85 protein-coding genes are annotated in these 84257 nt (G+C 60.0%); 21 read left to right on the top strand and 64 right to left on the bottom strand.

Annotated features, from left to right (window positions below; translation table 11 throughout):
• Window positions 1-109: 109 nt before the first annotated feature.
• The 3 genes from IG168_RS11895 to adk form a co-directional block, all read right to left on the bottom strand.
• Window positions 110-874, bottom strand: coding sequence for a hypothetical protein (locus IG168_RS11895; protein WP_193164620.1), 765 nt, complete (start codon window positions 872-874; stop codon window positions 110-112).
• A gap of 300 nt (window positions 875-1174) precedes the next feature.
• A complete protein-coding gene (gene hemH, locus IG168_RS11890; RefSeq protein WP_193164619.1) occupies window positions 1175-2176 on the bottom strand; it encodes a ferrochelatase in 1002 nt (333 codons plus the stop codon).
• A gap of 139 nt (window positions 2177-2315) precedes the next feature.
• Window positions 2316-2969: an adenylate kinase gene (gene adk, locus IG168_RS11885; protein WP_193164618.1), complete on the bottom strand. Its 654-nt coding sequence runs from the start codon at window positions 2967-2969 to the stop codon at window positions 2316-2318.
• A gap of 357 nt (window positions 2970-3326) precedes the next feature.
• Between adk and IG168_RS11880 the strand changes: the two genes are divergently transcribed.
• Window positions 3327-4322: a 2-hydroxyacid dehydrogenase gene (locus IG168_RS11880; protein WP_193164617.1), complete on the top strand. Its 996-nt coding sequence runs from the start codon at window positions 3327-3329 to the stop codon at window positions 4320-4322.
• A 62-nt stretch (window positions 4323-4384) separates the two neighbouring features.
• Here IG168_RS11880 and mazG read toward each other — a convergent pair whose 3' ends face one another.
• The 3 genes from mazG to cysM all read right to left on the bottom strand — a co-directional run bounded on the left by mazG (window position 4385) and on the right by cysM (window position 8422).
• Window positions 4385-5200: a nucleoside triphosphate pyrophosphohydrolase gene (mazG, locus tag IG168_RS11875; protein ID WP_193164616.1), complete on the bottom strand. Its 816-nt coding sequence runs from the start codon at window positions 5198-5200 to the stop codon at window positions 4385-4387.
• A 63-nt stretch (window positions 5201-5263) separates the two neighbouring features.
• Complete coding sequence (gene relA, locus IG168_RS11870; RefSeq protein WP_193164615.1) at window positions 5264-7510, bottom strand: GTP diphosphokinase; 2247 nt, start codon at window positions 7508-7510, stop codon at window positions 5264-5266.
• Between the two features lie 18 nt (window positions 7511-7528).
• Window positions 7529-8422 (bottom strand): cysteine synthase CysM, encoded by an 894-nt coding sequence (gene cysM, locus IG168_RS11865; protein WP_193164614.1) that lies wholly within the window; start codon window positions 8420-8422, stop codon window positions 7529-7531.
• 155 nt (window positions 8423-8577) lie between these two features.
• On the opposite strand from cysM, the gene IG168_RS11860 reads away from it, so the two are divergent.
• A complete protein-coding gene (locus tag IG168_RS11860; protein WP_193164613.1) occupies window positions 8578-11421 on the top strand; it encodes a response regulator in 2844 nt (947 codons plus the stop codon).
• A gap of 13 nt (window positions 11422-11434) precedes the next feature.
• Here IG168_RS11860 and acpS read toward each other — a convergent pair whose 3' ends face one another.
• The 9 genes from acpS to IG168_RS11815 all read right to left on the bottom strand — a co-directional run bounded on the left by acpS (window position 11435) and on the right by IG168_RS11815 (window position 19490).
• Window positions 11435-11821 carry a holo-ACP synthase gene (gene acpS, locus IG168_RS11855; protein ID WP_193164612.1) on the bottom strand — a complete coding sequence of 129 codons (387 nt, stop codon included), beginning with the start codon at window positions 11819-11821 and terminating at the stop codon, window positions 11435-11437.
• Entirely contained in the window at window positions 11811-12572 is a 762-nt protein-coding gene (gene recO / locus IG168_RS11850; protein WP_193164611.1) for a DNA repair protein RecO, read from the bottom strand. Before recO ends, acpS begins: the two co-directional genes overlap by 11 nt.
• Before the next feature lie 70 nt (window positions 12573-12642).
• Window positions 12643-13038: a GFA family protein gene (locus tag IG168_RS11845; protein WP_193164610.1), complete on the bottom strand. Its 396-nt coding sequence runs from the start codon at window positions 13036-13038 to the stop codon at window positions 12643-12645.
• Between the two features lie 33 nt (window positions 13039-13071).
• Window positions 13072-13971, bottom strand: a complete 900-nt coding sequence (gene era, locus IG168_RS11840) for a GTPase Era (RefSeq protein ID WP_226876887.1) — start codon at window positions 13969-13971, stop codon at window positions 13072-13074.
• A 130-nt stretch (window positions 13972-14101) separates the two neighbouring features.
• On the bottom strand, window positions 14102-14782 hold the full coding sequence (rnc, locus tag IG168_RS11835; RefSeq protein ID WP_193164609.1) for a ribonuclease III: 681 nt from the start codon (window positions 14780-14782) through the stop codon (window positions 14102-14104).
• The gene (locus tag IG168_RS11830; RefSeq protein ID WP_226876886.1) at window positions 14775-15203 is read right to left on the bottom strand and encodes a DUF4845 domain-containing protein; all 429 of its coding nucleotides are present in this window, start codon (window positions 15201-15203) and stop codon (window positions 14775-14777) included. Before IG168_RS11830 ends, rnc begins: the two co-directional genes overlap by 8 nt.
• Before the next feature lie 58 nt (window positions 15204-15261).
• Window positions 15262-16026, bottom strand: coding sequence for a signal peptidase I (lepB, locus tag IG168_RS11825; RefSeq protein ID WP_193164607.1), 765 nt, complete (start codon window positions 16024-16026; stop codon window positions 15262-15264).
• A gap of 89 nt (window positions 16027-16115) precedes the next feature.
• The gene (gene lepA / locus IG168_RS11820) at window positions 16116-17921 is read right to left on the bottom strand and encodes a translation elongation factor 4 (RefSeq protein WP_193164606.1); all 1806 of its coding nucleotides are present in this window, start codon (window positions 17919-17921) and stop codon (window positions 16116-16118) included.
• A 165-nt stretch (window positions 17922-18086) separates the two neighbouring features.
• Complete coding sequence (locus IG168_RS11815; RefSeq protein ID WP_193164605.1) at window positions 18087-19490, bottom strand: DegQ family serine endoprotease; 1404 nt, start codon at window positions 19488-19490, stop codon at window positions 18087-18089.
• Window positions 19491-19762: 272 nt separating this feature from the next.
• Between IG168_RS11815 and mpaA the strand changes: the two genes are divergently transcribed.
• Window positions 19763-20467 (top strand): murein tripeptide amidase MpaA, encoded by a 705-nt coding sequence (gene mpaA, locus IG168_RS11810; RefSeq protein WP_193164604.1) that lies wholly within the window; start codon window positions 19763-19765, stop codon window positions 20465-20467.
• 12 nt (window positions 20468-20479) lie between these two features.
• Here the strand turns inward: mpaA and ycjG are convergent, their stop codons facing one another.
• The 5 genes from ycjG to rpoE all read right to left on the bottom strand — a co-directional run bounded on the left by ycjG (window position 20480) and on the right by rpoE (window position 24471).
• Window positions 20480-21427 (bottom strand): L-Ala-D/L-Glu epimerase, encoded by a 948-nt coding sequence (gene ycjG / locus IG168_RS11805; protein ID WP_193164603.1) that lies wholly within the window; start codon window positions 21425-21427, stop codon window positions 20480-20482.
• 72 nt (window positions 21428-21499) lie between these two features.
• Window positions 21500-21949, bottom strand: a complete 450-nt coding sequence (locus IG168_RS11800; RefSeq protein ID WP_193164602.1) for a SoxR reducing system RseC family protein — start codon at window positions 21947-21949, stop codon at window positions 21500-21502.
• 37 nt (window positions 21950-21986) lie between these two features.
• Window positions 21987-22979, bottom strand: coding sequence for a MucB/RseB C-terminal domain-containing protein (locus IG168_RS11795; protein ID WP_193164601.1), 993 nt, complete (start codon window positions 22977-22979; stop codon window positions 21987-21989).
• 30 nt (window positions 22980-23009) lie between these two features.
• The gene (locus IG168_RS11790) at window positions 23010-23702 is read right to left on the bottom strand and encodes a sigma-E factor negative regulatory protein (protein WP_193164600.1); all 693 of its coding nucleotides are present in this window, start codon (window positions 23700-23702) and stop codon (window positions 23010-23012) included.
• A gap of 154 nt (window positions 23703-23856) precedes the next feature.
• Window positions 23857-24471, bottom strand: a complete 615-nt coding sequence (rpoE, locus tag IG168_RS11785) for an RNA polymerase sigma factor RpoE (RefSeq protein ID WP_193164599.1) — start codon at window positions 24469-24471, stop codon at window positions 23857-23859.
• A 213-nt stretch (window positions 24472-24684) separates the two neighbouring features.
• Between rpoE and nadB the strand changes: the two genes are divergently transcribed.
• Window positions 24685-26292 carry an L-aspartate oxidase gene (nadB, locus tag IG168_RS11780; RefSeq protein WP_193164598.1) on the top strand — a complete coding sequence of 536 codons (1608 nt, stop codon included), beginning with the start codon at window positions 24685-24687 and terminating at the stop codon, window positions 26290-26292.
• Here nadB and IG168_RS11775 read toward each other — a convergent pair.
• Window positions 26285-26758 (bottom strand): protein YgfX, encoded by a 474-nt coding sequence (locus IG168_RS11775; RefSeq protein WP_193164597.1) that lies wholly within the window; start codon window positions 26756-26758, stop codon window positions 26285-26287. The genes nadB and IG168_RS11775 overlap by 8 nt on opposite strands.
• Before the next feature lie 62 nt (window positions 26759-26820).
• Entirely contained in the window at window positions 26821-27066 is a 246-nt protein-coding gene (locus IG168_RS11770; RefSeq protein ID WP_193164596.1) for an FAD assembly factor SdhE, read from the bottom strand.
• A gap of 153 nt (window positions 27067-27219) precedes the next feature.
• On the opposite strand from IG168_RS11770, the gene ygfZ reads away from it, so the two are divergent.
• Complete coding sequence (gene ygfZ / locus IG168_RS11765; RefSeq protein ID WP_193164595.1) at window positions 27220-28248, top strand: CAF17-like 4Fe-4S cluster assembly/insertion protein YgfZ; 1029 nt, start codon at window positions 27220-27222, stop codon at window positions 28246-28248.
• A gap of 64 nt (window positions 28249-28312) precedes the next feature.
• Here the strand turns inward: ygfZ and ung are convergent, their stop codons facing one another.
• The 5 genes from ung to IG168_RS11740 form a co-directional block, all read right to left on the bottom strand.
• Window positions 28313-29035: a uracil-DNA glycosylase gene (gene ung / locus IG168_RS11760; RefSeq protein WP_193164594.1), complete on the bottom strand. Its 723-nt coding sequence runs from the start codon at window positions 29033-29035 to the stop codon at window positions 28313-28315.
• A gap of 54 nt (window positions 29036-29089) precedes the next feature.
• The gene (locus IG168_RS11755) at window positions 29090-29671 is read right to left on the bottom strand and encodes a uracil-DNA glycosylase family protein (protein WP_193164593.1); all 582 of its coding nucleotides are present in this window, start codon (window positions 29669-29671) and stop codon (window positions 29090-29092) included.
• A 212-nt stretch (window positions 29672-29883) separates the two neighbouring features.
• Complete coding sequence (locus IG168_RS11750; protein ID WP_193164592.1) at window positions 29884-30828, bottom strand: esterase-like activity of phytase family protein; 945 nt, start codon at window positions 30826-30828, stop codon at window positions 29884-29886.
• A gap of 14 nt (window positions 30829-30842) precedes the next feature.
• A complete protein-coding gene (locus IG168_RS11745) occupies window positions 30843-31325 on the bottom strand; it encodes a YajQ family cyclic di-GMP-binding protein (RefSeq protein ID WP_193164591.1) in 483 nt (160 codons plus the stop codon).
• Between the two features lie 68 nt (window positions 31326-31393).
• Complete coding sequence (locus tag IG168_RS11740) at window positions 31394-31942, bottom strand: YaeQ family protein (protein WP_193164590.1); 549 nt, start codon at window positions 31940-31942, stop codon at window positions 31394-31396.
• A gap of 86 nt (window positions 31943-32028) precedes the next feature.
• On the opposite strand from IG168_RS11740, the gene IG168_RS11735 reads away from it, so the two are divergent.
• From IG168_RS11735 to IG168_RS11720, 4 genes are read left to right on the top strand one after another with little or no spacing between them, the layout of a single operon-like run.
• Entirely contained in the window at window positions 32029-32643 is a 615-nt protein-coding gene (locus IG168_RS11735; protein WP_193164589.1) for a LemA family protein, read from the top strand.
• Between the two features lie 18 nt (window positions 32644-32661).
• Window positions 32662-33414 (top strand): TPM domain-containing protein, encoded by a 753-nt coding sequence (locus IG168_RS11730; protein ID WP_193164588.1) that lies wholly within the window; start codon window positions 32662-32664, stop codon window positions 33412-33414.
• On the top strand, window positions 33415-34026 hold the full coding sequence (locus IG168_RS20920) for a TPM domain-containing protein (protein ID WP_193164587.1): 612 nt from the start codon (window positions 33415-33417) through the stop codon (window positions 34024-34026). It begins immediately after the preceding gene.
• Between the two features lie 42 nt (window positions 34027-34068).
• On the top strand, window positions 34069-34926 hold the full coding sequence (locus IG168_RS11720) for a PDZ domain-containing protein (RefSeq protein ID WP_193164586.1): 858 nt from the start codon (window positions 34069-34071) through the stop codon (window positions 34924-34926).
• A 57-nt stretch (window positions 34927-34983) separates the two neighbouring features.
• Here the strand turns inward: IG168_RS11720 and lysS are convergent, their stop codons facing one another.
• From lysS to ffh, 17 genes are all read right to left on the bottom strand, one after another.
• Entirely contained in the window at window positions 34984-36480 is a 1497-nt protein-coding gene (gene lysS / locus IG168_RS11715; RefSeq protein ID WP_193164585.1) for a lysine--tRNA ligase, read from the bottom strand.
• A 49-nt stretch (window positions 36481-36529) separates the two neighbouring features.
• Window positions 36530-37625 (bottom strand): peptide chain release factor 2 gene (gene prfB, locus IG168_RS11710; protein ID WP_193164584.1). Its coding sequence is split into 2 segments (ribosomal slippage): window positions 36530-37552 and window positions 37554-37625, totalling 1095 coding nucleotides; the frame shifts between segments, so codons are not numbered across the junction.
• 96 nt (window positions 37626-37721) lie between these two features.
• Complete coding sequence (locus IG168_RS11705; protein ID WP_193164583.1) at window positions 37722-38117, bottom strand: MerR family transcriptional regulator; 396 nt, start codon at window positions 38115-38117, stop codon at window positions 37722-37724.
• A gap of 80 nt (window positions 38118-38197) precedes the next feature.
• Complete coding sequence (locus tag IG168_RS11700) at window positions 38198-38614, bottom strand: hypothetical protein (RefSeq protein WP_193164582.1); 417 nt, start codon at window positions 38612-38614, stop codon at window positions 38198-38200.
• 165 nt (window positions 38615-38779) lie between these two features.
• A complete protein-coding gene (locus tag IG168_RS11695) occupies window positions 38780-39280 on the bottom strand; it encodes a hypothetical protein (protein WP_193164581.1) in 501 nt (166 codons plus the stop codon).
• 46 nt (window positions 39281-39326) lie between these two features.
• Window positions 39327-39965, bottom strand: a complete 639-nt coding sequence (locus tag IG168_RS11690; protein WP_193164580.1) for a LysE family translocator — start codon at window positions 39963-39965, stop codon at window positions 39327-39329.
• A gap of 1 nt (window position 39966) precedes the next feature.
• Window positions 39967-40893 (bottom strand): DMT family transporter, encoded by a 927-nt coding sequence (locus IG168_RS11685; RefSeq protein ID WP_193164579.1) that lies wholly within the window; start codon window positions 40891-40893, stop codon window positions 39967-39969.
• Window positions 40894-40934: 41 nt separating this feature from the next.
• Complete coding sequence (gene recJ, locus IG168_RS11680; RefSeq protein ID WP_193164578.1) at window positions 40935-42662, bottom strand: single-stranded-DNA-specific exonuclease RecJ; 1728 nt, start codon at window positions 42660-42662, stop codon at window positions 40935-40937.
• Between the two features lie 6 nt (window positions 42663-42668).
• Entirely contained in the window at window positions 42669-44078 is a 1410-nt protein-coding gene (thrC, locus tag IG168_RS11675; protein WP_193164577.1) for a threonine synthase, read from the bottom strand.
• Between the two features lie 180 nt (window positions 44079-44258).
• Window positions 44259-45593, bottom strand: a complete 1335-nt coding sequence (locus IG168_RS11670; RefSeq protein ID WP_193164623.1) for a homoserine dehydrogenase — start codon at window positions 45591-45593, stop codon at window positions 44259-44261.
• Window positions 45594-45857: 264 nt separating this feature from the next.
• Window positions 45858-46607 (bottom strand): thioredoxin fold domain-containing protein, encoded by a 750-nt coding sequence (locus tag IG168_RS11665; RefSeq protein ID WP_193164576.1) that lies wholly within the window; start codon window positions 46605-46607, stop codon window positions 45858-45860.
• Between the two features lie 149 nt (window positions 46608-46756).
• Window positions 46757-47662, bottom strand: a complete 906-nt coding sequence (xerD, locus tag IG168_RS11660; protein ID WP_193164575.1) for a site-specific tyrosine recombinase XerD — start codon at window positions 47660-47662, stop codon at window positions 46757-46759.
• A gap of 131 nt (window positions 47663-47793) precedes the next feature.
• The gene (gene rplS, locus IG168_RS11655; RefSeq protein WP_193164574.1) at window positions 47794-48144 is read right to left on the bottom strand and encodes a 50S ribosomal protein L19; all 351 of its coding nucleotides are present in this window, start codon (window positions 48142-48144) and stop codon (window positions 47794-47796) included.
• A 79-nt stretch (window positions 48145-48223) separates the two neighbouring features.
• Window positions 48224-48991, bottom strand: coding sequence for a tRNA (guanosine(37)-N1)-methyltransferase TrmD (gene trmD / locus IG168_RS11650; protein WP_193164573.1), 768 nt, complete (start codon window positions 48989-48991; stop codon window positions 48224-48226).
• An 11-nt stretch (window positions 48992-49002) separates the two neighbouring features.
• The gene (rimM, locus tag IG168_RS11645; RefSeq protein ID WP_193164572.1) at window positions 49003-49557 is read right to left on the bottom strand and encodes a ribosome maturation factor RimM; all 555 of its coding nucleotides are present in this window, start codon (window positions 49555-49557) and stop codon (window positions 49003-49005) included.
• A gap of 25 nt (window positions 49558-49582) precedes the next feature.
• Window positions 49583-49822, bottom strand: coding sequence for a 30S ribosomal protein S16 (gene rpsP / locus IG168_RS11640; RefSeq protein ID WP_161858828.1), 240 nt, complete (start codon window positions 49820-49822; stop codon window positions 49583-49585).
• Between the two features lie 159 nt (window positions 49823-49981).
• The gene (gene ffh / locus IG168_RS11635; protein ID WP_193164571.1) at window positions 49982-51412 is read right to left on the bottom strand and encodes a signal recognition particle protein; all 1431 of its coding nucleotides are present in this window, start codon (window positions 51410-51412) and stop codon (window positions 49982-49984) included.
• A gap of 199 nt (window positions 51413-51611) precedes the next feature.
• Between ffh and IG168_RS11630 the strand changes: the two genes are divergently transcribed.
• Window positions 51612-52424, top strand: coding sequence for a cytochrome C assembly family protein (locus IG168_RS11630; RefSeq protein ID WP_226876884.1), 813 nt, complete (start codon window positions 51612-51614; stop codon window positions 52422-52424).
• An 88-nt stretch (window positions 52425-52512) separates the two neighbouring features.
• Window positions 52513-53799: an HlyC/CorC family transporter gene (locus tag IG168_RS11625; RefSeq protein WP_193164570.1), complete on the top strand. Its 1287-nt coding sequence runs from the start codon at window positions 52513-52515 to the stop codon at window positions 53797-53799.
• 32 nt (window positions 53800-53831) lie between these two features.
• Here the strand turns inward: IG168_RS11625 and rnhB are convergent, their stop codons facing one another.
• The 15 genes from rnhB to rpsB all read right to left on the bottom strand — a co-directional run bounded on the left by rnhB (window position 53832) and on the right by rpsB (window position 69210).
• A complete protein-coding gene (gene rnhB, locus IG168_RS11620) occupies window positions 53832-54461 on the bottom strand; it encodes a ribonuclease HII (protein WP_404931999.1) in 630 nt (209 codons plus the stop codon).
• On the bottom strand, window positions 54439-55623 hold the full coding sequence (gene lpxB, locus IG168_RS11615; protein ID WP_193164569.1) for a lipid-A-disaccharide synthase: 1185 nt from the start codon (window positions 55621-55623) through the stop codon (window positions 54439-54441). Before lpxB ends, rnhB begins: the two co-directional genes overlap by 23 nt.
• Before the next feature lie 115 nt (window positions 55624-55738).
• Complete coding sequence (gene lpxA / locus IG168_RS11610; protein ID WP_193164568.1) at window positions 55739-56518, bottom strand: acyl-ACP--UDP-N-acetylglucosamine O-acyltransferase; 780 nt, start codon at window positions 56516-56518, stop codon at window positions 55739-55741.
• Window positions 56519-56610: 92 nt separating this feature from the next.
• The gene (fabZ, locus tag IG168_RS11605) at window positions 56611-57048 is read right to left on the bottom strand and encodes a 3-hydroxyacyl-ACP dehydratase FabZ (RefSeq protein ID WP_193164567.1); all 438 of its coding nucleotides are present in this window, start codon (window positions 57046-57048) and stop codon (window positions 56611-56613) included.
• 93 nt (window positions 57049-57141) lie between these two features.
• Window positions 57142-58212, bottom strand: coding sequence for a UDP-3-O-(3-hydroxymyristoyl)glucosamine N-acyltransferase (gene lpxD, locus IG168_RS11600; protein WP_193164566.1), 1071 nt, complete (start codon window positions 58210-58212; stop codon window positions 57142-57144).
• 22 nt (window positions 58213-58234) lie between these two features.
• A complete protein-coding gene (locus IG168_RS11595) occupies window positions 58235-58753 on the bottom strand; it encodes an OmpH family outer membrane protein (protein WP_193164565.1) in 519 nt (172 codons plus the stop codon).
• 78 nt (window positions 58754-58831) lie between these two features.
• Window positions 58832-61399 carry an outer membrane protein assembly factor BamA gene (gene bamA, locus IG168_RS11590; RefSeq protein ID WP_193164564.1) on the bottom strand — a complete coding sequence of 856 codons (2568 nt, stop codon included), beginning with the start codon at window positions 61397-61399 and terminating at the stop codon, window positions 58832-58834.
• Window positions 61400-61537: 138 nt separating this feature from the next.
• Window positions 61538-62893, bottom strand: a complete 1356-nt coding sequence (gene rseP / locus IG168_RS11585; protein WP_193164563.1) for an RIP metalloprotease RseP — start codon at window positions 62891-62893, stop codon at window positions 61538-61540.
• Window positions 62894-62986: 93 nt separating this feature from the next.
• Window positions 62987-64174: a 1-deoxy-D-xylulose-5-phosphate reductoisomerase gene (gene ispC / locus IG168_RS11580; RefSeq protein WP_193164562.1), complete on the bottom strand. Its 1188-nt coding sequence runs from the start codon at window positions 64172-64174 to the stop codon at window positions 62987-62989.
• A 76-nt stretch (window positions 64175-64250) separates the two neighbouring features.
• Window positions 64251-65096, bottom strand: a complete 846-nt coding sequence (locus tag IG168_RS11575) for a phosphatidate cytidylyltransferase (protein ID WP_193164561.1) — start codon at window positions 65094-65096, stop codon at window positions 64251-64253.
• Window positions 65097-65268: 172 nt separating this feature from the next.
• Window positions 65269-66030 (bottom strand): polyprenyl diphosphate synthase, encoded by a 762-nt coding sequence (gene uppS, locus IG168_RS11570; RefSeq protein ID WP_193164560.1) that lies wholly within the window; start codon window positions 66028-66030, stop codon window positions 65269-65271.
• The gene (gene frr / locus IG168_RS11565) at window positions 66030-66587 is read right to left on the bottom strand and encodes a ribosome recycling factor (RefSeq protein WP_193164559.1); all 558 of its coding nucleotides are present in this window, start codon (window positions 66585-66587) and stop codon (window positions 66030-66032) included. Before frr ends, uppS begins: the two co-directional genes overlap by 1 nt.
• Window positions 66584-67321 carry a UMP kinase gene (gene pyrH / locus IG168_RS11560; protein WP_193164558.1) on the bottom strand — a complete coding sequence of 246 codons (738 nt, stop codon included), beginning with the start codon at window positions 67319-67321 and terminating at the stop codon, window positions 66584-66586. Before pyrH ends, frr begins: the two co-directional genes overlap by 4 nt.
• 151 nt (window positions 67322-67472) lie before the next feature.
• Window positions 67473-68336 (bottom strand): translation elongation factor Ts, encoded by an 864-nt coding sequence (gene tsf, locus IG168_RS11555; RefSeq protein ID WP_193164557.1) that lies wholly within the window; start codon window positions 68334-68336, stop codon window positions 67473-67475.
• 124 nt (window positions 68337-68460) lie between these two features.
• A complete protein-coding gene (rpsB, locus tag IG168_RS11550) occupies window positions 68461-69210 on the bottom strand; it encodes a 30S ribosomal protein S2 (RefSeq protein ID WP_193164556.1) in 750 nt (249 codons plus the stop codon).
• Window positions 69211-69544: 334 nt separating this feature from the next.
• On the opposite strand from rpsB, the gene map reads away from it, so the two are divergent.
• The 7 genes from map (at window position 69545) to dapE (ending at window position 78157) form a co-directional block, all read left to right on the top strand.
• Window positions 69545-70315, top strand: a complete 771-nt coding sequence (map, locus tag IG168_RS11545) for a type I methionyl aminopeptidase (protein WP_193164555.1) — start codon at window positions 69545-69547, stop codon at window positions 70313-70315.
• Between the two features lie 159 nt (window positions 70316-70474).
• Window positions 70475-73195: a [protein-PII] uridylyltransferase gene (locus IG168_RS11540; protein WP_193164554.1), complete on the top strand. Its 2721-nt coding sequence runs from the start codon at window positions 70475-70477 to the stop codon at window positions 73193-73195.
• 41 nt (window positions 73196-73236) lie between these two features.
• On the top strand, window positions 73237-74409 hold the full coding sequence (gene dapC, locus IG168_RS11535) for a succinyldiaminopimelate transaminase (RefSeq protein WP_193164553.1): 1173 nt from the start codon (window positions 73237-73239) through the stop codon (window positions 74407-74409).
• Between the two features lie 97 nt (window positions 74410-74506).
• Window positions 74507-75175: an endonuclease III gene (gene nth / locus IG168_RS11530; RefSeq protein WP_193164552.1), complete on the top strand. Its 669-nt coding sequence runs from the start codon at window positions 74507-74509 to the stop codon at window positions 75173-75175.
• A gap of 3 nt (window positions 75176-75178) precedes the next feature.
• The gene (locus tag IG168_RS11525; RefSeq protein ID WP_193164551.1) at window positions 75179-75520 is read left to right on the top strand and encodes an ArsC family reductase; all 342 of its coding nucleotides are present in this window, start codon (window positions 75179-75181) and stop codon (window positions 75518-75520) included.
• 28 nt (window positions 75521-75548) lie between these two features.
• Window positions 75549-76580, top strand: a complete 1032-nt coding sequence (dapD, locus tag IG168_RS11520; protein ID WP_193164550.1) for a 2,3,4,5-tetrahydropyridine-2,6-dicarboxylate N-succinyltransferase — start codon at window positions 75549-75551, stop codon at window positions 76578-76580.
• A gap of 443 nt (window positions 76581-77023) precedes the next feature.
• Complete coding sequence (gene dapE, locus IG168_RS11515) at window positions 77024-78157, top strand: succinyl-diaminopimelate desuccinylase (protein WP_193164549.1); 1134 nt, start codon at window positions 77024-77026, stop codon at window positions 78155-78157.
• 64 nt (window positions 78158-78221) lie between these two features.
• Here the strand turns inward: dapE and IG168_RS11510 are convergent, their stop codons facing one another.
• The 3 genes from IG168_RS11510 to IG168_RS11500 all read right to left on the bottom strand — a co-directional run bounded on the left by IG168_RS11510 (window position 78222) and on the right by IG168_RS11500 (window position 79827).
• Entirely contained in the window at window positions 78222-78599 is a 378-nt protein-coding gene (locus IG168_RS11510) for a hypothetical protein (protein ID WP_193164548.1), read from the bottom strand.
• An 8-nt stretch (window positions 78600-78607) separates the two neighbouring features.
• A complete protein-coding gene (locus tag IG168_RS11505; protein ID WP_193164547.1) occupies window positions 78608-79153 on the bottom strand; it encodes a flavodoxin in 546 nt (181 codons plus the stop codon).
• A gap of 194 nt (window positions 79154-79347) precedes the next feature.
• Window positions 79348-79827 carry a Spy/CpxP family protein refolding chaperone gene (locus tag IG168_RS11500; RefSeq protein ID WP_193164546.1) on the bottom strand — a complete coding sequence of 160 codons (480 nt, stop codon included), beginning with the start codon at window positions 79825-79827 and terminating at the stop codon, window positions 79348-79350.
• A 168-nt stretch (window positions 79828-79995) separates the two neighbouring features.
• Here IG168_RS11500 and IG168_RS11495 point away from each other — a divergent pair, with 168 nt between their 5' ends.
• The 3 genes from IG168_RS11495 to IG168_RS11485 all read left to right on the top strand — a co-directional run bounded on the left by IG168_RS11495 (window position 79996) and on the right by IG168_RS11485 (window position 83012).
• Window positions 79996-80700, top strand: coding sequence for a response regulator transcription factor (locus IG168_RS11495; RefSeq protein ID WP_193164545.1), 705 nt, complete (start codon window positions 79996-79998; stop codon window positions 80698-80700).
• A gap of 16 nt (window positions 80701-80716) precedes the next feature.
• On the top strand, window positions 80717-82093 hold the full coding sequence (locus IG168_RS11490) for an ATP-binding protein (protein WP_193164544.1): 1377 nt from the start codon (window positions 80717-80719) through the stop codon (window positions 82091-82093).
• A gap of 235 nt (window positions 82094-82328) precedes the next feature.
• Window positions 82329-83012: an SRPBCC family protein gene (locus tag IG168_RS11485; protein ID WP_193164543.1), complete on the top strand. Its 684-nt coding sequence runs from the start codon at window positions 82329-82331 to the stop codon at window positions 83010-83012.
• 86 nt (window positions 83013-83098) lie between these two features.
• Here IG168_RS11485 and rluB read toward each other — a convergent pair whose 3' ends face one another.
• A complete protein-coding gene (rluB, locus tag IG168_RS11480) occupies window positions 83099-83965 on the bottom strand; it encodes a 23S rRNA pseudouridine(2605) synthase RluB (protein WP_193164542.1) in 867 nt (288 codons plus the stop codon).
• On the bottom strand, window positions 83962-84257 hold a 296-nt coding region (locus tag IG168_RS11475; RefSeq protein WP_226876881.1), incomplete at its 5' end, for a hypothetical protein. The genes IG168_RS11475 and rluB, both read right to left, overlap by 4 nt.

The following is an 84257-nucleotide window of genomic DNA, read 5'->3' as shown; positions in this document are numbered from 1 at the left end:
CGCACCGAGCGGAAAAGCAGAAGCCCCGGCAAATGCCGGGGCTTCTGGGATTGAGCGACGGGCTCCACACCCGCGTGTGGAGCCCGTCTCATCGGCGTACTTCGCCGATTTACTTCTTCTTGGGCGGGCGACCGCGACGGGTAGCCTTTTTCTTGGCTGCCGTCTTCTTACCCACTGTCTTGGTTACAGCCTTTTTCGGCCGACCACGACCGGCGGATTTCTTCGCTGTTCCCGTCTTGGCTGCCGCTTTTTTGGCTGCAGCCTTTTTCGGGCGACCGGCCTTTTTCTTCGGCGCTTTTTTGGCGGCCTTCTTGGCTGCCTTTTTGGCCTCCGCCTTGGCTTTGGCCGCGGCTTTCTTCTCCAGGGCCTTTGCCTGAGCTGCAGCTTTCTTGGCTGCGGCCTTCACTTTGGCCTGGGCCTTTTTCTCCGCCGCCTTCAATTTCTTGCTGTGAACTTTGGCGCGAGCCTTTTTCCAGCGAGACTCAAATGCTGCCTTGGCTTTGGCTAGATCTTTCTCGTGTTGAGCCTCAAGTTTCTCGGCCATTTCAGCAATCTTCTGCTTGGCCGCCTCTTCAGCCTGGCGCACAGCGTCCATCGCCTTGGCTTTCGCCAGATCGACTTTTGCCGCGGCGACCTTGGCGCGTAAATCTTTCGCTTTGGCATTGGCGCTGGTCAGTGCCTTCTTGGCGGCGGCAGTATTGCTCTTCTGCACTCGCGCCCGCGCTTTGGCAACGCGATCCAGCTGGGCATCCAGCGACTTGGTCGCCGTATCCACGGCTTTCTGCGTTTTGGTAACTACCGGTGATACTGCAGCCGGTGCCTTTGGTTTTGCAGCGCGCTTTGCCCGCGCTTTCTTTTTCGCTACTCGTGCCATCCCTTGTCTCCTCTACTGAGTAAGAAGAAGTACCTCTGCAAGCTCAAAAGTGTGTTGGCGATATTGCCGGTTTGCTGCTGAAGAAAGGCCGCCGTCAGGCAGCCTTTGGTAAATTCAGAGCAAGCTACATCGTTTAATTCGATGCAACTGTATCAAAGTTAATAAAAAAAACCTGCTTTGCAAGAAAAAAGGACAAAAAAGGAAGCTTTTTTAATAAAAAAGTGCTTTTTTTTGAAAATTGTCCTGACAATTACCTTAATTGGCTCCTAGAGGCTTACACAGTCCCCCTTTTGAAGCGCGCTATTTCAGTCTTGCCGGGAGTTTATCTTCCAGAACCGCAGCCATTGCATCTATATGGTCGGCGCGTGCGTTCAGCGCGGGAATATAGCGGTACTCCTGTCCGCCGGCATCGATAAAATTAGCGCGATTCTCTACCGAGATTTCCTCGAGTGTTTCCAGGCAATCGGCGGAAAATGCCGGACAGATGACATCGACACTGCGCACACCATTTTTGCCCCATTCGATCAGTGTTTTATCGGTATAGGGCTGTAGCCACTCGGCCTTGCCAAAGCGGGACTGAAAGCTGACCTGCCAGCGATTCTCATCGAGCTCGAGCTCCGCCGCCAGATGAGCCCCGGTTTCCATGCACTGCTGGTAATAGGGGTCGCCCTTGGTGATGTTTGCCTTGGGAATGCCATGGAAGGATAAAAGTAATTTTTCTGCGGCGCCCTGCTTTTCCCAGAGTTCGCGCACCGAGTTGGCCAGCGCACGGATATACAGCGGATGCTTGTAATAATCGTGCACCATTGTGATATCGGGTATATCCCGGCTACTGCGATAGATTTGCGCCACCTGGTCGTACACCGCTCCCGTCGTGGTTGCTGAGTACTGTGGGTACAACGGCAAAACCACAAATGACTCGAACCCCTCCCGGCGCAGCCGTTCGACCTCAGTTTCCAGGCTTGGACGACCGTAACTCATCGCATAGCTCACGACCACATCGGGGCGCGACTGTGAAAAATGTGCTTGCAGCAGCTCCGCTTGCCGACGGGTATAGTGAAGGATTGGCGATCCCTTCACCGGCTCACCGTCAGCGCTCTCATTCCAAATCGACTCATATGCCGGGGCAATACGCCGCGGACGCAATGGCAGTACCAGCCCGTGCAGAATAGGCAGCCACACCGCGCGGGGAATTTCGACTACGCGGGGATCGGACAGAAAATCGCAAAGAAAATCCCGTACAGCTTTGGCAGTTGGTTCGGCTGGCGTGCCAAGGTTCATCAGGATAATAGCGGTTGTCATGAATGAGTTCCTTTCGTATTGAAAGCCGGGTCAATAGTAACTGCTTGCGGTCCGGACTGCTAAAGCCCTAGCGCCACCTTCCGGATACAAAAAAGGCCCCCGTCAGGGAGCCTTTCTACGCGAATTTCGCCGAATCGGATCAGGTCAGCGCCGCATTGACCTGTTCGCGAATGTCTTCCATGGAACCGACACCCTCTACGCGGCTGTATTTCGGTGCAGTTTCCGGCGCGCGCCCCGCCAGCTCACGGTAAAAACCTACCAGCGGCTCAGTCTGTTCGTGATAAACAGACAGACGATTGCGAACGGTTTCCTCGCTGTCGTCACTGCGCTGAACCAGCGGCTCACCGGTTTCATCATCCACGCCTTCCTGCTTCGGCGGATTGTAAATGACGTGGTAAACGCGCCCGGAGCCCTCGTGTACCCGGCGACCGGACAGGCGCTTGACGATTTCCTCATCGTCTACCGCAATTTCCAGCACGTGATCAATGGCGACGTCGGCGTCCAGTAATGCCTGGGCCTGGGGAATGGTGCGCGGGAAGCCGTCAAACAGGAATCCGTTGGCGCAATCCGGCTGTGCGATACGCTCTTTGACCAGAGCGATGATCAGGTCATCGGAAACCAATTGACCAGCGGCCATAACGTCTTTGGCCTGCAGGCCCAGCGGGGTACCCGCCTTGACCGCTGCACGCAGCATGTCACCGGTGGAGATCTGCGGAATGCCGAACTTCTCTGTAATGAACTGAGCCTGAGTGCCCTTGCCGGCTCCCGGCGCCCCCAAGAGAATAATTCGCATGGTCAGAATGCCTCCAGATTATACCGGCGCGTCAATGCCCGCCGCGCCAAAAGAGCGCTACCTTACACGCTGGCCCATAACAGAGCAAGGTCGCCAACACCCGGGGGCCACGCCGGTATGCCCCGTTTCGCTACAGCATTCTAGGGAGTCATCAAGCCGGAGCCCTGAGAATCGGCGCCGGCCGGTTGATAGGGGGCCACCGCCCCGCCTGTCATCCCGGGTACATTCAAGAACTGAATACCCGATATCAGGTTTCGGTCATTCCGTGTCCTTGATGCGGAGCTGCGGGAATCGCCAGTCAACCCTCGCGGGCTATGCTTTTGGGGCCACTTTGAGGAATCGGAGACGGCCCCCGCAATGAAAATTGCCATCTACAACGCCCGCCCCTACGACAAGCTCTATTTTGATCGCTTCAACCGCGCCTATCACCATGAACTCCACTATCTCGACACCCATCTGGATGAAGAAACCCTGATGCTGAGCCAGGGCGCGCCGGCGATCTGTATTTTTGTCGACGACCCGGTAGACCGCGGACTGCTCAAGAAAATGCGCGCGCAGGGGACCCAGCTCATCGCGCTGCGCTCGGCCGGATTCAATCACGTGGATATCCCGTCGGCCAATGAGCTCGGTATCGCCGTCGCCAATGTTCCCGGCTATTCCCCCTACGCGGTCGCCGAGCATGCCACCGGCATGATCCTGTGCCTGATCCGGCGGTTGATTCGGGCCCATGCGCGGATCCGCGAAGGCAACTTTTCCCTCGAAGGGTTGATGGGATTCGATCTCTACGGCAAGACCGTCGGCATTGTCGGCACCGGAACCATCGGTACAGTATTCGCGCGGATTATGCACGGTTTCGGCTGCCGGTTACTCGGGACAGATCCCGTGGAGAGCCCGGAGTGCCGTGAACTGGGGTTGCAATATGTGAACCTGCCAACCCTGTGCCGCCAGTCCGATATCATCTCACTGCATTGCCCACTGCTTCCCGAGACTCAATACCTGATAGACGACGAAGCCATCGCAGAGATGCGCGATGGTATTTGCCTGATCAATACGTCGCGTGGCGCCGTGGTCGATACTGCGGCACTCATCCGCGGACTGAAGACGGGAAAAATCGGCTTTCTGGGACTGGATGTTTACGAGGAAGAGGACGACCTGTTTTTCGAAGATTACTCGGACTCGGTACTCGGCGACGATGTCTTTGCGCGCCTGCTGACGTTTAACAACGTGCTGATCACCGGGCACCAGGCGTACTTTACTCGCGAGGCCATCACCAATATCGCCAAAACCACACTGGCAAATGTGACTGAATTTGAAACTATCGGGGAGTGCAGCAACCAACTGATCGCACCCTGAACGGCCACTTAAATCGAGAAATACTCCGACTGGAACTGCCGAAACTGCCCGGGATCTTCCGCCTAACGGGGCTCCGCGCTTTTGGCACGCTCCCACAGCCGGTCGAGCTCTTCCAGCGACGCGTCCGCGGGCTTTCGCCCTTCGGCGCCGAGCGCCGCTTCCACGGTATTAAAACGCCGTTCAAATTTTCGATTGCAGTCGCGCAGGGCGCTTTCCGGATCCACTTTCAGGTGCCGCGCGGCATTGACGCAGGAAAACAGCAGGTCCCCAAGCTCTTCCCGCATGTGGTCACTGTCGCCAGCTGCAATGGCTTCACGCAATTCGGCGATTTCCTCTTCGATTTTAACGAGAACACCGTCGACCGTCGGCCAGTCGAAACCGACACGCGCAGCACGCTTTTGCAACTTGGCGGCGCGTGTCAGTCCCGGCAGACCGAGGGCCACCCCGTCGAGCGCGCGGGGCTCGCCCTTGGCGCCGCGCTCGGCCTCTTTGATGGTCTCCCAGTTCTGCTTGACCCGGGCCTCGTCGATCGCTTCACCGCGGTTATCTCCGTAGAGCTGACCGCTGGGAAATACGTGTGGGTGGCGGCGCAGCAGTTTGCGCACAAGCGTGTCGACAATGCCGGAAAAATCAAAATGCCCCTGCTCGCGGCCGAGTTGGGCGTAGAAAATTACCTGGAAGAGCAGATCGCCGAGTTCCTCGTTCAGGTGTCCGAAATCCTCCTGTTCGATTGCCTCCGCGACCTCGTAGGCCTCTTCAATGGTCGAGGGAACGATGCTGGCGAAACTCTGCTTCAGATCCCAGGGACAGCCCCCCTCGGGATTGCGCAGCTGCGCCATCAGATGGAGCAGATCCTCAACCGTGTATTTTTCCTGCACGAGCCCTTCCTATCGATTCCATGGTTTTGCCCCAATGCGTTCTGGCCTGGCATGAGGCGGTTGTCAGTGCAATATCCGCCGTTTGGCCGAAGCCACGTTGGGCAGCTGATTGATACGGTGGAGCACCCGGCTGAGCTCCTCGAAACTGTGTACTTCGGCCGTCAGAACCATTTCCACCGTGTGCTTGTGTTTATTCGAATTGGTCTGCATTGCCGTGATATTGATGCGCTGACTGTCGAGCATTGTCGTAATGTCACGCAGCAGGCCGTGGCGGTCGTAAGCCTCGATCATGATCTCCACTGCGTAGAGTTCCTTGGGCTTTTCCGCCCACTCCACTTTCAGCACCCGTTCGTGTTCTTCCGCCTGCATACGCAGCATATTGGCGCAGTCTTTACGGTGAATGGACACGCCGCGCCCCAGGGTGATATAGCCCATGATGTCGTCACCGGGTAGCGGATTACAGCAGCGGGCGATGTGGGTCATCAGATTGCCGACGCCGTCGATATAGACATCGGCCTTGCCCTCGCCGCGGGCCACCGACGCAGTGAGTGATGGCACCGGCTCCACACGGTCCACCTTGACCATACGCTGGGCGGCATTGAGTACCTGCCCCACACCAATATCGCCTGCGCCAACCGCGGCATAGAGGTCATCCAGGCTGTGCATGTTCAATTTGGTCGCCAGCTTTTCAAAATCGAAATCGATCAGCGCCAACTGTTTGAATTCACCGTCGAGAATACTGCGGCCGTCAGCGATATTCTGGTCGCGGGCCTGCTGCTTGAACCAGTGAATGATCTTGGCGCGGGCGCGCGAGGTGGTGATATACCCCATGCCGGCGGAGAGCCAGTCGCGACTCGGGGCCTCACGCTTGCCGGTCAGAATTTCCACCTGGTTGGCGGTCTGCAGTTCGTGGTTCAGCGGCACGATACGCCCATCGACTTTGGCGCCGCGACAGCGATGCCCGATTTCCGTATGGATCCGGTAGGCAAAATCCAGTGGCGTGGCGCCGCGCGGAAGATCCACAACGTGCCCATCGGGCGTGAACACATAGATCCGGGTATCCACATCACTCGACTGCAGATCGTCCTGCAGCGGGTTGCCGCCGACCTCTTCATGCCAGTCGAGTACTTGCCGCAACCAGGATATTTTCTGCTCGTAACTGTCCTGGCCATCGGATTTCTGGTCAGTGCCCTTGTAGCGCCAGTGCGCGCAAACGCCGTACTCCGCCTCTTCGTGCATGGCGAAAGTGCGGATCTGTACTTCCAGTACCTTGCGTTCGGGGCCGATCACTGCGGTGTGCAGTGAGCGATAGCCGTTTTCCTTGGGCGAGGCGATGTAATCGTCGAACTCGTTGGGGATATTGCGCCACAGGTTGTGCACGATTCCGAGCACTGCGTAGCAATCGCGCACGGTGGGCACGAGAATACGCACCGCGCGGATATCATATACTTGGGAGAATCCGATATTTTTGCGGCGCATTTTGCGCCAGATACTGTAGATGTGCTTCGCCCGCCCGTAGACATCACCTTCGATATCGGCGCGCTGCAGTTCTCCGCGCAGTAGCTCCAGCACCTCATCGATATAGCTCTGCCGCGCCAGGCGCTTTTCATCCAGCAGCCGGGCGATCTGTTTGTAGTCGCTGGGCTCGAGATAGCGGAATGAGAGGTCTTCCAATTCCCACTTGATATGACCGATACCCAGTCGATGCGCGAGCGGTGCATAGACATCGGCCACCTCCCGCGCTACACGTCGGCGCTTGGCCGGTTCGGCATTCTTGGCTGCGCGGATTGCGCAGGTGCGCTCGGCGAGTTTGATCAGTGCCACGCGCACGTCGTCTACCAGCGCTACCAGCATCCGGCGGATATTTTCCGAGTGCTCCTCCACCGCGCCGCTGGCATTTTCCTCGCCGGTATCGGCTGTGCGGCTGCGAATTGCCGCCATGCGCAGCACGCCGCGGATCAATTTGGCGATCTTTTTGCCAAACTCGTCCTCGACAGTTTTCAGGGGCAGGCGCTTTTCCCGCACCGCACGGTAGAGCACTGCGGCACACAGGGCATCGCTATCGATCTGCAGGTCGCCGAGGATTTCGGCCATTTCCAGCCCGGTGGCGAAACTGCTGGCGCCCTCCGCCCAGATATTTTCCGCGGCGATGGCCTGCTTCTCTGCCTCAGCACTCATCTCGGCGGCGCGGCGCAGGGTTACCAGCGCCCCACCATCAAGATTCGCGAGCGTCTGGATATGGCGAAGCCAGGATTCAAAATCCAGTTCGCCATCCGGGCCGACAGAGTGATGTTTTCTGACTTGTACCATCGCGTTTTCTGAGCGCTTTTATTGTTGGTTGAACAGCCCGGAGGACAGGTAGCGGTCGCCGCGATCACAGATGATTGCGACAATCGTGGCGTTCTCCACTTCGGCGGACAGGCGCAGCGCGCCGGCCACGGCGCCACCGGAGGATACACCGCAGAAAATGCCTTCCTCCCGCGCCAGCCGGCGGGCCGTCTCTTCGGCCTCACTCTGATCCATATCGATGACCCGATCCACCTCTTCGGGCACGAAAATACTCGGAAGATAGGCCTGGGGCCAGCGGCGAATCCCCGGGATGCTGGATCCCTCGGTCGGCTGCAGGCCGACAATTTGGACTGCCGGGTTCTGTGACTTCAGGTAGCGGCCACAGCCCATAATGGTGCCGGTTGTACCCATGGATGACACGAAATGGGTGATTTCACCACCGGTCTGGCGCCAGATTTCGGGGCCGGTGCCCTCGAAATGCGCCCGCGGATTGTCGCCGTTAGCGAACTGATCCAGCACCAGCCCACGACCTTCCGCTTGCATTTGCAATGCCAGGTCCCGCGCCCCTTCCATGCCCTGCTCGGCACTGACGAGGATCAGTTCCGCACCATAGGCGGTCATAGCGGCCTTGCGCTCGTCGGTGGCGCTCTCAGGCATGATCAGGATCATGCGGTAGCCCTTGATCGCCGCGGCCATCGCCAGGGCGATACCGGTATTGCCACTGGTGGCCTCTATCAACGTGTCACCCGGCGCTATCTGGCCGCGGGCCTCGGCGCGCCCGATCATCGACAGAGCCGGGCGATCCTTGACCGAACCGGCCGGATTATTCCCCTCCAGCTTGAGCAGAATCGTATTGCTGGTCTCTCCGCCGAGGCGCTGCAGGCGCACCAGCGGGGTATTGCCCACACAGTCGGCAATCGTGGGGTATTCCATAACAGATCCAAATCGTGACAAAAATCGGTGCGCCATTCTAACCTCCGCACAGCCCCCTGCGAACCTTCGGCGATATTCCCATTGGTTAGTGGCATATGCTGCCGAGAGGAGTAGAATCGGACAAAAATAGCACTGTCGAATAAGACCTTCCGCCTATGGCCGTATCCCAGTCTCCAGAGTCGGCATCGGATTCGCCGCCCCGCCTGCGATCTCTCCGCGCGATCCTGTTCCGCTTTACCCTTGCGCCGGCGCTGGTGCTGGCGCTGGTGCTGGCCGTGGTCTTTACCCTGCAGCAGATGAATGACCGGCGTCAGCTACTGCTGTCGCACGGCCGGGCCAGTGCGGAACAACTGGCCGAGCTGATCAAGCTCAGTGGCGACCAGCCCTACGAGGTGCGCAGCGAGTGGCTGCACCAGAGCCTGCTGACCTTGATGTTGGAAAAGGACATGGTGCGCTCGGTGCAGCTCTACTCGACCGAGGGACCGGATCTGGATCCAGCCACCGGGCTGCGCACGCTCGCCGGCGTAGGGCCGCGGCCGCGCGTGTCGGTCACCGCCGATTTCCTGCGCGGCAAGGATACGCTCATTTTTGAAAAGGACGGCAGTCTGCAGGTATTACACCCGATCAGGGACTTACCGATCCACTGCTGGATCACGGTCGAGATGCATCGCCCTTATTTCATCATCGGGACTTACCAGGTGGTGCTCGTCGGGTTGCTGGCGATGATTATCTGTACCCTGGCCGCACTGGTATGGTCTGTATATCTGTCTGAACAATTCGGTCGTAATCTCGCGCGCCTCGGCGACAAGATTGCCGCCCTCGGAAACGGGCGGTTCGATACGCGGGCCGTTTATACGGAAAACCGCGAGTTGAACCGGCTCGCGCGGAAGATCAACGAGGCCGCGGAAAACCTCGCCAGTTACCAGCAGGAATACAAGGCCAACCTCCTGCAATCGATGGAGGACCTGCACCAGTCGCTCGACAGCATGGAAGAGCAGAATATCGAGCTGGATCTGGCGCGGAAGAAAGCCCTGGAAGCGAGCCGGGTCAAATCCAATTTCCTCGCCAACACCAGCCACGAAATTCGCACGCCCCTGAACGGCATCATCGGCTTTACCAACCTACTGCTGAAAACCGAGCTCGATGAACTGCAGCAGGACTACCTGCAGACGATACTGCGCTCCTCGGAAAACCTGCTGACGACCATCAACGACATCATGGATTTTTCGCGGATCGAGTCCGGCAACCTGGTGCTGGACCACATCCCCATGAACCTGGGCCAGCTACTGGAAGAAACACTGCAGATCCTCGCCCCCTTTGCCTACGAGCACCGCCTGGAGCTGGTGCCGCTGATCGATACCCAGCTACCGAGCACCCTGGTCGGCGATCCGCTGCGGATCAAGCAGATTCTCACCAATCTGGTGGGCAATGCGGTACGCAGTTCCGCGGATGGCAATATCCCGGTACGCATGAGCGTGCAGAGTGGTAAGGATTCCGAGCTGCTGATCCGCATCAGTGTCACCGACCTCGGCAACCGGATGGATAAACAGGCGCGGCGAGAACTGCGACAGCTGCTCGAGAGCGATGCCGAGCACCAGAATCACCAGATCAGCAGCAATGACCTGGGACTGGCCATTGCCCGCAGCCTGATCGAGCGCATGGGTGGCAGTATCGGCATCGACGAAGCCGCCGGCGGCGGTTCCACTTTCTGGGTTCACCTGCCACTTCTGCTCGAGCGCAACCGCTCGGTACCGGTTCCGGAGCGCTTCCCCGGGTGTCGCCTGCTGATCGCCGACCCCAATCGCATGACCCGCATGCAGGTAGCGCAACTGCTCAAATACTGGCAGGTGGAACCGATAGAACTCACGGATACATCCACCTTGCAACCTGCCGTGGAGCAGATGTGGCGCCACGACTCGCTACCGGACGCGGTCATCATCGATACCGCTATCGCCGATGGCGACTTCGACCAGTTTATCGGCACAGTACAGCAACTGGTGGATACCTATCAGTGCCGCGTGATTGTTCAGGGCTCACCGGTGGAACTGCGTCGCTGCTACGAACAGTTGCGCACCCGGGTGATCACTTTCCTCGCCAAACCGATCAGTCGCGACGGTCTCCTGCGCGCACTGCGCCGCGCCGCGCCGCAGCAACAGAACCAGCGCCCAACGGGCACCCATCCCGCCCTGCCCTGGTCATCCACGCCCCGTGTTCTGGCCGTGGACGATCATCAGGCCAACCGTTTGCTGGTGAGTGAACTGCTGCGTGCACAGGGCATTGACGCCACCGTCGCCTCGAGCGGCGAGGAAGCGCTGCAGTTGTGGCGCGAACACGCCTTCGACATGATTTTCATGGATATTCAGATGCCGGGTATGGATGGTATTGAAGCGACCCGCTGTATCCGTGCCGAGGAAAGCGGCCGACGAATCCCTATTATCGCCCTGACCGCCCACGCCGGCGCGGAGGAAAAAGCGCGCCTGCTCTCTGCGGGACTGGACGACTATCTGAGCAAACCGGTCAGCGAGGCCCAGCTCAGCAATATGATCAAGCGCTGGATGAAAATCCTGGCCCCGGTGGTACCGCGCAGCGGGGAAGCCCGGGGACCGCGCCTCGTCGATATCGGCGAGAGCCTGAGCCTCAGTAACAATGATGCCAAATTGGCTCGGGATATGTTGCAGATGCTGATCAAGGGACTGATTTCCGACGAACAGGAATTACACCGCTTGAGCAAACTCGGCGATATCAAGGGTTTGTTTGAACTCGTACACCGGATGCACGGGGGCTGCTGCTACTGTGGCGTACCGCGATTGCGCGAGACGACAGGGCAGCTGCAGGAGCACCTGCGGCCCCTACAGGAAAACGACGAGGCAACCATCAATCAGAAGCTGGTGGACAATACGGCTCGCGAAATTCGCGCGCTGCGTGAATGGGCATCGGAACAGAACCTGGATGCCCTGTTCGGGCTGGAGAAAGAGACGGAGACGGCGGCGACGCATTGAGTCCCGCGAGTTTTCACGCGCCCTCAAAAATCACGAATGCCAGGGCAAAATCTTTTTCATCGGAAAGGGACAGGTGAATTCGCTCGACACCCAGCTGCTCAGCGCGCAATTGGGCCCCGCCGGACAACAGCACTTGCGGGCCCTGCCCCGGTCGGCGGCGCACTTCGATATCCTGCCAGGAAATACCCGCTCCAATACCGGTGCCCAGCGCCTTGCCCAGAGCCTCCTTGGCGGCGAACCGCTTACACAGATAGGCGGCGCGATTGGGGATGGCGAGCACGCCGAGCGCCTCCCTCTCCCCGGCGCACAGTACGCGCTCGACAAAGCGATCACCGAAGCGGCGCCAGGCCGCCTCGATGCGGGTATAACTGCAGATATCCGTGCCGATACTAACGATCATTATTTGAATATACCTGTCTGAACAATTCCCGGCTCTGCAACGGCCTGTCGCCGAGCAGCGGTGCCAGCAACAATCGGGTCAACCGCTTGGCCGGCGCCAGCAGCGCCGGTGCGAATTCACCACTCTCCACCGCACACTCCAAGGCCAGCAGATCGGCACCGGAAAACTCCCCCGCCGACGGTCGCTCGCCCCCCGTACGCAACACCGGCACAAAGCCGAATTCATTTTCCAACCGGTAGCTGGCTGAAGCGGTCACCGGAGCCTGGCTGTGGGCACAGTAATTCAACTGCGGGCAACTCCCGAGCTCACTCAGCAGCTGCAATTCAAAGCGACGCAACGGCGCTTCCAGCTGCTCTGCGCTGCCGCCATCCAGTGCCGCCAGCGACTCAAGCAACACCTGGTAATGCACAAATAGACGGTACTGGGCTTCGCCGGCGGCCAACAGGCGCACCAGTAATTCATTGGCGTAAAGGCCCGCGTAAACAGCGCGGCCTCGCAACCACAGGGCGGTGCCGGCACTTTCCACCGGTCCGAGTGTTTTCAGGTCGCCGCGCCCCATCAACGTGACCAGTAATGGGGCAAAGGGCTGCAGAGATTGCTGACGCCGCTGCTTGTCGCGCCGCGCTCCCCGCGCTACGCAACCGATCCGACCGAACTCCGGCGTCAGCAACTCCAGAATCAGGCTGGAATCGCGAAAGGGGCGCGAATGCAGGATAAAGGCGGGCTGCAGCGGAGTTTGCGGTTGTGTCATAGTCAGGATGACAGCGTCAAATAAGGCTCAACGGGATTATCACCGCTCACGGAACACGACCGCAACGGGCTCAGTGCCAATGTTCGATATCTTCTGGCAGAGGTAGCCATGGATGGCGGTGTTCTTCGTAAATGGAGGCGGTCGGCGCGGGAAAATCCGGGTCGGCGAAAGCGCCCACCGGCACGCCGATCAGCTCCGGTTCAATATCCAACTGCAGATAAACCGTGGAACCGCAGTGCGGACAGAAATGCAGGGAAATCTTATTGCCACTTTCTGCCGTGCGCACATACTCACTGCTCGTGCCTTCGATTTGAACCCGATCCAGCGGAAAGCGCGCCTGCACACCGGCGACGCTGCCGGTGCGACGCTGACAGGCCTGACAATGACAAATGGATACACGCACGGGCTCACCACTTGTCGTCAGGTTCAGCTGTCCGCAACTGCATTGTGCCCGCCGCTGCTTCATCCCTTGTCCCACCATAAACCGAGCCCGAAAGACTTAATCGTCGCGGTATCCGAGACTGCGCAGAGCCCGCTCATCATCCGACCAGCCGGACTTCACCTTCACCCACAGATTGAGCATGACTTTACTATCAAACAGGCGCTCCATATCCTGGCGCGCCTGGCTGCCGATCTGCTTGATCCGCTCACCCTTGTTGCCGATGAGGATACGTTTCTGACCGGAGCGCTCCACCAGGATTGCCGCGCTGATATGCAGGATCGGTCCGTCCTGGGCGAATTCCTCCACTTCCACAGTCACCTGATAGGGAATCTCTGCGCCCAGCTGGCGCATGACCTTTTCCCGCACGATTTCCGCAGCAAGGAAACGCGAGCTGCGGTCAGTTATCTGGTCATCGGGGAAAAAGTGCTCTCCTTCCGGCAGGTGCTCCACGATCACCTTTTCCAGTGCATCGAGATTGATTCCCTGCAGCGCAGAGATGGGCACGATTTCCGCCTTGGGATGCTGCTCCGCCAGCGCCTGCAGTTGCGGCAGCAGATCGCCCTTGTCTTCCAGCTGATCGACTTTGTTGACGGCAATCACCAGCGGTGACTTCAGGCCGCGCAACTTGTCCGCCACCAGTTGATCGCCTTCCGTCCAGCGGGTGCGCTCGACCACAAAAACCACCACATCGACGTCCCGCGCTGCACTGCTGGCAGCGCGGTTCATGTAGCGATTGATCGCCTTTTCCTGGTCTGCGTGCAGACCCGGCGTATCCACGAAAATAATCTGGTTGGCACCCTCGGTCTTGATACCCAGCATGTTGTGTCGGGTGGTCTGCGGCTTGCGCGAGGTAATCGCCAGTTTCTGCCCCAACAGGTGGTTCAGCAGGGTGGACTTGCCCACATTCGGGCGGCCGACGATGGCGACATATCCACAGCGGGCGGGTTGTTCACTCAAGAAAATTCTCCGAAATAGTTGCGATTCGCTCCGGGCATTGCCACAGCGACTCGGATGTCAGCAATGCCGAATGCCGGTTTCGCGCGGCAAGCACCCGGCGACATTTCGCCGGTACTGACAGATTGTAGGATCAGCCCTGCCCGGTCAGGCGGTTATAGGCTTCGGTGGCCGCGATCTTCTCCGCCGCGCGACGGCTTCCCGCCTCACCACGCACCGGCGCATTGAGACCGCTGACCTTGCATTCGACGACAAACTGTTGCGCATGCTCGGCGCCGGCGACATCCACAACCCGGTATTCCGGCAGGGGTTTCTGTCGCGCCTGCAACCACTCCTGCAGCCGGGTCTTGGGATCTTTGGCGGTTTCCAGGGACAGGTTCTGCAGGCGCGATGCAAACCAGGCGAGGACGCGCTCACGCGCTTTCTCCAGGCCTGCATCCAGGTAGATGGCGCCTATCAGCGCTTCCACCGCATCGGCGAGAATGGATGCCCGGCGAAAACCGCCGCTTTTCATTTCGCCCTCACCCAGGCGCAGGCAGTCGCCCAGCTCCATTTCCCGCGCCAGCTTGGCCAGGGTTTCACCGCTGACCAGCTGCGCGCGCAGACGACTCAACTGGCCTTCACGGCCCTGGGGAAACTGTTCAAACAGTGCCGCGCCGATGGTGAAGCCGAGAATGGAATCACCGAGGAATTCCAGCCGCTCGTTGTTGCGGCTGCCGTGTGAGCGATGGGTCAGCGCCAGTTCCAGCAGGTCAGCGCGGTTAAAGCTGTGGCCGAGCCGCTGGCACAGGCGCTCCAGTAAAAGGTCAGTCACGTTTGCGGAATTGCTCCAGGTCTACCAGCGGCTCACAGCAAAGTTCCGGCTTCGCGGTATTGAGCTGTTTGTTAAATTTCATTACGACGTCGATGTTCTGGATCAATGGCTCACGCAATTCGTAGTTGATACTAACCAACATACCGTCTGCGCCACGGATAACCTGAACCGATTTGGTCGGCTGGCCACGAACATTGTTGAGCATGAAGTATTTTTGCAGGTCACGAATTATCTCGCTGCGGCTCATATCCCGGAGGTTGTCTTTCTCAGCCAGATCCTTCAAACCACTTTCAACTGCCATCGCGTCCACGTATGCGGGCGCCAATTTTGACGCGAACAGGATAATCAATGCGAAACCGCAGATATAAAAAATAAGGCTCCAGTAACTCATACCGCGCTGCCCGCGCAGGGAGGAAGTCATTTGCCTAACCATCAGTTTGCCCTCGATTGTTATTGTGCGTTGTCTTACGAAAGTCCAATTACTGGATACTGCCAACCCGATCGAAGGTCGGAATACTCAGCAGTTTGTCCCAGTGCATCCAAATCGCGAAAGCCTTGCCCACTACATCTTTTTCGGGCACGAACCCCCATTCGCGGCTGTCCAGGCTGTTGTCACGGTTGTCGCCCATCATGAAATAGTGCCCCGCCGGCACCGTGGTGCTGTAGTTGCTGTAACGGCTGGGAATCACGTGCTTGGCCATCAAGTGGCGGCGCCCGTATATATTCTCCCACATCACTTCCACTTCCGGGCGACTCGGCGGCAATGCCTGGATCAGTTCCTGGGGCGCGCGCTTTCCGTTGATGTAAAGAACGTTGTTCTTCACTTCGATTTTGTCGCCGGGCAGGCCGATGACACGTTTGATGAAGTAGGTATCGTTCATATGCGGCGGAAAGAACACCATCACATCGCCGCGTTTGGGCTCGCCGATATCCACGATTTTGGCACGGGAAACCGGCAGGTGCAGGCCATAGGCAAATTTATTCACCAGGATAAAATCCCCAACCTGCAACGTGGGCACCATGGAGCGCGACGGAATCTGGAAGGGCTCTACCAGGAACGAGCGCAGAATGAAAACGATTGCCAGTACCGGGAAGAAGGACTTGGAATATTCAACCAGTACCGGGTCCGCTTTCTCACCGCCGGCGAGCCTGCGGCGACGGGCGAAAAACAGGCTGTCCACGAGCCAGACACCGCCGGTGACCACCACCAGCAGCAGCAATATCAGGGGAAAATTAATATCCATATTGGTCTCAACGATCAATTGACTATGGTCAATCACCAGCGGGTATCATCGAATGATCCTGTAAATTGATCATTGATGACAGTCGCCGGTCACTGGTCTACTTTCAAAACGGCCAGGAAGGCCTCCTGCGGCACTTCCACGCGGCCCAACTGCTTCATGCGCCGCTTACCGGCCTTCTGTTTTTCCAGCAGTTTTTTCTTGCGCGTTACGTCACCGCCATAACATTTTGCCGTCACATTCTTGCGCAGTGCTTTTACCGTTGTGCGGGCCACTACCTGGCCGCCGATGGCCGCCTGGATAGCCACGTCGAACATCTGCCGCGGAATCAGTTCTTTCATTTTCTCCGCCATCGCGCGCCCCTTTTGCTGGGCGTGGTCGCGGTGCACGATCAGCGCCAGGGCGTCCACCCGATCGCCGTTGATCAGGATATCCAGGCGCACCAGTTTTGCCGGGTCAAAACGCGCAAAACTGTAATCCAGCGACGCGAAGCCACGGCTCACCGACTTGAGCCGGTCGAAGAAATCCATCACCACTTCATTCATCGGCAGTTCGTAGCGCAGGGATACCTGGCTGCCGGCATATTGCATGTCCTTCTGGATGCCGCGCTTCTCGACACACAGGGTGATCACGTTGCCCAGGTACTCCTGGGGCACCAGGATGTTCACCTCGGCGATTGGTTCGCGCATTTCCTCGATGGTGCCCAGGTCCGGCAGGCGCGACGGGTTGTCCACCGCCACCACAGTACCGTCAGTTTGCAACACTTCGAAGACCACGGTCGGCGCGGTGGTAATCAGGTCCAGGTCGTACTCGCGCTCCAGGCGCTCCTGGATGATCTCCATGTGCAGCATACCGAGGAAGCCGCAGCGGAAGCCGAAGCCCAGTGCATCGGAGGTCTCCGGCTCATAAAACAGCGAGGCGTCATTCAGGGACAGTTTTTCCAGCGCATCGCGGAAGGCCTCGTAATCGTCTGAGCTAACTGGGAAGAGACCGGCGTAAACCTGCGGCTTCACCTTCTGGAAGCCCGGCAGCATCGCCACTTCTTCTACGCCCTTGGCGTGGGTCAGAGTATCGCCCACCGGCGCGCCATGAATATCCTTGATGCCAGCCACCACAAAGCCCACTTCGCCGGCGCGCAGCACGCCAGTCTCTTTGCGCTTGGGTGTGAAGATGCCGACATTGTCCACCACATGGGCACGACCGATGGATTTGGTCACGATTTTGTCCTTGGCCTTCAGGGTGCCCTGCACTACACGGACCAGGGACACAACGCCCAGGTAGCTGTCGAACCAGGAGTCGATAATCAACGCCTGTAGCGGCGCATCCACGTCGCCCTGCGGCGGCGGCACCAGGCGGACCAGGTCTTCCAGCACATCCTCCACGCCCAGGCCGGATTTGGCACTGCAGCGGGTCGCCTCGGCGGCGTCGATGCCGATAATATCTTCGATTTCCTCTGCAACCTTGTCCGGATCCGCCTGTGGCAGGTCCATCTTGTTCAGAACCGGGATTACTTCCAGCCCCTGCTCGATCGCCGTGTAGCAGTTGGCCACAGACTGCGCCTCGACCCCCTGGGCGGCATCGACGACCAGCAGCGCACCCTCACAGGCGGCCAGGGAGCGCGATACTTCATAGGAGAAGTCCACGTGGCCCGGGGTATCAATAAAGTTCAGCTGGTAGGTCTTACCGTCCCTCGCCGTGTAGTCGAGGGTCACGCTCTGCGCCTTGATGGTAATACCCCGCTCCCGCTCCAGGTCCATGCTGTCCAGGACCTGCTCGGCCATTTCCCGATCAGAGAGGCCTCCACAGACCTGGATAAAGCGGTCCGCCAGGGTGGATTTGCCGTGATCGATGTGGGCAATGATGGAGAAATTGCGGATATGGGAGAGATCTGTGGCCACTTCGGAGAGTAAATCCTTTAAAAATCAGGTTGTTAGCCAGCAAGTATGCCGGCGGCGTGGCGCAAGTCTATCAGAGGCGGCGAGAAATACAGAATGATGATTGCCGAACCCGGAAAAGCGGCGGAGCCCCGATGGGGCTCCGCGTTTGACATGCGGTTCGACCCGCTAGTCTTCTTCAATCTGGATAGTTCGGAAGGTGGGCTGGCCGGCGCGGAAAAAGCGGATCGGCAGCAGCTCGTCGGAGGGGAGCCCCTTGACCACTTTCGCGTAATCCTTCATATCGCCGATATCTTCGAAGCCCAGCTGCGCGACGATATCACCGCTGCGCAGGCCCGCCTTGGCACCGGGCTTGTCGGGCACCACTTCCTTGACCAGGACTCCGGCATCCACTCCCCAGCGCTGTTTCAGCGCATCGGGGATCTCGCTGACGATGAGCCCCAGGCGGCCGCCGACATTGCTGGCAGGCACATTGCTCGAGGCTTGCTCCATGCCGTCGTCTTCGCTGGGCAGGGCACCGACGGTCACGCGCAGGGTCTTCTCCTCGCCTTTGCGCATCAAGTTCACGGCAACTTCGCTGCCGGGGCGGGTGCGGCCCACCACGTGGGGCAGATCACCCTGCTCGAGAATCTTGTGACCGTCAAAGCGTGTGATGATATCGCCGGCCAGGATGCCCGCCTGGGCCGCCGGTGCGCCGGCCTCAACCTGGGCCACCAGGGCACCGTGCGGCTTCTTGAGTCCCATGGCCTTGGCCATGTTCAGATCCACATCCTGGATACCGACGCCCAGCCAGCCGCGGTCAACGCGCCCCTTATCCTTGAGCTGAGCGACGACATCCCGCGCCAGACTTGCCGGAATGGCGAAGGACAGGCCGATGGACCCACCACTGCGCGTATAAATCTGCGAGTTGATACCGACGACCTCACCATCCATGTTGAACAGTGGTCCACCGGAGTTACCCGGGTTGATGGCCACATCCGTCTGGATAAACGGCACGTAGTTCTCGCGGCTCTCATTGGGGATGCTGCGACCCATGGCGCTGACGATCCCGGCGCTGGCCGAGTAATCCAGGCCGAACGGCGAACCGATCGCCACAACCCACTCACCGACCTTGAGCTTGTCGGAGCTGCCCCATTTCACGTGCGGCAGGTCATCGGCGTCGATTTTCAGCAATGCCAGGTCGGAACTGGCATCCGTACCGATCACCTTGGCATCGAACTCGCGGCGGTCGGTCAGGGTGACCGTCACCTGGTCGGCGCCGTCAACGACGTGGTTGTTGGTGACTACATAGCCATCATCAGAAATGATGAAACCGGAGCCCAGGCTCGCTACCGGCCGGCGCTCGCGGCCGCGCGGTTCCAGCAGATGGCGAAAGATATCCGGGATCTGCTGCTGATACTGCGGCGGCAGGTTGCCACGCGAGGCGTGAGGGCGCTCCACTGAGTTGATTTTGACGACAGCGGGCGAATTCTGCTCGATCAGGTCGGTGAACTCCGGCAGACCCCGCGCGCAGGCGGACGCCGATATCAACAGGCACAGCATGAATATCAGCTGTTTACAGCGTATAAGCATCGGTTTGTTACCCTTATATATCGCTTCTAATATGCACTTATGCATTCAGGAGTTGATGAAGGCTGCTATCCGATCCATCAGGGAGCGGGACAGCACTCAACAGGTTTCTGGTAAACATTTAGTGGCGTTCTGGCCACGAAAGTTCTCATCGCCAGTGTAAAACAATGTTAAGACGTCCCCGTACCCCCAACCCCAGCCGGTCCGCTGTAGAGGGGGAATCCCGCGCAAGCCCCCTGGCAGACGCCGCGCCAGCACCACTCCCGGAGATCGCCATGACCACAATGCGCCCACGCAACGAACGCGGTCATTTTTGCCACCCCCAGCGACAGTACGGGCAATCCGAACTGGGGGCACCGCTACTGTACTTCCCGGCCCAGTGCGGCGAACGCCACGGAATCATCATGGCGGGCACCCACGGCGACGAAGTATCGGCAATCGTCGCCCTGTCCTGCGCGCTGCGTTCGCTGCCCGCAGAACAGCTGCGCCACCACGTGATTCTGGCGGTCAATCCAGACGGCTGCCAGCTGGGCCTGCGCGCCAATGCCCGCGGCGTCGACCTGAACCGCAACTTCGCCACAGCCAACTGGCAGGCGGAAAATACCGTCTACCGTTGGAACAGCGCCGCCGATGAGCGGGATGTGCAGCTGAAAACCGGCAGCGAACCCGGCTCGGAAGCCGAGACCAAGGCCCTGAGCCGACTGATCGATGAACTGCGCCCTCCGTGGATAGTGACCATTCACGATCCCCTCGCCTGTGTGGAAGATCCAGAGAACAGTGACCTGGGTCAGTGGCTCGCCGAGCGGATGCAGTTGCCACTGGTCACTGAACTGGATTACGCGACACCCGGCTCATTCGGCACCTGGTGTGAAGAACGCAAACTGCACTGTATCACCCTGGAATTTCCACCGATCTCCGCTGATCGTGCCAGCGAGGACTACCTGCGCACCCTGACTGAGCTGCTCACCTGGACAGACTGAGCCGGCGCAAATTCACGTCCAGTAGACCCGCCCGGCGGCAAAACGCAGGGGCGGCTGCGCGTCCCTGGCCAGCCATGTCGGGCCATCCAGGTCGAGGAACCGCACCCGCTCGCCCAGCGGCCAGGCCGCGCGAATGGCCCGCGAGGTACAAAGCATGCACCCGAGCATCAATTGAAACCCCTGGCGTTCGGCCTCGTCGGCGAGTGCCCGGGCCTCGGTAATACCGCCGGTCTTGTCCAGTTTGATATTCAGCATCTCGTAGCGCCCCCGCAGCCGCGGCAGATCCGCCCGGGTGTGGCAGCTTTCGTCGGCACAGATCGGCAACGGATGAGGGAAGGACGACAGAACGGCATCGCGGTCCGCCGGCAGGGGTTGTTCCAGCATGGCGACACCCAGGTCGAGCAGCTGCTGGCAGCGCTGCGGCAGGGAGTCCGCCGGCCAGGACTCATTCGCGTCAATCACCAGCTGTGCGCCAGGCGCCGCATTGCGCACCGCCTTCACGCGTTCGAGCACTTCGCGGTCGTCGAGCTTCAGCTTAAGCACCGACACCCCCTGCTCCACCAGTTCCCGTGCCGCGTCCGCCATCGCGGATGGCGTATCAATGCCCAGGGTCTGCACCGTGGGCAGGGACTCCGGGCCCGCGAACGCAGCGCCGTCACATTTGGCTTCCCAATCCGCCAACGCACAGTCGAGCGCATTGCGCGCGGCACCGGCCGGCAGTCGCTCCTGCAACTGCGTCCGCGTCAGCCCTGCGGCCACCGCGTCCAGCGCCGGTTGCAGCTGGCCTATCACCGAATCCACACTCTCGCCGTAGCGGGCGTAGGGTGAACACTCACCGATGCCGGTGACTCCCCGCCCGTGCACTTCAACCACCACGACCTGCGCCTCACTGCGCGCGCCGCGGGAAATCACAAAGGTAGTGCGCAGGGGCCAGCTCTCGGCGTAGCAAAGTGCGCGCATGGGTCATCTCCAGCAAGGGTGAGATAACAGTTTAGAAAGGGATATGCGGGTTGGTGGGAAGGGTTCCGCCAGTCAGGATCCGCTGCCAGGCTCAACGCGCAGCAGCAGCGGCGCGTAGGCGGGGTCGGCGGCGTGGCGACGGCTGTGCCAGCGCACCAGCGCCGCGCCGCCCAACAGGCCGAGCAGCGCTCCGCTTATGGCACCGGTCTCGCCCGCCAAGGCATTACCGGTCAGCGCAGCGAGTATCAGCGCAATCAGCGGCGACAAGTAGATAACCAGCGCACTGCTGGCAAGAGTGTTTTCCGCGATACCGATGACGGCGGTATCGTTGAGAGAGATATATTCCGGATCCCAGCTGTTCAGCGCCACCCGAATTCTCGATGCACCCGAGAGATATTCGCCCAGCAACCCGGTTCCGCACCCGGATTTGGCGGAGCATCCGTGGCAACCACTGCGCTGGATCGTCTCGATCCAGATGGCGCCCGGCTCAATCGCTACGATGCGGCCGCGCTCTTCCAGCATAAATTCAGTCCCTAGAAATGAAGCGGGCAACCGCGCCTCAACTCCTGACGGCCACCGCGTCCGCCACTCGACGCGCGGTAGTGTCGGGAATTTCACCGACAACAGTCACGGTATAGTTGATTCCGTCCACTTCCAGGCGATCCATATAGGCAACGGTGGCACCGCGAATCGCGCGCCCCTTGAAATCGAGGCCCGGGCCCAGGCGTTGAATAAATACGGTAAAGACACTCAGACCGTCGCTGAATACCAGCATGTCGCCATCCGACAGGGTGCGTACGGAAACCGGCTTGAACCCCGCCGGTACCCAGCGCACCTGCCAGCGACTCTGCGCTGAAGTACAGGGGGTGTTGTTATCGATGCGGCGGGCGTCGGGGGAACTGGGCTGCAGGTCGGCATCCGCGACCGGGGAAAGGTCCAGCTTGACGAACTGGTAGCGCTCCAGCACCCGGCCCTGGGAATTCACCAGCATCGACTTGAGCGGCAGGCCGGTTTCGCGATCCAGGTTGATCACCATACCCAGGCGGTCGAGATCCCGCGGCCGCGCTTCGATCATTACGGTATCGCGATCGGCGACGCGCTCTTCGCCGCGCAGGACGAACTGGTAGGCCTGCTGCACATCGGCGCGGCCTGCGCCGGACCAGAGCTCCGCGCGCGCCAGGGGATTGGAGACACGTGCACAGTTCTTGCTGCTGCCATGACTGACCAGCTCCCGCGGTTCGCCGCTGAGGTAGCGCACCCGCTCAATCTGCTGGCCATCGCGCACGCCGTGTACCACTTTGAGGGTCTCCAGCATGCCGGTGTGCTCGAAGGTCACCAGCCCGCTGTACTCCAGCGTGGTCACCGCCTGCGCCAGCTTGCTCAGCCACGTCTCGACACTGGCCTGCTGCTCAGCGGCCACTGCTGCATCGGGCTGCATCGCCGGATCCTGGGCCATGTCGCTGGCGTAAACCCCCGACGGCAGGAGAAATAAAGCCAACAGCAAGCTGTTGGCTTTGGCGATTCCACAATGCAGTTGTAACGGTTTGCGCACCTACTTCCGAGCTCCTGTCCGATTCTCTGACTACATGTCCACTTGGTCGCCATAGGTGGCGCGAGCGAAAGGCACCATGCCTTGACTGCCGATGTGCGCAGCCTGCTCGGAGTGCTCGATCATTACCCGGTTGAGATGGCGCATCAGTTCAGGGGTCAGAACCGGCTGCACCGGCTGCTGGCCGGTGACGCCCTGACTCGGCTGGTTTTCCGGCACCAATCGCGGCGATGCCAAACCTACCGAACGGGTCGTCGGCGCAGCGACATAAAAACCACTGGGCTCCGGCGCCGACTGAACCGACGGCTGAGCAGCCCGATCGGCATCGGCCACAAGGTCGGTTCCCGGCTGTGGCGAGGAAATCTGCTGCACCCCCAGAATCGCGGCAAAGGCAACCGTAGCCGCTACCGCACCGCGGGACAGCAACCGACGCCAGCCGTGATCATTTGCCGCGGGCGCTTCGGCGCCCGCGCTGCCCGACTGGAACGGGGTCTCTTCCTGCGCAATTGCCGCGGAAATACTTTCCGCGAGGCCAACCCCCACCGGGGCGACCTCCTCACGACGCATAACGCTCGCAGCCAGCTGGTAACGCGACCAGCGCTCACCGACTTCCGGGGACGCCGCACTGGCCTTCAGCACGCGCTGCACCTCCAGCTCGCTGGCCTCGCCGTCCATCAGTGCCGACAGCGACTCGTTCAGGCGATCCTGATGTTTCCCGTGTGACATACGGGGTAACCCTCTCTGTGCAATCGTTTTTCAGCGCACTCTGGCGCCATTTTCGCAGTACAACGGCGTCGACAAGACGCCTCCTCTGCCTGTTAGCTATGACCGGATTCCCGGCGGTTTGTTTCAAGACCGGCAAAAAATTTTCCCGGCCTTTTTAGCCCCGGTCGCCCAGCGGTTCCGGCTCACCAGCCATTACGGCCTGGACTGTGCGGTCAATGGCCTCACGGGCACGAAATATGCGCGATCGTACGGTACCCACCGGGCAACCCATAACCTCGGCGATCTCCTCGTAACTGAGACCTTCCATCTCACGCAGGGTCACCGCAGAGCGCAGATCTTCCGGCAGCGCGCGGATGGATTCGTGAACCGCAGCTTCCAGCTGGTCGCGAAACAGTTCGCCCTCGGGCGTCTCGTTATCGCGCAGCAGATCAGCACCGGAATAGTATTCGGCATCCTCCAGATCCACGTCTGAAGACGGCGGGCGGCGGCTGCGGGAAACCAGGTGGTTCTTGGCCGTATTGATGGCAATGCGGTACATCCAGGTGTAAAAGGCACTCTCGCCGCGGAAGTTGGCCAGCGCGCGATAGGCCTTGATGAAAGCCTCCTGGGTCACATCCTGGACTTCGCTGTGATCCTTGATAAACCGGCTGACGACCGCGAGGATCTTGTGCTGATATTTCAAGACCAGCAGATCGAAGGCGCGCTTGTCCCCTTTCTGGACACGCTCTACCAGCTGGCGATCACTCGGTGACGCCTGTTGCCCTGTCATCCCCTACTCCCATGATCAAGCGCGCGCTGGTCGAGGCTCCGCCCGGAGGGGAGGCGGCCGACATTGGCGCAGTTTTTGTGGTTGTGGAGACACGGGTAATTGGACATAAGTTCCGGGCCGATTCAATAAATTACACCTGGGGCCGCCGTTGGGTTGCGGATGCAGGCTCAAGTTGGCGCTATACTACGCGACCCCCCATCATAATTGAAATGTATGAATGTTAAGGCAAGTTACGACGTACTGGTGATCGGCAGCGGCGCGGCCGGCCTCACCCTGGCACTGCACCTGGCGGCGCGCTACCGCGTGGCCCTTCTGTCCAAGCAGCGCCTGCGCGACGGCTCCACCTGGTTTGCCCAGGGGGGAATCGCCGGGGTACTGGACGAGATGGATTCGGTGGAATCCCATATTGCAGACACATTAGACGCGGGGGCCGGCCTCTGCCACCCGGACGCGGTTCGCCTGACAGTAGAAAACAGCGCTGCAGCCATTCGCTGGCTGATCGACGCAGGGGTGAGTTTCACCCGCGAGGACGGCGACTACCACCTGACCAAAGAAGGTGGACACAGTCACCGCCGTATCATCCACAGCGCTGACGCCACTGGCCGCGCGGTACACAGCACCCTGATCGACAAGGTGCGCGAAGCGGAAAATATCGACTGCTTCGAACATCACATCGCCCTCGACCTGATCCGCCAGCCCGACCCGCAAAAGCGCCGTTTTCGCTGTGCGGGGGCCTACGTTTACAACAAGCAGAGCGAGGAGGTGGAGCTCTTCCAGGCGCGGGCAGTGGTGCTGGCAACCGGCGGCGCCAGCAAGGCGTACCTCTATACCAGCAACCCGGACGGGGCTAGCGGCGATGGCATCGCCATGGCCTGGCGGGCCGGCTGCCGGGTCGCCAATATGGAATTCAACCAGTTCCACCCCACCTGCCTCTACCACCCCAAGGCCAAGGCCATGCTGGTCACCGAGGCCCTGCGCGGTGAGGGTGCCGAACTCAAGCTGCCGGACGGCAGCCGCTTTATGCACCGCTTCGACCCGCGCGGCGAACTGGCGCCGCGGGATATCGTCGCCCGCGCCATCGACCACGAAATGAAGCGCCTGGGGGCAGACTGCCTCTATCTGGATATTTCCCACAAAGATGCGGATTTTGTCCGCGATCACTTTCCGACGGTGTACAACAACTGCCTGCAATACGGCATCGATATCACCAAGGAACCGATCCCGGTAGTGCCGGCGGCCCACTACACCTGTGGCGGCGTCATGGTGAACCAGTTCGGCCGCACTGACCTGGACCAGCTATACGCCATCGGCGAGACCACCTTTACCGGCCTGCACGGCGCCAACCGCCTGGCAAGCAACTCACTGCTGGAGTGCCTCGTCTACGCCCGCTCGGCCGCCATGCATATCGACGAAACCCTGGAGATGGTGCAGCCGCCGCGGACCGCAGCCGCCTGGGACGCGTCGCGGGTGACTGACTCCGATGAAGACGTGGTAATCTCGCACAACTGGGACGAGCTGCGCCGCTTTATGTGGGACTACGTGGGCATTGTGCGTACCCGCAAGCGCCTGCTGCGCGCGGAGCACCGGGCAAAAATGCTGCAGGGGGAAATCCGCGAGTTCTACGCCAACTACAAGATCACCAGTGACCTGATCGAACTGCGCAACCTGGCACTGGTTTCCGAGCTGATTATCCGTTCGGCCCTCGATCGGCGCGAGAGCCGCGGCCTGCACTACTCCCTCGACTATCCCGGCCTGCGTGAACTGGCAATGGACACCATCCTGGTTCCGGAAAACTTTGCCGACCAGCAGCAGTTTATCTGAGGCTGTCCGAGTGCCAGCCGCCCTGACGGGAATACCGCAGGGCGGCCTGTAACCGGCGCCAGTCCTCCCCGTCCATCGAGTCACGCGCCAGCACCAGGCGCAGGCGCTTACCGCGCAGGTCGCGCCCGTTGATCACCAGCAGCCACGACCACAACACCAGCTCGCCGCGAAACACAAACTCCCGCTCTTCATTACCTTCTGCGCCCCCTGCCCGCCAGAACCAGCGCCGCTCCCGGGTTGCGAGCACGCCGCGGGTCCGCTGCAAAGCCCGGAGCTCGAATATTCCATAGAGCAGAACACACGGCACTGCCGGCCAGAAGAGCACCGGCGGCAGATTGCAGTACCACAGCAGCAACAGGGACTGGACAACGATCAGGGCGAGGAGAATGGTGAGAGTGCGGGATGGCACCAGACTACAGGCGAGCCGGGCGCTGCGCTCGATAAATTGCGGATAGCCTGCATCCATGGCAATTCCTGAAAGTGGCACAGACACCGGGGATGTCCGCGCAACGGGCTCGATTGCGCCGCCTATTCCTGCAGGCCGGTGTTATCCCGAATGATCTGGACGATCCGCTGCAGCTCGGGATCCGACGGATCTTCACGGCGCAGAAACCATGCGAACAGATCCTGGTCCTGCTCGTCCAGCAGCCGCTGATAACGCAGCTTGTCGGCTTCATCCAGCGTTTCGTACACGTTATCCAGAAACGGCAGCAATACCAGATCCAACTCCAGCATACCCCGGCGACTGGCCCAAAACAGGCGGTTGCGATCCATACTTCATCTTCCCGACCGAACAAAAGTGCGCGCAGTATACCTGCCGCCCCGCCCCACTGCACAGACGGCGGGAATAGCCGGCGGTGGAACCTTGAAAAAGCGCCAGCGGGCCCAAGATAATGCCCCCAGACACAAACCGGATTTGGAAGGACTATGGATCGACAACAGTGGCAGGCATTTCTCGCTGGCGAAGGGGCCCGATGGGAAGCGGACAGAGCACACTTCCCGGAGACTGATGCCGACCTGCACCTTGTCGACCTGAGCCCGCTGGGCGCGGTTTCCATCAGCGGCCCCGACAGCCAGAAATTCCTGCAGGGGCAACTGACCTGCGACCTGGTCAACCTGCCCGACCAACACGCCACCCTGGGCGCCCACTGCAACCCCAAGGGCCGCGCCATCAGCGCCTTCAGCGCACTAAAACTGTCCCAGAGCGAACTACTGCTGCGCCTGCCGCGGGATCTCGCCGCCACAGCCCAGGCGGCACTGGCCAAATACGCGGTCTTCTTCAAAACCGAACTGAAGGATCTGGTAGACACGCACCTCTGGCTGGGTCTACAGGGGCGCGAGGCTCTGATCCGGGCAGAACAGCTCCTCGGTATAGAAACCATCACAGCCGGACAGTTACGCACCTTTGATTGCGACGGCGAGCGCTGCGTCGCCGAAGCGCTCAACGACCGTCAGGTTGCCCTACTGGTGCCAAAGCAGTGCGCAGCCAAGCTCTGGCAACAACTGGCCAAAAATGCCGACCCGGCCAGCTACGACCGCTGGCTGCAACAGCAGATTGAAAACGGTGTGCCGCAGGTGCACGGCGCCACCAGCGAAGCTTTTATTCCACAAATGCTGAACCTGCACCTGCTCGGCGGAGTGAGTTTCAAGAAGGGCTGCTATACCGGACAGGAAGTGGTTGCACGCATGCAGTTCCGCGGCGCCGCCAAACGGCGACTGTACCGCGCCCGCTGCGCTTCAGGTGAACTGCCCGCGCCGGGTACCGATATCTACGCCGAGGGTGAGCAGAGCATCGGCAACCTAGTGGACAGCTGCCACAGTGAAAAAGGCATCGAGATGCTGGCGGTACTTACCATTGCCAAAGTGGCCGCCGGCGAGGCTTTTCGCCTGGCCGATGGACGCAAGCTCGAACTGCAGGATTTACCCTACGACGCGGATGCCGATCCGCTGGCCTGAATAGAAGCGGCTTAACAGACACCTGCGTTAACTACGCAGTAGTCGCGACGGCTGCGAAAATCAATCAGATCTCTACAGCGACTCGTTGAAGTTCCGATGTCGCCGGCAGCGCCCACTCGATCGGCTGCTGACCGTGCTGCTGCAGCCACTGGTTCGCCTGCGAAAAAGGCTTGGTGCCAAAAAATCCGCGGTGTGCCGAAAGGGGCGATGGGTGCGGCGCGCGCAGCACCAGGTGCTTGTTGCGATCGATAAACGCACCCTTCTTCTGCGCGTAACTCCCCCACAGAATAAAGACCAGTCCTTCGCGCTGCTCCGCCAGTTTGTGAATGGCGGCATCGGTAAACTGCTCCCAGCCGCGCCCCTGGTGTGCACCAGCCTTGCTGTCTTCCACGGTCAGCGTCGCATTCAGTAGCAGCACACCCTGCTCCGCCCACGGCTGCAGGCAGCCGTGGTGCGCCCGCGGGATGCCCAGGTCCGACTCCAGTTCTTTGTAGATATTCTGCAGCGACGGCGGAATGCGCACACCGGGCATCACCGAAAAACACAGGCCGTGAGCCTGACCAGCACCGTGGTAGGGATCCTGCCCGAGAATGACCACCTTGACCCGGTCGAAGGGCGTGGAGTTAAAGGCATTGAAAATCTGCCCACCGGGGGGATAGATCTGCTTGCCGGCATTTTTCTCCCCGCGCAGGAACTTGCGTAGTTCCGCCATATAGGGCTTGTGGAATTCGTCGGCCAGAACCTGGTACCAGGAGGGATCGATTTTTATATTGTCCGGAACCGGCATGGGCTTTCCTCTGGCCAATTACTCTCAATAACGAAACGGCAGGAGCGGCCGCTACTACGTCAGAACTTTGTGTACCTGCCGACGCAACTCCGGCACTACCTCTGCTTCAAACCATGGGCGCTGGCGCAACCACAGGGTATTGCGCGGGCTCGGGTGCGGCAGCGGGAAAAAACCGGCCGGCAGCGACTCGCGGAAGTGGCGTACGTTCTCGGTAATATTCCCGTACCGGTGCGGCAGGTACTGGCGCTGGGCATATTGCCCCACCAGTAATGTCAGTTGCAAATTGGGCAGCTGCGCCAGCAGGCGCGCATGCCAGGTGCGGGCGCACTCCGGACGCGGCGGAAGGTCACCGCCCTTGCCGCGCCCGGGGTAACAGAACCCCATGGGCACTATGGCAACCTGCGATTCATCGTAAAAAGTATCGGAATCTACGGCTAGCCACTCCCTCAGGCGCTCGCCGGAGGGATCATTCCACGGTATCCCGGTCTGGTGCACCCGTGTACCCGGTGCCTGACCGACAATCAGCAGACGTGCCGATTCCGCAGCCCGCACGACCGGATTCGGCCCCAGGGGCAGGTGTTCGGCGCACAGATTGCACTGTCGGATATCGGCGAGCAGGTTTGTCAGGCGAATCATGGGGCAAATCGAATACTGCGGAGCCCGCACAATGCCCCCTATTGGCCCGCGATTCAAGCCAACCGGCTCTACCGCCCCCAAGCGTCGCCGATTGGAGCTTCCAGCGGCTGCGTATTGCGCACGCGCTGCCCGATGACCAGTGCGTGAATACGCGTTCACGACAGGATGATAAGGAACACACGATTGCCTGCAATCGCGCATCGTGATGGAGCCTATAGCGGGGCGTTGGACAATGATTCGCCGGCAGGAAAGCCCAGATGCAACAGCAGCCCGCGGCGATCCTGCGGATCTGCCTGGCGGGCGACATTGTTGTTGTCCAGCACCACATAGATACCACTGGCATCCACGGCCAGTCCTTCGCCCTTACCGAAAAACGTTTCGCGGTAGACGAATTGGGGCGCCATTTCGATATCCCGGTAATCGATACACCACTTGGCCTGCAGATCTGTCAGCGAGCGCCGACACACGGCAAAGGCATTGCGCTCCAGGGTAAACAGGTCGCCGTCGTAAAAAGCGAGGCCGGTCAGGTCTTTGGAGCGATGGCGAAAATCCAGGCCATCGACGGGGGGAATCTCGAAGAGTTGCGGAGCGGTGTCATCCCCAGAGAAGTGCACCAGGCCGCGACGGTCCCGCTCCATGGCGATCCAGAAATCGTCACCCACCTTGAGCAACCCTTCACTGGCACCGTTGAATTTCTGCATAAAGCCGCGTTCACGCGCCGATTTCGCCCAGCGCTGGGGCATCCAGGAAGAGTCCGGAGGCTGAATCGATGCAATGCGGTGATGCCGTTCGCTGACCAGGAATATCCCGTCCCGGTCGCAGCTAATCCCCTCAAAATCCGCCGCGGGCGCACTCTGCACAAGATTGAGCAGCCGCGCTTCCAGCGCCTCGTTTTCCGCCTCCGGGATTTCCAGTCCCGCAGGAAGCGCGCGGGGCTCCACACGAGCACTATCCTTGTCGAAGCGGATTGCGTAGAGGTTGGCGGAGTCCTTATCGGAGACCGCCAGCAGCTCGCCATCGCAAAAGCTCAACCCGGAAATATCCAGGCCGGGACTGCCGTCGAGCCAGTAGCTGGCCAACAGGTTGGCCGGGATGACGGGCACCGCTGCGGAAGCCGGCAATGCCAGCGACACGAATAAAGTCAGTAAGTATCGCAAGGGATCCCTGTTCGTTAGTCACGAAAATTATTGAACTGCAAAGGCTGTTCCAATTGCTTGCCCTTCAGCATGGCAATGACCTGCTGCAGATCGTCGCGCTTCTTGCCGGTCACGCGTACCTGATCGCCCTGGATCGACGCCTGCACCTTGAGCTTCTCCTCTTTGATGATCTTAACAATCTTTTTTGACAGTTCTTTGTCGAGCCCGTTTTTCAGGCTGATCGGCACTTTCACCTGTTTACCGGACTGTTCGATCTCCCCTACTTCCATCGCCAGCGGATCGATATCACATTTGATCAGGGCGGAGCGCAGCATATCCACCATCTGTGTGGTCTGGATTTCCGCCTCGGCCCGTACAGTGAGATCGAAACCGCTCATTTCCACTTCGGCATCCACGCCCTTGAAGTCGAAACGGTTGGTGATGGTGCGGTTCACCTGATCCACCGCGTTGGTCAACTGGTGCTTATCCACTTCAGAAACGATATCGAAAGAAGGCATTCGTATTTCTCCAATTCCTGTTGGTCAATTTCATTGTTTCACTGTGCGATGCCTGTCGCACAAAAAAATTACTGGTTTTCGCGCTGCCAGATTTCCGGAACCACCTCGACGCTGCGCTCACCGGAACTCAACCAGAGATGCCCATCCTGAATGGTTACGTTCAGTTCCATATTGCGCTCGGCGAGTGACGCCAATTCCTCGCAGGCGTCTGCCGGCAGGTGGTAGACACACAGCTTGTCCAGCCGCGCCAGGGCACTTGCCTGCTTTTGCCACCAGATTGACGCCGAGCGCCGACCGTAACTGTATACCAGTACGTGTTGCGCGCGACCGCAAGCCTTGCGCAGCCGTTCCTCCGCCGGCAGGCCCACCTCGATCCACAGCTGAATATCGCCGCTGAGATCTTTCTGCCACAGGTCCGCTTCGTCATCGGAGGAAAGGCCGCGGGTAAATTCGAGATTTTCCGCCGCGTTGTGGGCGAAAGCCAACAGTCGCACCATCATGCGCTCATCGGTTTCCGATGGGTGCCGCGCCAGTGTCAGAGGGTATTCCGCATAGTGATCCCGATCCATATCGGCAACCTGCAGCCGGGCTTTGAAGATAGTCGCTTTTAACGCCATATGTGATCCGTCGTTGCTCTCGCTTCGCCGGCCGGGGCACAGGAAGCTATTCTTGGGTGGTTTACTGGAAAATTCGGGTAACCAGAATGAATTCTGTGCTTTTCGGCAGCCGCCGCCTCTGGCAGTGCACCCTGTTCGGCCTGCTGCTTATCGGGCTCAGCGGCTGTGGCGTCAATAATATTCCCACCTATGACGAACAGGTTAAAGCCGCCTGGGCCCAGGTGGAGAACCAGTACCAGCGGCGCGCCGACCTGATTCCGAATCTGGTAAAAACGGTCAAGGCCTACGCCGCCCACGAGCGGGAAACCCTGCAGGCCGTTACCGAAGCCCGCGCCAAGGTAAGTTCCATACAGGTAGACGAAAGCCTGCTCAATGATCCGGCCAAGATGCAGCAGTTCCAGGCTGCCCAGGCCCAGCTGACCAGCGCTCTGTCCCGCCTGATGGTCGTCGTCGAGAAATATCCCAACCTCAAGGCAGACCAGAACTTCCTCGCCCTGCAATCGCAGCTGGAGGGTACCGAAAACCGCATCAGTGTCGCCCGGCGGGATTATATCGCCGCCGTTGAGCGCTACAACCGTGAAATCCGCACCTTCCCCGGCCGCATCTGGCACATGATCCTGTATAGCGACATGCCGATTCGCGAAACCTTCCAGGCCACCAGCGAAGACGCGGAGAAAGCCCCCGAAGTCGACTTCCAGTAACCGGCTCGCCGCGCCCCGATGATCCGCCGGTCCTGTATCACGCTATTCCTTGCCGCGCTGCTGGGCGCGGCAACTGCTCTGGCAGACGTGCAGTTTCCCCCGCTGTCGGGGCGTGTGGTGGACAAAGCGAATCTCCTTAGCCCGCAAACCGAATACCAGCTGACCGAGCTGATGCAGCAGCACGAGAAGGCCACCGGCAACCAGCTGGTGGTCGCCACTATCCCCGACCTGCAGGGCCTGACGATCGAGGAATACGGTTACCAGCTGGGGCGCCACTGGAAAATCGGCCAGAAAGGCAAAGACAATGGTGTGCTGCTGATTGTCGCCCCCAATGCGCACCGCGTCCGTATCGAGGTGGGCTACGGCCTGGAAGGCGCACTCACCGATGCCCTGTCCGCCAATATCATTCACACCAAGATACTGCCCCGATTCAAAACCGGCGATTTTGACGGCGGTGTCATGGCCGGCGTCGAGTCCATCATCGCGGCAATCAAGAACGAATACGTGGCCGAACCCACCGAGAGTAAAGGCGACCACCGCCTGGCGCTGCTGGTCGCTCTGTTCCTGTTACTGGTGATGCTACAACTCTTCGGCGCCTCCATCCTCGGCTCGCCCGCTGCCAGCGGCACTTATCGGCGCGGCCGTTACGGCGGCTATTACGGCGGCGGTGGATTTGGGGGCGGCTTTGGCGGCGGAGGCTTCGGGGGCGGCTTCGGCGGCGGTGGCGGTGGCGGCGGATTCGGGGGCGGCGGCGCCTCGGGGGGATGGTAAGTGCTCGACAGTGAATACCGGCGCAGAGTCGCCGAGACGATCAAAAATGTAGAAGCCGGCACGGATGCGGAAGTAGTCACCGTCCTGGCCCGGGAAGCGGATAACTACCTGTACATTTCCACGCTGTGGGCGGCCTTTCTCGCCCTGCTGCTGGCCCCGCTGTTGCGGTTCCTGCCCTGGTGGCTGGAGTACCAGCAGGCGTTCACGCTGCAGTGGATACTGTTTATTGTGCTGGCAGTCGTGTTCCGTTGGCGACCGCTGACCATGCGTCTGGTCCCAAAAAAAGTGAAATACTGGCGCGCATCCAATCTTGCCCGGCGCGAATTCCTCGAACAGGATCTACATAGTACAAAGGGACGTCTGGGATTGCTGATATTCGTGTCCCAGGCCGAACACTATGTGGAAATCCTCGCCGACCGAGGGCTCGCCGAGCACATCACCAATGAAAACTGGCAGGAAATTGTCGAGAACTTTATTCGCGAAATCAAACGCGGCAAAACCGGCGAGGCATTCATCCACTGCATCGAGAAGTGCGGTGAGCTTTTACAGGAAGCGGCACCGCTAACCGAAATCAAAAACGAGCTGCCCAATCACCTGGTCATCCTGGGCTGAACCCCAAGACGGTACCGGTGGAAATGCAGCAGGGATATCGCCATGCGCAATGCAAGACCGGCACTGATTGCAGTGACCGCACTGCTGTTGATCGCCATCACCTACTTTGCCAATGGCGCACTCAACCCCGCCCCCACTGATCGACAGGGAAGCTCTGCGGTTGCCAGTCTCTTTTCATCGGAATCGGACAGCCTGGAACAGCGCGTGGAACAACTGGAAGTGTCCTTGCGCAACGCCAACCAGATCCAGCTGCAATTACTCGAATTGGTGGAGGAACTCCGCCAACGATTGGAGCAGTCCGGCCCCGCAGAATCCCGTCGCGACACCCGCACCGCGGCCCTGACAACCGATAGCGATCACGGCCAGCGGCAATCGCTATCCCGCAGAGAGCGCCATCAACAGTATCGCGAAATGCAGCTAAAGCGACTGATCGATGCGGGACTCAATCCGGACCGGGCCGAGTACATTCTCGACAAGCAGGAGCGCTTCCAGTACGAACATATGAAAATCGCCTACCAGTACCGCCACCTGCGCGACAAGTCCTCCGAAGAAGCCGCTGAATTGCGCGAGCAGCTGGATATCTACAGCAACCCGCGCAAGATGTTCGAACACCAGCTCAGTCCGCAGGAGTTCGAACTCTATCTCGACGCCAATGGCGGCCGCCAGGAGATGCGCATCGACAACGTGGTTAGCGGCACCCCCGCCTCCGAAGCCGGCCTGCACCCGGGGGACAAGATCGTGACCTACAACGGCGAGCGTGTATTTCATATGGGCGACCTGCGCTCGCAGATCTACAAGGTGGAGCCGGGGAAAACTGTCACTATAGAAGTGCAGAGAGCGGGCAGCTCGGGCACGGAGACACTCTATGTGCCGAGCGGGCCACTGGGGATTCGTGGATAGAGACGTCGACGCTCCCTCCTCCACCAACAGAGGGAGGGAGCCAAAGCAGAGGAAAATTTATTCCGCAGAAGCTTCTGGGCGCATATGCGGGAACAGCAGCACGTCGCGGATCGACGGTGAGTCGGTCAGCAGCATCACCAGGCGGTCGATACCGATCCCCTCACCGGCGGTCGGCGGGAGGCCGTATTCGAGCGCGCGGATATAGTCGGCGTCGTAGTGCATGGCCTCGTCATCGCCGGCGTCCTTCTCGGCCACCTGCGCCTTGAAGCGTTCGGCCTGGTCTTCGGCATCGTTCAGCTCCGAGAAGCCGTTGGCGATTTCGCGGCCGCCGACAAAGAATTCAAAGCGATCGGTGACGAACGGATTGTCGTCATTGCGGCGAGCCAGCGGCGACACTTCAGTCGGGTACTCGGTGATAAACGTCGGTTGGTCCAAGCGGTGCTCGACGGTCTTCTCGAAAATCTCGATCTGCACTTTGCCCAGCCCCCACATGTCCTTCAGCGGGATTTCCAGCTTCTCGGCCACCGCGCGCGCGCTGTCGAGGTTGTCGATATCGCTGTGGGACAGGCCCGGGTTGTAGCGCAGGATGGAATCGAACACCGACAGGCGCGCAAACGGCTTGGAGAAGTCGTAGCTGCTGCCCTGGTATTCCACCGTGGTATTGCCCAGCACGTTTTCGCAGATTCCGCGCAGCATTTCCTCGGTCAGGTCCATCAGGTCGTTGTAGTCCGCGTAAGCCTGGTAGAACTCGAGCATCGTGAACTCGGGGTTGTGGCGCGTGGACAAGCCCTCGTTGCGGAAGTTGCGGTTGATCTCGTAGACGCGCTCGAAGCCGCCCACTACCAGGCGCTTCAGGTACAGCTCCGGTGCCACGCGCAGGTACATATCGATATCCAGCGCATTGTGGTGGGTGATGAACGGCCGCGCGGTGGCACCACCGGGGATCACCTGCAGCATCGGCGTCTCCACTTCCATAAAGTGATTGCCGTTCAGGAAGCTGCGGATGTACTCGATGATTTTCGAGCGCGTGCGGAAGACATCGCGGGATTCCTGCGTGGCAATCAGATCCACATAGCGCTGGCGGTAACGCAGCTCCTGGTCGGCGATGCCGTGGAATTTTTCCGGCAGCGGGCGCAGCGCCTTGGTCAGCAACGTGTAGTCTTCACAGTTAACGTAGAGGTCGCCCTTGCCGGATTTATGTAGTGTGCCTTTTACACCGACGATATCCCCGATATCCCAGGCGCCGAAACGCTCCTTGATGTCCTTCTGTGCGGCCTTGTCGGCGTACAGCTGAATGCGGTCGGATACATCCTGGATCACCATGAAGGGGCCGCGTTTGGCCAGGATACGGCCGGCCACACAGGCGGTCTGGCCGAGTTCTTCCAGCTCTTCCTTGGACTTTTCACCGAACGCTTTTTGCAGGTCGGCGGCCAGGTTTTCGCGACGAAACGCATTCGGGAAGGCGTTGCCTTTCTCGCGCAGCGCCGACAGTTTGGCGCGGCGCTCGGCAATCAATTTGTTTTCGTCTTGTGCAGCTGGAGTTTCGTTACTCATATCGTCGGTCGCTTGTGGGCTTACGGGTAAAAGTTCGGGGAAAGCCGGCTTACAGGCCGGCTTTCAGGCTCGCTTCGATAAACTGGTCCAGGTCGCCGTCGAGAACCGACTGGCAATTGCTGGTCTGCACACCGGTGCGCAGGTCCTTGATGCGTTGATCATCGAGCACATAGGAGCGGATCTGGCTGCCCCAGCCGATATCGGATTTGCTCTCCTCCATCGCCTGTTTCTCGGCAGTGCGCTTCTGCATCTCCTGCTCGTACAGTCTGGCGCGCAGCATCTTCCAGGCCTTGTCGCGGTTCTGGTGCTGGGAGCGTTCGCTCTGGCAGGCCACCACAATACCGGACTCGATATGGGTCAGACGCACCGCGGAATCGGTCTTGTTCACGTGCTGACCACCGGCACCGGAGGCGCGGTAGGTGTCTTCACGAACCTGGGACTTGTCCACTTCGATCTCGATATTGTCATCGATTTCCGGCGATACAAAGACCGATGTGAATGACGTATGGCGGCGGTTGCCGGAGTCGAATGGCGACTTGCGCACCAGGCGGTGTACGCCGGTCTCGGTGCGCAGCCAACCGAACGCGTGGTCGCCCTCGAAATGGATGGTGGCACTCTTGATACCGGCCACTTCGCCCGCAGATGCCTCTTCCAGGGTGGTCTTGAAGCCGTGGGCTTCGCCCCAGCGCAGGTACATACGCAGCAGCATTTCCGCCCAGTCCTGGGCCTCGGTACCACCGGAACCGGCCTGGATATCCAGATAGGCGTTGTTGGCGTCGGTCTCGCCAGAGAACATGCGGCGGAATTCCAGTACGCCCAGCTGCTTCTGCAGGCCGTCGATTTCGCCGGAGACCTCAGTGACCGCGTCTTCGTCGTTCTCTTCGACGGCCATTTCCAGCAGCTCGCGGCAGTCACTGATGCCGCTGTCGAGGGTTTCGATGGTCTTGACCACGGTTTCCAGCGAGGAGCGCTCGCGCCCCAGTTCCTGGGCGCGCTCGGGGTTTTCCCAGACGCTGGGCTCGGCCAGCTCCAGTTCTACCTCGGTCAGGCGTTCTTTCTTGCTGTCGTAGTCAAAGATACCCCCTAAGAACATCGGTGCGCTCTTCGAGGTCTTTCAACTGGTTGAGGAGAGGATTGATTTCCATGGATCGCGGATTTCCGGACTGAATTAAAGCGGCGCGCATTCTACCGCAGCGCGGCGCCCTCTTGCCAGTTGCCCGGCAGGGGAAGGAACCAGAGGGTCACTTTGCAGCGTGATGGGAGAGGCCTTCGAGGATGGCGCACTGGGGCGATTCGTCCCCGGCACAGCGCTCAGCCAGGCCGCGCAGCGTCTGTTGCATCTCCCGCAGGCTGCGCAGCTGCGTCTCGATATGCCCCAGCTTGTCCTCTACCAGGGCCTTGGCATCGCGGCTGTGACGGGCAGGATCCCGGTACAGGGACAGCAACTCACGCACCTCGTCGACGCTAAAGCCGGTGGCGCGGGCCCGCTGGATGAAGCGCAGTATCTCCAGGTCCGCATCGCTGTAATCCCGGTAACCGTTTTGCGCGCGGCCCGGTGACAGCAGGTCGATGGACTCGTAATAGCGCAGGGCCTTGGCGCTGAGCCCCGAATGTTGCGCCGCCTCGGAAATATTCATTGAACCTCCCACTCACTAGCGTCCGTCAGGGTGACCGAGAGTAAAGGTTACCACAGGGGGAAGGTCAAACGGGGGCCCGTTCAGGGGCAGGGCTGGTTCTGGTACTCGACCTGATCCGCGGGGTCAAAGCCCATCTCCAGGGCGGCATCGAGCTTATCCTGGCTGATCAGGTGAAGGAGAATGTTGCCGGTCTCACCACCGCAGACACTCGGGTACATGCGGTCGGTGCGTACACCGCAGCGGGATTCCTGGACCTCGACGCCGCTATCGGTGAGCTTGGCACTGCTTTCTTCCAGTGTCGTACCGCCCTGCTCGCACTGCTTGTCGCCGCGGGCTTCATAGACCCAGATCAGTTCTTCTGCCTGCATTTCCGGTTCTTGCGCCGGCTCTTCGGTAACCTCGGGGACTTGCTCCGCCTTTTTTTCGGCTCGTTGACCACAGGCCCCCAACGCTACCGCGAAAACCAGGGTCAGTAGTAAAAGAGTGATCCTGCTCAATTGCACTTCCTCCATAAAGCCTATTAATTAAGCCCTCGCGCGGACCTAGAGCCAACCGGTTTCCCGAGCGCATTAGCGCCAGCAATCCTCTAGCCTGCCATATCCGCAGCGCCCCAGCATCCACGCCGGACCACCGGGAACGGGATCCCCCGGCCGCTCTACGCCTCAAGACGATGTAGCGGGAGCCGGGGATTCAGCGCTATCGTCCGGACATTCCACTATTTGGTATTTGATCTGCTCCGCGGGGCCGTATCCGGCATTCAGGGCAGCATCCAGCGCATTCCCCCTGATCAAGTGCAGCAGGATATCCCCGGTTGGCTTGCCACAGCCGGCAGTGTAGACGTTGTCGGTGCGCAAACCGCAGTGCGATTCATGCACCGCAACACCGCTATCACTCAGCTTGGCACGACTCTCGTCGAGTGACATACCACCGCCATAGCACTGTCTGTTTTGGCGCTGCCGAAATACCCAGATCAACACCTCAGCCTCTTCTGCCGGCTCCCCGGCTTCTGCAGGCTCTTCGGCTTTTGCCGGCGGCGTCTTCGTCTCGGCAGGTTGCTGCTCCGCGCTCGACTCGGCTTCAACTCCAGCATCGTGATCGGCCCGCTGGCCGCAGGCCGCCAGCATGACAACTGCCGCCAACACGCACAAAATCCGTATTTTCATGCTTTGCTCTTCTTCCTTAAAACTGCTCCATTGCGGGTCGCAGTGCTCAGCCCAGCGCCAGCCAGCCGCCTACCACCAGCATTAAAGTACCGGCAATACGGTTAACCAGGCGCACATTTTCGCCGCGCTGCAGCAGACCGCTCAGCGTGCGGCCACCGCTGGCATAGATCAGCATGCACAACGTTTCCAACAGCAAAATGATAGCAAGCATGACCGAGAGCTGCGGAACCAGCGGGGCACTGTCGTTGATAAATGGCGGCAGTAGCGCGATGCAGAAGGCCCAGCCCTTGGGATTGGCCGCGGCGGTGACAAAGCCCTGCAGCGCCAATGACCGCCGCGTGGGCACTGGCGCCGCGCCATCGCGCTCCTGCGGCGCCACCATCACCATGCGGCCGCGGGAGCGCCACATCTGAATACCCAGCCAGGCGAGGTAGGCACCACCCAGCCATTTGAATACCAGGAAGGCGGTCGGATACTGCAGCATCAGCGCTGCCACACCCACGACCGCGGCTACCGCTACGAGCGCTACTCCCACCAGTTCGCCGGCCATCATCCACATGGTCCGGCGCACCCCGAGCGTCATGCCCATGGTCAGCGCCAGTGTCATGCACATCCCCGGCGTCACGGAAACAAAAAAGAAGGTCGGCACGAATAGTGCCATACGGGTCAGGTCGATTGCGTCCATATCAGTGATGGGTCCCGGTGTGATTGCCGTAATGACTCACCAGCATGCCCGCCAGCATCAGTCCGCACCCCAGCAGTTCGCGACCGCTCAGGACTTCATGCAGTAGCAGCCAGCCGGCCAGCAACGCGAATACCGACTCCAGACTCATGATCACCGTGGCGTGAGATGGCGCCGCGTGGCGCTGGGCCAGCAACTGGAAAGTAAACGCAATCGCGGTGGAAAAGATCATCATGTAGGCAATCGGCCAGGCGGCGTCGAGCGCCGATTGCAGGCTCGGCTGTTCGACGATCAGGGATGCCACTGCCGACAGCAAGCCGCACACCAGAAACTGCACACAGGCCAGGCGCAGGGCGTCATAGCGGCGCACCAGATAATCTGCAGACAGCACCTGTACCGCGAAAACGAAGGCGCTGGCGAATACCATCAGGTCGCCGACCAGCTGGGACTCCTCGCTAAAGTCCGCCAGCCAGTAAAGCCCCAGCAGCGCCAGACCGATTCCAGCCCAGGTCCAGCGGTTGGTTTTGTGGCCGAGAGACAGGCCGATGACCGGCACCAGCAGCAGGTAAAAACCGGTAATAAAGCCGGCGCGACCGGCGGTGGTGTACAGCAGGCTGGCCTGCTGCAGCGCGGCACCGAGAAACAGCCAGAACCCCAGTATTGCGCCGCCCGGCAGGCAGGCGCGCCAGCTGTGCGCCACCCGGTGACCGCCCTCTTCCCCCGGCTGCATCTCGTGGCTGAGATCCGGCGCCCGCCGCGACAGCCAGGACACGATGGGAATCAGCAGCAGGCCGCCGAGAAAAAACCGCCAGGCGTTGAAAGCCAGCGGTTCGATATGCTCCATGGCGACTTTCTGTGGCACGAAGGCCAGGCCCCAGAACAGAGCCGCAAGCAACAGCAGTATTTCCGCCTGTACCTGTTTACGTTTCACTTTCTTTACTTCCTAAGACGAGATGATTTGAGCGGCGCCAATCAGGCGGGCTCCAGGTAATTGACCAGCAGCTGCAGCGATTCGCGGCCACGGAATTCGTTGATATCCAGCTTGTACGCCAGCCGCACCCGCTGCGCCGCTTGTGGCCATTGATCCGTGTCCACGTTGAAAGCGATCGCATCCAGCGCCAGTTGCGGATTGCCCGGCGGGGCCACGACCATTTTCAGGTGGCGCTCGCCGACGATGCGCTGTTGCAAAAGCAGGAATTCGCCGTCGAACTGTGGCTCTGGGAAAGCCTGCCCCCAGGGCGCGCAGGCGCGCAGCATCGACGCCGTCTGCATCGTGAATTCGGATACTTCCAGTTCGCCATCGGAATCGATCACGGCCTGTAACTGGGATTCTTTCAGCCGGTTGCGCACTGCCGTTTCGAAGGCATCAGTAAATGCGGCGAAGTTCTCGGCCGACAGGCTGAGTCCGGCCGCCATTGCGTGCCCGCCATATTTGCTGATCAGATCCGGGTGAGCCGCAGCCACGTCGCTCAGCGCATCGCGGATGTGCAAACCCGGAATCGAGCGCGCCGAGCCTTTGATCAGGCCGTTGTCCCCGTCCGCAAACGCAATCACCGGGCGGTGAAATTTCTCCTTGATACGGCTGGCGAGAATCCCCACGACACCCTGGTGCCAGCCCTCGTCGTAGAGGCACAGGCTCCAGGGTATTTCCCCTTCCAGTTGCAACTTTTCCAGTGCCTCCATGGCCTCGCGCTGCATGCCCTGCTCGATCGCCTTGCGATCGCGGTTCAGGCCGTCCAGTTCCGCTGCCAGTTCGCGGGCCTCCGTCGGATCCATCGTCAGCAGGCAGCGGATGCCGGTGCCGATGTCGTCCAGCCGTCCGGCGGCATTGATGCGCGGGCCGAGAATAAACCCGATATCGGTTGTCGACAGCTTGCGCTGGTCCCGCCCCGCCACCTCGAGCAGCGCGGCGATACCGGGCCGACAGCGACCCGCGCGGATACGGGCTATGCCCTGGTGCACCAGGATACGGTTGTTGTGATCCAGCGGCACCAGATCGGCCACGGTACCGAGGGCCACCAGGTCCAGATACTCCGCCATATTCGGCGCCGCAATACCGCTCTCGGCGAACCAACCGCTGGCTTCCAGCGCGGTGCGCAGGCGGCTCAGCAGGTAGAAAATGACCCCGACGCCGGCGAGGTTCTTGCTCGGGAACTCGCAATCCGGCTGGTTGGGGTTGACGATCGCATCCGCCGCGGGCAACTGGTTTCCGGGCAAATGGTGGTCCGTGACGATCACTGTCATACCGGCCGCCTTGGCTGCGGCCACACCGTCGATACTGCTGATGCCGTTGTCGACCGTAATCAGCACGTCGGGGCGGTAATCCCGCGCGACCTCGACGATTTCCGGGGTCAGGCCGTAACCGAAATCGAACCGGTTCGGCACCAGGAACTCTACCCCCGGCGCGCCCATGGCGCCGAGCGCCAGCACCGCGAGGGTACTGCTGGTCGCGCCGTCGGCATCGAAGTCGCCGACGATCAGTATCTTGCGCTGCGCCCGCACCGCCTCTACCAGCAGCTCAACCGCCGTTTCGAGACCGCGCATGGCCTGGGGGGCGTGCAACCTGTTGAGCTGGTGATCGAGCTGCGCCTCGCTGGTCACTCCCCGCCCCAACAGGACGCGCTGCAGTATTTTCGGTGTATCAGAAGCAAAACGGCCAGTGGAGTAGTCCACTGGCCGCCGCTGAATTCGTGTAGTCATTTTTGCTCAGCTATTTGATGTCTCGGTACCCAGCGCCGTCGCAATAAAATCGTGAACCTTCGCCAGGTCATTGGGCAGTACCTTCATGCGCTCCTCGCGCTCGAACAGGTCCTGCATATGGGCCGGCAGGGGCACCTGTTCCGTCGGCAGCGCGCGCGCCACCGCATCGGGGAATTTTGCCGGATGGGCCGTGGACAGGCAAACCATGGGTTGTCGCCCGGAACGCCGAGTATTGCGCGCGGCTTCCACGCCGATGGCGGTGTGGGGATCCAGCACGTAGCCGGTGGTTTCAAAGACTTCGCGGATCACCTCGACTGTGCGCAGGTCGTCTACCCGGTATGAGGAAAACACCTCCCGGGCCCCCGCCAGTGCACGCTCTGTCAGGTGCATGGGCGCACTGCGATCGGCCAGCAGCTCCGCCACCGCACTGCCATCGCGCTCGTAGAGGTCGAACAACAGTCGCTCGAAGTTGCTGGACACCATGATATCCATACTCGGCGACAGGCTGTGTACCAGCGGTTGCGGCGAGTGATCGTTGCCGCTGATACAGCGGTGCAGAATATCATTGGCATTGGTGCCGATCACCAGCTGATCGATCGGCAGACCCATTTTCCGCGCGAGATAGCCGGCAAAAATATCGCCGAAATTACCCGTAGGGACGGAGAAATTCACAGTTCTTGACGGCGCACCCAGGTTGAGTGCCGCGTAGAAGTAGTAGACGATCTGCGCCATGATGCGCGCCCAGTTGATCGAGTTGACTGCCACCAGCCGGCGGCCATCCGGCAGGAACGACTGATCGGCGAAGCTCGCTTTCACCATATTCTGGCAATCGTCGAAATTACCCTCCAGCGCAATATTGAACACGTTATCCGACAGTACCGTGGTCATCTGCCGGCGCTGCACTTCCGATACCCGGTTGTGCGGGTGCAGGATGAAAATATCGATATTCTCGCAGTGACGACAGCCCTCGATGGCGGCAGAGCCGGTATCACCGGAGGTCGCGCCCATCACTACCACGCGCTCCCCGCGCTTTTTCAGCAGGTGGTCGAACAGCTGGCCGAGAAACTGCAGGGCAAAATCCTTAAACGCCAGCGTCGGGCCCTGGAACAGTTCCAGAATCCACTCGCTGGTATCTGTCTGCACCAGCGGCGCCACGGCGCTGTGGCGGAAATTGCCGTAGGCGCGCTCGATGATTCCACGCAGCTCTTCGTCACTCAGGTCGTCTCCGACAAAGGGCTGGATAATCCGGAAGGCCAGCTCGCGGTAATCGAGCCCGGCCATGTCCGCAATCTCCTCCCGGGAAAATTTCGGCAGGGATTCCGGAACATAGAGACCGCCATCGCTGGCGAGGCCGGTCAGTACGGTATCGGCGAAGGAGAGTGACGGCGCGCTGCCGCGGGTGCTGATAAATTTCACGGTGTTTTTTCGATTACTGAAATTAAAAAATCATTTCTATAGCGTGGCAGCTGGCACTGTGCGAGGCACTGGCGCCGGAGGCCATTCGGCGAACGATTGCCGACGAGGCTGTTTGCCGGCTGGCCACCGGCGGCGGGGCCGGTTCTGAGCGGCCGGTCGCGCCCGGAGCCAGGCCCTGGGTTAACCCAAAGGCTCCACGCGGATACGCACAACGGAACCCTCAACGGTATCCAGCGCCTCAATCTGTGCCACCGCTTCGCGCAGGCGCGCTTCCTTCGCGCGGCTGGTAAGAATCACCACCGGCACCAGCGCTTCGCCCTCGGCGGGTTCGTGCTGGATCAGGGCCTCGATACTGATGCCCTGGTCACTGCAGATTCTGGCGACCTGGGACATGACCCCCGGCTTGTCGTGGGCGGAGATGCGCAGGTAGTAGCTGGTCACCACTTCGTCCATCGGCAGTATCGCAGTGCCATTCTGGCTACCTTCGGCGACACCGGAAACGGGGACTCGCTGGTCCGGCGCCGCTTCGAGGGTGCGGGCCACGTCGACGATATCGGCGATGACCGCAGAGGCGGTGGCCTCGGCACCGGCGCCGGCACCGTAATAGAGCGTGGGCCCCACGGCGTCGCCGTTGACCAGTACCGCGTTCATCACGCCATTCACATTGGCAATCAGGCGCCGCTGCGGAATCAGTGTCGGGTGTACCCGCAGCTCGACACCGTGCTCGGTGCGCCGGGCGATACCCAGGTGTTTGATCCGGTAACCCAGCTCGTCCGCGTAGCGGATGTCCTCGCTGGTGACGCCGCTGATCCCCTCGGTGTAAACCTTGTCGAATGCCAGCGGAATGGCGAAAGCCAGCGATGCCATGATCACCAGTTTGTGGGCCGCGTCGATACCCTCGACATCGAAGGTCGGGTCCGCCTCGGCGTAGCCGAGGGCCTGCGCCTGACTCAGGGCTTCGGCAAAACTCCGCCCCTTTTCGCGCATTTCCGTGAGGATATAGTTGCCGGTGCCGTTGATGATGCCCGCCAGCCACTGGATGCGGTTGCCCACCAGCCCCTCGCGCAGGGACTTGATGATCGGGATACCGCCGGCGACCGCCGCCTCATAGGCGATGGTCACGCCATTTTCTGCGGCCGCGGCGAACAGTTCATTGCCATGTTCGGCGATCAGCGCCTTGTTGGCGGTCACGATGTGCTTGCCATTGTTGATGGCCGTCAGCACCAGTTCGCGCGCCACGGTGGTACCACCAATCAGCTCCACCAGGATGTCCACGTCGGGATTGTTGGCCACATCGAAAATTTCGCGGGTTACATCCACCTCGCTGGTATCACAGGCGGGATTATCCCGACGCGCGCCGATCTGCACGATTTCCACCGGCCGGCCGCAGCGGGCGGCGATCTCGTCGAAGTTGCGCGCCATAACATTGACGGTACCACTGCCCACGGTGCCCAGGCCGCAAATACCGATACGCACGGCACGTCGCGGGCTTTCGGTCTGCTGGCAGGTTTCCAGTACGGTGGTTTCTTCGACAGGTGCGCTCACAACTTCCCTCCGCGCAAGTGCCCTGATAGTCGCCCCACTCCGGACTCAAAGCGGACGCGATGAGCCCCGGCGCCGGGATCGAGCCAGGTTAACGGCGCAATAATTGGTATAGAAAACAAAAAAAGGATGCCAACCTTACTGAGGCGAGGGGGAAAATGTCAATAAAATTGCGAGCCGCCGACCGGGCGGCTGGCGACTGACCGGTGTGGCCGCCAGCAGCTCGGGGACTTTGGCTCAGATACCCATGGCCTTGGCCAGGGTGGCGGGCGGCAGATAGCCGGGCACCACGGTGCCGTCTTCCAGGATGATGGTGGGAGTGCCGCGCACATCGATAACGTCTTCGCCCAGGCGGTACTCCTTCGCCACCGGATTGTTGGCACACACGTTCAGCGGCACATTCTCATTGTTCTTGAGTGCGGTCAGGGTCTTCTTGCGATCCTCTGCGCACCAGGCGGTGGCGATCTTGCGATAGCTGAGGGAATTCAGACCGGCACGCGGGAACGCCAGGTAGCGCACCTCGATTCCGCGGCGGTTCAGCTCGGGCACATCGTTGTGCAGCTTGCGGCAATATCCGCAATCCACGTCGGTAAATACATAGATATGGCCCTTGGTTTCTCCCTTTGGGGAGAACACGATCATATCGTCGATATTCTGTGCATCCATGATCTTGGCGCGCTGGGTCGTACGGCGCTGTTCAGAGACGTTGACCACTCTGCCATTGCCCACTTGATACAGGTCGCCGTAGATAAAGTGCTTACCGTCAGCAGAGACAAACATCGTATTGGCACCGCCATCGACATCCACTTCGTACACACCGCCGATCGGGCTCTCGCGCACCTCGCCATACTTCACCTTCGGGTTTGCGGCTTTCAGGCTCGCCTTGATGTTCTTGGCAATGGCGGCGTCCACTTCTGCGTGGGCGACCGGCCCGGCCAGGACGAACAATGCACCGACCAGCATCAGTGACTTGTTGAAAAGCGTCATTGTCGAAAGCTCCTTCGATTCTTCTATGGATTCGACTAAATGGCCGAATGCCGGTTCCCGCCAGTATGGCATCAATTGGCGACAAATGTTCTCTGTGGCGCGTTTTACCATATCCGCACCGGGCGCACCATGAAGCAGGTCGACCAGGGCTATCCCCGCGGGTGATGTGTCCGGTGCAGTGCCTGCAGGCGGGCCTTGGCAACCTGGGTATAGATCTGCGTGGTGGACAGATCCGTGTGGCCGAGCAGCAGTTGCACGACTCGCAGATCGGCACCGTGATTCAGCAGATGGGTCGCAAACGCGTGGCGCAGCGTATGGGGTGACAGCGGCTTGTCGATACACGCCACGGCCGCCCAGTGCTTGACGCGATACCAGAAGGTCTGGCGAGTCATCGGTCGTCCGCCGCGCCCTGGGAAACAGGTATCGCTCTGCCCCGGCGGCAGCAGTTGCGGCCGGATATCACTCAAATAGCGTTGCATCCACGCCTGGGCCGCCTCACCCATCGGCACCAGGCGCTCCTTGCTGCCTTTGCCGAAGACGCGCACTACTCCCTGGCGCAGGTTGATCTGCGACACGGTGAGTTCCACCAGCTCCGACACCCGCAGGCCGCAGGCGTACAACAGTTCCAACATGGCTCTGTCCCGCGCGCCGATGGCCGTCTCGGTATCTGGCGCAGCCAGCAGGGACTCCACGTCCGCCTCGGACAGGGACTTTGGCAAAGGCTTTGGCAGCTTGGGATTTTCGACCAGCGCCACCGGGTCTTCGGCGAGAAACCCCTGGCGCAGGCAGTAGCGGTAGAAACTCCGCAGCGCAGCGAGTGCCCGGGCACTGGAGCGCGCGGAATTGCCGTTTTTATGCCTTTCGGCCAGATACTGCTGCACCCGCCCGCGGTCAACGGCCATGAGATCACTGTGGCCGCCGTCGAGGCAGAAATTCACGAAATTGCGCAGGTCGCGGCCGTAGGCCGCGCGGGTGTGCTCGCTGGCACCGCGCTCGGACCAGAGCATGTCCAGCCAGCGGTCGATCAGCAGTTGGTGGTCGGCGGTTATTTCCATCGGACTATTAAATCACAGTGCGGAGCCCCACCGGTGCAGGGTGTTATCCAGGTATACAGGGCCATTTCCTGCGGGCACAAAAAAGCCGGGACAAATGCCCGGCTTCTTCTACCGCTCGATCAACGGGAAACTCAGTTGAGTTTCTCTTTGATGCGGGCTGCTTTACCAGTCAGGCTGCGCAGGTAGTACAGCTTGGCCTGGCGAACGTCGCCGCGACGCTTGACAGCAACGCTGTCTACCAGCGGGCTGTGCGTCTGGAAGGTACGCTCAACGCCGACACCGTGGGAAATTTTGCGCACGGTGAAGGAGGAGTTCAGGCCGCGGTTGCGCTTGCCGATAACAACGCCTTCAAAGGCCTGCAGACGCTCGCGGTTACCTTCTTTCACCTTAACCTGAACGACAACAGTGTCGCCGGGGGCAAAGGCCGGAACTTCGCTCTTCAGCTGTTCCTGTTCCAGCTGCTGAATGATTTTGTTGGTCATTTGGAATACTCCCAAATACAGATTGTGTAGCTTCTCAGCTAGTTCACCGAACTACTCTCGCCTCCCGGCGAATCCGGCATCAAGTTTCTTCGGACTTCCGCTCCTGCCGGATTTCCTCCAGCAGCAACGTCTGTTCACTGTCCAGCGCGAGCCCATCGAACAAATCGGGGCGTCGCTGTTCCGTGCGCGCCAGTGCCTGCTTGAGGCGCCAGCGGCGAATTTTTTCGTGGTTGCCGGAGAGCAGAACCTCCGGAACCGACCTGCCGCGGTATTCCTCCGGGCGGGTGTAATGGGGACAGTCCAGCAGCCCCTGGGCAAAGGAGTCCTCCACTGCCGACTGATCGTGGCCGAGGGCCCCGGGAATCAGCCGGGTAATGGCATCCACCATCACCATGGCGGCGAGTTCACCACCACTTAAAACATAGTCGCCGATTGACCATTCCTGGTCGATCAGCATCTCGACGATGCGCTCGTCGATGCCTTCGTAGCGCCCCGCCAGCAATACCAGATTACCGGCCTCGGACAGCTCCTCGACACCCTTCTGATTCAGCTGCCGCCCCTGGGGAGACAGATAGATCGTCCGCGCCGCCTCTCCGCCCTCTTCGGCCCAGGCGCGCGCGGCGCTCAGTGCCTGATACAGCGGTTCGGCCAACATCACCATGCCCGGCCCGCCGCCATAGGGGCGGTCGTCCACGGTGCGATGTCGATCACTGGTGAAATCCCGAGGGTTCCAGCAGCGCACTTCCAGCAGGCCATCCTTAACGGCACGGCCACTGATACCGTAGCCAGTCAGCGCGGCAAACATCTCCGGAAAGATGCTGACCAGCGCAATGCGCTTGGCACCCACCGCGGTCAGGCCTAAAACGCCGGATCCCAGGCGACGGTGATCTCACCGGCGTCCAGGTCGATATTGGTGATGAATTCGCCCGGCAGATACGGAATCAGGCGCTCGCGCCCATCCTCACCACCGCGCACCACCAGCACGTCATTCGCGCCGGTTTCCATCATGCGCACCACGGTGCCGAAATTGTGCTCGCGGCCGTCAAATTGACTGACCACGCGCAGCCCTTCCAGCTGATGCCAGTAGAACTCGCCCTCGCCCAGCCGCGGCATTTCACTGCGGTGAACGGCGATTTCCCTCTGGCAGTAGCCTGCCGCGAGATCGCGGTCGTCGACGCCTTCGATATGAACAATCAAGCCCTTACCGTGGCGACGTCCCCCGTCGATCTTCAGGGGTTCCCAGCCTTGCTGGCCCTGCAAATACCATTTGGAAAATTGCAGGATATTGTCCATCGGCTCGGTAAAGGAATGCACCTTCAACCAGCCGCGGACACCGTAGACCGCAGTAATGCGCCCGACAGTGACCAACTCAGCAGAATTGGATCCACTGCTATCGAGGTCAACAGACGTCACAGGCGCACTCGCAGCTCGGCTCAAATCAGGCAGATTCTTTCAGCAGCTTGCTGACGCGATCGGATACCTGTGCGCCCTGGCCAACCCAGAACTCAACGCGGTCACGGTCGATACGCAGACGCTCTTCCTGACCACGGGCAACCGGGTTGAAAAAGCCAACGCGCTCGATGAAACGACCGTCGCGGGATTTGCGGCTGTCAGTGACTGTCAGGTGATAGAACGGGCGCTTCTTTGCACCGCCACGAGCCAAACGAATGGTTACCATGTAGCTTTCCTGTAGTTTCAACACTGGGCAGTCGCAATCAGCGACCACCTACAACAATAAGCCGGTAGCTCACCCGGCTGAAAGGCGGCGTATTCTAATGTACCGCCCGAGGTTTGTATAGCGCTTAAATCCGCCCGCTAAAAGGGCCTCTCAAGCTGCCTATTTCTTCTTGCCGAGACCGGGTGGCAGGCCGCCGGGCATTCCGCCACCCAGGCCTCCCATTCCACCCATGCCACCGCCACCGCCCATACCCGGCATGCCGCCCATGCCGCGCATCAGCTTGCCCATGCCGCCGCCCTTGAGCTTTTTCATCATCTTGCCCATCTGCTTGTGCTGCTTGAGCAGGCGGTTCAGGTCCTGGATCTGGGTGCCGGAACCGGCGGTAATACGGCGCTTGCGCGAGCCGCTGAGGATATCCGGGTTGCGGCGCTCGGCCGGGGTCATGGAGCTGATGATGGCATCCATCCGCTTGAACTCCTTGCCCATGTCCGCCTGCTGGGCCGCCTGTGCGAGCCCGCCCATGCCGGGCATCTTCTCCATCAGGGAGCCGAGGCCACCCATACTCTGCATCTGCTGCAACTGGTCGCGCAGGTCCTCCAGGTCGAACCCTTTGCCCTTCTGCACTTTCTTGACCAGCTTTTCGGCCTTGGCCTTGTCGATCTTCTGTTCGGCTTCCTCAATCAGCGACAGGATGTCGCCCATACCGAGGATCCGGGATGCAATACGATCCGGATGGAAGGTCTCCAGGGCGTCAGTCTTTTCGCCGACACCGATAAACTTGATCGGCTTGCCGGTCACGTGTCGCACGGACAGCGCCGCACCGCCGCGGGCATCGCCGTCGGCCTTGGTCAGGATCACACCGGTCAGTGGCAGTGCGTCGTTGAAGGCGCTGGCGGTATTCACCGCGTCCTGGCCGATCATGGCGTCGATCACGAACAGGGTTTCAGCCGGATCCAGCGCCCCGTGAAGTTCACGGATTTCATCCATCAGCTGCTCGTCGATATGCAGGCGACCGGCCGTATCGACGATCAGCACATCGGCAAACTGCTTGCGTGCCGCGTCCATCGCGCCTTTGGCGATATCCAGCGGTTTCTGATCCGAAGTGGACGGATAGAAAAGCGCATCCACTTCCCCGGCGAGGGTCTCCAACTGCTTGATGGCCGCGGGGCGGTAGACGTCCGCACTCACCACCATCACTTTCTTTTTCTCGCGCGCCTGCAGATATTTGGCCAGTTTGGCCACGCTGGTCGTTTTACCGGCGCCCTGCAGGCCCGCCATCAGGATGACCGCCGGCGGTTGTACCGCCAGGTTCAGTGGTGCGGCGGCCTCGCCCATGACCTTGACCAATTCGTCCTGCACGATCTTGACGAACTGCTGCCCCGGATTCAGCGCCTTGCTGACCTGCTGCCCCACGGCAGCGGTGCGCACCTGCTGCACAAACGCCTTGACCACCGGCAGGGCGACGTCCGCCTCCAGCAGCGCTTTGCGCACTTCGCGCAGGGTGTCGCGGATATTGTCATCCGTCAGGCGCGCTTTGCCAGTGACCTTCTTTAACGCCGCCGACAGGCGGTCGCTCAGGTTGTCGAACATAGATACGTCTCGATCTCTCATTAACTGGCCGATCCCACTTGCAGCGGCAATCGGCTTATTTTGGCGGAAGCCACCGCTCCCGGCTCTCGTGGCGCGGCAGTATAGCCCAGGAGCCCGCACAGCAGAAACTCCGGTACGCGGGAGGCACTTTCCAGCTTCGGCGCGCTGTGCCACACTGCCCGCCTATCGCAAACGGGACATGGATTCATCGATGGCGGCGTTCGCCCACTGGACGGCAATTGCACTTTACCTGGTCACAACCTTAGTGGCGGCACAGGGTATTTTCCGGCAGCGACAGTCAAATCAGGCACTGTTGCTGGCGCTACTCGCCGGCGCTCTGCTGGCCCACAGCATTTCCCTGACTCACACCCTGATCGCCCCGAATGGCTATCGTTTCGACCTGCTGGCGATGCTTTCGCTGGTAGCCTGGACCGTCAACCTGCTGATACTGCTGCTCGCCGTGCGCCACCCGCTGCAGCTGCTGATCCTGATATTGGCCCCGCTCGGCGCCCTGACGGTAATGGCGGCCGTGTATGACTGGGGCGGTGTAGCACCACGCCAGCAGCTTTCCGCCGGCCTGGCCACCCATGTACTCCTGTCGATCACCGCCTATGCGCTGCTGTCCATCGCCACCCTACAGGCGATCTACCTCTACTTTCAGAATCAGCAGCTGCACAATCACCGGCCCGGTGGCATCAGCCGGCTGCTGCCACCGCTGCAGACCATGGAATCCCTGCTCTTCGGCCTGATTGCATTCGGGCAGCTGTTGCTGACTGCGTCGCTGATCACCGGTTTCCTGTTTGTCGACAACCTGTTCGCCCAACACCTGGTCCACAAGACTGTGCTGTCAATCGTCGCCTGGTGCCTTTACAGCGTATTACTGGTGGGACACTGGAAACTCGGCTGGCGCGGGAATACGGCTGTGCGCTGGACCCTCGCGGCATTTGCTGCACTGATGCTCGCCTACTTTGGCAGCAAGCTGGTGCTGGAAGTCATCCTCCACCGCGGCTGAAGCAATTCCTCCTTATAACAGCGTACAAACTTGCGGCGAGTGAAATTCTGTTTCAATATCTCCGCTTCGCCATAAAAAGAGTTCTCCCTTGAACGAGATACCGCCCGGCCTACTGTTTGCACTGATAGGCCTGCTGATAGTTATTTCCGCTTTTTTCTCCAGCTCCGAAACCAGCATGATGGCGCTCAACCGCTACCGCCTGCGTCACCAGGCCAAGAGTGGTCATCGCGGGGCCAAGCGGGCCGTGGAGTTGCTGTCGCGCCCGGACAAGCTGATCGGCGCTATCCTGATCGGCAACAACCTGGTGAATATTCTCGCCACATCCATTGCCACCACTGTTTTCACCCGTCTCTATGGCGACGCCGGTGTTTTCTATGCCACTGCGGCCCTCACGGTGGTGATCCTGATCTTTGCCGAAGTGACACCGAAAACCATCGCCGCCCTGCACCCGGAGAAAGTCGCCTTTCCCGCCAGCCTGATACTGCGGCCGCTTTTGCGCCTGCTGGCACCGTTCGTGTGGCTGGTGGGCAGCGTCTCCAATGGCCTCGCGCGCCTCGTCGGCGTGGAGGCTGGCGAGACGTCCGAAGAAGAGCATCTGGCACCGGAGGAGTTGCGCACTGTCGTGTTCGAATCCGGCGCCCTGCTGCCAAGCAAACACAAAGGCATGCTGCTCAACGTACTCGACCTGGACCAGGCGACGGTAGAAGACATCATGATCCCGCGCAACGAAGTCGTGGGTGTGGATCTGGAGCACACCGGTGAAGAGATACTGCAGCAGCTGGCGGAGAGCAGTTACACGCGCCTGCCCGTATTTGAGGGCGACATCAATCGCGTGGTGGGCATCCTGCATCTGCGCCGTGCGGCCCAGATACTGCGCGATGGCCCCGATGGCTTCAGCCCCGCTCTGCTGAAATCCTATACCGACGAGCCCTATTTCGTGCCCGAGGCCACGCCCCTGCCGACACTGCTGATGAACTTCCAGAAGAAAAAGCGACGCATGGGCCTGGTCGTGGACGAGTACGGAGAGGTCATGGGGATCGTGACCCTGGAAGACCTGCTGGAAGAAATCGTGGGCGATTTTACCGCGAGCCCGGTTCCGAGCGAGGACGAGGAGATTGTCGCCGCCGGTGACGGCTGGTACCTGATCGAGGGCGGGACCTCAATCCGCGACATCAATCGCACCTTAAACTGGGAACTGCCCACTGACGGCCCGAAAACCTTTAACGGCCTGGCGATGGAACACCTGGAGAGTATTCCCGACGGCAATATCAGTTTTTACATCCTGAATTACCTGGTGGAAATTGAAGCCGTATCCGACAAGATGATCACCCGCGCACGGGTCAAGAAAATAAACAGGGAAAAACGGAGCAAATAACCCGGCGCACCGCCCCGGCTCGAACTGCCAAATTAGCTTAAATCCATGGATAGCTGCTTCACCGGGGCAAAACTCTGGCGATGAATTGGGCTCGCGCCTAGCTGCTCCAGCGCCTGCAAATGCGCCTTGGTGGGGTAGCCTTTGTGCCCCGCGAGTCCGTAACCCGGATAGATCTTGTCCAGCGCCACCATTTCCCGATCGCGGGTGACCTTGGCCAGAATCGACGCCGCCGCAATCGCGGCAACCCGACCATCCCCTTTTACCACGGTATCGCAGGGATAACGCCAATCCGGCTTTTTATTGCCATCGACCAGCACGAATTCCGGCTGCACCGGCAGCTGCTCTACCGCGCGACGCATCGCCAGCAGACTCGCGTGCAGGATATTCAACCGATCGATTTCCGCCACATCGGCCCGCGCGACCGCAAATGACAGCGCACGCTCGCAGATCAGATCGAACAGCTGCTCGCGTTTTTTCTCGCTCAGTTTTTTTGAATCCGCCAGCCCTTCGATGGGGCGCGCGGGATCCAGGATAACCGCCGCAGCCACGACGTCACCGGCCAGCGGGCCGCGCCCAACCTCATCGACACCCGCGAGCAATTCGCCGCGGTACTGACACACATAGGGTTCCAGCGAAATATTACTGCTGCGCTTCGCGGCCACTCGATTCACTCCGTTCCTCTACCAGTTTGCGCACCGCGTCAGCCGCGCGTGTCGACGCATCGCGGCGGAGCTGTTGGTGCAGATCGTCGAACTCGCGCTGCAACTGATCGTACAGTAGCGGATCGTCATAGAACTGCAGTAATGCCGCACCGAGGTTTTCCGGGGTGGCATCATCCTGCAGGATTTCGGGCACCAGTTCCCGCTGAGCCAAAAGGTTAGGCAGGGAAACCCAAGGGGTGTGCAACATCCGCGAGAATATCGCGTAGGAAAGCTTTGCCATCTTGTAGGCGACCACCATCGGCTTCTTCAGCAGCATGGTTTCCAGCGTCGCCGTACCGGAAGCGATCAATACGTTATCGGCTGCAGACAGAGCGCCGTGCGAATTGCCATCGAGCAGCGTAACGGGCAGGTCGGGAAACTGTTCCAGCTGCGCCTGTAATTCCGCCAGGCGCAACTCATTCGCCGCAGGTATGACGAACTTCAGTTCCGGGCGGCGCTGGTGACACCAGCGGGCCGCCTGCAGGAATAGCGGACCGAGCAGGCGCACCTCGCCACCGCGACTGCCCGGCAACAGCGCGATAACCTGGTCATCTACGGCAAAGCCCAGTGCTTTCCGCGCACCTGCTGTGTCCACATGCAGTGGAATTTCATCCGCCAGCGGATGCCCGACAAATGTTACCGGCACACGGTGTTCGCGATAGAACTCGGCCTCGAACGGCAACAGCGTCAACATGCGATCCACCGCGCGCGCGATCTTTTTAATTCGCCCCCGACGCCAGGCCCATACCGATGGGCTGACATAATGCACGGTGGGAATGCCAGCGGATTTCAGCGACTGCTCCAACCCGAGATTGAAATCCGGTGAGTCAATACCGACAAAAACGTCGGGAGGATTGTCGATAAAATGTTGGCGGAGGGTGCGCCGGATCTTGAGCAGTTCCGGCAAGCGCTTGAGCGGCTCGACCAGCCCCATGACCGAAAGGCGCTCCATTGGAAACAGGGAGCTGGCGCCCAGTTTCTGCATTCGCGGCCCGGCAATACCCTCCACCTGCACGTCCGGGAACTGCTGCTGCAACGCGGTAATCAGGCCCGCACCGAGAATATCGCCAGAGGCCTCACCCGCCACAATGCCGATGCGCAGTTTCTTGTCTGTGGCTTTCACTCCGAGGAATCCTCTCTGATGGGCCGCGCCGCCGACCGCAATCTGTCAGCGAATTATTTCACCGGATTGCGGCCGAAACTCTCGATGTATCAGGGTGACTTTGGGGTTGTTCCGCTCAGCGCACGATGCCGCGGCTGGAGGAATTGATGGAGTCGATCCAGGGCTGAATGACTTCCGACTGCTCGCGCAATTCGATCAGCGCTTCCAGAGCCTCCTGCAGGGTCAGGCCGCGACGGTAGACAATTTTGTAGGCTTTGTTGATCAGGGCAATTTCATCGCGGGTGAATCCGCGACGGCGCAGCCCCTCGGCATTGATGGTTTTTGCCTCGCAGGGGTTGCCTGCCACCATGACATAAGCGGGCACATCCTTGCCAATAGCGGCACCCATACCGGTAAACGCATGTTCGCCGATAGTACAGTGCTGATGCACCATGCTGAAACCACTGAGGATGGCCCAGTCGCATATGACCACGTGCCCCGCCAGGGCTACGTTGTTGACCAGAATGGTGTGATTACCGATGACGCTGTCGTGACCGACGTGGGCGTAGGCCATGATCAGGTTGTCATTGCCGATGGTCGTTTCACCGCGATCCTGCACGGTGCCACGATGGATGGTCACGCCTTCACGAATCACGTTGTCGTCACCAATCACCAGGGTGGTATCTTCACCCTGGTATTTCTTGTCCGGCGTATCCTGGCCGACAGAGGCAAACTGGTAGATGCGATTATTGCGGCCGAGCCGGGTCGGACCACTCAGTACGACATGCGAAGCGATCTCGCAGCCGTCACCGATCTCGACACCCGGCCCCACAACACTGTAGGGACCGATACTCACCCCGGCTCCAAGAATTGCCGACTCATCGACAATGGCTGTGGGGTGGATATTTGATTGCATTATGCGCCCTACTCCTCGGAAACTGGAAAATCCCGCTACTTTAAAGCCGATTCAGATACAAAGAAACCGATTCGGTCACTGTGCGATTGTAGTCAGACTTTTTTCACCGCACACAGCACGTCGGCCGATGCAGCGAGCTCCCCGTCAACACTTGCCTTGCAGGCAAATTTCCAGATTCCGCGACGCTCTGAAACCACTTCAGACTCAAGCTGGAGCTTATCGCCCGGCACCACCTGGCGCTTGAAGCGCACATTGTCGATTCCGGCAAAGAGGTAAAGGTATCCATCCTCCGGTTTCTGCCCCAGGGATTTGAAGCCGAGAATACCCGACACCTGCGCCATCGCCTCGACAATCATCACGCCGGGGAAAATCGGCATCTCGGGAAAGTGGCCGTTGAATACCTCTTCGTTCACAGAGATATTCTTGTAACCCTTGATATATTTCCCCTCTTCCAGCTCCACAACACGATCCACCAGCAGAAACGGGTAGCGGTGCGGCAGGTATTGACGAATTTCGCGTACGTCCATCATTTCAAATATCCCCAGAAACCACTTCGGGGCGCCAGTATCCTGGTGCCCCGAAGATGACAAATTCAGCGCTATGACCGGCTGGCCGCCGATCGCTCAGTCGTTATCGCCGGAATCCTCAGACCCGGCGGAAATAACATCCACCTGCTTTTCCAAATCCCGCAGTCGCCGCGCCATCTGATCGAGTTGAGCATAGCGCACCGCGTTGCGGCGCCAGCTGCGACTGTCGGAAAACGGGGTACCACTGGAATAGGAACCGGCAGTGTCGATGGATTTGGTCACCAGTGTCCTGGCAGTAATGTGACTTCCGTCCGCCACTGTAATGTGACCGACCACACCGGCGCCGCCGGCGAGGGTGCAGTGTTTACCGATGACCGCACTCCCCGCCACGGCCGAACAGGCGGCAATGGCTGAGTAGTCACCAATTTGCACATTGTGCGCGATTTGCACCTGGTTGTCGATCTTGACACCCCGCCCGATCACCGTATTGCCAAGAGCACCGCGATCGATACAGGTGCAGGCACCGATCTCCACGTCATCGCCAATCTCGACACCGCCGAGCTGGTGAATCTTGGTCCACTGGCGCTGGTAGGGCGCAAAACCGAAACCATCAGCGCCGATCACTGCCTGGCTGTGAATCACACAATCGCGGCCAATAGAACAGCCGTGATAAACCACAGCACCCGCAAACAACCGCGTGCCTGATCCGATTTCACTGCCCTCACCCACCACGCAGTTGGTGCCGATGATGGCATTCGCGTGCACACGCGCATGGGCCTCGACGACCGCGCCGGCAGCGATACTCGCGGATCCGTCCACCTCGGCAGTCGGATGCACAACAGCCGCGGGATGAACCCCCGCCGTCGGCACAGGCGTACGATCATAAAGCGCAGTGGCCAGGGCAAAGGCGTGATAGGGATTATCCACAACGAGCGCCGTCACCGGACACTCCGCCGCCGAGCCGTCCTGTAACAGCACGGCACAGGCGCGGGTACCGACCAGGAAGCGGCGGTAATTGGCACTGGCGAGAAAAGTAATTTCGGTGGGTGCGGCATCCTGCAACGTATTGAGCCCGGAGGGAACCTGGTCGGCATCCGCACCGGGCGCAAGGCGCAGCTCTGCACCCAGCTGTTCAGCCAGCTGGGCGAGCGTCAATTTTTCGATCATCAATAACTAGCGCCGTCGGTACTTACTTCTTGTCGGCGTTCATACGCTTGACCACTTCTGCAGTCAGATCGATGTTCGGTCCCGCATAGAAGGCAGAGTTCGCATCCATTACCAGGTCCAGCTTGCGCTCTTTGATGAGAGCTTCCAGTGCAGCCTTGGCCTTGGGAGCCATTTCTTTCTGGATTTCCTGACCTACCTGAGTCTCCATCGCACGCAACTTCTTCACGGTGGTTTCGAAATCAGAGCGTTTGAAGTTCATCTTACGCTGCTGTTCGGCCTTCTGATCATCAGACCAGGTCATGCCATTCTTCTGCGCATCCTCTGCCATTTTCTTCACTTCGTCACGGATGGACTCGGCGCTGCTCTGCAGCTTGGAGTACTCGGAACTGGTCTTCAGTGCGTTAACTTTGGACTTGGCAGCGTCAGTGCTCATGATGGCTGCCTGCAGGTTGAAGACAGCTACCTTACTCTGCGCAACGGCGGCACCAGAGAGCAGGATACCAGCGAGCAGAACTGCGATAATTTTTACATTTTTAAGCACTTCAGATTCTCCGTATTTACTTTATTTATCGATTTATCGTAAGAGGCTATTTACCCCGAGAAGTCCGGATTACCGGCCTTAGAAACTATTACCCAGTGAGAACTGGAAAATTTCCGTTTTGTCGTACTCGTTCTCCTGCAGCGGCTTGGCCAGACTGAACGTCAGCGGACCAAAACCGGTAATCCAGGTCAGACCGATACCCGCGGAAACATCGAGATATCTCGCGTCGATATCGTAGCAGTTGAGCTGCGAAACACCACAGTCGGTATCAAATACATTGCCCGCATCGATAAAAAACGCAGACTGCATGGAGCGCTGATCCTTCACGAACGGAATCGGGAAAATAATTTCAGCACTACCTTCAATCAGGACATTGCCGCCGAACGGATCCGGTCGATTGTCGTAACGGTTTGTTACCAGCTCGCCGGTATCCGAGTTCTGTACGTAACACTTCGATGCAATGCCATCGGCATCCACCGCGCAGTCGTTAGTGGCATAGTATTCATACGAAGTCGATCTCGGGCCCAGCGTGTTGCGTTCAAAGCCGCGCACTGAGCCGAAGCCACCACCGTAAAAGTTTTCAAAGAACGGCAAGCCGATGGTGCCGCCGTAGCCATTCGCATAGCCCAGGCGGGTGCGCAGGCGCAATGTCAGGTCTTTCGTCAGCGGACGGAACATCTGGCCGGTATAAATAAATTTGTAGTACTCCAGGTCCCCGCCGGGCAGAGTAAATTCCAGCGACAGACGCTGGGAGGTACCGCGGGTGGCAAGAATACCGCGGTTCAGAGTCGAGCGCGCATAGGAAGTGGTGACAGAAAACGAGTCGAACATGTCGCCATTTTTATCGACGAAACCGTCGAAGTTCGTATTGAGCAGGTTCGTATCCGTAGGATTGCTCAAATTCAGCGCCTCACCAGCCTCGAAGGCACCGGTGAGTTCGGCATCGATATCCGCCACATCGGCGGACTCCACCATACCGATCAGGCTGTCATTGGGAAGCGGACTGCCCTTGATTTCCTGCACCGGATAATCCCCAACCCCCAGCTCAAGGTGGCTAAAGCCCACATTCAGACCGACGCGGGAAATTTCCGAAATCGGGTAGCCGAAACTGAGGCCGGCACCATAGGTGCTGGTGTTATAGCTGGACACCCCGATCTCTGAATAGTCGCGATCCTGGTAAAAGACGTTGAAGCCGCGGCTCACACCGTCCGGCGTGAAATAGGGATCGGTATAGGAAAAGTTGACGACCGTCTGGTATCTGGACGTGTTGACGGCAAAGCCAACGGACTTGCCAGTTCCCAACCAGTTGTTTTCCTGCACATTGGCACCCAGTACGAGGCCGCTGTTTTGGGCATAGCCCACGGTGCCGCCGATGGTGCCAGAGGGTTGCTCTTCAACCGTGTAATCCACGTCAATCTGGTCGGAAGTGCCGGGCACCTCTTTCGTTTCCACCTGCACATCCTTGAAGTAGCCCAGGCGCTCCAGGCGTACTTTGGATTGCTCAATACGGGCAGATGAGGCGGAAGCAGACTCCATCTGGCGCATCTCGCGGCGCAGAACCTCGTCGGAGGTCCGGGTATTACCACGGAAATTGATGCGGCGCACATAGGCGCGCTTGCCCGGATCAATAAAGAAGGTGACTTTTACCGTCTTGTCTTCTTCGTTCGGCTCCGGCATGCCATTGACTTCGGCAAAGGTGTAACCCTCATTGCCGAGGCGCTTGGTGATGTAATCGGAAGTCGTGGTCATCAATACCTGGGAGAAGGTCTGCCCCTTGCGCACCAGCAGCAGGCGCTTGATTTCCTCCTCGGGCACTACGGGGTCGCCCGCCAGCTCGACATCACTGACCTTGTAGACATCGCCTTCGTGGACATTGATGGTAATAAAGACGCTCTGCTTGTCCGGGCTCAGGGAAACCTGGGTAGAGTCGATCTTGAACTCCAGATAACCCCGGTCGAGGTAATAGGACTCGAGCCGCTCGAGGTCGCCGGTGAGCTTCTCCTTGGAGTATTTGTCGTCACTTCTGAGCCAGGACAGCCAGCCAGTGGTCTGCAGCTCAAAGATATTCGCCAGCTCCTCATCGGAAAACGCCTGATTGCCGACGATATTGATGTGCTTGATCGCCGCGACGGAACCCTCGTCCACGACCACTTTCAGCTCGACCTGGTTGCGCGGCAGTTCCTTTACCTCGGTTTTCACACTGGCGCCATAGCGACCCTGGGCGACATACTGGCGCTGCAGCTCCTGGGCCAGCCCTTCGAGTGTGGCACGCTTGAAAATCTGGCCTTCGGCAAGCCCGTTTTCCTTCATGCCCTTGAGCAGGTCTTCGCTTTTAATTGCCTTGTTGCCGGTAATTTCAATCTTGGAAATAGCCGGCCGCTCGCGCACAGTGATAACCAGGACACCGTTTTCGCGGCCAATCTGGATATCCTGAAAGTAACCGGTACGGAACAGGGCTCGGGTTGCACTCTGAATATCGAGGCTTTCGATTTGGTCGCCCACGCGCACCGGCAGCGCCGCAAATACGGTACCGGCAGATACACGCTGCAGCCCCTCGACGCGGATATCGTTGACAACAAACGACTGCGCAACGGCGGTAATCGGCAATGCCAAGCCGAGGGAGGCCACTTTCAGGAAATCTTTCATCTACTAATTCCGAGTTTTTATTCGCAATTCCAAACACTGGAGAGCCGGTCAGCCAAGCACCGCCCTCTCCCGCCCCATTTTGGGGCCGCCCTCCTCCGGCTATGCGGCAGAGGGGACACTAATGCGGCCGGGGCCGCCTTACAAACGCAAGATATCGTTGTACAGCGCAAGTCCCATGATGCCCAGGACGAGGGCCATTCCCACCTGCAAGCCGATCAACTGCACCCGCTCAGACACCGGCGACCCCTTGATGGCCTCAATGCCGTAATAGAGGAGATGCCCGCCGTCGAGTACCGGGATAGGCAACAGATTGAGCACGCCGAGACTGATACTGAGCAACGCCAACAGCGACAGGAAAGACTGCCAGCCGGCGTTTGCCGAAGTGCCGGCCACTTTAGCAATGGTGATAGGGCCGCTCAAGTTCTTGGTGGACAGCTCCCCCACAATGAGTTTTTTGAGGCTATTCAGGGTAAACAGCGTCTTATCCCTGGTCTCCTGCAGCCCTTTGCTCAGCGCGGCGACAATACCATAGTGGTAAGTCCGCACCTTGTCTTCCGGCCAGGTCTCCGCCACTGGTAAAACACCGATACGCCCGATCTGCTCTCCACTGTCGAGCGTTACTTGCTCCGGGATCACCGACAGGGTCAGGCGATCACCGTCACGATCAACCTCCACCTGCATGGCCTGGCCAGCCCGGGAGCGCACATATTGGGTCCAGCTATCCCAGCTCTCAAAAATGCGACCGTCGGTCGCGATAATCTTGTCCCCGGCACGCAGACCCGCGCGATCCGCTGGGCTGTCCGGTGTAACCTGCGACAGCGTCATCTTGATCGGTGGCGTCCACAACTCGAGTCCGATCTCCTTCAGCGGATCCGGCACCTCCTTTCCGGAGAGCCAGTGATCAATATCCGCTCCCATCAGGTACTCGAGATCGGAATCCGGGTAGCGCACGGCAAATTCGATTGTCCCGGTATCGCCGAGGCGATTGGCCAGACGCCAGTTCAGTGCCTGCCAGGTCGGCGTCGGATGACCATCTACGGCAACGATCTCCTGATTCGCCTCCAGGCCCGCGCGCGCGGCGATCGTGCCAGGCTCAACGGAGCCGACGATGGGCACCGGCCCCGCTGTCCCTCCCATGAAAACAGCCCAGAACAGCACGATCGCCAGCAGAAAATTGGCGATGGGGCCCGCGGCCGCAATGGCAATGCGCGCCCAGACACTCTTCCGGTTAAACGCGAGATGGAGCTGATCTTGCGGTACTGGCCCTTCCCGCTCATCCAGCATCTTTACATAGCCACCGAGCGGAATTGCCGCCAGAGTGAACTCGGTGCCGTGGCGGTCGTAACGCGACAGCAGCCTGCGGCCGAATCCCACGGAAAAGCGCAGCACCTTGACTCCACAGGCCCGCGCCACCAGAAAGTGACCCAACTCGTGAAAGGTGACCAGTACGCCCAGGGCAACCAGTGCCCAGATAACCGTTTGAATAAATTCCATAGTCAGTTGCTAACTCACTCTATTGCGCGAACTTCCCCGCTAGTGGAGGTCGCGAGCCGTACCCGAACTACCGTTAGAGGCTCCCGCGGCCCCTCAAAGTGCACCGAGTACCTTCTGGGCCAGCTCTCGCGCATTGCGATCCGCTGTTTCGACTGCATCGAGGCCCGTCAGTTCAACCGCATCGACGCTTTCCAGCACCCGCTCGATCACAGCGGGAATACTAGTAAACGACAACCTGCCGTGCAGGAAGGCATCTACCGCGATCTCGTTGGCTGCATTCAGCACCGTGGGCGCGCTGCCGCCGGCATCCATGGCTTCGCGCGCCAGGCGCAGGCAGGGGAACCTCTGAGGATCCGGCGCTTCGAAATCCAGCCTGCCCTGGGCGATCAGGTCCAGCGCGGCAACACCACTGTCGATTCGCTCCGGAAAGGCCAGCGCATGGGCGATTGGGGTACGCATATCCGGGTTGCCCATCTGCGCCAGCAGCGAGCCATCCCGGTACTGTACCATCGAGTGCACGATACTCTGCGGGTGCACGACCACATCTATCTGTTCCGGGCGGGCATCGAACAGCAGGCAGGCCTCAATAAACTCCAGCCCCTTGTTCATCATGGTGGCAGAATCGACGGAAATCTTGCGTCCCATCGACCAGTTGGGATGTGCGCAGGCCTCGTCCGGAGTCACCCGATGCAGCTCCCCGACCGGGCGGGCGCGAAACGGCCCACCGGAGCCGGTGAGAAGGATCTTCTCCACCCCGGCCTCTTCAAGGCTGCTGTAAGGCTGCGGCAGGCACTGGAAAATGGCATTGTGCTCGCTGTCGATCGGCAGCAACTGGGCGTCGCTCGCCGCCAGGGCACGTGTAAAGACCGGGCCGGCCATCACTAGCGACTCCTTATTCGCGAGCAATACCTTCTTGCCTGCCTCTACCGCAGCTAACGTGGGGTGCAGCCCCGCCGCACCGACAATGGCCGCCATCACCACGTCCACCTCGGGAGCCGCCGCCACCTGGCAGAGCCCCTCCAGGCCCCACAGTACTTCAGTGGGCAGATCTTCACCCTTGATCAGGTCGCGCAGCTGCTGCGCACCCTGTTCGGAAGCCACTACGGCATAGCGGGGCGCGAATCGCCGGCACTGCTGCCCCAGCTCGGCGATACGCTCGCGGGCGGTCAGTGCAAACACGGTGTAGCGCTGCGGATGGCGCGCCAGCACATCCAGGGTGCTGACGCCAATGGAACCGGTGGAGCCGAGAATGCTCACGGATTGCGGTATTGGGGATGGCATAGGCTCGTGTTATACCTCGCGGGCCTCGAATGCGACGGGCCGTCGATTACAGGTGCGGCTGGCAGAATACCTCGAACTAAAGGTATGAGGACAGTTCACTGGCCAGCGCAGCCATGGTGAATACCGGTAGCGCTGCAGACAGGCTGTCCAGCCGGTCGAGAATGCCACCGTGGCCCGGCAGAATGCGGCTGCTGTCCTTGATGCCACGATGGCGCTTGAACATGCTCTCCACCAGGTCACCGATCACCGATGCCAGCGCCGTCACCAGGACTCCGAAGGAAAACAGCACCCGGTTTTTTGTCGGCAGGTCAAACATATAGGAAACGACCAGCGCCAGCACCAGGCAGGCCAGCAGGCCACCAAAAAAACCCTCCCAGGACTTGCCGGGACTGACTTCGCGCGCCAGCTTGTGCTTGCCATAGCGACGCCCCACGAAATAGGCGCCCACGTCGGCAGTCACGACCACCGCAACCACAAACAGCACCAACCAGGCACCGTGGTCCTGGCCGCGCAGAATCACTAACGCCAACCACGCCGGCACCAGCACCACCAGACCGATGATGCCACGGGCCCAGCGCCCGCCCCACAACATGGCGCTCGCGGGGTAGCTCTGTACCCACAGAAAGGCCAGCGCCCACCAGCCGCAGGCCACCGCCAGGATCTGCCGGGCATGGCCGGTATCCGGGCTGGAGAAATCCATCTTAAATACATACTGTGCGGCACCGACCAGGGCCGCACCCAGCGCCGCAAGGAATACAAAGCGCAGTGCGCGATTGAGGTTCGCGAGGTTGGCCCACTCCCAACCGCCGAGGAGGATGACAGCCACAGTTACCAGCGCAAACCACTGAATTGGAAGGAAAAACAACACTCCCAGGAACAGAGCCACCAATACAAGCGCGGTAATTATTCTTTGTTTTAGCACCGTCAAACCCTTCTTCTATTTCTCATTGCCTGTGCCCGCAATTTCGGGCGGGTGCAGAGTACAAGATATTGTTGTCTCAGGGAATTTTCCGCTGTCACTGGTCAAATTTTGCGCCGAATAGCGAAAAACGGCCTGCCGCGATAAACCCTGTTCCTGACGCCATCTGCAGCGATCAAGCCTGTGCAGCCAGCCCGCCATCGGTCCGACCGCCGAAGCGACGATCCCGCTGGCGATAGGCCTGGATGGCCTGATCCAGCGCCGCTTCATCGAATTCCGGCCACAGTGTATCTGTGAAATAGAATTCGCTGTAGGCGGCCTGCCAGAGAATGAAATTGCTGATACGCTGCTCGCCGCTGGAGCGGATGAGCAGGTCAACCGGCGGGAGATCCGCCAGCAGCAGGTAATCTCCGAGCGTCTGCTCGGTTATGGAATCCGGTGTGCGCCGGCCCGCGGCGACCTCTTCCGCCATAGTGCGAGCCGCCTGCGCGATATCCCACCGGCCGCCGTAATCTGCGGCAATGACAAGATTGCCCCGCTCACCGTCCCGCGTAATTTCCTCCGCCTCAGTAATGGCGCGCTGCAGTCGCGGCGAAAAGCGGTCCCTGCGTCCAATGACACGCAGGCGCACGCCCTCTTCGCGCATACGCCGGGCCTCTTTGCGCAGATAGGAATGGAACAGACTCATCAGCAACTCCACCTCCTTGGGTGGACGCTGCCAGTTTTCGCTGGAAAACGCGAACAGGGTGAGCGCTTCCACACCCCGCTCCTTACACGCGGAGACCAGGTCGCGAATGCGCTCAACACCAGCCTTGTGGCCGGCGGAGGGAGGCAGTCCGCGCTGAGCCGCCCAGCGGCCATTGCCATCCATGATGATGGCAATATGGCGCGGGCCCGGCGTGGACTGGTCGCTGTCGGCAGAACCTCTGGAAGCCATTAAATTTCCATCAGGTCTTTTTCTTTGGCTGCCAGTGCTTTGTCGACATCAGCCACGAACTGATCGGTAATTTTCTGAATTTCATCGCTCGCGCGACGCTCGTCGTCCTCGGAAATCTCTTTTTCCTTGACCAGCGCCTTCACCTCCGCCAGTGCGTCGCGACGGATATTGCGGATGGAAACGCGCGCGGTTTCCGCCTCACCTCTGGCCTGGCGGATGAAGTTCTTGCGGGTTTCCTCGGTCAGCATCGGCATCGGGATACGGATCACCGCACCGGCAGTGCTCGGGTTCAGGCCCAGATCAGACTTCATGATGGCCTTCTCGATGTCCGGCACCAGGTTCTTTTCCCACGGCGTCACGGACAGAGTACGCGCGTCTTCCACGTTGACATTAGCCACCTGAGAAAGCGGAGTATCGGAACCGTAGTAGGACACCTGAATACCGTCCAGAATGCTCGGGTGCGCACGCCCGGTGCGGATTTTGTTGAAATTGCTGCCCAGCGCGTCGAGCGCCTTGCCCATGCGCACTTTCGCGTCTTTCTTGATATCTTCGATCACTGCTTCACTTCCTCTTCGATTAGCGTGCCCTCTTCACCGCCCACCACGATATTGAGCAGTGCGCCGGCTTTGTCCATGCGGAATACGCGCACGGGCATATTGTGTTCGCGGCACAGGCAGATTGCGGTTAGATCCATAACCCCGAGCTTCTTATCCAGCACCTCGTCATAGGTCAGCTGGTCGTAACGGGTTGCGGTCGGGTCGAGTACCGGGTCGGCGGAGTAGACACCATCCACCTTGGTGGCCTTCAGCACCAGCTCCGCATCGATTTCGATACCGCGCAGACAGGCTGCGGAATCGGTAGTAAAGAAAGGATTACCAGTACCAGCGGCAAAAATCAGGACTTCACCGCGCTCCAGGTGGCGAATCGCCGCGCGGCGGTCGTAGTGGTCAATGATACCGCTCATCTGGATGGCGGACATGACGCGGGAAGAAATATTGGAACGCTCGAGGGCGTCGCGCAGCGCCAGCGCATTCATGACCGTTGCCAGCATACCCATGTGGTCGCCGGTAACCCGGTCCAGCCCCGCCGCGTGCAGTGCGGCACCGCGAAACAGGTTGCCTCCGCCGACAACCAGCCCGACCTGTACACCGATACCCACCAGCTGCCCGATCTCCAGCGCCATCTTGTCCAGCACTTTGGGACTGATCCCAAACCCCTGGTCCCCCATCAGCTCCTCACCACTGAGCTTCAACAGGATTCGCTTGTACTTTCGATCTTTTACTCCGGGCATCCTCGGGTCCTCTCTGGCGCAGGTAGGCACTGCCGCCGAACATTACAACACTTTCGGTCAATTACACAGAGGGGTGCCCCGATACGCTCAAATTTTGAACGCACCGAAAGCACCCCAATGAGGTCGGCCGCCCGGGGGTGGCCGCAGGTGATCAGGAAGAGGACTTGACCTGCGCGGCCACTTCCGCTGCGAAATCCACCTCTTCTTTCTCAATACCTTCGCCCACTTCAAAGCGGACAAAAGAAACCACGTCGGCACCGGCGTCTTTCACCAGCTTGGCAACGGTAACGTCCGGGTTTTTAACAAAAGGCTGTTCCACCAGGCTGTTTTCCTTCAGGAACTTCTTGATGCGGCCGCCCATCATCTTTTCGACGATTTCAGCAGGCTTGCCTTCCATATCTGGCTGCGCCTTGATGATTTCCTTTTCCTTCTCCAGCACGTCGGCCGGCATATCTTCCGGCTTGTTCACCTGCGGGTTAACCGCGGTAACGTGCATGGCCACATCTTTGGCCAGCTCCACTTCGCCGCTGCTCAGGGCAACCAGTGCAGCGATGCGGCTATTGGAGTGAACGTAAGCACCCACAACCGGCGCTTCCACTAGCTGGATGCGACGCACGCCGATGTTCTCGCCGATTTTCTGAACCAGTGCCTCGCGGGCTTCTTCCAGCTCACCTTCCATCAGCGCAGCAACGTCTTGCTGGCGATCTGCAAAGGCTTTGTCGACCACTTTGGCAACAAATGCCTGGAAATTGTCATCGCGCGCAACGAAGTCGGTTTCGGAGTTCACTTCAATCAGGACGCCGTAACTGCCATCTTCGGCAACCTTGGCTGCAACAACGCCGTCGGCAGCGGTGCGGCCAGCTTTTTTGGCTGCTTTCAGGCCGGAGGCTTTGCGCAGATCTTCAATCGCTTTTTCGATATCGCCATCCGCCTCGGTCAGTGCTTTTTTGCACTCCATCATCGGCAGGCCAGTGCGCTCGCGCAGTTCTTTTACCATAGACGCGGTAATCGCCATGATTCAATCCTCGGGGTTCTGTCACTTGTAAAACGGATTAGAAAAAAGGGGCCGATTGCGGGGCCCCTTTTGAGTTCGCAGCACAGCCGCTCACGACCATGCTGCAGCGCCCTGCGACTCTCTCTTAGGAGTCAGCAGCGGCTTCGTCGTCGTTCGCTTCGACGTATTCGTTCTTCGCAGTGCTGGTGCCCGCTTCAGCGGCACCGGCGAGAACGGCATCCGCAACCGCAGTGGTGTACAGCTTGATAGCGCGAATTGCGTCGTCGTTGCCAGGGATAACGTAGTCAACGCCAACCGGATCACTGTTGGTATCGACAACGCCGATCACCGGGATACCCAGCTTGTTAGCTTCCTGGATGGCGATACGCTCGTGCTCGACGTCGATCACGAACAGCGCGTCGGGCAGGCCAGCCATATCCTTAATACCACCGATGGAGCGCTCGAGCTTCTCCATGGTGCGGGTGCGCATCAACGCCTCTTTCTTGGTCAGCTTCTCGAAAGTGCCGTCCTGAGCCTGGGTTTCCAGATCGCGGTAACGCTTGATGGAAGCGCGAATGGTCTTGTAGTTGGTGAGCATGCCGCCCAGCCAGCGGTTGCTGACGTAAGGCTGGCCTGAACGCTCAGCCTGCTCCTTGATGGACTTCTGCGCAGCGCGCTTGGTACCAACGAACAGGATTTTTTTCTTCTGGGCGGCCATCCCCTTGATCACCTGCAGGGCTTCATTGAAAGCCGGAACAGTGTGCTCCAGGTTGATGATGTGAATCTTGTTGCGGGCGCCAAAGATGAATTGACCCATCTTCGGGTTCCAGTAGCGGGTCTGGTGACCAAAGTGAACACCAGCCTGCAGCATATCGCGCATGCTAACTTGCGGCATAGGTAAAACCTCAATATCGACGGAAGTACGCCGTTGCTGTCTGGCAGTGACTTCCCGGGTTGTATCCTCCACACACCCCATGCACCAATCCCGCCTGCTCCCCAGCTGGGAACGGGGCGGAACACCCAGGCGCATGTGCCGGTGTATGTGTGACGTTTAGTGTTTGCTCGGGACCACACGGCCCCAAGCGGCGCGCTTTATACCACATTCCAACCCCCACGGAAAGCGCGGCAGCCACCACAGGCGCCAGTCTGATGCCCGACGCCGCTGAATCCGCTACAATAGCGCGCCCCGCGGGCCTCGCCCGCCACCACGCAACAATTCAGGGATACGCATGACTTCAGCCATCAAGACACCGGAACAGATCGCCAAAATGCGCACCGCGGGCCGCCTGGCCGCGGAAGTACTGGAAATGATAGGCGAATATGTGGTCCCCGGCGTCTCCACGGAAGAACTGGACCGGCGCTGCCACGACCACATAGTCAACGTACAGAAGGCCATTCCCGCCTGCCTCGGCTACCGCGGCTTCCCCAAATCCATCTGCACGTCAGTCAACGAGGTGGTCTGCCACGGCATCCCCTCGGAGAACAAGATCCTGAAGAAAGGCGACATCATCAATATCGATGTCACCGTAATCAAAGATGGCTGGTATGGCGACACAAGCAAGATGTACTTCGTCGGCAAGCCCGCGGCGCACGCCGAACGTCTTGTCAAAGTCACCCAGGAGTGCCTGTACAAGGCCATTGAAATCGTGCGCCCCGGCACTACGCTCGGCGACATCGGCCACGTGATCCAGCAGCACGCGGAAAAGAACTACTACTCGGTGGTGCGCGATTTCTGCGGTCACGGTATCGGTGATGTCTTCCATGAGGATCCGCAGATCCTCCACTACGGCAGTCCCGGTACCGGTCTGGCACTGGAGGAAGGCATGACCTTCACTATCGAGCCGATGATCAACGCAGGCAAGGCCGCGACCCGGGTTCTCGGCGACGGCTGGACCGCGATCACCAAGGATCGCCGCCTGTCGGCACAGTGGGAGCACACCATGGTAGTGACCAGCGACGGGGTTGAAGTAATGACCGCCCGCAATGAAGAGAGCTTTTGAATCGAGGGATGCAGCCAGTAGCGCCGCAGTCAGGCGAGCGGGCCTATAGCCGGGACCGCTCGCGAAAAGATCGCCAACAGGGCCGTTGAAACAACGGTCCAGGCAGCGCGTCGCTCGAGCGCCCAAGCCAGGCACAACTCCCCTTTGAACGGACACAAGATGCAGTCGGCCAACACCCCCTATTTCGAACGCCCCCTGTTTTTCTTCGACCAGGCCCGATTCCGGCGCGCACTGGCCGAGGGCGCCAAGCCAGCCCTGGAAATATTCAAGGACGCCATCGGCGGCGCAGATCGCCAGATGGCGGAGCGCTTTCGCGAAGGGGAGGACGTGCGCACCCTCGTGCACGAGCGCGCACTGTTCGTCGACTGCATACTCCATTACACCTGGCACCAGTACGAGTGGCCCAGCGACATCAGCCTGCTGGCGGTCGGTGGCTACGGTCGCGGCGAACTGCACCCACACTCGGACATTGACCTGCTGATCCTGACCGACGGCAACGCCGCCCCGGACACCATCGACAATATCGAGCGGCTCGTGGCTTTCCTATGGGACCTGGGCCTGGACATCGGCCACTCAGTGCGCTCCCTGGACAACTGCCTGGAGCTGGCCGCGCAAGATATTACGGTCGCGACCAACCTGATGGAGTGTCGCACCGTGGTCGGCAGCGACGCCCTGCGCACCCGGCTGACCGAACGCATGAGTCCGGAAGAAATCTGGCCCGCCGCCGCCTTCTTCAGCGCCAAATACGCCGAACAGCGCGAGCGCCACAGCAAACAGCAGGCGGCCGAATACAACCTCGAACCCAATATAAAGAACGCTCCCGGCGGCCTGCGCGATATCCAGACCATCGGCTGGGTCGCGAAGCGCTACTTTCAGGTACGCACCCTGAAGCAGCTGCAGGGCAAGGGATTCTTCACCGAGGAGGAATTCGCCATCCTGCAGTCCGGCGAGGACTTCCTGTGGCGGGTACGCTACGGCCTGCACCTGCTGGCCGGTCGCGCCGAAGAGCGGCTGCTGTTCGACTACCAGCGCGAGTTGGCGAAACAGTTCGGTTATGTCGACAGCGGCACCCAGCTCGCCGTCGAACAGTTCATGCACAACTACTACCGCATCGTCATGGCACTGCGGGAACTCAACGACGTACTGCTGCAGTTCCTCGACGAAGCCATTTTGCAACGCGGCGAACGCCAGACGGTCACCCCCATCAACGAGCGTTTCCAGCTGCGCGACGACACCATTGAGGTCACCCAGACCCGCGTCTTTATCGAGCAGCCCTCAGCGCTGTTGGAAATCTTCGTCCTGATGGCGGAAAACCCGGAAATCGAGGGGGTGCGCGCGTCCACAATCCGCCTGATCCGCGAACAGCGCCACCTCATCGACGACGACTTCCGGACCGATCCACGCAACGCGGAACTGTTCATGCAACTGCTGCGCTCGCCCCGCGGCCTGTCTACCCAGCTATCGCGCATGACCCGCTACGGTATTCTCGGCCGCTACCTGCCGGAATTTGGCCGCGTGACCGGGCAGATGCAACACGACCTTTTCCATATTTACACCGTGGACGCCCACACCCTGCAGGTGGTGCGCAATATGCGCAGCTTCCGCAGCCCCGAGGCCTGGCAGGTGCATCCTCTGGCAGCGGAAATCCTGTCGCGCATGCGCAAACCGGAGCTGCTGTATATCGCCGGCCTCTACCACGACATTGCCAAGGGACGCGGCGGCGACCACTCCAAGCTGGGCATCGTGGACGCCGACGCTTTCTGCCGCCGCCACCACCTGCCCGCACGCGACCGCCGCCTCGTCTGCTGGCTGGTGGAACAGCACTTGCTGATGAGCCAGGTGTCACAGAAGCAGGACATCTCCGATCCGGAAGTGGTGCACGAATTCGCCCGCACCGTCGGCGACCGCGAACATCTGGACTACCTCTACGCCCTGACCGTGGCCGACATCAACGCCACCAATCCGGAGCTGTGGAACAGCTGGCGTGCCAGCCTGATGCGCCAGCTGTACCAGGCCACCCGCCGCGCCCTGCGCCGCGGCCTGGAAAATCCTATCGATCGCGAGGAAATCATCGAGGAAACCCGCAGTCAGGCGCGCAATATGCTGAGGGCCATGGGGCTGCCGATGTCGTCAGTGGACGACATCTGGGCACAGATGGGCGAGGACTATTTCGTCCGTGAGAGCGCCGACAATATCACCTGGCACACCGCGGCAATTCACCAGCTGCACAGCGCCAGCGAAGCGGGCGAGCCCGGCGACACCCTGGTCCTGACCCGCAACTCGGGGCCCGGGGAGCACGACGGCGCCACCGAAGTCTTCGTGTACACCCCCGACCGCGCCAACGTCTTCGCCGCGGTTGTGACCGGGCTCGACATGCTCAACCTGAACATTCACGACGCCCGCCTGTACAGTTCCGCTTCCGGCTACACGCTGGATACCTTTTACGTACTGGATGAATCGGGCCAGCCGCTGCTGGACGAGCCTCGCCGGCTGGAGCAGATCCGCAATACCCTGCAACAGGAGCTGGCGCTGGTAGAGGACTACTCGAAGGTCATCAAGCGCAGAACTCCCAGGCGTCTGAAGATGTTCGAGCTGGAGAGCCGCGCCAGCCTGTCGACCGAACCCGGCGATCACTACAGCACCCTCGAAATCACCAGTGCCGATCGCCCCGGCCTGCTGGCCCGCATCGCGCGCATCTTCATCGACCACGACCTGCGCCTGCACAACGCCAGGATTTCCACACTCGGGGAACGCGTCGAGGATATTTTTCATATTACCGATGCCAGCGGGCAACCGTTGCTGGACGAAGCGGCCAATCGCAAACTGGAAGAAGCTATCTGCAGTGAGCTGGACGCCCACCAGGCGAAACAGCCGCGCTAGTCGCCGGCCGCCCAATCGAATTTAAGAAAAGAAAAATCCCTATGAATCCGAATCTCGATCAGCTGCAGCCCTACCCTTTCACCAAGCTGGCAGCGCTCAAGCAGGGCGTGCAACCCGTGGACAAACCGCATATCGCGCTGTCCATCGGCGAACCCAAGCACGCACCGCCCGCGTTTGTGCGCGACGAGCTGATCGACAATCTCGACAAACTCGCGGTCTACCCGGCCACCAAGGGTATCGATGCCCTGCGCACCGCCATTGCCGAATGGCTGTGTCGGCGTTTCCAGCTCGGCAGCGTCTGCGCCGACACCCAGGTACTGCCGGTCAACGGCACCCGCGAGGCCCTGTTCGCCTTTGCCCAGGCGGTGGTGTCTCCCGGGGCAAAAGTGCTGATGCCCAATCCCTTCTACCAGATTTACGAAGGTGCGGCGCTGCTCGCCGGCGGTCATCCGCACTTCATCAACTGCGGTGCGGAAACCGGTTTCAAACCGGACTTTACCGCGGTGCCGGAACAGGCGTGGCGCGACTGCGACCTGTTGTATCTGTGCACCCCCGGCAACCCGACCGGCGCCCTGCTGGAACAAGAAGACCTGCAATTGCTGATCGAGCTCGCCGACCGCTACGACTTCACCATCGCGTCGGACGAGTGCTATTCGGAACTCTACTTCGACGAAAACAATCCGCCGGCCGGCCTGCTGCAGGTATGCGAGCAGATCGGCCGCGCAGACTATCGCCGCTGCGTGGTATTCCACAGCCTGTCGAAGCGCTCCAACCTGCCGGGCCTGCGCTCGGGTTTCGTCGCCGGCGATGCGGAAATCCTGAAAAAATTCCTGCTGTACCGCACTTATCACGGCTGCGCCATGCCTGTGCCCAGCCAGTTCGCCTCGATCGCTGCCTGGCAGGACGAACAGCACGTGCGGCATAATCGCGCGCTTTACCGCGAAAAATTCGCCGCCGTTCTGGATATTCTCGACGGCTGCCTGGACGTCCGGGCACCGCAGGCGAGTTTCTATCTCTGGCCCAAAGTGGGCGACGGCGAATCATTTGCGCGCGAGCTTTTCCGCCAGCAGCACATCACCGTACTGCCGGGCGCCTACCTGGCCCGCGAGGTGGGCGGCATCAATCCCGGTAGCGAATACGTGCGCATGGCGCTGGTCGCCACCCAGGAAGAATGTGTCGAGGCCGCGAAACGTATTCGGGCCTTCTGCAAATAACCCTGCACATCGTGAACGCGACGCCAGTATCAGGCGCGCAGAGAAACTGCAGGCAAGACGAATCACCTCCGGATGCCTGGCAACAGGCAAAGAAGAAATGGCAGTAAAGAACCTACTCAAACAGGAACGGGTGGACTATATCCAGCAGCGACTGGAGGAACTGTACCCGGAAACACCGGTACCGCTGGATCACAAAGATCCATATACCCTGCTGGTGGCGGTATTGCTGTCAGCCCAGTGCACCGACGAGCGCGTCAACCAGGTTACTCCGGCCCTGTGGGAGCTTGCAGACAATCCCCGCGATATGGCGAAGGCTCCAGTAGAACAGATCAAGGCAGTGATCCGCCCGTGCGGCCTGTCGCCACAGAAATCCAAGGCCATCAGCACGCTGTCGCAGATTCTGATCAATGAATATCACGGTGAGGTACCGGAGAATATGGCAGCGCTGGAGACCCTCCCCGGCGTCGGCCACAAGACCGCCAGCGTGGTCATGTCCCAGGCGTTTGGCCACCCGGCTTTCCCGGTGGACACTCACATTCACCGCCTGGCCCAGCGCTGGGGCCTCACCAGCGGCAAGAATGTCGCGCAGACGGAAAAAGACCTGAAACGGCTTTTTCCCCGCGACAATTGGAACAAACTGCACCTGCAAATTATTTTCTATGGGCGCGAGTACTGCTCGGCCCGCGGCTGCGACGGCACCGTGTGCGAAATCTGCACCACCTGTTACCCGGCGCGTAAAAATCCCAAGAAAATCAAAAAGGCTTGAACTGTGATTACACTCTACGGCATCAAGAACTGCGACACCGTCAAAAAAGCCCGCAAGTGGCTGGAAAAAAATTCGGTTGAGTATCGATTTCACGATTTTCGTGAAGACGGTATGGACAGTGTTCCGCTGCAACAGTGGCTGGATCAATTCGGCTGGGAAGAAGTCCTCAACCGCCGCTCCACCAGCTGGCGCGCCCTGAGTGACAGCGAAAAAAACAACATGATCAACGCTGCAGCCCTGGCCATCGCCAGCGACACCCCGACGCTGATCAAGCGCCCCGTCACGGTCAGCGGCGATACGACCCTGTTCGGCTTCAAGGAAGCCACTTTTGCAGAACTGGTTTAATTGAAATAGGTAAGAAGGGAATTACCCAATGAGCGAACTCTACAGCGTTGGCTTCGGCGTCGGCACCTGCAACAGCAAGGGCGATTGGCTGGAAGTTTATTACCCACAACCCCTCCTGCGCCCGAATGCGGAAGTGGCCGCTGCAATTATCGAAACCCTGAAGATTGGCAACGGCAATACTGCCCTTGCCCTGGATTCCGCGCAGCTGCAGCCTCTGGCCGACAAACTCAGCCAAGCGGGTGCCGAAGAGCAGGCGGCAATCCTGCGACAGTTCGCCGGTAGCCAGCGCCCGCTGGTGGCAACCGTACTGTTCAGCGACGACGCGCCACAGAATGTTCCGGAAGCCTACCTGAAACTGCACCAGCTCTCGCACCGACTGGTCAAACCCCACGAGACCAAGCTGGACGGTATTTTTGGCAAACTGGTCAATGTGGCCTGGACCAACCGTGGCGCCATCGACCTGGAAGAACTGCCGCAGCGCCAGCTGGAAGCCCGCCTCAAGGGCGAGCACCTGGACGTGGCCTGCGTGGACAAGTTCCCCAAAATGACCAATTACGTAGTGCCCGCCGGCGTTCGCATCGCCCACACCGCACGCGTGCGCCTGGGCGCCTACCTCGGCGAGGGCACCACCATCATGCACGAGGGCTTCGTTAACTTTAACGCCGGTACTGAGGGTCCCGGCATGATCGAGGGCCGTATTTCCGCCGGCGTATTCGTCGGCGCAGGCTCCGATCTCGGCGGCGGCTGCTCTACCATGGGCACCCTGTCCGGCGGTGGCAATATCGTCATCTCTGTCGGCGACAACTGCCTGCTCGGCGCCAACGCCGGTATCGGCATCCCACTGGGGGATCGCTGCACCGTGGAATCCGGTCTGTACATCACGGCCGGTACCAAGGTTGCGTTGCTGGACGACGCGGGCAAACTAGTGGAACACATCAAAGCGCGCGACCTGGCCGGCAAATCCGACCTGCTGTTTCGACGCAACTCTGTGAATGGCGCGGTTGAGTGCCTGACTAACAAGAGTGCGGTGGAGCTGAACGAAGCGCTGCACAGTAACTAAGCCCAAGCGGGAACTTCGCTTTGAAGTCCCAAGGTCGCCCCATAACTGCTTCGTAACAAGATCAGGGCGGCCCTGCTACCGGGAACAATTTGCGAGACACACTACAAGCACATCCATGTGCGCTCGTCGGTGGTCATCCATGGCCACCGACGGTCCCGCAAACCGTTCCCGGCATCAGCGCCTTCGCATTAAGTTTCAGTGTTCTTTCTACTACTAGTGGGTAGTGCGCAAAAACTCAATGCAAGGGTTCTGAGAGCGGGGGCTTCTTGCGGGACTGTCTGCGAGAGGGCCGAAGGCGCCGTGAATGCCTGGAACGGCCGGAAGCTCGCAGACAAGCCTACAGGGACGTATTCACGGCGTGTCCCGCAAGAAGCCCCCGGTAGCAGGACCGTCACGATACCCGCTACGGAGCATCAACCACTGAATCATCCGCGGAAAGACCCATGACCCCGACACAACAACTCGCCAGCGACCTGATCCGCCTGCGCTCTGTCACCCCCGAAGACGCCGGCTGTATGCCGCTGATGCTCGAGCGCCTGGAAAAAATCGGTTTCGAGACCACCTGGCTGCGCCGCGGTGACACCGACAACTTCTGGTCAGTGCGCAAAGGCGCGTCCGATGGCCCGCTGTTTGCCTTCGCCGGCCATACCGATGTGGTGCCCACGGGTCCGGAAGCTAACTGGCAACGCCCGCCGTTTGAGCCAGTTGTGGAAGACGGCTACCTCTACGGCCGAGGCGCCGCCGATATGAAAGGCTCACTCGCGGCCATGGTGGTGGCCTGCGAGGAATTCGTCGCGACGCACCCCGATCACACCGGCCGCATCGCTTTCCTGATCACCAGCGACGAAGAGGGTCCGGCTCACAACGGCACCGTCAAAGTGGTCGAGTGGCTGGAGGAACAGGGCGAAAAAATTGATTGCTGCCTGGTGGGTGAACCTTCCAGTACCGAGCGCGTTGGCGACATCATCAAAAATGGTCGCCGCGGTTCACTGGGATTGGAACTAACGGTGTTTGGAATCCAGGGCCACGTGGCCTACCCGCACCTTGCTGAGAACCCCATACACAACCTGGCACCGGCACTGGCCGAACTCGCCGCCGAGCAATGGGACGAAGGTAACGACTTCTTTCCGGCCACCAGCTTTCAGGTCTCCAATATCAATGGCGGTACCGGCGCCACCAACGTGATTCCCGGCGAAGTAAAAGTGGTATGCAACTGGCGTTTCTCTACTGAGACCACTGCCGAGGATCTCGAATCCCGCGCCCGGGCCATATTCGACAAACACGGGCTCAAATACTCTGCGGATTTCAAACTTTCCGGACAGCCATTCCTGACTGCCGAAGGCCCGCTGGTGGAAGCCACCCAGGCCGCGATACTGGCTGTTACCGGAGAAAAAACACAGCTCTCAACTGCCGGCGGCACTTCCGACGGTCGCTTCATCGCGCCGACGGGGGCTCAAGTGGTAGAGCTGGGTCCGGTAAATGCCACCATTCACAAAGTGGATGAGTGTGTTAAAGCCGATGACTTGGATACTTTAAAAGACATGTATCGAGAGGTCATGACAGGCCTGCTGACCTGATCGGAGAGATTGCCCAGCAGGAAAAAGGCAGCCACTGGGCTGCCTTTTTTGATGCATTATTCGGTCAGTGCAGCCGCCCGCGGCCGGAATGGCCGGATTGATCGGGTTGCGAGGTTTCTTCAAATGCGTGGGTCAGCACGAAGTAGTAGATCACCTGCGGTTGCCCCTGCATTTCCGCAATCAGGTCGAAATTGAATTCGCCCTTCTCGCCCGGAGTAATCTGTACCGAGCTCACATGTTCCGGCTCGATAAACAGCTCGGCAACCGGGCGCTTGCCGCGCATTACCTGCACTAGCAACGTCCGCACATCCTCTTCGGAGAAGCGCCAGTGGTAGTCGTCATCATCGTAGACGACAGAGTCCGCCGTGCCGGCGCGCAGGATGCAATTGGGGTGCTCAGTCAGCCACGGCCAGAATTCCTTGAAGGTCAGCGTCGATTTCATTGGCGCGCTCAATCTTCCAGCTCGTTGACACTGTCGGCTCCGCCGGCGAGACCGAACTCATCGGCAATCTGTCGGCACCAGCGATTGAGACGCTCGCAGGTCATTTCCTCCTGCTGGTCTTCGTCGATGCCCAGGCCGACAAAACTGCCCCCGACTTCCGCCTTGGACGCCTCGAACTCATAGCCTTCAGTAGGCCAGTGACCGATGATGGTGGCTCCGTTTGCGACAATGACATCGTGCAACATGCCCATGGCATCCAGGAAATAGTCGCCATAGCCGAACTGATCACCCAGGCCGAACAGGGCAACCGTTTTACCGGTGAAGTCTATTTCCTGCACATCTTCCCAGAACTCTTCCCAATCGGACTGAATCTGGCCGAAATCCCAGGTCGGGATACCGAAGATAAGCTGGTCGTAATCGGCGATCTCCAGTTGGGTGACGTCGGCGATATCGTGCACATCGACCCGCTCTTCGCCCAGGCGGGCGCGGATACGCAGGGCTACCGCCTCGGTATTGCCCTCGTCACTGCCGTAAAACAAGCCGATTTTACTCACAATCACTCCTCTGCCCACCACCGGGCTGCTGTCACCACTGTCGGATGGCGGCGTATTTTCCCAGCAATGGCGGGGTACGGCAAGGATGAAGCGGGAATAAAAAAGCCCCGGCAATGCAGGGGCAAAGGGTTACGAGTCTCCCGGGCCGTTGGGGTAGAAATGCCCGATCGATCGCACAGAAGAAAAGCGCGTTACTACTCTTCGTCGTTCTGTCGGCGCTGGCGACGCTCTTCCCAGCGCTCCATGTGCTGGGCTTTCATCTCTTTCAACTTGGCTTTCTGCTCGTCGGTCAAGATTGCTTCAAACTGTTCATGCATCTTTTGCATTTCCTGCATTTTGGCGACTTCCAGCTTGCCGAGTTGCGCCCCCAGCTTGTCGAGGGTTGCCTGGTCAGCGCCGGATTCGATAGCCTCGCGCAGTTGCTTGTGCAGCTCGTGCATCTGCTCGCGCTGGGCCTTGTGCGCTTCGCGATTGGCCTCCATGTTGGCCTTCAGCTGGGCCTTCTGGCCTTCCGTCAGATCCAGCTTGTCCGCCATGCGCTCAAACATGTGCTCGCGGAAGTGACCGGGGCCGCCCGGACCGCGATCATCGGGGCCAAAGGCCATACTCAGTCCCGGCGCTACCAGCGCACCTGCCAAAACCACACTTCCCGCAATCGCTCTCCAGTTTTTCATCGACACTTCCTCTTGTTTGCTGTCGGTAGGTTCATAGTAGGGTTCCACAATGTAAATGGGGGCAAACTGCGGTAAACATTTGTTAAGAACGGTAAAAAGCCCAAAAGTTGTTCGCAAACCGCGCCAACCGATTGCATATAATGGGTTCACGCAACCTGAGAGCACGCTATGAGCCGTATCCTACTGGTCGACGACGACAGTGAACTGACTGATCTCCTGCAGGAATTCCTGAGCGGAGAGGGATTTGACGTAACCGTTGCCAACGATGGGGGCAGCGGGCTGGAACTGGCGCAGAGTCACAATTTCGATGCCCTGGTACTGGATGTGATGCTGCCAATACACAACGGTTTTGACCTGCTGCGCAAATTGCGGGAGGAGGCCTCACCGGCGAGCCGCTCGTTGCCGGTCCTGATGCTCACCGCCAAGGGCGACACCGTCGACCGAATAGTCGGGCTAGAAATGGGCGCCGACGACTACCTGCCCAAACCCTGCAACCCGCGCGAACTGGCCGCGCGCCTGCGCGCCGTGCTGCGTCGCGGTCGCGTAGAGACAGAGGACAGCGATTCCGGGCTCAGCAGTGGCCCGCTGAGACTGCTGCCATCAGAACACCAGGCGTTCTGGAACGATCAGCTGGTCGCACTCACCGGCGCAGAATTTGCCGTGCTCAAGGTACTTGCCCAGAACGCCGGCGAAGTGGTCAGCAAGGAGGTGCTGACGGAGAGCGCACTGGGACGCAAGCTGATGCCCTACGACCGATCCATTGATGTGCACGTGAGCAATATCCGCAAGAAGCTGGCCGAGCAGGGCGCCAGCCGTGACCAGATCATCAATATTCGCGGCGCCGGCTACATGCTGACCCAGAGCGCGGGCTAGGACCGGCGGTTACCCGATGCGCAGTCTCTTCTGGAAGATGTTTTTCGGCGCCTGGATCACTGCCATGGTGATGGTGATAGCGGCGATCTACATCACCCACTTTCGCGAATTCGGCGACCCCCACCAGCAGGAGCGCTGGGAGGGCCCGGCGCTGTTCCGGCAAGTCATCAGCGCCATGCGCAAAACCCGTCGCCACGGCCCGGGCTACTTCCAGCACTGGCTGGAGCGCCTTCCCGACAAGGCCAAACACCAGGTGTACGCCGTCGACCAGAACGGCCGCGAATTGCTCGGGCGCCCCCTGCCCCCGGAAATGCTGCCGCTGCTGACCACTCTCAATTTCCGCAACGCCGAAGTCCATATGCTGGTCGACAAGAAGCCCACCGTGGGCTTTTTCTGGCCATTGCGGGGGGACGAGAGCTTGCGGATTGGCGTGATTGCGGAACACAGCAAGGAAGGATTGCTGCTGCGTTTTTTGTGGCGCAATTTCTGGCCGATTCTGCTGCTTTCGATGCTCGCATCCGGCGCCGCCTGTTATTGGCTCGCGCGCTATTTGAGCAGGCCGGTGGATCAGCTGCGCGCGGCCACCCGCCGTGTTGCGGCGGGTGAACTCGACTACCGGGTTTCGCCGAGCCTGCACAACCGCGGCGATGAACTCACCGATCTGGCCCGGGACTTCGACTCCATGACGGCCCAACTACAGGCATCCATGGCGGAACAACGCCGCCTGATCAAGGACGTTTCCCACGAGCTGCGCTCGCCGCTGGCGCGCCTGCAAGTGGCGCTGGGTATTGCGCGGCAGAAAAACACGGGCGGACTCGACACCGAATTGGACAAGATCGGCAAGGCTGCGGATTACCTCGAGGACATCATCTCCGACGTACTGTCCCTGCCGGTGACCGGCACTGACCAGCGCCCGCTGGACGACGTGGTGGAAATCAGAAGCCTGCTCGAAGCTTTATTGGAGGACCTGAAAGGCGAGGCGCAGGCCAAGTCACTACATTTCGATCTCCAGTTCAACGCCGACGAAATGCTGGTAGCCACCCGCGGCAGTTCACTGACCGCCGCACTGGAAAACATCCTGCGCAACGCGATCAAATACAGCCCCCCCGGCGGCTCGGTGACCCTGCGGGCGGAAGCGCACGATGGAAATTGCCGTATTCGCGTGATCGACTCCGGCAGTGGAGTGGCCGAGGATGAGCTAAAGGCAATCTTCCGTCCCTTTTACCGCACCGATACCGCACGCACGCGCGAGAGCGGTGGCTTTGGCCTCGGCCTCGCTATTGCCCAGCGCACCATCCTGCATCACGGCGGCAGCATCACGGCCAGCAATGTCGCCGGTGCGGGCCTGTGTGTAGAAATCCAATTGCCCCTGCTGGCTATCGACGACCATTAGGGCCTGTTTACTCTAAATTCGATAGTCGCGTTGCTGTCCCAAAACGGGCCAGGCAAGACGCGAGACGCGTGGTTTAGCGAGCTAAATGAGCGACAAGCAACGCAGCATGGCCCGTTTTGGGGCGCAACCCGAAGGGACGAGGCCCCTGATTGCCAATTGCGCTACGATCAAAGATGATGGTCACACGGCTGCAGTGAATGCCGATCCCGACTCTACAGATAACAAGGGCTCTGCTATGCGCTGGATCTTATACATCCTGGTTTTCCTGGCACTATTGGTACTGGCCGGCTTCCTGTTTCCCCGGCAGGTGACGCTCGAGCGCAGCGTCTACATCACCCAGCCGCCAGAGGCGGTATTCCCCTACGTCAACGACCTGCACAAATTCAACCAGTGGTCCCCCTGGGCAAACCTGGATCCGAAGACAAAATATGAGTTCAGCGGGCCGAGCCAGGGCGTCGGATCCGCCATGTCTTGGCGGAGTGAAAATCCCAACGTAGGCAGCGGCAGCCAGAAAATCGTCGCCAGCGAGCCATACAGCCTGGTGCGCACTGAACTGAATTTCGGCGCACAGGGCATGGCCGGCGGCGAATTCCACCTGCAGCCCCAGGGCAGCGGCACCAATGTGACCTGGAAATTCAAGAGTGATATGGGGGCCGGGCCGGTAGCCCGCTGGATGGGCCTGCTGGTGAAGAGAATGGTAGGCCAGTCCTACGAACAGGGCCTGCAGAACCTGAAAAGCGTCGTGGAGTCTGGCTCAGTGCCCGCAGTGGACGAAATGGACAGCGGCACCGACGACGAATTGCCGTCCGACGAGGACGACACCATGGGCGCAGATCCAGACGATATGGATTCGGGCTCGGGAATGGAAAAGCCGATTCTCGAAGAGGAAGGCGAAGAGCCCATCGACGAGCATCAATAACACCGTCGATCTGCGAGTACAGATTCCGCAAAGCAACGAGCCCGCAATCGCGGGCTCGTTTTTTAATCTCTGTCAGATTGGCCGTATCAGTTCTGCCGGGGATTACTGCGGCGCGCTTTCTGCGCCGGCGGCTTACGCAATTTACGCCTTTGCCGCTGCAGGTTCTGCTTTTCCACCTGGGTCAGCGGACGCTGGCCAAGTTTCGGAAGTCCCGCGGTGACACACAGGTCGTCAATTTCCCGCGGCTCCATCTCGATCCACTGGCCAACCCTCACGTTGGACGGGATAAAGACACTGCCGTAGCGCACCCGTTTCAGGCGGCTCACACGCACACCCTGGGATTCCCACAGGCGGCGCACTTCGCGGTTGCGCCCTTCCATCACCACGCAGTAGAACCAGCGATTATTACCTTCACCGCCGCTCTCCACGATATCGGTAAAACGCGCTGCGCCATCCTCCAGCAATACGCCGGTGGTCAGGCGTTTTTTCATTTCATCATCAACCTGGCCCTGGATTCGCACCAGGTATTCCCGGTCGATCACCGATGAAGGGTGCATCAACTTGTTGGCCAGCTCACCGCTGTTGGTAAACAGCAGCAGGCCGCTGGTATTGAAGTCCAGGCGGCCGACGGAGATCCAGCGCCCCGAGCGCAAACGCGGCAAGCGGTCGTAGACCGTGGGCCGGCCCTCGGGGTCGTGACGGGAGCAGATCTCGCCGACGGGTTTGTTGTACAGAATTACGCGGCAGCGATTCTCCTCCGCCGCGGGCAGGCGGCGGCCATCGAACTCGATGTGGTCGGCATCGGTAACTCGCTCACCCAGCTCCGCCACCTCGCCATTGACGGTGACGCGGCCGGCTTCGATAGCGCGCTCCATTTCCCGGCGGGATCCCAGGCCGGTGCGTGCCAGGACTTTCTGCAGTTTTTCGCCTTCAGGCGCAGTGCCTTCAGTCATGAGTTGGCATTTTCCGGTTGCGGGGCTGCGCGGGTATCGCCGTCATCTTCGGCATCGGATTCCTCGGACTGCGCATCACTGCGAGTCTCTGTGTCAGTTTCATCGGCGGCGTCGACCTCGCCAAACAGTGCGCTCGGCGGCAACTGCGCCGACAGCGCGGCGCTCTGGTCGGAACCGGTCGGTTCGGATTCAGTTTTGGCATCGGCTTCGGCTTCGGCTTCGGCTTCGGCTTCGGCTTCGGCTTCGGCTTCGGCTTCGGCTTCGGCTTCGGCTTCGGCTTCGGCTTCGGCTT

Source organism: Microbulbifer hainanensis (assembly GCF_014904735.1).
GTDB lineage: Bacteria > Pseudomonadota > Gammaproteobacteria > Pseudomonadales > Cellvibrionaceae > Microbulbifer > Microbulbifer hainanensis.
The sequence above is the reverse complement of the archived record's forward strand: the minus strand, read 5'-3'. Positions and strand labels throughout refer to the sequence as shown.

Excerpts from the sequence above, each read along its gene's own strand:
- IG168_RS11800 (WP_193164602.1), bottom strand. The coding sequence starts at position 21,949 with ATGCTGGAAGAGCGCGGCCGCATCGTAGCGATTGAGCCGGGCGCCATC.
- uppS (WP_193164560.1), bottom strand. The coding sequence starts at position 66,030 with ATGGCTTCCAGAGGTTCTGCCGACAGCGACCAGTCCACGCCGGGCCCG.
- IG168_RS11845 (WP_193164610.1), bottom strand. The coding sequence starts at position 13,038 with ATGAAGCAGCGGCGGGCACAATGCAGTTGCGGACAGCTGAACCTGACG.
- ygfZ (WP_193164595.1), top strand. The coding sequence starts at position 27,220 with ATGGATCGACAACAGTGGCAGGCATTTCTCGCTGGCGAAGGGGCCCGA.
- ycjG (WP_193164603.1), bottom strand. The coding sequence starts at position 21,427 with ATGCGCGCACTTTGCTACGCCGAGAGCTGGCCCCTGCGCACTACCTTT.
- ispC (WP_193164562.1), bottom strand. The coding sequence starts at position 64,174 with ATGCCATCCCCAATACCGCAATCCGTGAGCATTCTCGGCTCCACCGGT.
- IG168_RS11880 (WP_193164617.1), top strand. The coding sequence starts at position 3,327 with ATGAAAATTGCCATCTACAACGCCCGCCCCTACGACAAGCTCTATTTT.
- IG168_RS11895 (WP_193164620.1), bottom strand. The coding sequence starts at position 874 with ATGGCACGAGTAGCGAAAAAGAAAGCGCGGGCAAAGCGCGCTGCAAAA.
- xerD (WP_193164575.1), bottom strand. The coding sequence starts at position 47,662 with ATGGAAATAACCGCCGACCACCAACTGCTGATCGACCGCTGGCTGGAC.
- IG168_RS11745 (WP_193164591.1), bottom strand. The coding sequence starts at position 31,325 with ATGCCTTCTTTCGATATCGTTTCTGAAGTGGATAAGCACCAGTTGACC.
- IG168_RS11690 (WP_193164580.1), bottom strand. The coding sequence starts at position 39,965 with ATGGACGCAATCGACCTGACCCGTATGGCACTATTCGTGCCGACCTTC.
- dapE (WP_193164549.1), top strand. The coding sequence starts at position 77,024 with ATGACCCCGACACAACAACTCGCCAGCGACCTGATCCGCCTGCGCTCT.
- ung (WP_193164594.1), bottom strand. The coding sequence starts at position 29,035 with ATGCCGGTTCCGGACAATATAAAAATCGATCCCTCCTGGTACCAGGTT.
- rpsB (WP_193164556.1), bottom strand. The coding sequence starts at position 69,210 with ATGCCGCAAGTTAGCATGCGCGATATGCTGCAGGCTGGTGTTCACTTT.
- acpS (WP_193164612.1), bottom strand. The coding sequence starts at position 11,821 with ATGATCGTTAGTATCGGCACGGATATCTGCAGTTATACCCGCATCGAG.
- IG168_RS11770 (WP_193164596.1), bottom strand. The coding sequence starts at position 27,066 with ATGGATCGCAACCGCCTGTTTTGGGCCAGTCGCCGGGGTATGCTGGAG.
- IG168_RS11830 (WP_226876886.1), bottom strand. The coding sequence starts at position 15,203 with ATGACTTCCTCCCTGCGCGGGCAGCGCGGTATGAGTTACTGGAGCCTT.
- IG168_RS11510 (WP_193164548.1), bottom strand. The coding sequence starts at position 78,599 with ATGAAATCGACGCTGACCTTCAAGGAATTCTGGCCGTGGCTGACTGAG.
- IG168_RS11755 (WP_193164593.1), bottom strand. The coding sequence starts at position 29,671 with ATGATTCGCCTGACAAACCTGCTCGCCGATATCCGACAGTGCAATCTG.
- lepB (WP_193164607.1), bottom strand. The coding sequence starts at position 16,026 with ATGGATATTAATTTTCCCCTGATATTGCTGCTGCTGGTGGTGGTCACC.
- IG168_RS11790 (WP_193164600.1), bottom strand. The coding sequence starts at position 23,702 with ATGTCACACGGGAAACATCAGGATCGCCTGAACGAGTCGCTGTCGGCA.
- IG168_RS11695 (WP_193164581.1), bottom strand. The coding sequence starts at position 39,280 with ATGAAAATACGGATTTTGTGCGTGTTGGCGGCAGTTGTCATGCTGGCG.
- IG168_RS11730 (WP_193164588.1), top strand. The coding sequence starts at position 32,662 with ATGATCCGCCGGTCCTGTATCACGCTATTCCTTGCCGCGCTGCTGGGC.
- pyrH (WP_193164558.1), bottom strand. The coding sequence starts at position 67,321 with ATGCCCGGAGTAAAAGATCGAAAGTACAAGCGAATCCTGTTGAAGCTC.
- map (WP_193164555.1), top strand. The coding sequence starts at position 69,545 with ATGACTTCAGCCATCAAGACACCGGAACAGATCGCCAAAATGCGCACC.
- relA (WP_193164615.1), bottom strand. The coding sequence starts at position 7,510 with ATGGTACAAGTCAGAAAACATCACTCTGTCGGCCCGGATGGCGAACTG.
- IG168_RS11540 (WP_193164554.1), top strand. The coding sequence starts at position 70,475 with ATGCAGTCGGCCAACACCCCCTATTTCGAACGCCCCCTGTTTTTCTTC.
- dapD (WP_193164550.1), top strand. The coding sequence starts at position 75,549 with ATGAGCGAACTCTACAGCGTTGGCTTCGGCGTCGGCACCTGCAACAGC.
- mpaA (WP_193164604.1), top strand. The coding sequence starts at position 19,763 with ATGACCACAATGCGCCCACGCAACGAACGCGGTCATTTTTGCCACCCC.
- rluB (WP_193164542.1), bottom strand. The coding sequence starts at position 83,965 with ATGACTGAAGGCACTGCGCCTGAAGGCGAAAAACTGCAGAAAGTCCTG.
- nth (WP_193164552.1), top strand. The coding sequence starts at position 74,507 with ATGGCAGTAAAGAACCTACTCAAACAGGAACGGGTGGACTATATCCAG.
- IG168_RS11720 (WP_193164586.1), top strand. The coding sequence starts at position 34,069 with ATGCGCAATGCAAGACCGGCACTGATTGCAGTGACCGCACTGCTGTTG.
- IG168_RS11705 (WP_193164583.1), bottom strand. The coding sequence starts at position 38,117 with ATGAATATTTCCGAGGCGGCGCAACATTCGGGGCTCAGCGCCAAGGCC.
- rseP (WP_193164563.1), bottom strand. The coding sequence starts at position 62,893 with ATGGAATTTATTCAAACGGTTATCTGGGCACTGGTTGCCCTGGGCGTA.
- ffh (WP_193164571.1), bottom strand. The coding sequence starts at position 51,412 with ATGTTCGACAACCTGAGCGACCGCCTGTCGGCGGCGTTAAAGAAGGTC.
- IG168_RS11860 (WP_193164613.1), top strand. The coding sequence starts at position 8,578 with ATGGCCGTATCCCAGTCTCCAGAGTCGGCATCGGATTCGCCGCCCCGC.
- rplS (WP_193164574.1), bottom strand. The coding sequence starts at position 48,144 with ATGACCAACAAAATCATTCAGCAGCTGGAACAGGAACAGCTGAAGAGC.
- IG168_RS11815 (WP_193164605.1), bottom strand. The coding sequence starts at position 19,490 with ATGCTTATACGCTGTAAACAGCTGATATTCATGCTGTGCCTGTTGATA.
- rpoE (WP_193164599.1), bottom strand. The coding sequence starts at position 24,471 with ATGACAGGGCAACAGGCGTCACCGAGTGATCGCCAGCTGGTAGAGCGT.
- IG168_RS11735 (WP_193164589.1), top strand. The coding sequence starts at position 32,029 with ATGAATTCTGTGCTTTTCGGCAGCCGCCGCCTCTGGCAGTGCACCCTG.
- recJ (WP_193164578.1), bottom strand. The coding sequence starts at position 42,662 with ATGACTACACGAATTCAGCGGCGGCCAGTGGACTACTCCACTGGCCGT.
- IG168_RS11485 (WP_193164543.1), top strand. The coding sequence starts at position 82,329 with ATGCGCTGGATCTTATACATCCTGGTTTTCCTGGCACTATTGGTACTG.
- nadB (WP_193164598.1), top strand. The coding sequence starts at position 24,685 with ATGAATGTTAAGGCAAGTTACGACGTACTGGTGATCGGCAGCGGCGCG.
- cysM (WP_193164614.1), bottom strand. The coding sequence starts at position 8,422 with ATGGAATACCCCACGATTGCCGACTGTGTGGGCAATACCCCGCTGGTG.
- dapC (WP_193164553.1), top strand. The coding sequence starts at position 73,237 with ATGAATCCGAATCTCGATCAGCTGCAGCCCTACCCTTTCACCAAGCTG.
- lpxD (WP_193164566.1), bottom strand. The coding sequence starts at position 58,212 with ATGATCGAAAAATTGACGCTCGCCCAGCTGGCTGAACAGCTGGGTGCA.
- IG168_RS11665 (WP_193164576.1), bottom strand. The coding sequence starts at position 46,607 with ATGACGCTTTTCAACAAGTCACTGATGCTGGTCGGTGCATTGTTCGTC.
- lysS (WP_193164585.1), bottom strand. The coding sequence starts at position 36,480 with ATGAGTAACGAAACTCCAGCTGCACAAGACGAAAACAAATTGATTGCC.
- IG168_RS11490 (WP_193164544.1), top strand. The coding sequence starts at position 80,717 with ATGCGCAGTCTCTTCTGGAAGATGTTTTTCGGCGCCTGGATCACTGCC.
- IG168_RS11775 (WP_193164597.1), bottom strand. The coding sequence starts at position 26,758 with ATGGATGCAGGCTATCCGCAATTTATCGAGCGCAGCGCCCGGCTCGCC.
- rpsP (WP_161858828.1), bottom strand. The coding sequence starts at position 49,822 with ATGGTAACCATTCGTTTGGCTCGTGGCGGTGCAAAGAAGCGCCCGTTC.
- tsf (WP_193164557.1), bottom strand. The coding sequence starts at position 68,336 with ATGGCGATTACCGCGTCTATGGTAAAAGAACTGCGCGAGCGCACTGGC.
- IG168_RS11495 (WP_193164545.1), top strand. The coding sequence starts at position 79,996 with ATGAGCCGTATCCTACTGGTCGACGACGACAGTGAACTGACTGATCTC.
- bamA (WP_193164564.1), bottom strand. The coding sequence starts at position 61,399 with ATGAAAGATTTCCTGAAAGTGGCCTCCCTCGGCTTGGCATTGCCGATT.
- hemH (WP_193164619.1), bottom strand. The coding sequence starts at position 2,176 with ATGACAACCGCTATTATCCTGATGAACCTTGGCACGCCAGCCGAACCA.
- fabZ (WP_193164567.1), bottom strand. The coding sequence starts at position 57,048 with ATGATGGACGTACGCGAAATTCGTCAATACCTGCCGCACCGCTACCCG.
- recO (WP_193164611.1), bottom strand. The coding sequence starts at position 12,572 with ATGACACAACCGCAAACTCCGCTGCAGCCCGCCTTTATCCTGCATTCG.
- IG168_RS11630 (WP_226876884.1), top strand. The coding sequence starts at position 51,612 with ATGGATTCATCGATGGCGGCGTTCGCCCACTGGACGGCAATTGCACTT.
- lpxA (WP_193164568.1), bottom strand. The coding sequence starts at position 56,518 with ATGCAATCAAATATCCACCCCACAGCCATTGTCGATGAGTCGGCAATT.
- IG168_RS11740 (WP_193164590.1), bottom strand. The coding sequence starts at position 31,942 with ATGGCGTTAAAAGCGACTATCTTCAAAGCCCGGCTGCAGGTTGCCGAT.
- adk (WP_193164618.1), bottom strand. The coding sequence starts at position 2,969 with ATGCGAATTATTCTCTTGGGGGCGCCGGGAGCCGGCAAGGGCACTCAG.
- IG168_RS11500 (WP_193164546.1), bottom strand. The coding sequence starts at position 79,827 with ATGAAAAACTGGAGAGCGATTGCGGGAAGTGTGGTTTTGGCAGGTGCG.